Source organism: Campylobacter sp. IFREMER_LSEM_CL2090 (genome assembly GCF_025771865.1).
Lineage (GTDB): Bacteria > Campylobacterota > Campylobacteria > Campylobacterales > Campylobacteraceae > Campylobacter_D > Campylobacter_D lari_D.
The window spans coordinates 57,418-141,658 of record NZ_JAKMRA010000005.1 but is presented as its reverse complement, the minus strand read 5'-3'; the positions used below and the strand labels follow the sequence as shown (position 1 = coordinate 141,658).

Sequence of the window (84,241 nt, the reverse complement as noted above, 5' to 3'; positions counted from 1 at the left end):
CGATGTTTTCATTGATGGCTTTGGCAATAACTCCAAATTCATCATTAGTCTTAACATCTATCATAGCAGAATCTTTTGTTTTATGATTGATAAAGTCAAAGAAAGAATTGATACCTTTTTGGATTGCTTGCAAAGGGGATAGATAATAAGAGATGATGAAGTAGAGTATGATAACACTTAAGGCAACCATGATACTTACAACAATTGTTTGTATTGTTGCTGTTTTGAAAATAGGCTCATTTATAACATCAGCACTTTCGGTGCTACAAACAAGGTAAGAAGATATTTTAGCACATATACCTAGCCTTTCTTTTCCTTTTAATCCATATTCAAAGAAAGAATAATCACCATTTTGTTTGTGTGCATTTAATACCGGTCCATGATCTACCGATGGATCTAATAACTGTTTGTTTTTAGCAACAAATATCTTTCCATTTTCATCAAATAAAAAGCTATTACCAGGCATATTTTCAAAATTTTCTTGAAGCTCTTTTACTGGAATATCAACCCCAATAATTCCTACAAAATTACCATTTTTATATATAGATTTAGTATATGTTATTACATATTGATTTGTTGCTTTATCAATATAAGGAGAAGTGATGAAAATATCTTTATTTTCTTTGGCTCCAATATACCATGGTCTAGTTCTAGCATCATAGTTGATATTTTGTCCATAAATTTCGATATTTTTATTATTTTTATCACTAGTATCATTACTTACAAGATTTTCTCCATTATCTAAACTTATAAAAGCAGATAAAACTCCAGAAGCTTTTCTATATGATTTTAAAATAGAGCCAACATTATCTATCAAAGCTTGTTCGGAATTTAATTTTTCATATGGAAATTCCAAAATTGTTTTTTCCAAATTTAAAATTAAATCACTATTGTGCTTTCGAAATGTTTCTAAAGAAGTTCGAGCAACTTGTAAAATATCATTTTGCCTTTTTAGCTCATTATCATAAAGGTATGTTTTGGTAAAGTAAAAACTTAACACACCTAAAATAATCAAACTTAGTGCAGTGAAAAAATTTGCCATTAAAGACAATTTAACTTTCAAAGTGTTAAACATAATTTCCTCCGTATTTTATTTTTGTAATTTTAATTTTTAAAAATTAATTATCAATTAATATTTTTTTTAATTAATTTTTTTGCTTTTTCCCACAATCTCACTCCCAATTCTTTTGCATTGTTTTTATCTAAATTTTTATATTTATGGCTTGCGAGTTTTTCGAGTTCATTTAACTCTTTAGCTAAGATATTGAGTTTGCTTTGTGCTAGCTTGCTAAAATCATCAATTTTTGGATTTTGTTTAATTTCATTAATTTTGATAAGAATTTGTTCTCTGTTTTCTTGTATTAAGCGTTTAAATTTGGCAAATAAAGTGTCAAATTTATTTTCTAATAAATCTTTAAGTATATCTTTTACGGGATTATTAAATTCTAATGATATTTTTTTAAGCATTTGGATAAATTCTTGCTCTATGTCTATAAGTTCTTTTTCTTTATTTTTTAAATCATGTTCTAAAGCACTATATGCAAAGCTTGATTTAAATTTTTCAATCGCCAAAGAAATTCCTTCTTGTGTCCCATAAATACTTCCTATGCATAAATCATAAGCAAAAGCCTTTGATTCGTTAGCAAGTTCAAAAGCAGCATTTAAAACTACTTGGGATATTTTTAAAATTCTTTCTTTTTCAAAGCTTCCTTCACAAATTGCATTAAATACAAGGTTTTTAGCGATTTCACAAGATGTAAGTTCTATGTTTTCACCTTTTTCTAAAGTTGTGATAAAAGCACTCTCGGCAGTTTCTTTTAAAAGGCCTAGTATTTCTATATCATAAAGCATTGCATCATTGATACTTATATTAAATTCATTTAAATTTAAATCTTTTAAAGTCTTTTCTAAATCAAAAAAGTTATCGCAAATTTTATGTTTAATGGTGTTTTTTTGTTCTTCTATTTTTACTTTTAATTTGCCATATTCGTTAATATAAACAAAAAATGCTTTTTTATCTTCTTCAACTCTAGCTTTAATAATACCTTGGATTATTTTGGAAATATTTTCTTCATTTATAAGTCCAAGTTTTTCTAATACTTTAGAAAAGATAGCAAAAAGCTCTTCATTGCTAGTATTTTCAAAACTAATTTTTTTATAACTTAGATTAAAAACAAGCTCACTAATTAAGTTTGGAATTTCATTTTTTTCACAAGCTAAGAGAGAATTTTCAAAAATTATGGCTAAATTTTTCATATTTTTCCTTTTTTATAATACAAATTTCGCTTTACTTTTTAATTGATTAAAAATATTTAAACGATCATCTTTACTATCGACATAAACACTTAAAAGATAACTTTTATATGTTCCTTGTTTGCTAGTATTTGAGATTTTATATTTAAATTCTCTTTCATTGAGTATTTGGGTGAAAATTTCTAAAGCATCAACTTCAGCTTCAAAAACGACTTTATAATCCCAAAAAGTAGGGTAGTTTATAATAGGTTCTTTTTTAAGATCGTAGATATTTACCACTTTTTCCTCCTTCTTTGCTTTCTAAAACTATATTAGTAATTTGCATGCTTTTATCAATAGCTTTAACCATATCATAAATAGTTAAAAGCCCAATGCTAACAGCTGTTAAGCTTTCCATTTCAACTCCTGTTTTTCCTTCACATTTTACGGTTGCAAAGAGTTGAAAAGAACATTCTTCTTTGTTTTCTTCTATATGGGTTTGTACTTTTGAGATCATTAAAGGATGACACATTGGGATAAGATTTGAAGTTTGTTTAGCTCCTATTATGGCTGCTGTGATGGCAGTTTGCAAAACAGGCCCTTTTTTAGCTTTGTTTTCAATGATAGCTTCAAATGCTTCTTTACTCATGTATATTTTACCGCTTGCACAAGCTTCTCTTTGGGTAATATCTTTTTGACTTACATCTACCATTTTGGGGTGATTTTTTTCATCTAAATGCGTTAAATTCATATTTTTCCTTAAGTAAAGTTTGAAAAATTATACCAAAATGTATATTTTTATATTAAAATACTACTAAAAAATTTTAAAGGATTTGCAATGGCTTATGATGATGAAGAATTTGAAAATTATGATGATGAAATGTATGATGAAGCAGATGATGATACTTATGCAAATAATCAAAGATCATATAATTATGATGATGATGATTATGAATACGATGATGATTATAGTGATGATGATACTTATGAGATGGATTAATCGTGGGTAAAAATCTTACTAAAAAAGACATAAAAGTTTTGAGTCTTTCTTCTTTGGGAGGGACTTTAGAATTTTACGATTTTATCATTTTTGTATTTTTTGCAAGTTATATTTCTAAAAATTTTTTTCCTGAAGATTTAAGTCCATTTTGGAAAATGTTTAATACTTATGGAATTTTTGCCGCAGGATATTTAGCTAGACCACTTGGTGGTATAATCATGGCACATTTTGGTGATAAATTTGGTCGTAAAAAAATGTTTATGCTTAGTATTTTACTGATGGTTGTGCCAACTTTTATGCTTGCTTTTATACCTACTTATGAAAGCATAGGATATTTATGTATAGTATTTTTAATATTTGTAAGGATTTGTCAAGGTATAGCTATAAGTGGGGAATTACCTGGTGCTTGGGTTTTTGTTTTTGAGCATGCTCCAAATGGACAAAAACGCACTTATCTTGGATTTTTAACAGCTTCTGTAGTAGGTGGAATTTTGCTTGGAAGTTTTGTATTTTTAATGATGAATAAGTTTTTTACACAAGAAGAACTTTATGAATGGGCCTGGAGAATTCCATTTTTCTTAGGAGGAATTTTTGGGATTATTTCTGCTTATTTGCGTAAATTTTTACAAGAAACACCTGTTTTTGAACAAATGAAAAAAGATAAGGCTTTAGAAAAATTCCCTTTAAAAGAGGTATTTAGAAAAGCTAAGCTGGGCGTTGTACTTTCTATGTTGATAACTTGGGTTTTGACGGCTTGTATTGTTGTGATGATTTTAACTATACCTTCTTTTATGGCAAAAATGTTAAATATTGATGCAAGCGTTCAAACTTACATACAAATGTTTGGTATAGTTGTGCTTGTAATTGGTTGTATATTAAGTGGAATTTTGGCTGATAAAATAGGTATAGTAAAAGCTTGTATGATTTTTTCGCTAGGATTTTTCTTAACTTGTTTATTTTATTTTAACGCTCTTTATACTAAAACACCTGATTTTAATTTAGTGAGTGTGTATTATTTAAGCGCTTGCTTTTTTACCGGAGTGATGAATTTTTGTCCTTTGATGATGAGTGAGGTATTTGATGCTAAGATTAAATTTTCAGGGCTTAGTTTTTCTTATAATATAGCTTATGCAATAGCTGGTGGGTTTACTCCGCAACTTGCTTTATTTTTACACACTATTGCTTTGGGAAATTTAGAAAATATTGCTCGTTTTTCTTTAGGATTTTATATGTTTGCTATGGCTATAATTTCGCTTACTTGTGCTTTGATATTTAAATATCTTAGTAATACCCAACGCACATACTCTCAGTGATTTTAATGCGTTTTTCCAAAGGAGTAGGACTGAAAAAATGGCATTTTTCGATATAAATATTATAACTATAATCTAAATTTAAAAAATCGTAAAATGCTTTTAAATTTACAAATTTAACCCCACAAACTTCTTTTATATCTAAGATTTTATAAATTTGAGAATTGTTTTTTTCTACCAAATGTGATGGAGCTAAAGTAGTAAATGAGCAAAAGGCGCTTGCTAATACAAAGCCACTTAGATTTTCACATTTTTGTATAAGATGTTGGTGTTTTTGTAAAATACTTTTTTTATGTAAAAATACCACTCTTGTGCCTTGATAGCGTGCTGCCTGAACATTTTTCCAAAATTTATAAGCATTTTTGGAAATATTTGCTAATTGGTGTAATTGTATATTTAAAATATAATTATCCAAGAATTGATTGGGTGGTAAAATAGTATAAGTCATATTTTTTCTTTAAATTTGTTTTTTTATGATTATACTAAAAATTGACTTTTGTTTATATTTTTAATTTCTAAATTTAATACAATAAGCCAAAATTATTTTTTAAGGAAAAGTATGAAATTTGAAACTATTAATCATGAGGGTATAAAAAAACTTATGGATGTTTTTTATGCAAAAGTTAGAATAGACAAGGATTTAGGGCCTATTTTTAATGAAAAAATTGGTATAGATGATGAGAGTTGGAAAAAACACAAAGAAAAAATAGCAAGTTTTTGGGCAGGGGTGTTTTTAGGTGATCCAAGTTATAGCGGTTCTCCTTTGAGAGCTCATCATGAACTACCTTCATTTCCAAGAGAATTTTTTGATGTTTGGCTTAATCTGTTTGATGAGAGTTTGCAAGAAGTTTTTGAAGATGAACCAAGAAGTATTGTTATAGAAAGAGCTAAAATGATAGCTCAAAGATTTCAAATGATTATTTATGATCACAGATTTGCTTAAGAGTTTTTAAAAACTCTTAGCGATAGTTAAAGGTATGTAAATTTTCACCTTGAGAGTATTTATAACTATATTTTCCATCAAGATAAATTACCAAACGATAATATCCTTTATGTGATCCAAATACAACTTTTCTAACATGAGCAGTATTAACTTGTAAAGTTTTTGTATTGAAATTTTGCTTTTTAGCAAAATCTATAATGATTTTAGTTGGATCTCCTATAGATAAATGTCTTAGCATTCTATCTTCGGTTTTGATATTAATCTTATTGTTATAAAAGCTAATAGAAATAAAATTATAAATATTTCCACTAAAAATTGGTGTTTCAATATTTAAAGTGGTATTGTTTTCTTCTGTTTTAGTGTTTTTTACCCCTTGTTCTTGTGGCACAGTAACAGAAACATCAAGTATAGGTGTGGCATTTGGACTTTTGGCTTTTATAAATGAGTAAGTGTCATGCCAATTGATACTTTTGTATATATCTAGAGTAGTTTGCTCTTCAGAGCCATCAAGGTTAATGTAGGTAATGGTAATATTTTTTAAAATTCTTGCATCAGAATTAAAAGTAAAATCCTGTCTTTGAAAAGGACTAAGTTTTACAAATTCGGTGTTTTGTTGTTCTGAGTTATTGTCAAAAGGATTATCTTTTGCATTTAAAAATACACAGGATAATAAAAATAGTAAAAAAAATTTAATTCTCATGCGAATTTTCTCCTTTAAGTCTTAAAAGCTGTAAATATTCTTTTTGAGCTTGGGCATTTTTAGCTTTTAAGGTTATTATGTTTTTCTCTAAAATTTTTTGCTCCTCTTTAAGCGATAATAAAACATCTAAAGAGGATTTGCCAAAAAACATATTACCAAAATACATAGCAACAATAATAGCTACAAATGATAATGCAATAGTTTTTATTAGATGATGACGAGCCTCTTTCTTTTTAGAATGCTCATCATACTCTTTTAATAAATCACTCAGAGCTTATCTCCTAAATACTCATCATTATCAAGTTCGATTTCTAATAAGCGATTGTATTTAGCTGTTCTTTCACCTCTTGCTAGAGCTCCTGTTTTGATTTGTCCTGTATTAAGCGCTACTGCAAAATCAGCTATAAAAGCATCTTCGCTTTCCCCACTTCTATGACTCATAATACATCTGTAATTATTTCTATGAGCTAGTCTTACTGTTCTCATAGTTTGAGTGATTGTTCCGATTTGATTAGGCTTAATCAATACAGCATTTGCCATATTTTTCATGATACCTTCTCTTAAAATATCTTCATTAGTTACAAACAAATCATCACCCACAAGTTGAATTTTATTGCCAAGCTTTTGAGTGAGTTTAATCCAACCTTCATAATCATCTTCAGCTAAACCATCTTCAATACTAAAAATAGGATATTTAGCACATAATTCTTCATAGCGAGCAATCAAGTCTTCACTTGAGAAAACTTTACCCTCTAAATGGTATTTACCATCTTTATAAAGCTCACTACTTGCTACATCTAGCGCTAGTTTGATTTTATTTTCATAGCCTGCTTTTTTAATACAAGTCATTAAAAGATCAAGTGGTTCAGTGTTGTTTGCTAAATTTGGTGCAAAACCACCCTCATCGCCTAAAGCAGTAGAGTGACCTAGATTAGCTAGTTCTTTTTTTAATACTGCATAAATTTCACAAACTGATCTCAATCCTTCTTTAAAGCTTGAAAAACCAAAAGGCATAATCATAAATTCTTGAAAATCTACACTATTGTTTGCGTGCGCACCGCCGTTGATGATATTGCACATTGGCACAGGTAATACACTTGCATTTGCTCCACCTAAGTAGCGATATAAAGGTACGCCTAGTGCATTAGCAGCAGCGCGTGCTGTTGCCATAGAAATTCCTAAAGTTGCATTTGCTCCTAGATTAGAGTAGTTTTTTGTGCCATCAAGCTCTAAAAGAGTATTATCTAGTTGGGTTTGATTGAACGCATCAAGCCCTATAATATTTTCAGCTATGGTGCCATTGATATTTTCAATCGCTTTTAAAACACCTTTTCCGCCAAATCTCTCATCATTATCTCTTAATTCCAAAGCTTCTTTTTTTCCTGTGCTTGCACCACTTGGAACGATAGCACTACCCACGCTGCCATCGCTTAGCATGATTTCAGCTTTAATGGTAGGATTGCCTCTACTATCTAAAACTTCAAAAGCTCTTAAATCTTCAATAATCAACATTATTCTTCTCCTTCATCGTCTTCTTTTGCGCCCAAAATCATACTATCTATACCGATTGAGTTTTGTATAGCTTGAGTAATTTCATCTGCAATAGCTGGATTTTCTTTTAAAAAGGCTTTAGCATTTTCTCTACCTTGACCAAGTTTAGAAGCCTTGTAAGAAAACCATGCACCACTTTTATCAATAATATCAAGTTTTACACCATAATCTATTAGCTCGCCTTCACGACTTACACCCTCACCAAACATCACATCAAATTCAGCTTGTTTAAAAGGAGGGGCTACTTTGTTTTTAGCCACTTTTACTTTAACGCGGTTTCCAATAGGCTCATCATTTTGTTTTAAGGTGGCTGTTTTTCTTACATCTAAACGCACTGAAGCATAAAATTTTAAAGCATTTCCGCCAGTAGTTGTTTCAGGAGTGCCATAGCCCATCATGCCTATTTTCATACGAATTTGATTGATGAAAACTACAGTAGTGTTCATTTTATGAACTATACCGGTTAATTTTCTTAAAGCTTGGCTCATTAATCTTGCTTGAAGACCTACATGTTGATCTCCCATATCACCTTCGATTTCTGCTTTTGGAGTAAGTGCAGCAACGCTATCTACCACTATTAGATCAATGGCTCCACTTCTTGCTATAGTTTCAACGATTTCTAAGGCTTGTTCTCCAAAATCTGGTTGAGAGATGTAAAGATTTTCTGTATCAACACCTAAATTTTTTGCATATCTTACATCAAGAGCGTGTTCAGCATCAATAAACGCACAAACTCCACCTTTTTTTTGACATTCTGCTATGATGTGTAAGGTAAGTGTAGTTTTACCTGAACTTTCAGGTCCATAAATTTCTATAATTCTTCCTTTTGGAACCCCACCAATTCCTAAAGCTAAATCAAGTCCAACAGAACCTGTAGGAATAGAATCAATTTTTTCAACTTCTTTATCGCCAAGTCTTAAAATAGTACCTTTTCCAAAGGTTTTATCAAGACTTTTTAAGGCTGCATCAAGTGATTTTCTTTTATTATCATCCATGCTTGTTAATCCTTTTATAATATGTTTAAAATTGTATCAAAAAGAAATTTAATATAAGTTTTTATTTTGAATTTTGCTAAAATACTTTTTTAGATTTTTAAGGAAAAAAATGAATAAAAAAATTAGCGTAGCACACTCTCCTGATGCTGATGATATTTTTATGTATATGGCGATTAAATTTGGTTGGGTTGGAAATGCTTATGAGTATGAAAATACAGCCTTGGATATACAAACTTTAAATGAGCTTGCATTGGAAAATATATACGATGTTAGTGCGATATCTTTTGCACTTTATCCTTTAATAGCTAGTGAATATGCTTTATTAAAAACTGCTGTGAGTTTTGGTGAGGGTTATGGGCCAAAGCTTATTAAGAAAAAGAATAAAAAATTAAAGTCAAATTTTAAAGTTGCTTTAAGTGGAGCACATACCACTAATGCTTTAATCTTTCGCATAAAATATCCACAAGCTAGAATAATTTATAAGAATTTTTTAGAGATTGAAAAGGCTGTTTTAGAAGATGAAGTTGATGCGGGAGTGCTTATACATGAGAGTATTTTAGAATTTGATTCTAGTTTGTGTGTTGAGGCTGAACTTTGGGATATTTGGCAAGAATTAGCAAAAAATGATTTACCTTTACCTTTAGGTGGTATGGCCCTTAGAAGATCTTTACCGCTTAGTGATGCAATAGCGGTTGAAAAAGATTTGATTAAAGCAGTAGAAGTAGCCGATCATAATAGAAAAATCTTAGCCTCCATGCTTTTAGAGCGTAATTTAATACGCGTTGATGCACAAAAACTTGATGTGTATTTAAATTTATATGCAAATAAAAACTCTATTAATATGAATGATAAACAATACAATGCCATAGATAAGCTTTTTGAGCTTGGATATAATCATGGATTTTATGAGAAGTTAATAAAAAGTAAAGATTATCTTATCCCTAGTGAGTATGAAGAATTTAGAAATTCTTGATAGAATTTAAATTTTTAAGGAGAAAATATGGAAAGTACTTTAGTAGCCTTGGGTGTACAAACTTTTAAAATCACACTTATGCTTTCTTTACCTATGCTTTTAGCAGGGCTTATTGCAGGGCTTATTATAAGTATTTTTCAAGCTGTAACGCAAATTAACGAAGCCACGCTTTCTTTTGTGCCAAAAATTTTACTTGTTGTTGTGGTAATAGTATTTTTAATGCCTTGGATGATAAGTTCTATGATTGATTTTACAACTAATATTTTAAATCAAATTCCAAGCTTTATTAGATGATTATTGATTTTTCTAAGTATTCTTCTGTGCGTATAGGTGAGAGCTTTGAAGTGCAAATACTTGAAGAGCCTTGCGAATTTGATGGTTTTTTAATAGGTGGGGCAAATAATCTTTTAATCTCTCCAAAACCCAAAAAACTTGGAATTTTAGGGAAAAGTTTTGATTATATTAAAATTTTAGAGCAAAATGAAAAAGGTATGTTTTTAGAGATAGGCTCTAGCGTGAAATCTTTTAAAATATATCATTTTGCTAAAGAAAATAACTTAAAAGGCTTTGAGTTTTTAAGAAATATCCCAGGGACTTTGGGCGGTATTTTAAAAATGAATGCAGGATTAAAAGATGAGGATATTAGCAAAAATTTAATTAGTATTTGCACTTTTAATCAAGAAATTTTAAAACAAAATATTGCTTTTGCTTATAGGTTTAATCCTATTAAAGAAGTGATGTTTAGCGCGAAGTTTTTTTTAGAATATGGATTTGACCCAGTTAAAGATGAGCTTTTAAAAAATGCAAGAAAAAATCAACCCAAAGGTGCTACCTTTGGTTCTATTTTTAAAAATCCCAAAAACGATCATGCGGGAAGGTTGATAGAAGCAGTTAATCTTAAAGGTTTTAGTAAAAATGATGCGATGTTTAGCAATGAACATGCAAATTTTTTAATCAATAAAAAACATGCTAGTTTTGATGATGCTTTATTTTTGATAGAGCTTGCTAAAAAAAGAGTTTTTGAAGAATTTGGGATTGTTTTAGAAGAAGAAGTGGTAATTATATAGTATTTTTAATATCTTCATAAACAATTTTAGCTATTTCTTGGACTAATTCTTGATAAGATTTATTTTTATCATTTGTGCTAAATTGAGTATTGATAGTAAGGATTTTATGATCTTTTAGTTTTTTTGTTTTAGCATTAAAAAGTTTGTATTCTATGTCGGCTTTGACTTCAAAAATTGAAAAAAGCAAGAAATTTTGTTGGCTTGCTTGAATGCTTTTTAAATCTAGCAAAATAATAAAATCAGCCTTTTTGAAACGATTAAATTCTAAAAACTCACTTGCATTGATGAAATTTTTATTTATTTGTAAGATATTTTGGCTATCGATGTAAGTTTGGTTTTCTTTTTGACTAAGTAAGGCAAAATTATTTTGCTCATTTAAAATAGCACTTAATGCTTTTAGTGTGTCTTTTGCCATGCTTTTAGCATCGATTTTTAAATTTGAAAAATAAAAATTATATTCTTTTTCATAGCTTGGCACTAAAGCTAAGGTGCTAATGTGTGAGAGTTTATCATAATTTATATCTTGATCAAGATTGATGATATTAAAATTATCATTATTTTGTAATTTGATGATTTTTTTATTTGCAAAAGAATTGGCATAAATAGCACTTAAAAAACACAAAAACACCAAAAAAAATCTCACTAAAAACCTTTTAATTTAAATTCATTCTTAGCAAAAGCTATAAAACTTGGAAGTTTAAAATCAGGACTATTGTAGTTTAAGGCCTTTTTATCAAAATCGTATAAAATTCCACCATTTTGTTTGACTAAAAAATCTCCCGCAGCTATATCCCAAGCTTTTGGGCCACCAAAACGCGGGTAAATTCCAGCTTTTGCTTCAAGTAAATATACAAACTTTAAAGCAGATGAAACCTTAATGCCTTCAAGATGATTTTGAATAAAAAAATCTTCATTATTATCATGATTTTTAGAGTAAAGGGCTATATTTTTAACCTTTTCGTATTGCTCTAAATTAAGATTTAAAATTTCATTATTTTTATAAACTTTAGTATAGGTATGTGCATAATAAAACGCATTATTTTCCACATCGCCTATAAGCGAAAGCACAGGAGTGTTTTTATGGATTAATGCGATTAAAACACAATATTCTTTATCTTTTTTAGCATAAGATTTAGTGCCATCAAGAGGATCTATTAGCCAAAAATACTCTAAATTTTTTCTTTCTTCATAAGAAAGTATATTTTCTTCAGAGCATATAGCTATATCGCTTGAAGCTAAAATTTCACTAATGGCTTCATTAGATTTTATATCAGCTAAACCTACCGGGGAATCATCATCTTTAAGCCATAAGGTATTTTTGTCTTTATATTCAAGCAATACCTTAGAGGCTTCCTTGCCTGCTTTTAAGGCTAATTCTAAAAGTGTGTCTAAATTTTTCATAAGAAAATTATAGCAAGTGAAAATAAATACTTAGTAGAGTTATTTTCTACTAAGATTATTGATAAATTTTATTAAGCTAATAGCTAAAATTGCTTCAAGTAAAGCAGTAAGCACTAATCCTGAGTATATATCTTGAGTGATAATATTAGTTTGATAAGAAAGCGTAGCTACTGCGATAAGTAAGGTTAGTGGCATAGAATGGCTTAAGCCAAATAAAAAGGTATTTTTTAAACCAAGTATTTTTACAAAAGTCATAGCACAAAGTATTCTTAGTCCTATCATAAAGATAGTTAGTGAAAAAGCTATGATTAAAACTTGAGGATTTAAAAGCATTTGGAGTTTAAAGCTTGAACCTATATAAATGAAAAATATAGGGATTAAAAAGCCATAACCAAAACTAGAAAGTTTGTGCTCTAAGTCTTTTTTATGATCAAAAAAAGTAGCTATAAATGAACCCGCTATAAAAGCTCCAAGTGCAACTTCAAGTTTAAAATAAATCATAATCGCAACTATGGCTATGAAAATTGCCATGCAAAATCTTATATCTTTTTCATTTTGATCTTGCCAAGGCATGAGTATGGTTTTAAGTTGTGGATACCACCAAAAAAGTACTTCTAAAAATTTAAATCCAAAAATACAAAGTGCTAAAAATCCCACCAAGTATAATAAATTTTGAGTGAGTGAGAAAAGATCAGCACCTTTTCCCAAAAATGCTGCAGCTATGGTAAGTAAAACTATGCTCACAACTTCAGCTAAAGTGGCTACCACCATGGATACATTAAGCCATTCACAGTTTTTGCCAAAGTCTCTATAAAGCGTTGAGAGCAAACCCACGCTCATAACAGGTATGATAATGACAAAAATATAAGAAATATCTATACTTTCAACCGCTAAAACACTAAAAACATATAAAAGTATGATGTAAATAAAAGCTTTATTAAGTAAGCTTCTTTCGGTTTTTAAAAAGGTTTTAAGATTGATTTCCATCCCTGCTATAAACATAAGATAGTAAAATCCTGCATTAGCCAAAAGCTTAAAATTCTCACTTTCTCCTATAAAACCTAAAAATCCTATAAAAGAGCCAAGCATAATTTCAGTGGCTGAAAGTGGGAGTTTTAAAAATTTAGCAATATAAGGTGAAGTAAGCAAACATCCTGCTACGACTAATAAAATTTTTAAATCCGTAGCAGCTTGAGCATCAATGGCATGAGCTAGCAAAGCTAAATCCCATTTGTTTTAGTTTTTGTATATCTTTGCTAGGTTCTTCGCCTTTAGTTGTAAGATAATCACCTACTACTATAGCACTAGCTCCTGCGTCAAAAATTTCATATTGTCTTTCTTTTAGCACTACTTCTCTACCACCTGCTACCATGATATGTGCATTTGGTAAATCTTTTTTAGTGTCTTTGATGATATTTAACGCCTCATCAGCATTTAATAAGTTTTGCTTGAGCTTTAAATTTTCATTTGGTATGAAAAAATTAATAGGCGAGGAAAAAGGATCAAGCTCTTTTAAACTTGTTCTAAAACTTTTTCTATCGGCTTCACTTTCTCCAAGACCATAAATTCCGCCACAGCAAAGCATTAAACCTGCTTCTTTAGCATAAAGATTAGTTTGAAATCTTTGCTCCCAAGTATGCGTAGAGCATATGTTTGGAAAAAATTCTTTAGAAGTTTCTAGATTATGATTATAAGAAAAAATTCCTGCTTTTTTTAATTCTTTGAGTTGTTCTAAATTTGCTATGCCATTGCAAGCTATGAGTAAAAGTCCTTCTACTTCTTTTTGCACCGCATGAGCTACTTTGCACACATACTCAAGTTTTTCATCATCAAGTCCAGCACCTGCTGTAACTAAACAAAAACCTAAAGCCTCGTTTTTCTTAGCTATTTTAGCTTCTAAAACAATTTGATCTATATCTTTTCTTTTGTATTTGTTGATATTAGTTTTTACATGAGCGCTTTGAGTGCAGTATTTACAATCTTCCCCGCACCCTCCACTTGCTATATTAGATATAGCACAAAGCATGATTTGCATTAAATTTCCTTTTTGATTTTGCATTTTAAGCACTCTAAAAATGTGCCTTTTTTAAGCTCTTTGATAATCAAAGTTTCACCACATTTGCTACATTTTTCTTCACTTGGTTTGTATTTGCTTATATAGTTGCATTTTGGATAAGCACTACATCCATAAAATTTACCACGCTTAGAAAAACGCTCCACGATCTCACCTTCTTGACAGCTTGGGCATTTCACGCCTATGGTATTGAGTTTTTTCTCGCTTTTTTCTTCATTTTGTGTTTCTTGTTTTAAATTTCTTGAGTATTTACATTTTGGAAAATTTAAACAAGCTATAAATTCTCCATATCTTCCTTTTCTTATAGCAAGCTCTCCACCGCAATCAGGGCAGGTTTCATCTAGCTTTGTGAAAGTTTTTTGGCTTTTTATATTTTTTTTACCTTCATCAATTTTTCTCATAAAAGGAAAATAAAACTCTCTTAAAACTTCTTGCCAGTCCATTTTGCCTTCTGCAATGATATCAAGTTTATCTTCCATTTTAGAAGTAAAATCACTATCTACTATATCACTAAAGTTTTGTTCTAAAACTTCTGTTACAACAAAGGCTATTTCATTGGGTATGATTTGCTTTTTATCTATACGCACATATTCTCTTGCACTAAGTAAAGAGATGGTTGGAGCATAAGTTGAAGGGCGTCCTATGCCAAGATTTTCTAACTTTTTAACAAGCCCAGCTTCAGAGTATCTTGAAGGTGGCTCGGTAAAATGTGAGCTTAATTCTATATTTTGTATATTTAGTATATCTTCTAGTTTTAAATTAGGTAAAATTTTATCTTTATCCATATCTCCATATACTTTATAATGCCCATCAAATAAAATTTTTCTACCGCTTATTTTAAAACTTGCTTCATTTGATTTTGCATAAACATTTTGAGTTTGAGATATAGCAGGATTCATTTGTGAAGCTAAAAAGCGATTATATATTAAAGTATATAATCTTGCTTCATCTTTTTCTAAAAATTCACTTGCAAGTTTTGGCGTAAAGCTAAGATTAGTCGGTCTTATAGCTTCATGTGCTTCTTGAGCGCCTTTGCTTTTAGTGGTATAAATATTTGCTTTGCTTGGTAAGTATTCTTTGCCAAAATCATTTTTGATGAGTTTTCTTACTTCTTCTAAAGCTTCTTTTGCGATGTTTAAGCTGTCAGTTCTCATATAAGTAATCACACCCATAATACCTTGATGGGTTTTTACACCCTCGTAAAGTTTTTGAGCAATCATCATGGTTTTTTTAGGGTTAAAACCTAGGCGATTGCTCGCGCTTTGTTGCAAGGTTGAAGTCATAAAAGGTGCTTGTGGAGCTATTTTTCTATCTTTACTTTCTATATCTTTTATTTTAAAGTTAGCATTTTTGCAAGCTTCAAAGATGAGTTTGGCTCTATCTTCGTTAGTTAGACTTAGTTTTTCTATTTTTTGATTTTGAAATTCGACTAATTCGGCTTGCAAGTCTTTTTCAAAAATCATATCTATACTAAAGTATTTTAAAGGAATAAAAGCTTTTATTTCTCTTTCTCTATCGACGATGATTTTTAAAGCCGCGCTTTGCACACGCCCTGCACTTAAGCCTTTTTGGATTTTTTGATTTAGTAAAGGACTTAATTTATAGCCTACTATGCGATCAAGTAAGCGTCTAGTTTGTTGGGCATTGACGCTATTTACATTTAAAGATCTTGGGTTTTTTAAAGCATTTTCTATAGCGCTTTTAGTAATCTCATGAAAAACTATGCGTGGCAGGGAATTTTCATCTTTATTAATAGCCTTAGCTATATGATAAGCTATGGCTTCACCCTCACGATCCTCATCGGTTGCAAGGTAGATGGTTTTAGCTTTTTTAGCTTTTTCTTTGAGTTCTTTTACTAAACTTGAATGATCATTTGAAATTCTATATTCTGGTTTAAAATTTTCATCTTCTATTTTTATACCAAAGCTAGTTTTAGGTAAATCTCTAATGTGGCCTTTAGAAGCTATTACTTCATAGTCTTTACCTAGAAAATTACCTATGGTTTTAGCTTTAGCAGGTGATTCTACTATGATTAAATTTTTCATTATTTTCCTTATAAGGATTAAAATTAGTAAAAGTGTATAAAAAAAAGTTAAATTTTTTGCTTAGATGGATTTTTAAATAAAATGCAATTAATGATATAATTTTCTATAATTAAATTTCATAGGATATAAAATGTTTTTGCAAAAAAACTTACAAGCTTTAGAATTTACCAATAAACCCTTACAAGAAAAAATTCTATCTTTAAAAGAAGAATTTATCGACATCTTTCCAAGTCAAACACCCTTTGTGCCTTCAAAAGATGATTTAATAAAACCTAATATATTTTTTTGCGGTATAGGAGATGGACTTTTTTTAAAAAAGCTTATTAATAAACATATTTTTATTTTTGATAAAGCAGAATTTTTTGCTAATGTTTTAAGCAAGATGGATTTGAGTCAAGAGCTTTCAAGCGGAAAAATATATCTTTGTGATGTAGAAGAGAAAAGATTAGAAGAGTATCTTGTTTTGCTTTTTTCACAAAAAGATTGTTTTGAGTATTTAGGGCTTTTTAAACTTTTACCTTATAGTGAATTTTATAACAAAAGCCCTATGTTTGATTTTGTGTATCGCAAATGTTTGGATGTGATAAAAAGAGTGGTGGGAAATGTTGATACAAGTTTTACTATGGGTAATAAAATGTACAAACAATTTTTATCTAATATACCTTTAGTCTTAAAAAATACTCCTTTTCAAAGATTTATTTATGAAAATAAAGGAAAAAATAAAAGTGTTGTTGTGGTGTGTGCAGGACCTTCTTTAAATAAACAACTTAAGCTTTTAAAAACTTGTCAAGATGATTATGCGATATTTGCTTTAGATGCTACTTATAAAACTTTACTTAAGAATGAAATTTACCCTGATTTTGTTTTTTCTATGGATATTTACGAAGAAAGTGCAAGTTTTTATGAAAATTTACCACAGAATAAAAAAGAAACCATTTATATTATAAACGCTGCTGTAGATAAAGCTTTAATGCAAATTTTAGAAAATAAAAATCCAAAAATTTTTATTTTAGAAAATTTAGATTATCAACAAAAATTTAATTTAAATGATTTTGGTTATTTAGATATTGGTATTAATGTGGCTCATTTTGCTTATAATTTTGCCATAGCTTTGGGATTTACTAATGTAATCATGATAGGACAAGATTTGGCTTTTAGTGATGATGGGAAGTCACATGCTAACCCAGAAGTTTTTACATTTCATAATGTAGAAGAAGTTGAGCATAAAGCAGAAAAACTTCGAGTGTTAGCTTATAATAAACAAGGTTTTGTTCAAACTCATAAAGGCTGGGATGAATTTAGAAAAAGATTGGAAGTTTTATTTTTATCTCATCCTGATGTTAAATTTTATAATGCCACAGAAGGTGGAGCTTTTATAGATTATACCATAGAGATGCCTTTTGAAAAGGTTTTAGCGTTATATAAAGATAAAAAACAAGATTATGTATTTCCAAATATTTTAAGTATTAATGGACAAGAAAAATTATTAAAAAAATCCTTAGAAATTTTACAAAAAGATTATTTAGAGTTAAATGCTTTACATCAAAAAGCAAAAGATCTTTTAGTAATTTTACAAAAACAAAATGCAGCTTTTGATGAGCAAGTATCAGAATCTATTTTTGATTTTAATGATTTATTAGATAATGCGAAAATTTTACAAAGTTTTATGTATAAACCATTATTTTATTATAGAGCTTTTTTTAATGTGAGTTTATATCAAGAACCTCAAAATGTTTTATCAAGTTATGTAGATTTTTTAAAAATATTTTTAGAAATTGCAGCGTTAAGTTTAGCAAGTATAGAAAATTCTATAAATGAATATAAAAATATCTTAAAAGTATAAATTTTTTTATCATTTTTTCGATATAGTTTAAACAACTGCATGGAAGCGGTTGAATTTATTTAAAAGGATTTAAAATGGGATTTCGTATAAATACTAATGTGGCATCTTTAAATGCTCAAAACAACGCAAATTTAAACTCAAGAGCATTAGATAACTCTCTAAGCAGATTAAGTTCAGGTCTTAGAATTAACTCTGCAGCAGATGATGCTTCAGGTATGGCTATAGCAGATAGCTTAAGATCACAAGCTAATACTTTAGGTCAAGCTATAAGCAATGGTAATGATGCTTTAGGTATTTTGCAAACAGCTGATAAGGCTATGGATGAGCAGCTTAAAATCTTAGATACTATCAAAGTAAAAGCTACCCAAGCAGCACAAGATGGACAAACTACTAAAACAAGAAATATGCTTCAAGCTGATATTAATCGTTTGATGGAGCAACTTGATAATATTGCAAATCAAACTTCATTCAATGGAAAGCAGTTGTTAAGTGGTGGTTTTGTAAATCAAGAATTCCAAGTAGGTGCGCAGTCAAATCAGTCTATCAAAGCAAGTATTGGTTCAACTCAAAGTTCTAAAATAGGTGTAACTAGATTTGAAACAGGTTCTCAAGCTAAAAGTAGCGGTATAGCTCAACTTACTATTAAAAACTATAATGGTATAGATGATTTTAAATTCCAACCTGTGGTGATTTCTACTTCAGTAGGAACAGGTATGGGAGCTTTAGCTGAAGAGATTAATAGAGTTTCTGACATCACGGGTGTTAGAGCAAATTTCTTAGTTGAAACTACGGGTGTTGGTAATATTAAAGCAGGAAAAACTAGTCAAGATTTTTCTATTAATGGAGTAAGAATTGGTGAGGTTGAGTATAAAGATGGTGATGAAAATGGAGCCTTAATCTCAGCAATTAACTCAGTAAAAGATACTACAGGTATAGAGGCTTCTAAAGATGCTAATGGTAGACTTGTTTTAACCTCAAGAGATGGTAGAGGTATAGAAATAGGCGGTAGTATAGGTGCTGGTGCTGGAATTTTAAATAAAGATTATAAAAATTATGGTCGTTTGTCTTTAATCAAAAATGATGGTAAAGATATTCAAATTGAAGGAAAAAATCTCTCTGCTATAGGTATGGGTGCAGCTGACATGATTTCTCAAGCTTCTGTATCTTTAAGAGAATCAAAAGGAAATATTGACACCAATGTAGCTGATGCTATGGGTTTTAATGCTTACAAAGGTGGCGGTAAGATGATTGTAACTTATGCATCTGTTTCTGATTATATGAGTGCAGCAGGTAGTGGTATGAGTGCTGGCTCAGGATATTCTGTAGGTAGTGGTCATGAAATGTCTAAAGTTTATAATTCTACCGATGCCTTAGTTTTTGCAACAGCATTTTCAGTAGCATTTGGTGTTAGTGCGGAAGCTGTAGCAGGCAATTCTCAATTTGTTAATTTTAAAGCTTCTATGAATATAGCAGCTAAAGATCAAGAAGCTGGAGTTACTACTCTTAAAGGTGCTATGGCTGTGATGGATATAGCTGAAACTGCTATTACTAACCTTGATAAAATTAGAGCTGACATTGGTTCTGTGCAAAATCAAATCACAGCTACACTAAATAACATCAGTGTAACCCAAGTAAATATCAAATCAGCTGAATCAAATATCAGAGATGTAGACTTTGCAGCAGAAAGTGCAAACTTCGCTAAGCATAACATCCTAGCTCAAAGTGGATCTTATGCTATGAGTCAAGCTAATGCTGTACAACAAAATGTAATGAGATTATTACAATAGTTAAGAAATCCAAAACACCTTGAATTTTCAAGGTGTTTCTTTAAAACAACTCTTTAAAACAACTCTTTAAAACAACTCTTTAAAACAACTCTTTAAAACAACTCTTTAAAACAACTCTTTAAATTTGGAACATTTATTGCTTTAAAAGTTCTAAGCAATATTTTGAAAGGATTTAAAATGGGTTTTAGAATAAACACCAACATAGGTGCAATGAATGCACATGCAAATTCAACTATCACAGCAAGAGAACTTGATAAGTCTTTATCAAGACTTAGCTCAGGTCTTAGAATCAACTCTGCAGCAGATGATGCTTCAGGTATGGCTATAGCAGATAGCTTAAGATCACAGGCTGCAACTTTAGGTCAAGCGATAAATAATGGTAATGATGCTATAGGTATTTTGCAAACAGCTGATAAGGCTATGGATGAGCAGCTTAAAATCTTAGATACTATCAAAGTAAAAGCTACCCAAGCAGCACAAGATGGACAAAGCACTAAAACAAGAAATATGCTTCAAGCTGATATAAATCGTTTGATGGAAGAACTTGATAATATAGCTAACACTACAGCTTTCAATGGTAAACAACTTTTAAGCGGAAACTTTATAAATCAAGAATTCCAACTCGGTGCACAGTCAAATCAAACTGTAAAAGCTAGTATAGGGCCAACTCAAAGCTCTAAAATAGGTGTAACTAGATTTGAAACAGGTTCTCAAGCTAAAAGTAGCGGTATAGCTCAACTTACTATTAAAAACTATAATGGGGTAGATGATTTTAAATTCCAACCTGTAGTGATTTCTACTTCAGTAGGAACAGGACTTGGTGCTTTAGCTGAAGAGATTAATAGAGTTTCTGATATCACTGGTGTTAGAGCAAATTTCTTAGTTGAAACTACAGGTGTTGGCCCTATAAAAGCCGGTGCTACAAGCGATGATTTTAAGATTAATGGTGTAACTATAGGTAAGATAGAATATCAAGATAGTGATCAAAATGGTTCTTTGGTAGCTGCTATAAATTCGGTTAAAGATAGCACAGGTGTAGAAGCTTCAAGAGATGCTAATGGTAGACTTGTATTAACTTCAAGAGATGGTAGAGGTATAGAAATAAGCGGTAGTATAGGTGCTGGTGCTGGAATTTTAAATAAAGATTATAAAAATTATGGTCGTTTGTCTTTAATCAAAAATGATGGTAAAGATATCTTAATATCAGGAAGTGGACTTAGCTCTATAGGTATGGGTGCAGCTGATATGATTTCTCAAGCTTCTGTATCTTTAAGAGAGTCAAAAGGTAGAATTGATTCCAATGTAGCCGATGCTATGGGTTTTAATGCTTACAAAGGTGGCGGTAAGATGATTGTAACTTATGCATCTGTTTCTGATTATATGAGTGCAGCAGGTAGTGGTATGAGTGCTGGCTCAGGATATTCTGTAGGTAGTGGTCATGAAATGTCTAAAGTTTATAATTCTACCGATGCCTTAGTTTTTGCAACAGCATTTTCAGTAGCATTTGGTGTTAGTGCGGAAGCTGTAGCAGGCAATTCTCAATTTGTTAATTTTAAAGCTTCTATGAATATAGCAGCTAATGATCAAACTCCAGGTGTTACCACACTCAAAGGTGCTATGGCTGTGATGGATATAGTAGAAACTGCTACAGCAAATTTAGATGCCATTAGAGCTGATATTGGTGCGGTGCAAAATCAAATCACAGCTACACTAAATAACATCAGTGTAACCCAAGTAAATATCAAATCAGCTGAATCAAACATCAGAGATGTAGACTTTGCAGCAGAAAGTGCAAATTTCTCTAAATACAACATCCTAGCTCAAAGCGGATCTTATGCTATGAGTCAGGCTAATGCTGTGCAACAAAATGTTTTAAAACTCTTACAATAAATCCAAATAATATAAGGCAGTTTTGCCTTATATTAAATTTCTTTTTTCTAAAATATCTTGTAAAGGTATAATGGCTATTTTTAAAGCTTTTTCTTGGACTAAAGCTAACTCGCTGATTTCTTCTAGCCAAGATTTATGTGCTGTAATCCAAGCAACAAGTTTATTTTGTTTATCGCTATCATTGTGCATAGGATTAACATATATTTTTGAAAAAGAACTTTCTAAATGAAATAGTGATGGTCCTAAAATTTCTCTTAAAAAAATATATTTTTTGCTTTCTATTTTTTCTTTTAATTTGTCTATTTTTGAATTTAATTCTTTAATAGTATAATGAGTTTTACTTTTTGAATTTAATTCTTTATGAAGTTTTTTGCATTCTTTTAAAAAATTTTGGTTAACTTTTATGTTTTGTTTGATTTGCTTATAAGCTTTTAGCATAAGTTCTTGGCTGTCCTTGCGTTTTGGTGGATTTAGTTTTGGAAAAGGTTTTTTTATCTCATCCATTAAAAACTCTTCACAAATTTCTTTAAAAGGTTTTTCTATAGTTCCTTCTATCCTTGCCCCACCTTCTGTGGCATTGTAAATTTTTGTATTTTTTTGTTCAGAAATTAAGTTTTCGAAGATATTTTTAAATAAAATCCATATTTCAGAACTATGGACATAACCTTTTCCACCATATGCTTTTATTTTATACTTATCTTTGTTTTTTTCAAATTCTCCTTTATGATAGGCACTATGGATAAATCCTTCACTATGAGTTTGTCCATCATCACTATAAGCTAAATCTTGTCCTATTAAGATGATATTTTCATGTCCTAGTAAAAGCGCTAATTCATAATTTAAATGTGCCACGCTCATTCCACCGCTTACATAGCCAAAATCATGTAATCCTAAAGAATAAGCAAAAGGTAATGATCTTGAAACTAAAATATATTTTCTTTTGTTTTTTTCTAAAAATTTTATACTATCTTTATATACTAATGAAGCTAAAATAAAAGTAATGTCTTTATCAAAGTCTTTAAAATCATTGTCAAAGCATTTTGATACCACATCATCTCTTTCTAGCATACAAACATAATCAGGTTTTATACCTGCCTTTGCTAAGATAGGATAAGCACTATCAGCGCAAAATATAGTAGCCTTATTAGCATATTTTTTAAGTAAAGGAAGTTGTTTTTTTAAAGAAGGTCCAGTAGCTACCAATATAGCATTTTTACTTTTATTTGATCTTTTTTTCTTAAATTCACTAAAACTTGGATGTACAAGCATTTTAGGTAAGTTTAGAACAAATTGCTCTATGCCTTGCATAGCATCAATTGGATCATTTCCTCTTCTTAAAGCAATATTTTTAATAGCTTGTATATTTAAAGTACTAATTAGATTGATTTCTTTTTTTTGATCTTCATAAAATTTAGAATGAATGTGTAGATTGTAAGTTTTTAAAAATAAATTTAAAAGAGAGCATAATGTATCAGCTTTTGTATAGTTAAATTCCTTTGTATGGATTAAAATAAATCTACCTTCTAAAAGTTCTTTGGAAAAATCTATCATATTAAAAACTAAAAATATTAACTCAATGTCTTTTTCATATACAATAACTTTTTTATGTTCTTTATTTGCAAGCAAACTTTTGTAAAATATACCATTGCCTAATCCATAGAAAAAAAGTATAGGGTATCTTAAGTATTCTTTATTAAATAGCTCAATTTTTTCTTGCAGTTCTTTTAAAGGATTTATATATAAATTTTTTATATTTTTATAGCATATATTGCAATTTAAAGGATCTTTGTCAAAAACATAAATATAATCTTTAGCTTCTTTTATTCTACCTAATTTTCTTTTTAGTATTTGATATTCACTTCCTTTTAAGGCTTTTAAATTTTTTTTAAAAATCTCTGTTTTCATTTTTATCCTTTTTGATTAAAAAAATAATATCGTCATTTTTTATGTTTTTTATCAAAAATTTGATGTGTTATTGTTTTAAATTTTCTTTTATAGTTTTATTATAATTTTCAAGATATAAAATAATCTCATCAAAAAAATCGATTTGTTGTTCTAAGAAAGATTTTGTATTTTTTCCTTTTTCAACTTTGTATTTTAAAACCTCACATTCATTTTGAAAGCATCTAGCTTGTAAAATATCTGAAAAAAATTCACTTTTTGGGAGCTTAAGTCCTAGTTTTTCTAATCTTTCTAAGCTCTTATCTTTAATAGCTTTTTTGCATTCATTGATAAAAATTTCACTTTGTTTTATTTGTTTGTTGAGTTTTTCTTTGCATTGTTTTAGTTTTTTTTGTGGATTTTTTGCTTTTGTTAAAATAATATTTTTTTCAATTTTTTCTTTTAAAAACTCTTCACAAATTTCTTTAAAAGGTTTTTCTATAGTTCCTTCTATCCTTGCCCCACCTTCTGTGGCATTATAAGTTTTGATTTTTAATATATCTCTAGCTAGAGCTATATCTTTTTCAAAACTTTTTAAAAACAAATACCATGTGAGTTGTGTTTTTACTTCTTTATTGCCTCCATATGCACAGATTGTTTTATAAACAACTTCTTCATCTCCTTGATCACCATATAAATGTTCTTTTGGGTGAGACTTTCCATCATCACTATAAGCTAGATCTTGTCCTATTAAAATAATATTTTCAAATCTTAAAGCTCCAGCTAACTCATAAGCCATATTAGCAACACTCATGCCATTTCCCAAAAAACCATATTCATTTAAGCCAAGTTTGCTTTCAAAAAACAAAGGTCTTAAAACAAGCATATAATTTCTATTATTTTTTTCTAAATATTCTATGGTTTTAGGATGAGTTAAAGAAGCTATGATAAATAAAATATTTTTATCAAATTCTCCAAAATCATTATTAAAAAATTCGCTAGTCATATCTTCTCTTTCTAGTGAAAAGACATAATCAGGCTTAATTCCCTCTTTAGCTAAGATAATATAAGAGCTATCAGCACTAAAAATTACAACATTTTCTTGGTATTTTTTTAAAAGCGGAAGTTGTTTCATCAAAGAAGGACCTGTTGAAACTATAATGGCATTTTTTGCTTTTGCTTTTCTATCTTTTATTAGATTTTTAAAAGGTATATGAGTGATGATTTTTTCTAGATTTATAATATTATGTTTTATCCCTAGCAAAGCATCTTTTGGGTCATTTCCACGAGCAAGCATTAGTGTTTTTATGAGATTTAATAAAATTTGCATCACATTTTGAGCATTGGGTGTATAAAAATTAATATAAAAATCATTATAAAAATGAAAATTGAAAATTTTCAGCGTATGTTTGATTTGCGGATAATTAAATAAAACTTTAAGTTGAGCGGTGTTGATATTTGGTGTAAAAAACAAAATAAGTTTTTCTTTTCTAAGAAGCGTGGTAAAATCAATCATATGAAAAGCTAGATATAAAATTTCTAATTCTTCTTCAAAAATAACAATATGTTTTAAATGCTGATTTTTTAAAAGTTCTATAAAAAATTTTCCATCGCCAAAACCATAAAAAAATAATACTGGATATAATTGAAATTTATCATAATCAAAAGAATGATTTTCATCTAAAAAAACTTGATTTTGCAAATCAAAAATTTTATTTTCTATGATTTTAAATTTATGATTTTGAGTGATTTTTCTCAACTCATAAGCTAGTATTTGATCTACTTCAAAAAGAGCTTGGGTGTTTTTTAAAAATAATTCTTTATTCATTAATATCCATTTTTGTTTTAATTATAACAAAATTATTATTGAATGTACTTTATATTAATCAATAGCTTTGTAATTTTGTTGCTTTTATTTTATGAACATATTTTTTAAAGTTATTTTTGATTAGAAAATTTTCTAAATTTAATATATTTGTTTCTAAGGTCACTTTTAATGCAATAATATGCTCATTAATAATTTCAATAAAAGATAAGTATTCTTTAATCCAAAGAAGCATTTTGTTAAAATTATCTTCTTGTGTTTTTGGGTTAAGTACTTGAATTCTTGCTAAATTGAGCTCAAATTGAACACTAATAGCACTTGTTAGCTCTTTTAAAATATCTACTTTGATAAGTTTTATTTTATATTTTTCTATTTCTTGTATTAAACTAATAAAATTTTTTTCATCGTTCATTAAAAAATAAATACGATTGATCATATATAAATTTTCTTTATGTAAAAATTCACAAAGTTTAATGGCCTGTTGTGTTTTATAAAATGTTTTAAGCATAAGTTCGTTTTTTTTATTTTGTGTGATTTTGTCAAGTTGTATGAATGATTTTGGCGTGGTGTTTTCAAATAAAGTTTCACAAAGCTCTTTAAAAGGCTTTTCTATGGCTCCTTCTATCCTAGCACCACCTTCAGTGGCATTATAAGTTTGAATGTTTTGTTTTTTATTATCAGCAATAGCTTCTTCTAGATAATGCTTAAACACCATCCATATTTCGTGTGTTTTAACCATGCTGTTACCGCCATAGCCCAAAGTTTGAATATGGTCATAATGACTTTCGCAGTCTGCCTTATAATGGTAGTCTTGAGGATGTGAAAATCCATCATCAGAATAAGCTAAATCTTGTCCTATTAAAATGATATTTTTGTGTTGTAAGCAAGATGCTATGAAATAAGCCATATTTGCTACGCTTGGAGTATTTATTAAACTACCCAAGTCTTTTAAATGAAAAAGTTTACTAAAATCACCTATTTTTTGTATAAAGGTAAACTTTCTATTGTTTTCTTTTAGATATTTGGGAGTATTTTTATATACAATTTCAGTTAAGATAAATAAAATATTTTTATCAAAATCACCAAAATTGTTATTAAAAAATTCACTCGTTTTTTCTATTCTTTCCAAAGATAAAACATAATCAGGTTTTATATCATGTTTTGCGAGTATAGGATAAGCACTATCAGCACAAAAAATAGTTGCTTTATTTGTATATTTTTTAAGCAGAGGAAGTTGTTTGATTAAAGAAGGGCCTGTTGAAACTATAATAGCATTTTGATAAGTATTTTTTCGTTTTGATAATAATTCTTTAAAGGAATGATTTAAAAAAAGATCAGGTAGATTATAAATAAAATTTTCTATACCTTTTAAAGTATCTTTTGAAGAATTTCCAAATTTTAAAATAGAATTTTTTATATAAGTTTGCATAGTTTCGTTTGTTTTTAAAATGTCATTATGAAATTTTTCATAATAATCGCAATGGATATCTAAAAAATAAGTTCTTAAGAAATTAAAAAATGGTGAGCTATTACATAAAATTTGAAAATATGTAGAATTTATATTGTTTATATCTAAAATAATTAGCCGGAAGTCTTTTAATTCTTCACTAAAATCTAAAAAATGAAAGCTCAGATAAATAAATTCTATTTCTTTTTCAAAAATAACTATTTTTTGTCTATTTTTGTTTTGTAAAAGGGCTTTATATAAAATTCCATTACCAAAACCAAAAAAATATAGCACTGGATATAATAAATATTTGTCATTATATAAGTCCAATTTTTCATTTAATTCATCAAGTGTATCGTTATATAACACATATCCTTTTTTTTGGTGAATAAAATTAACATCTAAGGGATCGGATCCTTGTTTTGTATCAAAATTATTTTGCTTAAAATTTGCCAATTTGTCTTTTAAATTTTTATCACTTAAAGCTTCTAAATTTTTATTAAAAATATGTTTTTCCATGATTATTCCTTGAAATGTTTTTCTTCTAAAGCTTTAGCAAATTCTATATCACAACTTGCTTTTTTACCAAGCATGATAGGTAAAAATTTAGGATGCAAACCTAGGCTTGGTCTTACGCTTTTTATATTTTCTCGTGTGAAAATATCACCTTTTTTGATGTCTTTGCTTGCGTATAAACTTCTTGCAAAATGGCGGTTTTTTAAAGTTTTTTTATCCATGCTAAATTCTTTGTTTCCTAAAGCTTGCTCGCTTAAACGCACCATAGAACACATTTGCTTAAACTCCTCAAAATCAAGACTAAATTTAGCATCAGCACTATTTAAAGTTTTGTCTAATATAAAATGTTTTTCTATGACTCTTGCGCCAAGAGCTACGGCTAAAGTTGGCGCTAAAAATCCCTCGCTATGATCACTTAAACCAACAATAGTGTTAAATTTTTCTTGTAAAGTTTTTATGACATTTAAATTTAAATCACAAATTTGTGAAGGATAAGTCGAGGTGCATTTAAGCAAAATCAAATTCGGATTGTTTTCTTCTTTAAAAATTTTAACAATCATTTCAAGTTCTTCTTCATAGGCTATGCCTGTAGAAACTAAAGTAGGTTTGTTTTCTTTTGCTATATAACGCACAAAATCATAATCATTTGCTTCAAAGGAAGCGATTTTATAAGCTGGGGGATTAAATTGCCTTAAAAAATTTACATCTTCCTTAGAAAAAGGACTAGAAAAGCAAATTAAACCTTCATTTTTAGCACATTCAAAAAGTTTTTCATGCCACTCATAAGGAGTTTTAGCTTCTTCGTAGAGCTCATATAATTTGCGTCCATGCCATAAACCACCTTCAATAATAAAATCTTTTTTGTCAGAATTTAGTGTTAAGCTATCTGGGGTATAGGTTTGAATTTTTATAGCATTAGCTCCTGCTTGTTTGGCTGCTTGTATAGTTTTTAAAGCTATTTCAAGACTATTTGCATGATTGGCTGAAAGTTCAGCGATGATGAAAACTTTTTCATTTGTGTTAAAATTTTCTATAAACATTAAAAAACCTTTTTTAATTTAAATAAAAATTTACTATATTTTATATTTTAATTATTAATTATGATTAAAGGTTTATTTAGTAAAATAAATTTATTATAAAGTTATCTAAGGAAAAAACTATGACTAAAACACTAGAATATTCGATTTATCACTTTTGTGAACACATTTTAAAACTTAAAATTACACCAACAAGCGTGATTAGAGGCGAGCTTTATGGGGCTTCTATACCTTTGTATTTTAAAGATGAAGAATATAGTTTTTATCTGTTTTTTCAAAAAAAGGCTCTTAATGAGATTGCGCAATTTTTATTGCATGAAGAGTTAAAAGAAGATGATCTAGCAGATTTAGTAAAAGAAGTAGCTAATCAAATTATAGGTTATGCCAAAAAATTACTTAATGACACTAATGGCAAAGATGAATATCGCTTGGGTGTTCCTGAATATTTAGGACGTATTGATGGATTTTCAAAAATCAAACTCAAAGAAAAATTTACTTATGAAATGAAAAATGCTCGTTTTAGAATAGGTTATAAAAAATTATGATAGAAGATCATTTAGGATTGTTGCAATCTTATGAAGATATTTTAGATATTAGCGTTGATTTTGTTAGTGAGCTTGGTACTACTAATATGAGCGTAAGAGAGCTTTTAAAGCTAGAAGTTGGTTCTGTGATAGACCTTGAAAAGCCAGCGGGTGAAAGCGTGGAACTTTATTTAAATAGAAGAATTTTTGGAAAAGGTGAGGTAATGGTGTATGAGAAAAACCTTGCTATAAGGATTAATGAAATTTTAGATTCTAAATCAGTATTGCAGTATTTCAAAAAAGAATTGCAATGAAATTTATTTGGATTTTACTACTTGCTTTACCTCTTTTTGGGGCAAAAATTCTTGATTACAATATTTATCCAAGAGAAGATAGGGTGGATATTACTTTTTCATTTGATGTTCCTTATAAAGAAGGTATTAGTCAAAAGAAAAAAGATGGTATTATTATTTTTACTTTAAATGCTAAAAGTGCAAAAGAGGAAGATAGAGCGTTAAATTCTGATATTATAAAAAAAATTAAAATTTTTTCAGAAGATAAAAAAACTTTTATAGCTTTAAGTGTAGGCGATAAAATACAAATTACCGCTGATGCGATTGGTGAATATGGTTTAAGATTGCGTGCTCAAAAAGAAGGTGTAAATTTAAGTACTAAAAAAAGCTTAGAGGAAAAAAACGAGGAAATAAAAATGCAAGAATATGATTTTACAAATTATATTTTAGTTGTAAGCGTTTTGATACTTTTGCTTGTTGGACTTTGGTTTTTAAAAATATATCTAAGACAAAAACACCCTTTAGATAGGAATTTTAATTTAATCTTTCAAAGACCACTTGATAGACACAATCAACTTGTAGTTTTTGAATATGGTTTAAAGCGTTATACTATGATTATAGGAAATTCTAATGTGCTATTAGAAACAAATGAAGCTTTGATAAAAAATGAAGAACAAAACAAAGCACCTCAAAAGCCAAAAGAAAAAGATTTTGACTCTTATTTTGAAGAAAATAAACAAAGATTGCAAAATTTACTTTTAAAACAAAATAATTAATTTTGCTGATTAAAAGCTAAAATGATAAGTTTTGGCTTTGAAATTTTTTTGATTTCTTCTTTTGAAAAATAAATTTGTTTTTTAGTCGAGTATATATACAAAGTATGATTTTTTAGCGTGAAATCAAGATTCTCATCAGTGTCTTTTGCAAGTTTTTTTGATAAAGCTAAAATAAAATTAAGCCAAGCTAATATGTGATTATTTGGTAGTAAATCTTTTATATTTTCTATCGCAAATGAATTGATTTTTTTTCCATTGGCTTTTAAAATAGTAGAAATTAATAAAATTTCTTTATGTGAAAAACCAAAATGCAGGCTATTTAGAGCTATATAAGCACTATGTTCATTAGCAAAATAAAAATTAATTCTCTCGCCTATATGCGATAATTTTGCAGCATTTATAAGATCTTTTTTAAAAGCAAGATTAATTTTATGGATAGGTAAAAGGGCATCAAATAATTTATTTGCAAAATAAGCACTTTTATCATTATAATCTATACTAAAACGATCTTGTATAGATTTTAAGCTTGGATTGAAATTCGGAGGAAATTTGGCATTAAATTTTGAAAAATTCGTTGTTTCATTTTTTATTTTAGTATATTTTTGAAAAAGATTAGATAAAAATACACCTTCTCTAACACCCACTGCAGAGGTGATGATATTTTTAGCTTTTAAATTTTTTGCTAGTGCTAAAAATATCACACATCCTTCTTTTATAGTATCAAAACGATCTTTTTTTATGTTAAAATCATTTAAATTTTTAGCATTTTGAATTTTTTCTATGTGATTTTTTTCTTTTTCAAAACTATAACTAAAATTATGAATCATTTTTAACGGGTAAGAGTTTTTTTTCATTATAGAATTTGACAATGCCCTTAAACTTCCACCTATGGCAATGATATTTTCATTTTGAAAATGCTTTGGAACTTGTTTTAGTGCTTCTTGTATAAATTGGTCTAGTGCATTAAATTTTTTTGTATCGTAAAAAATTTCTTTTAATCTTACTGTGCCAAGATCAAGTGAAATACAATCTACAATCTTACCTTCTTTGATTAAACAAAGCTCAGTCGATCCTCCACCTATATCTATAGTGGTGGCATTTTGAATATCTGATAGTAAATTTAGCGCAGCAAGCCCACCTAAAAATGACTCCGTTTTTCCATTAATACATTTTATATTTAAACCTACATTTTTTGCTATTCTAGCTATGAAATCTTTAGCATTGGGCGCATCTCTTAATGCAGAAGTTCCAACAGCAATAATTTTTCTACATTTTTCTTTTAAAGCTTTTTCCTTAAAATAAGTTAAAGCTTTTTCGGCATTAAGCATGGCTTCTTCTTGAAGAATTTTATTATTATTGTAAGCATTTTCTCCAAGTCTTACTTTCTTTTTGTGCTCACTACAAATGAAAAAACCATATCTTGAGGTTTTTTCAAAAACTACCATACGAACGGAATTAGAGCCAAGGTCAATTACTGCTGTTTTTTTAGCCATTAAATATCTTTATTTTTATGTTTTAAACGAATGAAAAAACCATATCTTGAGGTTTTTTCAAAAACTACCATACGAACGGAATTAGAGCCAAGGTCAATTACTGCTGTTTTTTTAGCCATTAAATATCTTTATTTTTATGTTTTAAACGAAGCTCATCAATGCTTTCTACATTATCAGGATCAGGTATGATACAATCTACTGGACAAGCTACTATACAAGCCGGTTCTGAAAATTCATTCACACATTCAGTACAAAGATCAGGATCTATGACATAAATTGGATCATTATCATAGATTGCTTCATCGGGACATTCTTCCCTGCATGCATCACAAGATATGCATTCTCTAGTGATTAAAAGTGACATATTTTTTTCCTTTTTATAAGTAATAAAGCAAACTTATACTATATAAAAACTTATAGGTAATTTAAAATGAAAGAAAAAACAAAATCTACTTTTTAGAATGATTAAATCATTCTAAAATTTTAGTTAGTTTTTTTAGGAAAACAAAAACGATACCCTCTACGACGCACGGTTTCTATGGTAGAGATGTTAAGCGGTTTATCCATTTTTTGTCTTATTTGATTGATTGCAACCTCTATAACATTTGGAGTTACAAGTTCAGGTTCTTCCCAAATAGCATCTAAAAGTTGTTCTTTTGACACAATCTGATCTGAATGTCTAGCTAAATGAGTTAAAACTTCAAAAGGTTTTCCTTTTAATTCTATATCTTTTCCTTGATAAGTGATTTTTTCTTCATCAGGATCAATCACTAAATCATCGATTTTGATCACATTTGTTCCGCCAAATCTAAGTCTAGCTTCAATTCTCGCCATTAAAATTTCAAAATCTAAAGGTTTTTTTATATAATCATCTGCTCCAGCTTTCAAAGCTTTGATTTCATTTTCTTTATCTGCTTTTGCGCATATTGTAACTATAGCGGTTCTTGGAGATTTTTGCTTAATGGCATTAATTAAATCACTTGCATCATTATTGCCAATAGTCCAATTTGATAATACTAAATCATAGTGTCTAATACCTATAAAATACTCAGCGTCTTTAAAATTTTCTGAAGTATCACTTTGATAGCCAAACTCATTTAAGGTATTTGATAGAGTTTTATTAAGTGATGCTTCATCTTCTACAACTAAAATACGCATTTTATTCCTTTGAAGATAGTTTTAGTGCAAAAGTATAACACAAATTAAGCAAATGTTCAAAATTCTTTAAAAAAATTTTAATATTTTTTACTCAGACTAGCTCCAACGCATGCATTTTTGATAATATCAGGTTTGTAACAAGTGATATTTATAAATTTAAGCTTTTTATTATGTTTTTTAATATCCTTGCATATGTATTTTAAAGATTTTTCTATAGTTTTAAATTTTTTCTTTTTATAAATTTTTTCTATTCTAATACAAAGTTTTGCATAATCTAAAAATTTTTTACTTTTAGCTTCTAGTTCTATAATAACTTTTTGTTCTTGAATTCTTTCAAAATCCAAAAGCCCTATAATACATTTAAATTCTAAACTGACTTTTATATGACTTTGCATTCTTGTTTTCCAATAAGCCTTAAAATATTTGGTATATGTTTATAAATTACTATAAATGCAATAACAAAAATTGGTGCATGGGTGTTGATCACAGGCATGTTATAATGAAAAATAAATGAAGTAGCTATTAAAACAATTAAAGCTCCTAATGAAGCTAAGCTTGAAATTTTAAATACCTTTCCTATGATAAACCAAGCTAAAACCGCAGATATTATTTCAAAAGGTAAAAATACTGCTAAAACCCCAGCCCCTGTAGCCACTCCTTTGCCACCTTCAAATTTTAAATAAGGAGAAAAGCAGTGCCCAAATACTGCTAAAACAGCCATAGTCCATAAGATATTTTCATCATAGCCCATAAATTTTGCCACTAATATAGGTATGATTCCTTTTAATGCATCTAAAATAGCGGTTGCAATAGCAAGTATTTTAGCTAGTTTAGGATCGCTTTCTTTTACTACCCTTAAAACATTTGTAGCGCCTATACTTTTACTGCCCATATTTTTAATGTTTGTTTTAGCAAAGATTTGAGCTAGTAAAAGCCCAAATGGTATAGCGCCTATGAGATAAGCTAAAAGATAGATTATTAAATTTTCCATTTACTTTTCCTTAAGATTTTTGTAAAACTCTGTAATAATAGCAAAAAACCCTGAAATAAATATTTAAGAGATATTTTCTCCTATAATAATTTTTATTGTTAAATATAAATTTTTTATATTATTTAAAGAAAATTATAGATATATTTTCAATAAGTTTATTTTAAATAGGCTTTATTTTATCTTATTTAGGAGTAGATAATGAAAAAAATTTCATTATTAGTTGCATCATCATTATTAGTTGCATCAACTGCTTTTGCTAACGATAAAGCTTTGCTTGATGAAGCAAAAGCTGCAGGTTTGGCACCTTTACCAAAAGATCAGACAGGTGTTGAAAAACTATTAAAAGAAATGGGTATTAAAGCTAGTAAATTCTCTAAAGAGAAAGCTAACCTTGGTAAAAAGCTGTATTTTGAGCCAAGACTTTCTAAAAGTGGTTTGATTTCTTGTAATACCTGTCATAATTTAGGTATGGGTGGTACTGATGGTATAGCGGCTGCTGTAGGACATAAATGGACAGCTAATCCTCATCATTTAAATTCGCCAACAGTTTATAACTCAGTTTTAAATTCAACTCAATTTTGGGATGGTAGAGCAGGAACTTTAGCAGATCAAGCAAAAGGACCAATTGAAGCAGAACCTGAAATGGCAACTCCTGCTAAATTAGCAGTAGAAAAAATAGCTTCTATGCCAGAATATGTAAAAGAATTTAAAAAAGTTTATGGTAGCAGTGGAGTAACTTTTGATAATATTGCAGATGCTATTGCTACATTTGAAAGAACACTTTTAACTCCATCTAAATTTGATAAATTCTTAGAAGGTGATACAAAAGCATTAAATAAAAAAGAAAAAGAAGGTTTGAAAACTTTCATCGATAAAGGCTGTACAGCTTGTCATACAGGGGTAAATTTAGGTGGTAGTATGCAGGCTTTCCAAGTAGCAGCTAAATATAAATTTGCAAATGTAGGTGATTTTAAAGGTGATGCAAATGGCTTAGTTAAAACTCCAACCTTAAGAAATATTGCTGAAACTGCTCCGTATTTTCACAATGGTGCTATTTGGTCTTTACAAGAAGCAATCAAAGAAATGGGCAGTGTGCAACTTGGCATAGAAATTTCTGATAAAGAAGCAGCTTCTATAGAAACTTTCTTACATGCCCTAACAGGTAAAAAACCAAGCATTACTTACCCTCAACTTCCAAAAGCAACTGAAAAAACTCCAAAACCAGAGCTTTAATTTAAATCTTAAGACGCTTTTTTGCGTCTTAAGCTTACTTTATATAAAATCAAGATATAATTACTGCTTTTAGCCATTAAAGCTTTCTAAATTTATGTTTATGCATAATGCTTTATGGTGCTACCAAAATATTTTAAGAAAGGATAGCTGTATGTATGCTATTATAAAACACAGTGGAAAACAATACAGAGTAAGCCAAGGTGATGAGCTTAAACTAGATCGTTTTGAAGCTGAAGCAAAATCAAGCATAGAAGTAAGTGAAGTTCTTGCTATATGCGATAAAGAATTAAAGGTAGGTGCGCCGTTTGTTGCGGGTGCAAAAGTTGTTTTAGAAGTGATTGCTCATGGAAAAGACAAAAAAGTTGTGATTTATAAAAAAAGACGCAGAAAAGACTCAAAATTAAAACGCGGTTTTAGAAGACAATTTACTCGCGTTAGAGTAGTAGATATTAAAGCTTAAGGAGTAAAGAATGGCACACAAGAAAGGTCAAGGTTCAACTCAGAATAATCGTGATTCTATAGGTCGTCGTCTAGGTGTTAAAAAATTTGGTGGAGAATTTGTTCGCGCTGGCAACATCATCATCCGCCAAAGAGGAACAGCAACTCATGCGGGTAATAATGTAGGCATAGGAAAAGATCATACAATTTTTGCTTTAATTGATGGTTTCGTAAAATTCGAAAGAAAAGATAAAAATAGAAAAAAAGTTTCTGTTTATCCTGCATAATTTTAAGGCTACTTTGTAGCCTTTTTCTTCTTTTTAATCTTAATATATTAAAAAAAATATAATATCATTTTAAAAATTTATACTTTGGTGATTGTATGTTTATAGATAATGTGAAATTAGTTTTAAGTTCAGGTAATGGTGGCAAAGGTGCTGTGAGTTTTCGCCGTGAAAAACATGTTCCACTCGGTGGGCCTGATGGTGGCGATGGTGGAAATGGCGGCGATGTATATTTTATATGTGATAATAATACCCATACGCTAGCGCACTTTAAAGGTAAAAAAGAACTTAAAGCACAAAATGGCCAGCCAGGCTTAGGTCGTAATAAAAACGGCAAAAGAGGGGAGAGTTTAGAATTAATCGTTCCTCAAGGCACTCAAGTAATTGACGCACAAAGTGGGGAAGTTTTGCTTGATATGTTAGTAGAGGGCCAAAAAGAATTATTTTTAAAAGGCGGTAAAGGTGGTCTTGGTAATACTCATTTTAAAAACTCTACTAATCAACGCCCAGATTATGCCCAACCGGGTGTGGCAGGAAAAACCTTAAGTGTGCGCTTAGAATTAAAACTCATAGCAGATGTTGGACTTGTGGGCTTTCCAAATGTAGGAAAATCCACTCTTATAAGCGTAGTATCTAATGCAAGACCTGAAATAGCTAATTATGAATTTACTACTTTAACTCCAAAACTTGGTATGGTTGAAGTAGATGATTATAATTCTTTTGTGATGGCAGATATCCCAGGTATTATAGAAGGTGCAAGCGATGGTAGGGGTTTGGGACTTGAGTTTTTAAGACACATAGAAAGAACTTCTTTTTTGCTTTTTGTGCTTGATCCATTAAGAGATATGAGCTTAAAAGAGCAATTTTGTATTTTAAGAAAAGAATTGGAAAAATTTTCAAGCAAGCTTTATGCAAGAAATTTTGGCTTAATGCTTTCAAAAAGTGATAGCGTAAATTTAGGCGAAGAATTTGCACAAAAAATAGAAGATGATTATAATGAGCTAAAAGCTTATTTGCAAAGTCAAAATAATCCGCAAAGTTTTTTCATCAAGGTTTCAAGCCTTGAAAAAACTGGACTTAAAGAGCTTAAATTTATGCTTTTAGAAGAAGTTAAAAAAATTAGAAGTCAAAATAATCTTTGATGAGTGAAAATTTAACTATAGATTTTATTCAAGAATATATCAAGTCTAATTTTAAAGGCTTGGTATATAAATTTACTTATAAAGAACATAGCTTTTTTTATAATCCCGATAAGGTTTTAAAAAACGGAGTTTATTTTTGCACTATTAAAGAAAATGATGGCATAAATGATAAAGCTTCGAATTTAAATAGAGAAGGTGTATTTCGTCTAAGTTGCTCTCTTTGTGATCAAGATTACCAAAATCTTTTTGGTAAAAAACCTAAAAAAGCTTTAAAGGGTGAGGTTGTTAGTTTAAATTATGATTTTTCTATGCTTGATTTTATCATGCCTCATCCAATTTATGCTTATATGGGATATATTTGCATCAACAACCCTTCTAGAAAAAATTTTGAAATTTTTAAAGATTATCTTGAGCTTTCATATCAAAAAGCTATAAAAACTTATAAAAAAAGGATAGTGGTATTATGAAAAATATCATTTTTATGGGAACTCCATCTTATGCAACTTGTATTTTAAAAGAGCTTGTTGATAAAGGGTTTAATATCCAAGCTTTATTTACTCAACCTGACAAACCTGTGGGTAGAAAGCAAATTCTAACTCCAAGTGATACTAAAAAATTTGTTTTAGAAAATAATTTAAATATAGAAATTTTCACTCCAAAAAGTTTAAAAGATGAAAACATAACTAATAGAATAAAAAGCCTAAAACCTGATTTTATAGTTGTTGCTGCTTATGGGAAGATTTTACCAAAAGAAATTTTAGATATTGCCCCTTGTATCAATTTACATGCTTCCTTACTTCCTAAATATCGTGGTGCTTCACCTATACAAAGCGCTATTTTAAATGGGGATAAAATAAGCGGGGTTTGCACTATGCTTATGGAAGAAGGGCTTGATAGTGGTGCAATTTTAGAAAGTATAGAATGTGATATAGAAGGTAAAAATTCAGCTGAAGTGTTTATTATGCTTTCAAATTTAGCTGCTAAACTTACTGTTTCTACGCTTTTGAATTTTGAAAAAATTATCCCAAAAAAACAAGATGAAAATTTAGTTACACATTGTAAAAAAATCAAAAAAGAAGATGGCTTGATTGCTTTAAATAATGCAAATGAAATTTATCAAAAATTTTTAGCTTTTACACCTTGGCCTGGAATTTTTTTAGAAAATGGTTTGAAATTTTTAGATATAGAATTAGTCGATAGTGAAAAAACTCAAAAATCAGGCGTGATTTTACAAATAGAAAAGGAAGGCTTTTTGCTTTCATGTAAAAAAGGTGTTTTAAGGATTAAAAATTTACAAGAAAGTGGAAAAAAGGCTTTAGACGCTAAGACTTATTTAAATGGAAAAAGGTTAAAACTTGGAGATAGTTTATTTTGATGAGCTTGAATCAACTCAAATTTATTTAAGTGATAAAATTCGTAGTGGAGAAATTACTAACAATACAGCCATTTGTACTTTTATCCAAAGTGCTGGTATAGGTAGTAGGGACAATACTTGGCAAAGTAAGCAAGGAAATTTACATGTATCTTTTTGCATAAAAACTCAAGAATTAGCACAAGATCTTCCTTTGGCTTCTGCTAGTATATATTTTGCATTTTTAATGAAAGAAGTATTGCAAAGAAAAAATTCTAAAGTATGGATTAAATGGCCTAATGATTTTTATATAGAAGATAAAAAAATAGGCGGATTGATGAGTTCTAAAATCAATGATTTTTTGGTTGTAGGAATAGGGATTAATCTTAAATATGCTCCATTTAATGCTGAAATTTTAGATATAGAAGTAGATATAGCAAAACTTTTAAATGAGTATTTTTCTTATGTAGATGAGAAAATTTTATGGAAGAATATTTTTAGCAAGTATATGCTAGAATTTGAAAAATCAAGAAATTTTTTTATACATAATGAAGGTAAGATTTTATCTTTAAAAGATGCTTTATTGTATAAAGATGGTTCTATATTGTTAGATAGTAAAAGGATATATAGTTTAAGATGAGTGAGATAATAACTATTGCAAATCAAAAAGGTGGGGTAGGTAAAACTACTACCGCTATTAATCTAGCGGCTTCTTTAGCAGTGGCTGAAAAAAAGGTTCTTTTGATAGATATTGATCCACAAGCTAATGCTACAACAGGACTTGGTTTTAATAGAAGTAATTATGAGTATAATATTTACCATGTTTTTATAGGCAGGAAAAAACTTTCTGAAATCATTTTAAAAACTGAACTTCCACAATTATACTTAGCTCCATCAAATATTTCTTTGGTTGGAATTGAACAAGAAGTAGTAAAAGAAAGCGGAGAATATAGAACGATTTTAAGAGAAAAAATCAAAGAAATTGCTAAAGATTATGATTTTATTATCATTGACTCACCTCCTGCACTTGGAAGCATTACGGTAAATGCTTTTGCAGCAAGCGATAGTGTTATTATCCCTATACAATGTGAATTTTATGCGCTTGAGGGTGTTGCGATGGTTTTAAACACCATAAAATTTGTGAAAAAAACTATCAACCCAAAGTTAAAAATAAAAGGTTTTTTACCAACTATGTATAGCTCACAAAATAATCTTTCAAAAGATACCGTGGAGGATTTAAAGCAAAATTTCAAGCAAAAGCTATTTAGGACAGGTGATAATGAAGATGATTTTATCATCATACCAAGAAATGTAAAACTTGCTGAAAGTCCAAGTTATGGAAAACCTATTATACTTTATGATATAAAATCCCCAGGTTCAGTAGCATATCAAAATTTAGCACATTCTATATTAGGATAAAAAATGGCAAAAAAAAGTGCATTAGGAAGAGGTTTAAGTAGTATTTTGGCTGATATTGATGAGGTTTATGAAAAAGAATTAGGATCAAAAGAAGGCAAAATAGAAGAAATTGATATAGATTTAATTAGTCCAAATCCTTATCAGCCAAGGAAAAATTTTGATATACAAGCTTTAGAAGAGCTTGCGGGGTCTATTAAAGAATATGGTTTAATTCAGCCTATTGTAGTTTTTAAAAAAGATGAATTTGATTATATTATAATAGCTGGCGAGAGAAGATTTAGAGCATGTAAGCTTTTAGAAAAAGAACAGATTAAAGCCGTAGTTTTAAATGTGGATGATATAAAATTACGCGAGCTTGCTTTGATTGAAAATATCCAAAGGGAAAATTTAAATCCTATAGAATTGGCACATTCTTATAAAGAATTATTGGAAATTCATGACATAACTCAAGAAAAATTAGCAGATCTTATTCACAAGTCAAGACCACAAATTGCTAATACCTTAAGACTTTTAAATTTAAATAAGCAAACGCAAAATTTCATTATAGAAGGTAAAATTTCACAAGGTCATGCAAAAGTTTTAGTAGGACTTGAAAAAGAAGAAGAAAAAATGATAGTTGATACTATCATAGGTCAAAAACTTAATGTAAGAGATACAGAAAAACTGATTAAAAATTTTAAAAATTCAAATAATTTAGAAAAAAATACAAATTTAAATAAGCAAAATCAATCTATATTAAATTTAAAAGAAAAAATAGAATCTTTTGGATTTAAGACAGTGGTGAAAGATTTAAAAATTATTGTTAATTTTTCTGACGAAAATGAGATTTTAAAATTTTTAAAAATACTAGATTAAATATGCTTTTAGGTATATTTTGGTATAATTGCGCGTTTTATTTAGATTTATTTAGGAGTATTAATGTTTAATGATGTACATTTTTCCATCATGATAGCTACTGGTGTCATTTTTTTGCTCATGATAGCAATTTTAAATTCTATACTCTATAAACCTTTGATTAAATTTATGGATTCTAGAGATTTGACCATTAAAAATGACGAAGAAAAAATGAAAAAAAATTCTGATGATGTTTCAAATGTAGAAAATGAGTTGGAAAAAATTCATATACAAACAAGAGATGAGATTAATCAAATCAAAGCAAAAGCAGTAGAAGAAGCTAAAATAAAACAAGAAAAAGAATTATCAATAAAGAAAAAAGAATTAGAAGAACAAATGCATGTTTTTCTAAAAAGTCTAAGAGAAAAAGAAAAAGAATTAAAAGAAGAGATGCGTTTAAAAATGCCAGAATTTAAGCAAAGCTTTAAAGATAGCTTGAGTAAAATTTAAGGAAGATAAATGTTGAAAAAAATTACATTATTATCGGTGCTTCCTTTTTATGCTTTTGCAGCAGGTAATGGAAGTGGCGAGTATGATATTATCCCAAGAGCAGTTAATTTTGTTTTGTTTGCTGCTATTTTATATTATTTTATAGCAACACCTTTAAAAAATTTTTACCACGGAAGAATTGCAAAAATTGCCTCTAGGATGAATGAAATACAAGAAAAACTTATTGCAAGCAAAAATCATAAATTAGAAATGATGAAAAAACTAGATTTAGCTAAACAAGAAGCAATTAATGCAGTTGCTCTTGCAAAAAAAGAAGCAGAAATCATTACAGATAAAATAGAAGCTGAAACAAAAATGGAGATTAAGGCTTTAGAAAAAACTTATGAAGAGCATAAAGAATATGAAATAAGAAGAATGGAAAAAGAAGTTGTGCAAGCGGTTTTAGAAGAAATTTTTGAAGATCAAAGTTTACAGCTTCAGCAAAAAGAAATTTTAAATATCATGATGAAAAAGGTGTCTTGATGGAAAGTGTAATTGCAAAAACCTATGCAAAAGCTATATTAGAAAGAAAAGATTTTGAAAATTTTTATTCAAATTTATTACAACTTAGTTCAGCTTTTGCTTCTGATAAATTTGTAAGTATTTTAAATGCTTATGAGCTTAAACAAGAAAAAAAATTAGATTTTATACTTTCTTTATTAGATAATCCAAGCGATGCTTTTAAAAATTTTATGAGCTTAGTTGTTGGCAACAATAGAGAGATGTTAATTCCAAGCATTACTAAAGAATTGAGTGAACAAAAAGCATTAAAAGAAAATGAATTTTTAGGGCAAGTTTATTCAAAAGAAAAATTAAGTGAAGAAGAAATTAAAAATTTAGAAGAAAAACTTAGTCTTAAATTCAACGCAAAGATTAGATTAGATAGTAAAATAAGTGATAATGACAGTGTAAAAATTAGCTTAGATGGACTTGGTTATGAAATTTCATTTTCAATGCAAAGCTTAAAAGCTAAAATGAATGAATATATATTAAAAGCAATTTAAGGAGACTTGATGAAATTTAAAGCAGATGAAATTAGTTCTATTATAAAAGAAAGAATTGAAAAATTTGATTTTAATCTTGAAATAGAAGAAACCGGTAAGATTATTTCAGTTGCTGATGGTGTTGCTAAGGTTTATGGTCTTAAAAATGCTATGGCTGGCGAGATGGTTGAATTTGAAAATGGCGAAAAGGGAATGGTGCTTAACCTTGAAGAATCAAGTGTTGGTATTGTTATTTTAGGAAAGGGACTTGGCTTAAAAGAAGGAAGTTCTGTAAAAAGATTAAAAAAACTTCTAAAGGTTCCAGTTGGTGATGCATTGATAGGCCGTGTTGTAAATGCTTTAGGTGAGCCAATCGATGCTAAAGGAGCGATTGAAACAAGTGAATATCGCTTTGTGGAAGAAAAAGCAAAAGGTATTATGGCTAGAAAAAGTGTTCATGAACCATTACATACGGGTATTAAAGCTATTGATGCTTTAGTTCCAATTGGTAGAGGACAAAGAGAGTTAATTATTGGTGATAGACAAACGGGTAAAACTACTGTTGCAATAGATACAATTATTAGTCAAAAAGGTAAAGATGTTATTTGTATTTATGTGGCAATTGGTCAAAAACAAAGCACAGTGGCTCAAGTAGTTAAAAAGCTTGAAGAATACGGTGCAATGGATTATAGTATAGTAGTAAATGCAGGTGCTTCAGATCCTGCTGCATTGCAATATCTTGCTCCATATACAGGTGTAACTATGGGTGAGTATTTTAGAGATAACTCAAGACATGCGTTGATTGTTTATGATGATTTGAGTAAGCATGCTGTTGCCTATCGTGAAATGTCTTTGATTTTGCGTCGTCCTCCGGGTCGCGAAGCTTATCCAGGGGATGTATTTTATTTACATTCAAGATTGCTTGAAAGAGCAAGTAAATTAAGTGATGAGCTTGGCGCAGGAAGCTTAACAGCATTACCTATTATTGAAACTCAAGCAGGGGATGTTTCAGCTTACATTCCAACCAATGTTATTTCAATTACCGATGGTCAAATTTTCTTAGAGACAGATTTGTTTAACTCAGGTATTCGTCCTGCGATTAATGTTGGTTTATCTGTGTCTCGTGTTGGTGGTGCTGCACAAATTAAAGCAACAAAACAAGTTTCAGGTACCTTAAGACTTGACTTAGCTCAATATAGAGAATTGCAAGCTTTTGCACAATTTGCAAGTGATTTAGATGAAGCAAGTAGAAAGCAACTTGAACGCGGACAAAGAATGGTTGAAGTTTTAAAGCAGCCTCCATATTCTCCGCTTTCAGCAGAGAATCAAGTTGTGATGATTTATGCAGGAACTAAAGGATATTTAGATGATATTGCAGTTTCAAAAATAGGAGAATTTGAAGCAGCCTTATATCCATTTATTGAAGCTAAATATCCAGAAATTTTTGAGCAAATTAGAACTAAAAAAGCTTTAGATAAAGATTTGGAAGAAAAATTAGCTAAAGCGTTGAGTGAGTTTAAAGCAAACCATATATAAGGTTTTTAAATGTCTAATTTAAAAGAAATAAAAAGAAAAATAAAAAGTGTCCATAATACACAAAAAACAACTAATGCAATGAAGCTTGTTTCTACTGCCAAATTAAGAAAGGCAGAAGAGGCAGCTAAAAAGTCAAAGATTTTTGCTCAAAAAATTGATGAAGTTTTATCTGAAATTGCTTTCAAGATTAATCAATACGAAGGTCTTGATGATAAACTTCCATTTTTTAGAAAAAAAGACAATATTGAAAAAATGGATATTATTTTCATTACTGCTGATAAAGGCTTATGTGGCGGTTTTAACATTAAAACTATTAAAACAGTAAATGAAATGCTCGAAGATTGTAAAGCAAAAAAAATCAAGGTAAGATTAAGAGCTATTGGTAAAACAGGTATTGAGTATTTTAATTTTCAAAATATTGAAATTTTAGAAAAATATTTAGACACAAGCTCTAGCCCTGATTATGAAAAAGCTTGTGCTATTATTGAAAATGCAGTTGATGATTTTATAAATGAAGTTACAGATAAGGTTGTAATTGTACATAATGGCTATAAAAATATGATTTCACAAGAAATTCGTATTAATGAATTATTACCAGTGCAAGCTATTGCGAGCAAAGAAGAACAAGAGTCTCAATCTTTAATGGATTTAGAACCTGAAGATGAAGAAATTTTAAATGATTTATTAAAAACTTATTTTGAATATAATATGTATTTTTCTTTAGTTGATTCTTTGGCGGCTGAGCATAGTGCAAGAATGCAAGCTATGGATAATGCAACCAATAATGCAAAAGCTAGAGTTAAACAACTCAATTTAGCTTATAATAAAGCAAGACAAGAATCTATTACCACCGAATTGATAGAAATTATCAGTGGTGTTGAGTCAATGAAATAAATTTAGGAGTGATGATGCAAGGTTTTATTTCTCAAGTTTTAGGACCAGTGGTTGATGTTGAATTTAAAGAATATCTTCCACAAATTAACGAAGCTATAATTGTAAATTATGAATTAGAAGGAAAAGAATGCAAGCTAGTGCTTGAAGTAGCTGCGCATTTGGGTGATAATAAAGTAAGAACTATCGCTATGGATATGACTGATGGTCTTGTTAGGGGTTTAACGGCTGTTGCGACTGGAAACCCAATTAGCGTTCCAGTGGGCGAAAAAGTACTTGGAAGAATTTTCAATGTAACAGGTGATTTGATTGATGAGGGTGAAGAGATCAATTTTGATAAGCATTGGTCAATTCATAGAGATCCACCTCCATTTGAAGAGCAAAGTACAAAAAGTGAAATTTTTGAAACAGGTATTAAGGTAGTTGATTTGTTAGCTCCTTATGCAAAAGGTGGTAAAGTAGGACTTTTTGGTGGTGCAGGTGTTGGTAAAACCGTTATTATTATGGAGTTAATCCACAATGTTGCATTTAAACATAGCGGTTATTCTGTTTTTGCAGGTGTTGGTGAAAGAACTCGTGAGGGTAATGATCTTTACAATGAAATGAAAGAAAGTAATGTTTTAGATAAAGTTGCATTATGTTATGGTCAAATGAATGAACCACCAGGAGCAAGAAATCGTATTGCTTTAACAGGTCTTACTATGGCTGAGTATTTTAGAGATGAAATGGGACTTGATGTGTTGATGTTTATTGATAATATCTTTAGATTTTCACAATCAGGTTCTGAAATGTCGGCACTTTTAGGAAGAATTCCTTCAGCTGTTGGGTATCAACCAACTTTAGCTAGCGAAATGGGTAAATTCCAAGAGAGAATTACTTCAACTAAAAAAGGTTCTATTACTTCAGTTCAAGCAGTTTATGTGCCAGCAGATGATTTAACAGACCCTGCTCCTGCAACTGTTTTTGCGCATTTGGATGCAACTACGGTTTTAAATAGATCGATTGCTGAAAAAGGTATTTATCCAGCTGTTGATCCGCTTGATTCTACTTCAAGAATGCTTGATCCACAAATTATTGGTGAAGAGCATTACAAAGTAGCTCGTGGAGTACAATCAGTACTTCAAAAATACAAAGATTTGCAAGATATTATTGCTATTTTAGGTATGGATGAATTGAGTGAAGAAGATAAATTGATCGTTGAAAGAGCAAGAAAAATTGAAAAATTCCTATCTCAACCATTCTTCGTTGCTGAAGTATTTACAGGAAGTCCTGGTAAATATATTAGTTTAGAAGATACAATAGCAGGTTTTAAAGGTATTTTAGAAGGAAAATATGACCATTTACCTGAAAATGCTTTCTATATGGTAGGTGGAATTGATGAAGTTATTGAAAAAGCAGAAAAACTTAAGGCTTAATAATGGATAATTTAATACATATAGAGGTGGTAACGCCTCTTGGTATGATTTACAATGATAATGTAAAATCTATTGTTCTTCCTGGAAGTGAAGGTGAATTTGGTGTTTTAAAAGGACATGCATCTTTAATTTCTTCTTTAAGGGCAGGGATTATAGATATAGAAAAATCAGATTCTACCCATGAGTTAGTTGCTATTGATTCAGGTCATGCAAAAGTTTCTGAAACGAAAGTAAGCGTTTTAGCAAAAGGTGCTGTGTGGGTTGGAGGAAATAGTGATAGTGAAATAGCAAAAAGATTAGCAGATGCAAAAGATTTAATCAAATCTATGAGTAGTGATAGTGTTGCTTTAGCTTCTACTTTTGCTAAGATGGATAATAATGTAAGGCAAAAATAGTGGATTTTCAATCAATTTTTCATTTTTTTGAAAATACAAGCTTAATTACTTATATTGTATTGGCTTGGCTTTCGGTGTATTTTATACTTAGTTTTAGTATTTTATTTTCAAGATTAATGCTTATTAATAAATGGATGCAAGATGAAAGTCAGGCTTTAGAAGCTTTGATGAGAGGAGAGAGGGATTTAAGCCAAAGTGCATCAATTTTAAAAAAATGTATTGAGATTGATGAAACTAAGATGAATATTTATAAAAATTCTGTTGAGAAAAAAGCCACAATTGGATTAACTTGGCTTAGTATTATTGCTTCAACCTCTCCTTTTATAGGTCTTTTTGGTACAGTTATTTCTATACTTGAAACTTTTGGTGGTTTAGAAATGCAAAATTCTTTGAGTATTATTGCGCCAAAAATTAGTGAAGCTTTGGTAGCTACAGGTTGTGGAATTTTAGTTGCAATTCCTGCATATAGTTTTCATTTGATTATCAAACGCAAAGCTTATGAACTAATTAATATTTTAGATAGTGAGATAAAAGTATTAGTAAGTTCAGCAAAGGTTTAATTGATGTTTTTAGAAGAAAAACCCGAACTAAATATTACACCTTTAGTGGATATTATGCTTGTATTGCTTGCTATTTTAATGGTAACAGCACCAAGTATTACATATGAAGAAAAAGTTCAACTTCCTCAAGGTTCACAAAAAACTTCAAGTGCTCCAAATATCAAAAGTTTAATTATAACAATTAATGCAAAAAAAGAAATTTTTATAGGAAAAGATAAATTTAATTTTTTAAGTTTTGCGGATAATATGAATGCATTAAAAGTGCAATATAATACTCAAGAAACAGTTTTCATTAGAGCGGATAAGAATTTAAAATATGATGATGTAATGAGTGTTTTAAGAACAATGAAGCATTTGGGTTTTCAAAAAGTTGCTTTGCAAACTGAGTAAAAAATGGAAGAAAATTCTACATATAATTTTAAAGCTTTTACTTATGCGATTTTAGTTTATTTTTTTGTTGTTTTTTTAGTATTTTTTAAGTTAGTCGAATATAAGCCAAAAGCTATTGAATATACCAATGATCCCAATAGTTTTATTAATATAGAACTTGGAGATAGTATAAATCAAAATCAAGTAAATATGATACAAGAGCTACAAAAGGAAAATTTGCAAAGTTTATTTGAAGAGAATCTTTTGCAAAAATACACTACAAATAAAAATGTTAATACTCAAAATGTAGAACAACAAGCTAGTGTTTTCAATGAGTTATTTGGCAAAATAGAAGACTATCAAGAAGAAAAAACTACAAAAGTACAATCTTCAATGCCATCGAAAAAACCTACTTTTACTCAAAGAGAAAAAATCAATGATTTTTCTAAGCAATTAAATGAAAATCTACAAATTAATCAAGAACTAGGACAATCTGTTATAGAACAAAAAATAGGAGTTTATGATCAATTTTTAGGTGCTGTTAGAAAACATCTTGAAGATAGATGGAGAATATACAATCCTAGTGGTAATTTAAGTATAGAAGTAGAATTTGTAATTGATAATAACGGATATTTTTATTTGTTAAGTACCACTAGCGCACATAGTGATAATTTTGATAAAAAGGCAAAAGAATTTTTACAAAATTTAGAAGGAAAATACATAACTTTACCTCCAAATGGTAAAATAAGAAAAATTAAAATGAAACTTAGTGATATAATTGAGTTTAAAACGGAGAAGTGATGAGAAAAATATTAGCGTTTTTATTTTTTTGTTCAGTATTATTTGGGCAAGATGCGACAATATCTGTTGTAAATAAAGGTATGCAATTACCTAAAATTTATATTAAAGATCAATCAAGATTGAATGATTTAGATCTTAAAAAAAGCTTTTATAATATGCTTGTTAATGATATAAAAGTGAGTTCAAATTTTGAATTAACTCAAGATGAAAAACAAGGTGATTATATTTTTTCTTATGTTTTAAATAAAAATGGTAAGCTTTTGGATATTGATGTTGAAATTTTAGCTGCAAATGAAACAAAAACGAGATTTTATGAGCAAATTCTTTCCATTGAAGAATATCCATTTTTAGCACATAGAAGTGTCGCTCAAATGAATAGAAAATTAGGTTTTGCACCGGTTGATTGGATGGATCATAAAATTTTAATAGCTAGGACTCAAGGTAATAAGCAAAGTGATATTTTGTTGGCAGATTATACTTTAACTTATCAAAAGATATTAATATCAAAAGGTTTAAATTTATTTCCCAAATGGGCAAATAAAGAACAAGATGCATTTTATTTCACTGCTTATGAAGATGAAATTCCAACACTTTATAAATATAATATGAAAAATAAAAATATCACAAAAATCATTGCCAGTAAGGGTATGATGGTTGCTTCTGATGTTAGCGATGATGGTAAAAAAATTTTACTTACTATGGCGCCAAAAGATCAGCCAGATGTGTATTTGTATGATACAGATACAAAAGATTTAAAACAGATTACAAATTATATGGGTATTGATGTAAATGGCAACTTTGTAGATGATGATAAAAAAATCGTATTTGTATCAGATCGTTTAGGTTATCCAAATATTTTTATGCAAAATTTAGATTCTAATTTAACAGAACAAGTAGTTTTTCATGGTAAAAATAATTCTTCAGTTTCTACCTATAAACATTATATGGTTTATTCTAGCAGGGAGGTAAATCAAAGTGGGGTTTTTAATCTTTATTTAATGTCAACCCAGAGTGATTATATAAGACAACTCACTGCAAATGGTAAAAATCTTTTTCCAAGATTTTCAAGTGATGGAGAAAGTGTAGTATTTATTAAATATTTAGGTTCACAAAGTGCCTTAGGAATCATTAGAATTAATGCAAATAAGGCTTTTCATTATGGTTTAAAGGTGGGTAAAATTCAATCAATTGATTGGTAAAATATCAAAATTGTATTTTTTTTGTTATAATTAAACATGATTTTTAAATAAAAAAGGGGAAAAGCAATGAAAAAAATCATTTTTGCTTCAATTACTGCGTTTGCTGTTATTGTAAGTGGTTGTGCTACAAAAAATACTAGTGTAAGCAGTTCAAGTAGTGTAGATGGATCAAAAGGTAGTGGTGGTTCTGATAGATTTGAAAATCTTGAATCTTTAAATTCTATTGCAAATGTGTATTTTGATTTTGATAAATTTAATGTTAGAAAAGATATGCAAAAAGTTGTTGCAGATAATGCTGAAATTTTCAATAAAGAAGCTGCGAATGCTGCAATTGTAGTTGAAGGAAACTGCGATGAATGGGGAACTGATGAATATAATCAAGCTCTAGGTTTAAAAAGAGCTAAAGCTGTTAAAGAATCTTTAGTAGCTCAAGGTGTTAGCGCAAATAGAATAAGCGTAAAAAGTTATGGAGAAACTAATCCTGTATGTACTGAAAGAACAAAAGCTTGTGATGCGCAAAATCGTCGTGCAGAATTTAAATTATCAAAATAAGTTTTAAATAAATGAAAATCAAATTATTATCAGTAGCTCTTTTAGGAGCTACTTTTTTATACGCTGAAATTTCAGCATTTGATGCAGGAAAAGTAGATACAAAAACACCTTATGGCTTAACTCAAAATGAAAAATTACAATACGAAAATCAAGAACGCTTAAAAGCTTTAAATGAATATTATACTAATTTGACTAGTAAGATAAATACTGCTGTAGAAAATATAGAAGGTTTACAAAGTGTAACCGAGGGTTTAAATGCTCAATATTCTAAAGCAAATACAAAATTACTTTCACTAGAAGAAAACTATCAAAATTTTGATGCAAATATCACAAAAGAAATTCAAAATTTAAGAGCTTATGTAGAAGAAAATAGGCAAATTCAAGAAAAAAATCACCAAGAAATTCAAAAAGTATTGAGCGAAATAACAACTTTGATCAATAAAATTAATGATGATTATGTTTCTAAAGAAGATATGAACCAAACCATAACTTTTTTTCAATCGGAAATAGCTAGAGTGCAAAATCAAACAAATAATATTCAAGTTGTTCCTATTGCTAGTGAAAGCAATAAAACACAAGAAGTCATTAAAGAAACAAATACGACTTTGGAAAAAGAAATTGTTCAAGAGAAAGATGATAGTTGGAAAAAACTGCAATCTAGCGAAATTTTAAAAAAAGCTATTGATGAAACCAATAAAAATCAATTTGATGATGCAAAAGAAAAATTTGAGCATTTAATTAGTATCCATTATAAACCTGCTAGATCTACTTTTTGGCTTGGAGAGATAAGATATAAACAAAAAGATTATGCAGGTGCTTTGGGATTTTACAAAAAAAGTTCTGCTATAAGCACCAAGGGTGATTATGTGCCAAAATTACTTTATCATACGGCTATTAGCTTAGATAAAGTTGGGGATCCAAAAAGTGCTAATAAATTTTACAAAGCTTTAAAGACAGCTTATCCTGATAGTCCTGAAGCAAAAGTTTCGCCAGATAGAAAATAAAAAAGGAGATAAAATGGCTATAGAAAAAAATAGTGTAGTTTCAATGTTTTATGAGTTAAAAGATGCAAACACAAATGAAGTTTTAGAATCAAATATTTATGCTGAACCTATTTCTTTTATTTTAGGTAAGGGTCAAATTTTAGAAGGACTAGAAGAAGAAATTCAAAAACTTGATGCCCCATGTAATGCCGATATTGTGATAAAAAAAGAAAATGCTTTGGGTGAATATGATGCAAATGCATTGCAAACTTTACCAAAAGAACAATTTGCAGGGATTGATTTGCAAGTTGGTATGGAGCTTTTTGGCGAAGGCGAAGATGGTAATACAGTAAGAGTAATTGTTAGAGAAATTACTGAGAATGAAGTTACTATTGATTATAATCATGCTTACGCAGGAAAAGATTTGTTATTTTCAATTAATATTGTAGATGTTAGAGCTGCAAGTGAAGATGAAATTTTAACAGGAATTATTGCAGGTAGCAGAAGTTGTGGATGTGGTGGTGGAGGACATCATCATGATCATCATCACGGACATGGTGGTGGATGTTGTGGTGGCCACGGACATGGTGGTGGCGGTTGCTGCGGTGGACACTAATGAATAGTGCATTTATTTTCCCAGGCCAAGGCTCTCAAAGTGTTGGTATGGGGCTTAGTTTTTATGAGAATTCACTTAAAGCAAGAGAATTATTAGATTGTGCAAGTGATTATTGTAAAATTGATTTTAAAAATTTGCTTTTTAAGGAAAATGAAAATTTAAATAAAAGCGAATTTACACAAATGGCCATAGTGTTAAACTCACTAATGGCTTATGAAGCTTTAAAAGAGCAAGCTAGTATAGAAGCTAAGTATAGTTTAGGCCATTCACTAGGAGAATTTAGTGCTTTAGCGACTCAAGGTGCATTTGACTTTTTAGATGTTATAGCACTTGTTAACAAGCGTGGCCAATTTATGCAGGAGGATTGCTCTAAAATCGAAGCTGGTATGATGGTGGTTTTAGGACTTGAAGATAAAGTAGTAGAAGAACTTTGTCAAAAGGCATTAAGTGAGCAAAAAAGTATTTTTGCAGCTAATTATAATTGTGAAGGACAGATTGTAGTAGCGGGCTTAAAGCCTGATTTAGCTTCTTATGAGAGTGAGTTTAAGAATGCAGGAGCCAAAAGAGCTATGCTTTTGAATATGAGTGTTGCAAGCCATTGTCCATTATTAAAAAATGCGTCTTTAAAACTTACAAAAGAACTAGAGCTTGTGTTAAAAGATGATTTTAAAAGTGTAGTTTCAAATGTAAATGCAAAAATATATAGTGATAAAACTCAAGCTTTAACACTTTTAAGTGAGCAACTTATAAAGCCTGTTCTTTATAAACAAAGCATTAAAACAATAGACAATGAAGTGGATTTTTATATAGAATTTGGCGCGAGCGTGCTAAAGGGCTTAAATAAAAAAATCACTCAAAAAGAAACTTATGCTTTAAGTAAAATAGAAGATATTGATGAAATTCTAAAGGTGATTAAATGAAAATAGCTATTTTAGGAGCTATGCCCGAAGAGGTTACTCCTTTACTCGAAACATTAAAAGAATATCAAACAATTGAATATGCAAATAATACTTATTATATTGCAAAATACAAAAATCATGAATTAATCATCGCTTATTCTAAGATAGGGAAAGTAAATTCCACTCTTAGCGCGACTATTATGATAGAAAAATTTAAAGCTGAACTTATGCTTTTTACAGGAGTGGCTGGTGCTTTTAATCCTAGTTTGGAAATAGGGGATTTAATCTATGCTACAAAATTAGCTCAATATGATTTAGATATTACAGCTTTTGGACATCCGCTTGGTTATGTTCCTGGTAATGAAATTTTTATAAAAACAGACGATAAGCTTAATAATCTTGCCATAGAGGTTGCTAAAGAACTTGGTGTTAAATTACAATCAGGTATTATCGCTACGGGTGATGAATTTATTTGTGATGAGAATAAAAAAGCAAAAATTAGAGAAATTTTTAATGCAGATGCTTGTGAAATGGAAGGAGCTAGTGTGGCTTTGGTATGTGATGCTTTAAAAATTCCATGTTTGGTTTTAAGATCAATGAGTGATAAGGCAGGCGAAAAAGCTGAATTTGACTTTGATGAGTTTGTAGAAAAATCCGCTAAAATTTCAGCTAATTTTGTTTTAAAAATTTGTGAGAAATTATGATAAATCTTAGCAAAAGACTAATCAGAGAAGTTGCAAAAGCAAATGCTAAGTTTTCCTTAATAGGAGATAATGATAAAGTTTTATTAGGACTTAGTGGTGGGAAAGACTCTCTAGCTCTAGCTCATCTTTTAAAGCGTATGCAAGCACATGCACCTTTTAAATTTGAACTTAAAGCAGTAACTTTAAGTTATGGCATGGGTGAAGATTACACCAAACTTCATAATCACTGCAAAGAACATGGTATTGACCATGAGGTTATTGATTCTAATATTTATGAAATTTCAGGTGATACCATTAGAAAAAATTCAAGCTTTTGTAGCTATTTTTCAAGAATGAGACGTGGTGCTTTATATACTTACGCCTTAGAAAATGGTTTTAATAAATTAGCCATAGCTCATCATTTAGATGATGCAGTAGAGAGTTTTTTTATGAATTTCATTTATAATGGTGCTCTTAGAAGTTTAGCGCCAAAATATAAAAGTAAAAGAGGTATAGAAGTCATCCGTCCTTTGATTTTTGTAAGAGAAAGACAATTAAGGGAAAATGCTATTAATAATGAATTAGAAGTAATTGGTAATGAATTTTGTCCTGGTATGAAATTAAGTGAAAAAAATGTAAAATTTCCTCATGCTAGAGAAGAAGCTAAACAGCTTTTAGCAAATTTAGAAAAAGAAAATCCAAAATTATTTACGAGCTTAAAAACTGCATTTGAAAATATCCACACGGATAGTTTTTTCATGGTTAAGGATAATGACTAAACTTTTAATTATAGTTGATTATCAAAATGATTTTATCGATGGTAGCTTAGGTTTTGAAAAAGCTACCAAGATAAAAGATAATATTCTTACTCTTTTAAAAAATCATCAAGGTGATGTTGTTTTTACTTTTGATACGCATGATGAGAGCTATTTAAAAACCCAAGAAGGAAAAAAACTGCCTATTTATCATTGTATTAAAGATACTTTTGGTTGGCAAATGCCAAGTGATTTTAATGTGTATTTAAAAAATGCAAAAAAAATCTTTTATAAGAATGCTTTTGGTAGTTTAGAATTGGCTAATTTTTTAAAACAAAATCATTATGAAAGTATAGAATTTTGTGGTTTGGTTTCGCATATTTGTGTATTTAGTAATATTATTTTAGCTCAAAGCGCCACGCCTAATTCTAAAATTATTTTACATAAAAACGCTACTGCAAGTTTTAATGAATCTTTAGAAAATAGTGCTTATGAAATTTTACAAGCTTATGGCATAGAGCTTTTATAGATGCAAGGCTTTATTTTGCACACTCAGAGTGTAAAAGATGAGGATTTGATTGTTTATCTTTTAAGTGCCAAAAAAGTTATTAAAAGTTATAGATTTTACGGAATGAGACATTCTAATATTCTAAATGGATATAAGATTGATTTTGAACTTGAAGAAAGTTCTAGATTTTTACCGCGCTTAAAAGATGTTTTACACATTGGATTTTCTTGGATTTTAGATAGAGAAAAAATGTTTTTTTGGCAAGAATTTATCAGGCTTTTTTATTGGCATTTAAAAGATGTTGAGGAGATTGATAGTTTTTATTTTGAGCTTTTAGAAGATTGTGCTAAGCGTTTTGAAAAACAAGATTGCAAGCGTGTGATTGTGGATGCTTATTTAAAGATTCTAAGCTTTGAAGGACGCTTGCATAAGGATTTTATTTGCTTTTTATGTGATGAGTGTATAAAAGAAGATGTTGTATTGATAAGGGCTTTTTTGCCTGCGCATAAAAAATGTGCTTTTGGCTATGAGTTTAAAGCTAAAGATCTTGTGAGGTTTTATGAAAATTTTAATTCATCGCATTTTAGCGATGAATATATTGATAATTTATATAAAATCATTAAAGAGGGTTTTTAAGAGTAATATCATACATCATAATAGCCTCTTGTCTTAATTTTGCGATGATATTTGCACTATCAATATGTGTATTTTTTATAATAGCTTCCTTGCTATTTTTAATATCTTCAAGCAAATTTCCAAGTTGTTTTTGGGAGCTTTGTAAGCAAGTGCTTATACATTTTGGTTGTGTTTGTTGTAAAACTTGCTCGAAATTTAAACTTTGATTGTTAAGCTTTGAAGCATGTGCTGCTAGATTATTTGCACTTGTTCTAATGCCACCTAATGCTTTGTAAATCCCTTTTGAATTGATATGAGCTGCCATGAACCTTCCTTGTTTTATGGTATCTCTTCATTCATATTGCTTAGAAATTTACAAGCAAAAATCATTCCTTATTGAAAAATTCTTGCATATATTTTCGCATAATTTCTGCATCATTAATGCGATTAACACAATCTCTAAAATTTGAAGCATCTTCATAGCCTTTAGAATATTCATGTAAGTGCTTTCTAAATATGCTTATACCTTGTTCTTTATAATGTTTTAGCATTTCTTCAAAATGCGTAAAGATGATTTTGTTTTTTAAAGTTTTATCGATTTTTTTACCAGTTTTTACCTCATGAAATATCCAAGGTTTTCCTATGCTTGCACGCCCTATCATCAATGCATCACAATTTGTTATTTTAAAAACTTCTTTAGCATTTTCTGTGCTAATATCGCCATTTGCAACTAAAGGAATTTTGATATTTTCTTTAGCTAAAGCTATAGCTTCATAATCAGAATTTCCGCTATACATTTGTTTTCTAGTGCGACCATGCATACTGATAAAATCTACCCCAGCATTTTCACATGCTTTAGCAATGATAATAGGATCTTTTTTTTCAAACCCTAATCTTACTTTGACACTAGTTAGCTTTTTATTGCTTGTTTTTTTGATAAGTTCTAAAATTCTTTGCAATTTATCAAGATCTTGCAAAAGAGCACTACCTGCACATTGTTTTATAACTTTACTTACAGGACAGCCGCAATTAAAATCAATCCCATCTATAAAATCAAAACGATTTAATATTTCTACCGCCCTTTGAATCACACTTTCATCCGAGCCTGCAATTTGAACTATATAAGGATTTTCAAGTTCAGCTTTTTCTAACATTTTAAGAGTTTTTGAGCTTTCATACACTAAAGCATTAGAACTTATCATCTCACTAATTGTTATATCAGCCCCAAATTGTTTAACTAAATTTCTCAAAGGTAAGTCTGAAAAACCTGCCATAGGAGCTAAAAACAAAGGTTTTTTACTAAAATCTATCATTGTATAAATTTTTCAAGTTCTATTTTTTTATTATGTTCTCTTAAAAAGAGCAAGAGTCTAAAATCCTTATGTTCGTTTTGATCATTTCCTAATTCATTAAGCAATTCATCATACATACCAAATTCTGCTAAAGTATAAAGATAAGCTCTTAAAGCTTGAGAATGACTATCTTTTAACTTTTTAAATAAAGCAATTAATATTTGAGGCTCTATTTTTTTACAAAGTATTTTTGTGCATTGTAAATATGACTTATCATCTAAGGTATTCATGCTAAGCAAAACTTCGATTTCAGCATGATTTAATTCCAAATTTTCTTTTTCAAATCTATCCAAAAGTAATAAAATATCATCTTGATTTTTTTGTATTTTTAGTGTTTTAATTTGGCTATAAGGTGCATTATCTAATACCATTTTATAAGCAAAATTTTCTAATTCATTTGTCAGAATTTCTTTATTTTTAATAAAAGAAAAAGCATAGTCATTATCTTTTTGGAAGTGATTTTTTTCATTTAAAATGAAAATTTCATTATGTGGATCGAGTTTGTATTTTTTTAATTCCACAAATTCCTTTTTGTCTAACTGCTCTAAAATATTTATAATATCATCTATTTTTGTATTTTGATTTTTTTCTTTAAAATAAAGAGCTTGAGTGTTTTTGGCTATATCTTGAAATTCTTGAGTTTTAAATTTAATTTTACTTATTTTTTTCAAAAATACATCAATTAAAAAATTTTCATAATTTTTGCTATCTTTAATAAGATTTTTGTATTGTAAATGTTTTAAAAAACCATAAAAGCTCATATGTAATAAAGCTAAAATCATCAAAATAAATGCAGGTAAAATTACCCATAAGCTGATAGGTAAATTTAGCTCAAAAGTAGAAATTGTGAAAGTGTAATTTCCCAAATTTAGATTATAAACTAAGGCTGCTACGATTAAAAGATAAACTAAACTTGCAAAGAAAAATAATTTTACTTTCATAATTCTTTCCTTTTTTCTAAGTTTTCACGACAATTTATACAATATTTTGCGTGAGGTTTTACTTTGAGTCTTTCAGGATGTATATCTTCATCACAATACTCACAAATTCCATAAGTATTGTTATCTATTTTGCTTAATGAATGTTTAATTTCTTCTAATTCTGTTTTTAAATTTTCGTTGATTTTTAAGTCAATATGTGAGCTGTTATCAATTTGTTGTAAATCAACTTCATCTCTTGGTTCACTATCTTGCAGATCATGGATATTGTCTATATTACCTTGAAGTTCTTGTAAAATTTCTTTTTGTCTTTGAAGTAATATATTTTTAAATTCTTCAAGATTTAACTCTTGCATAAATGCTCCTATTTGTGGTATGGATGATTTGTATTAATGCAAAATGCACGATAAATTTGTTCTAAGAGCATAGTTTTAGCAAATTTATGCACTAAAGTCATTTTGCTAAGAGCTATGCTTGTATGCATTTGTGCGATGAATTCTTTTTCAAGGCCATAAGCGCCGCCTATAAAAAAAGAAATTTCATTTTTATCTTGTAATAATTTAGCAAATTCTACACTTGTAAGCTCTCTACCCTTTTCATCTAAAGCTATGCAAAAACCTTTTTTATAAGGATTTAGCGCGTTTGTATAAGATTTTTTTGCTTCTATGGTATTGGTATTTTGTGCTAAATTAATTTTATTGTTAAAAATACAAATATCATTAAAATTGCAAAATTTTTTGATGAGCTTGGTGTAGTGCTCATCTATTTTACTAAATTCATTATTATTGTTTTTTTGAATGCTTAAAAGATTAATATGCATTTTTAATTTTTAGAAAAAAATCTTAAAAAATCTGCTATAAATTTTTTATGTTCACTTCTTTCTACAATAGCATCAATTAATCCATGTTCAAGTAAAAATTCGGCCTTTTGAAAGCCTTCTGGTAAATCAGCACCTATAGTTTGTTTGATAACTCTAGCTCCTGCAAAGCCTACTAGGGCACCAGGTTCAGCCATAATGATATCTCCAAGCCAAGCAAACGATGCGCTCACTCCACCCATAGTTGGATCAGTTAAGACAGAAATATAGGGAAGCTTTTCTTCTGCTAATAGCTTTAATGCTGCACTTGTTTTGCTCATTTGCATTAAAGAATAAGTGCTTTCTTGCATTCTAGCTCCACCACTTGCGCTCACTATAACAACAGGAGTTTTTTTCTCAATTGCCCTTTCAATAGCTCTAAGAATTTTTTCACCTTCTACTGAGCCCAAACTTCCACCCATGAAAGAAAAATCAAAAACAACTAATTGAGTTTTAATGCCATCTATATTGCACTCGCCGCTTATTATAGCGCTTTTTCTCCCTGTTTTTTCTTCATTTTCTGCTAATCTTTTTTTATATGATTTACTATCAACAAATTTAAGCGGATCAATCGCATGTAAATCTTTATCCATTTCTACAAAAGTATCTTCATCACTAAGTAGCTCGATGCGTTTTAAAGGATTTAATCTCATATGAAAATTACATTTAGGACAAACATTATAACAAGTTTCTATTTCTTTATAATACATTAACGCATGACAAGAATTACATTTTACCCAGTGATTTGGAGCTTCGCTTGGAGCGGCTTGTTTGCGTCTTATACTAGAAAAAATATCTAAAAAATTCATTATCTCTACCTAAAATAAAATTTCAAAATTATAGCAAGATTTTAGTATTTTTAAAATCTTGCACCCAACATAAACTCGAATTTGCTTAAGTCGTCTTTTGAATTAGTGTTAAATGGTTTAGCAAAAACTAAATTTAAAGCACCTAGTGGGGTTAGCCACTCAAAGCCAACACCTGTGCTCCATCTTTGAATTTGACTTAAAGAACTTTCTCCTATGGCACCATAGTCAAAAAACACACTTCCTCTTAGTTTGATTCTATCAAAGATTGGAAAGCTAAGCTCTACAGAATTTGCAAAAGCCACTGTACCACCTGTTTCATCACCCCATTCGTTTTTAGGACTCACGCTTCTTCTATCAAAACCTCTAATAGTTCCTATGCCTCCAAGGTATAATTTCTCATTGATAGGTAAATAACCTTGATCCCATACCTTATAAAAACTTGCTTTATAGCGATAAATCAAATCCCAACCTATAAATTCTTCTAAGCCTTGATAATAATTAAATTTAGTAGTAGAGCTTATAAATTCTTGATCTCCACCTAAGCCTGCATATTCAAGTGAGGTTGAAGCGATAAAACCTGATCTTGGTAGATAATAATCATCTGTATTGTTAAATACTATTGAAGGAGTGATAGAACTTTTGTAAGTTTTACCGAGTTTATATCCTTGAGCGATTAAGCGATCACTCAAATGATAAATATCACTTTGCTCAAGATTGTAAGTTAAATCTATGCTTGTATATCTTCCCAAAGTTTTACCAACACTTATATCAAAACCATAGTTTCTCTCATCATAACTATCCCATTCTAAGCGATCTGAATATAATGATCCTCCAAGAGAATAATCACTATCATTTACTCTAGGATTTCTTAAAGATATTCTACCTGAAAGTGTATCATCACCTTTGTCTATACTTACACTTCCTTTCATGCCAGAGCCTAAGATATTTGCATCAGATAATGAAGCACTAAGTAAAATTCCATCACTAGTTCCATAACCAATACCACCTGAAATAGCTCCAGTTGAAGCTTCTTTGACTTCTACTATCAAATCAATATGTGTATCATCTACTCTTTGTTCTTTAATATCTACATTTTCAAAATATGCAGTTCTTCTTAGAGCATTTCTTGAGTCTATTAAATCAGTTCTATTATAAAGATTGCCTTCGGTTAGATAAAGCTCTCTACGAATAACCCTATCAACTGTTTTAGTATTACCTGAAATTTCAACATTTCTAACATATACTTTTTCATTAGGTATGACTTTAAAAATAATCATAGCTTCATGGTTTTCTTTATCTTTTTGTATATCAGGTATAACCTGTACAAAAGCATAACCCAAATCAGCCGTCTTTGTTTCTATAGTTTTTATATCTTCTCTTAGTTTTTCTATATTAACTATTTTTCCAACACTTAATTTTAAATCATTTACTAAAGCTTCATTTTCTTCATCACTAAAAATAGGATTAAAAATTTTAATCCCTTTAACTTTATAAACCTCGCCCTCGTTGATAAAATAAGTTAAATCAGCTTGATAAGTATCTGTATAAGTATTTAAAAAAGCAGGAGATACGCTCACATCAAGATAACCTTCTTTTAAATATACATCTGAAATTCTTGAGCTATCATTTGCAAGATCAAAGATTTTAAGCTTACCATCGTTAAAGCCCCACATCCAGCCTAGGGCTTCTCTTTGTTTATTTGCTACCGCAGGTTCAATATCTGAATAACTTAAATTTTTTGCACCACTTAAATGTACTTTTTCTATGATGATATTTTCCCCACGATTTACAACAAAAGTAAGTTTTAATGAGCTTGAATTACTTAATTTTTCATCTTTGATTTCTACAACAGTATCATAAAAACCTTTGGCTTGATAAAAAAGTTTGATTTTTTCAGCTGCGTCTTTAGCTGAATTTTCATCATATAAAATTCCAGGTTTTAAACCAACAAGACTTTCTATTTGTTTTCTATCATTACTTGCTATACCTTGAATGTCTATTTTTCCAATGGAAGGTTTTTCTATTACTTTAAAAATTAGCACCCCATTTTTTTCTTCTACTGCTATATCTTTAAAATAATTTCTATCAAAAAGGTTTTTAATTGCTGTATCTATACTAGCAGGATCGATTTTTTGTCCTATTTTTAATTTAGAAATCGCAATAGCACTTTCTTTAGAAAGTTGCGATAAGCCTTCAAATTTTATATCTTTAATCGTAGCTGCACATAAAGAACTTGAGAGTGCAAAGAAAACAAACCATTTTTTCATCATTTTACCTAAATTTTTATATACAAAATCGTTATAATACCAAAATATTTTTAACTAATGCTTTTTAAGGAAAATTTATGAAAGTAGGTATAGTCGGACTTGGCTTAATAGGTGGATCTTTGGGCCTTAGCTTAAGAGAGAATAAATTAATAGATTTAGTTTGCGGATATGATATAAACAAAGAATTTGAACAAATCGCGCTAGAGCGAAAATTAATAGATAAAATTGTTTCATTTGAAGAGTTAAAAAAATGTAATGTGATTTTTTTAGCTATCCCTGTAAGAGCTATTGTAAAAATTTTAAAAGAATTTCAAGATATTTCTAAAGATTGCACTATCATTGAGCTTGGAAGTACAAAAGAAGAAATTATTAAAAATTTACCATCTGATTTACAAAGTCAATTTATCGCAGCTCACCCTATGGCAGGAACTGAAAATAGTGGTCCAAATGCAGCTATAAAAGACTTGTATAAAAATGCAGTTTGTGTTTTATGTGATGTGCAAAATGCTGATCATATCCATCAAAAAAGAGCTATAGAAATTTTTTCAGATTTAGGAATGAAGCTTGTATTTATGGATAGTATCGCGCATGATCATCATGCTTCTATCATTTCACACTTACCGCATGTGATTAGTTTTTCTTTGGCAAATTTTGTGATGAAAGAAGAAAATAAAAAAAATATAGCCCACCTAGGAGGTCCTTCTTTTAAAGATATGTGTAGAATTGCAAAATCAAACCCTCAAATGTGGAGTGGTATTTTTGAACAAAACAAACAAAATTTATTAAATTCTATTGATTTATTTCAAAAAGAATTACAAGAGTGTAAAAAAATGATAGAAAAATGTGATATAAATGAACTTGAAGCTTGGATTAAAAGTGCAAATAAGTTAAGAGAAATTTTGTAAAATTTTTTATAATTTACCCTTAATTTGCTAAAGCATAATATATTTTTACAAAAATTATACAATGAAAGTGCAGAATATGGTTTTTACGCGTAAAAGATCAAATAAAAAATGGATTTTTCTAGTTTTTTTAATACTTTTAGCCTTTGGGGTTTTTGTGTTAAATACAAAGCTGTTTGAAAAAAATCCTCCATTAATCCAAACAAAATCAGATATTATTTATAGCAATTTAACAGATCCTATATCTATAGAAATAAGCGATGAAAGCGTTTTAAAAGATGTTAAAGTCACGCTATTTAAAGCAAATGAATTAAATGGTGAAATGCTTGTTAATGAACATGTTAAAGGTAATAAAAAAAGTGTCCATTTTGATTTAAAACTACCAAAACCAGCTTATAAAGAAAATGTTGATTCTTATAAGCTTGTAATAGAAGCAAGTGATAGTAGTTTTTGGAATTTCTTTTTAGGAAATCAAGCGCTTAAAGAAGTGAAAGTTATCATTGATACCAAAAAACCATTTGTAGAAATTTTAGACAATTCTTATCAAATCGAACAAGGTGGAGTAGGTAGTGTGGTATTTAAAGCAAGTGATGAGAATTTACAAGAAGTTTATATCACAACTGATAAAGATAAAATTTTTAAAGCAACTCCTTATGTGAAAGAAGGATATTATGCTGCTTTGATTCCTTGGGAGGCAACTGATGAGCATTTTAGAGCTTATGTAGTGGCAGTAGATAAAGCAGGTAATGTAAACAAACAAAGAATTAGATATTATTTTACCAATAAAAAATACCGTGTATCAAATATAAAAGTAAGTGATAGATTTTTAGATGGAAAGATTGAATTTTTAGCACAAAAATATGCTCCAAAAGACAGAGAGTTAAGCAGGCTTGAAAAATTTAAATTTGTTAATGAGGACTTAAGAGCTTCTAATGAAGTTATCATTCATGATATTACGAGTAAAGTTCCTGATACTATGATTAATAATTTTAAAGTCAATCTTTTCAAGCCTTTAAAAAATGGCCAAAAAGTAGCTGATTATGCTGATCATAGGTTTTATTCTTATAATAATCAAGCATTTAGTAGCTCTTATCACATGGGGCTTGATTTAGCAAGTGTAAAAGAAGCGCCTATCATTAGCAATAATGATGGTGAAGTGGTATTTGTACAAGAAAATGGAATTTATGGACTAAATATTATTATTTATCATGGTTTTGGGATTTATACTCTTTATGGACATTGCACTAATGTGGATGTAAATGTGGGCGATAGAGTTAGAGCAGGTGATGTTATAGGCACTACAGGCACTACAGGCTTAGCGCTTGGAGATCATGTGCATTTTGGTGTTTTGGTGCAAGGTGTTGAAGTGCGTCCTGAGCAATGGCAAGATGCAAAATGGATAAAAGAAAATATCTATAATGTATTAGAATCAAGCAAAAAAAGAATTTTGAGTGAATAAAAATGAATCAAACAACAATAGCAAAAGAAGTTAAAGGTGTTGGTATAGGTTTGCACAAGGGTGAGCCTATTAGTATAAAATTAGAGCCATTAGAAGCTGGTAGTGGTATAGTGTTTTATAGAAGTGATTTGGGAATTTCTTATGAAGCAAAGCCTGAAAATGTCATCGATACACAAATGGCTACTGTAATAGGCGATCATAGGGGTTATGTTTCTACTATAGAACATTTAATGAGTGCGATTAATGCTTATGGTATTGATAATGTGCGTATAGTTTTAGACGCAAACGAAGCTCCTGTAATGGATGGTAGCAGTATAGGTTTTTGTATGATGCTTGAAGAAGCAGGTATAAAAGAGCTTGATGCGGCAAAAAAAATTTTAGTGATTAAAAAAAGTGTAGAAGTAAAAGAAGGCAATAAATTTGTGCGTTTAAGTCCTACGGATATGCCTATTATAAACTATACAATCGAATTTGATAATCCTATTATAGGCAAACAAAATTATTGTTTTGAATTTAGCAAACAAAACTACATAGAGCAAATAGCAAGAGCAAGAACTTTCGGATTTTTAAAAGATGTTCAAGCTTTAAGAGCTATGAATTTAGGTCTTGGCGGAAGCCTAGAAAATGCTGTTGTGATTGATGATAATCGTATTTTAAATCCTGAAGGTTTGCGCTTTAAGGATGAATTTGTGCGTCATAAAATTTTAGACGCTATTGGGGATTTAACCTTGCTTGGATGTAGAGTTTTTGGAGATTATACTTCTTATGCAGGTTCACACAAGCTTAATCATCTTTTAACTAAAGAACTTTTAAAAGATCCTAGTACCTATGAAGTGGTAAGCTTAGAAAAAAGCACACATAAGGTTTACGAAAAGGTTTTTGCATAAAAAAGGTTACTTTGCTTTTAAATGCCATAGCAAAACCTTTAATGCTTGGTATTTATGAAAATGATTTATTGCTAAATACCATTGAAAGTGATTTAAAAGTTAGCGAGGTTTTACCAAAAATATTGCAAGAATTACTTTCACAATATGAGTTTGAAAAGCTTATTTATGTACATGGGCCAGGTTCTTACATGGGTATAAAAATTTCTTATGTTTCTTTTGAGACATTAGCCATAGTCAAAAACATTCCTTTAAAAGCAATCAGTGCTTTTGAGTTAAATAACAACACTCCTATACCTGCAAACAAACATTTATGTTTTGTAAAAAAAGACAATGGTGAAATTATTTTAGAGAAGACACAAGCAGGAAGTTTTTTTATGCCTCAAAGTTTAAAAGGTTTAAATTTAAGCAAAAAAAATACACCTTTTTATGTTTTAGATGCAATTAATTAAGGTAAAAAAATGAAAATTTTAGTTCCTGCGACAAGTGCAAATTTAGGTCCTGGTTTTGATTGTTTGGGCTTGAGTTTAAAACATTTTAATCAAACTATAGTTGAAAAATCTAAATTTTTTAGTATTAACATACATGGAGAAGGTGAAAATAATATCTATCTTAAAAAAAATAATACTTTTGTTAATATTTTTTATGAAATTTATCAAAGACTTAGCGGTAAAAAAGATAATTTTCGTTTTGTTTTTCAAAATAATATCCCTTTAGCAAGAGGTATGGGAAGTTCTTCTGCTGTAATAATTGGAGCTATTGCTTGTGCTTATGAATTAAGTGGATTTAAAGCGGATAAAAATACCATTTTAAATGAAGCCTTAAAATATGAAAACCATCCAGATAACATAGCTCCAGCAGCTCTTGGAGGTTTTGTGTGTGCATTAAATCACAATCAAAAAGTCTTAGCTATAAAAAAAGAAGTAGATAAAGACTTACAAGCTGTTATAACTATACCAAATGTAGCGATGAATACTCAAAAATCAAGAACAGTTTTAGCTAAAAAAATTAATCTAGAAGATGCTGTTTTTAATCTTTGTCATGCTTCATTTTTAACAGCTTGTTTTTTAGAAAAAAAATATGACATATTAAAATATGCAAGTTTAGACAAACTTCATCAAAATCAAAGAATGAAACTTTTACCTGAGCTTTTTGAAGTACAAAAATTAGCTTTAGATAATAATGCTCTCATGAGCACGCTTTCAGGCTCAGGTTCGAGTTTTTTCACTCTAGCTTATAAAGATGATGCTAAACAAATCAAAGAAAAAATCAAAAATAAATTTGTTAAATTTAGAGTTGAGCTTTTAGAATTTGATGATGAGGGCTTTAAAATTTGCTAAAAATTCCAAAAAAAAGATATAATTTTGAAAAACCATATACCCATTAGAATGTGCATTGTTTGCAAAGGTCGTTATGAAAAGCAAAGTTTGCATCAATTTCAAATAAAAAATTCTCAAATTATCACTAAAGTGGAATTTGGTAGGAGTTTATATATTTGCAATCCATGTTTTGAAAAAGATGAAAAAACATTGCAAAAAGCTTTTATGAGAGCTTGCAAAGGCAATTTTTATGGCAGTATAAATCAGCAGGATTTAAAGGAGATATTTTTTAATGACAGATGTAAAGATTAGCGAAATCGCTCAAGAGTTAGGATATACTAGTAAAGAAATTATAGAAAAAGCCAATGAAATAGGCTTAGAGGATATAAAATCCCCTAACAAAAAAGTATCTTCTGAAATCGCAGAAGCGATTTATCAATATGTACAATCAGGTGAAATACTAGATGTGGTAAAAAAAGTGGCAAAGCCTAAAAAAGAAAGTGCGACTAAAAAAACTACTACTAAAAAAGAAGAAAGTAAAAAAGAAGAGAAAAAAACTACTAAAAAAGAAACAAAAACTCCTGTTAAAACAACAAATGAAAAGAAAGAAGAAAGTAAAAAAGAAGAAAAGCAACCTGAAAATCCTATTAAAAATGAAGCATTAGAAGAAAAAAAAGAAGAAATTAAATTCGATGAAAAACTAGGCTCTAATTTAAATTTAGCTAAAAGAAGAGGTTTAGTTATCGTTAAAAAGAAAAAAGAAGAAAGTAAAGAAAACCAAATAAACAATGAAGAAAAATCTAATATACAAAATACTCAAGGCTTGAGCCTTAGTATGATTTTTTCAAATTCAGATGAGAATTTAAAAAGAAAGAAAAAAGAAAAGAAAAATCATCCTGCGACAAGTAAAAAAGAAAACACTACTAAAATGGATCTTTTAGGAGATAAAGACTTTGCTGATATTTCTTTAGAAGATGACGATATGGTAGTTTTACCTGATTTTAGTGTAAAAGAAAACAAACCAGCACAACCAGCAAATAAAAAACAACCAAATATCTTAAAGCAATCTTTAAATAACTCTATCAACCCATTTGGCGAGGGTGGTATACAAAGAAGAAGTCGTAAAAAACCACCTAAAAAGGTAGAGAAAAAAGAAAGTGAAGCTATAACAAGTGTAAGCATACCTAAAGAAATTCGTGTGTATGAATTTGCTGAAAAACTTGGTAAAAACACCGGAGAAGTTATCTCTAAACTTTTCATGCTTGGTATGATGACGACTAAAAATGACTTTTTAGATGAGGATGCTATAGAAATTCTTGCTGCTGAATTTGGAGTGGAGATTAATATCATTGATGAGGCTGATGAGTTTGATTATGTAAAAGATTATGATGAAAATCAAACAGAAGAAAATTTAAGCCAAAGAGCTCCGGTTATCACTATTATGGGGCATGTTGATCATGGTAAGACTTCTTTACTTGATTATATAAGAAAATCACGCATTGCAAGTGGCGAAGCAGGTGGGATTACTCAGCATGTTGGCGCTTATATGGTGGAAAAAAATGGTAGAAAAATCACTTTTATCGATACTCCAGGCCATGAGGCATTTACTGCTATGCGTGCAAGGGGAGCTAGTATAACGGATATTGTTATTATCGTAGTAGCTGCAGATGATGGGGTAAAACCACAAACTAAAGAGGCGATCAATCATGCAAAAGCAGCTAATGTACCTATTATCATTGCTATTAATAAAATGGATAAAGAAAACGCAAATCCTGACATGGTAAAAACCCAACTAGCAGAAATGGACATCATGCCAGTAGAATGGGGCGGAAGCCATGAATTTGTGCCAGTTTCAGCTAAAAAAGGTGATGGTATAGAGGATTTACTTGAAATTGTATTATTACAAGCTGATATTTTAGAACTTAAAGCAAATCCAAAAGCCCATGCTAAAGCAAGTATTATAGAATCTTCAGTGCAAAAAGGTAGGGGTCCTGTGGCTACTATCATCGTGCAAAATGGTACTTTAAGAGTAGGAAATACAGTCGTAGCAGGGGAAGCTTATGGTAAAGTGCGTGCTATGAGTGATGATCAAGGCAAAGCTTTAAAAGAAATAGGTCCAGGTGAGTGCGGGGTGATCATAGGTCTTAGTGAAGTAGCCGATGCAGGAGAAACTTTAATAGCTGTAGATAGCGATAAGCAAGCAAGAGAATATGCTAATAAACGCCATGAATACAATCGTCAAAAAGAACTAAGCAAATCCACTAAAGTAAGTATAGATGAGCTTGGTGCAAAAATCAAAGAAGGTAATTTAAAAGCCCTTCCTGTGATCTTAAAAGCAGATGTGCAAGGTTCACTTGAAGCGATTAAGGCTAGTTTAGAAAAACTTAAAAACGATGAGATTAAGGTTAATATCATCCATAGTGGAGTAGGTGGTATTACTCAAAGTGATATAGAGCTTGCAAGTGCTAGTGAAAACTCTATCGTTTTAGGCTTTAATATACGCCCAACTGGTGAGATTAAAGAGCGTGCCAAAGATAAAGGCGTAGAGATAAAAACTTATAATGTTATTTACAATTTGCTTGATGATGTAAAAGCCTTACTAGGCGGTATGATGAGTCCTATTATCTCCGAAGAGCAACTTGGTCAAGCTGAAATTCGCCAAGTGATCAATGTGCCAAAATTAGGCCAAATCGCAGGTTGTATGGTGACAGAAGGCACGATCAATCGTGGCGCGAAAATCAGGCTCATTAGAGATGGGGTTGTGGTATTTGAAGGTAATGTAAGCTCGCTCAAACGCTTTAAAGATGATGTAAGAGAAGTTGCAAAAGGCTATGAATGCGGTGTAGGCATAGAAGGTTGTAATGATATGAGAGTGGGGGATTATATAGAAAGTTACAAAGAAGTTGAGGAACAAGTAAGCCTATGAATCCAGCTGAAATCAAAAAGCTACGCACAGAAAGCATTTTAAAAGAACTTATACCAGAAGCTTTAGCAAATTTAGACAACGAAGCTTTAAAAAATTTGTGCGTAGTGGATGTAGAGTGTAAAAAAGGCAGATATGATGCTTTTGTGTATTTAGATAAAATGTTTTTTAATACCCAAGAGCAAGAAATCATACTCAATCAACTCAAAAAAGCTGCCCGTGCTTTGCAAAATTACTGCATGAGTGAGCAAGGGTGGTATAGATGTCCGAATTTTCACTTTAAATTTGATGATAGATTAGAGTATCAAAATCATATGGATGCTTTATTTGAAAAAATCAAAAAGGAACAAAATGAATCTTGAAGCACTTTGTAAAGAAGCAGGGCTTAGCTTTTATGATGATGAGCTAGTAAGTGAAAATGGTAGAAAGATTTATAGAATTTATGTGCAAAAAGAAGGTGGAGTAAATCTTGATGATTGTGCTAAGCTTAGTGAGATTTTATCACCTATTTTTGATGTAGAGTCACCTGTGAGTGGGGAGTATTTTTTAGAAGTATCAAGCTGTGGACTTGAGAGAAAACTTAGCAAAATCGAGCATTTTGCAAAAAGCATTAACGAGCTTGTAAAAATCACAATTAGTGAAAAAGAAAAAATCGAAGCAAAAATCATTGCCGTAGATGATGAAAATATCATTTTAGAAAATTTAGAAACTCAAGAAAAAACTACTATAAATTTTAGCGACATAAGAAAAGCTAAAACCTTCATACAATGGTAAAAATTTAGAAATATAAATATTCACTAAATTAATATATAATAAATTATTAAGTTATTATAAAAAAGGTTATTGTATGCAAAATATTTTTAATATAAATAATGAATACAAAGATAAATTCAAAAAATATTTGATTGAATTTTTTAACAATGCTTATAATGGTGAGAAAATACCTTTAGATGAGAGTATTTTAAAAGATTTTAATTCTATATTGGAAAATTTTAATTTTAAAGCATCATCTAGGATAGAGCCTAAGGGACGAGATGCAACAAAACCTTGGATTATTTTTTTAAGAATGGATACACCTAATTATAATTATTACTATGGAGTGTATGTATGTTGTAATATAGATAAAGAAAAAGGAAAAATTACTATTACCATTGGCAAGGGTTATGATAAGCAAATAGATTATATTGCAAAAAATAAAGTTGATGATTATAATATAAAATTCAATGGTACAGGTTTTAATTATCTAAATTTAAATAATGATATTGATGTGATTGTTGATAAAATTATAGAAAATATGCAATGGTTTAAAAGGCTATCATTAAATGAAATTCAAGATAGAAATGATTTATCTATAAGCAATAGTAAGGAAATGAGAAACGACGAAAATAAAATATTAAGTAAAAAAGAAAATCAAAATCTATCTTTAAATCAAATTCTTTATGGACCTCCAGGGACAGGAAAAACTTATCATACTATAGATAAAGCTTTGGAGATATTGGGTGAAAATTTAGCAAATAAAGAAAGAGATGAGAAAAAAGAAAAATTTGATGAGTATGTAAAAAACGGACAAATAGTTTTTACCACCTTTCATCAAAGCTACGGATATGAAGAATTTGTAGAAGGTATAAAACCTATAATAAATAACGATGAAAATTCTCAAGAATTAAAATATGAGATAAAAGATGGGGTCTTTAAGGAACTTTGTAAAAAAGCTTTGGATAATAGAGATAGTATCAAAAATTTTAACTTTTACATAGATAAATTAAAAGAAAAAACAAAAGAAGATGATAATAATCCAGAAAAATATTTTGAATTGCCAAATACTAAATATTCTATTCAATATAGAGGAGGAGAAACATTTAGAATTAAATTTGATGATATGAGTAAAAACTATAGAGATTATCCAGTAAATATAGATAATATAGAAAAACTATATAAAACCTCCAGTACAGATGAAATATATAATTCAGCATATGTTAAAGCTATATTGAATTATCTAAAATTACAGGGTTTAGAAGATTACAAAGAAAAAGATGAAAAAACAAATTTACCTTACATAATCATCATAGATGAGATTAATCGTGGTAATGTAAGTAAGATTTTTGGTGAGCTTATCACTTTAATAGAACCTAGCAAAAGAATAGATGAAAGTGAGGGATTAAAAGTTACTTTGCCTTATAGCGGTGAAAAATTTGGAGTGCCTAAGAATGTTTATATCATAGGCACTATGAATACAGCTGATAGAAGTATAACTTCACTTGATACAGCTTTGCGAAGACGCTTTGAATTTATCGAGATGATACCTAAACCTAATGTTTTGTCAGATAATTGCGAAGGTATTAATTTGCAAGAATTATTAAAAGCTATTAATACTCGCATAGAATACTTGCTAGATAGAGAAAAGACTATAGGACATGCATTTTTTATAGGCATTGAGAATTTAGAGAAATTAAAAAATGTTTTTCAAAATAAAATCATCCCATTATTGCAAGAGTATTTTTATAATGATTATGCTTTGATTGACGCAGTTTTAAATAAAAATGGTATGTTGGAAAATGTTATTGTTGAAAATAAAGATTATTTAAAAAATATGACAGAATTTATAGAAAGTGATAAGGTTATTTATAAGTTTAGTGATAGTCAAAAATGGGATGAAGCTACTTTTAAAAAAATATATGAATAATGAAAACAATTAACACTTTTTCTATCATCGAATATCAAGCTTTTTCTAAAGAAGATTTAAAAGAAATTTTCAAAGAAAAGACTGAAATATTTTATAAAGAGCTAGAAGACTTTGCAAAAAATAATGAAAGTCTTCTAGGCTTTAAAAACAAAAATACCTTAAAAGCTAAAAATTATGTCGGCATTATACAGACTAAAAGCGGTGTTTTGGAGATCTTTCCAAAATGCACAAATTTGGATAGCTATAAAAAAGAAGATAAATCCTCAAATTATGATAAAGAAAAATTAAAAAAATACTACGAATTAGAAAATATCTCTAAAAATGATGATTTTAGTGAAGAAGATCTTAAAAATGATCCTAGAAATCTTTTAATCAACATGTTAAAAACTTTAAAGAATTCTCCCTTTAAAAAATCTCAAATTTCATCTTTGCAAATTGCTAAAATGCCTTTGTTTGAAGCATTTATAACGATGTTTTTAGATGAATTTGATAGTGTGCATAAAAAAGGTTTGATGAGATCTTATGTAAGTAGCGAAGAAAACAGAGCTTTTTTAAAAGGAAAATTACTATTTAATGAGCATATAAAATCAAATTTAATACACAAAGAAAGATTTTTCACAAGTAGCGATGAATTTGTTTTAGACATAGCACCAAATCGCTTGATAAAATCAACATTAAATTTTTTAAAATCCAAAACAAGCTCGAATAAATTTAAAATCATCAAAGCTATGCAAATGCTTGATGAGGTAGAATTTTCTAAAAATTATGAAAAAGATTTTAGCTTTAAAATTTCAAGACATTTTGATTATTATGAAAATATACTTTCTTGGTGTAAGGTATTTTTGCAAAATCAAAGCTTTGCTCCATATAAAGGTAAAAACGAAGCCTTTGCTTTGCTTTTTCCTATGGAAAAACTTTTTGAAAACTATGTAGCTTATATGTTTAAACTTGCTAATCCTAGCAAAAATATAAAAACCCAAAGCAGTGGAAAGTATTTAATCTCAAAAAATGATGAAAAATGTTTTATGTTAAAGCCTGATTTATATATAGAAAATAAAATGATATTAGATACCAAATGGAAAATTCCAGATGATAGTGAAGATGAGAAAAAGCATGGCATATCGCAAAGTGATTTATACCAAATGTTTGCTTATGCAAATAAATACGAGATAAAGGAAATTTATCTTATTTATCCTCTATGCGAGAGAACTTTTGACTTAAGAGAGAAATTAAAAACTAAAGATATTAAGTTTTTAGCACAAGGTTTTTTAAAAGCTTGCGATGAACATGTAAAGCTTAAGGTATTTTTTGCACCTTTACCTTTTTAGGAAGTAATATGAATCACGAATTTTATATGAATTTAGCCATAGGTGAAGCTTGGAAATATCAGCTTTTAACCTACCCAAATCCAGCCGTAGGTTGTGTGATCTTAGATAAAAATGGTAAAATTTTAAGCATAGAAGCACACAAAGAAGCAGGTAAGGCTCATGCAGAGCTTGAAGCAGTGAGTAAAGCCTTAAAAGCACTTAATCCAAATTTAGATTTACCACAAAATGCAAATGATTTGCATGAGTTTATTTGTCAAAATCATCAAAGCTTGCTAAAAGGCGCTAGTGCTTATGTGAGTTTAGAACCTTGCAATCATCATGGCAAAACTCCACCTTGCGCAAAGCTTTTTAGCACGCTTGGTTTTAGTGAAGTTTTTATTGCTACTAAAGATGAGCATAAGCTCGCAAGCGGTGGAGCAGAGTTTTTAAAAAATCAAGGCATAAAAGTTCACATGGGAATTTGCAAGCAAAGAGCCAAAGAGCTTTTAAAGCCTTTTTTAAAATGGCAAAAATCAAGTTTTAAAATTTTTAAACTAGCTCTTTCTTTAAATGGCTCTGCTTATGGTAAAATCGTAAGTTCTAAAGCAAGTAGAACCTATGCTCACACATTACGCTCAAAGCTTGATTTGCTTGTAGTAGGTGGAGAAACTATAAGACATGATAGGCCTATTTTAGATGCAAGGCTAGCTCAAGCTAAAGCGCCAAATTTATGCATACTAAGCCGTCAAAATTTAGAAAGTTTTGATCCAAACATTCCTTTATTTAGCGTAGCTGAAAGAGAAATTTTTACAAACATTCCTAGTGAAGCAAAGCTCATCATGTATGAGGGCGGGGAGAATTTTTTAAAAGCTTTTAAAGATGAGTTAGATATGCTTTTGATTTTTTCAAGCTCGAATTTAAATACCTTTGAAAATGTTAAGTTAGATTTAAAGCTAAAGCCTTTATATAAAGGCTTTTTAGAAAATGATACTTATGGATTTTATGAGATTATTAAATCTTAGTAGATTTTTTGTGAGCTTATTTGTGTGAAAAATTGCACTAAAGTGTTAGCAAAAAAGCTAGCGCTTTGCTCTTCTAATCGTTTTAAAAACTTATCTATAGCATCTTCTTTTTGCCAGATAGGGTTTTGCACTTTGGCTAGTTTTTCTAACTCTTTTTTGGCTTGCTCGTAATTGCCTATTTTATCAATGAGTTTTAATTTTAAAGCCTCATTTGCTAAAAACACTTTCGCATCAGCCCATGAGCTTGTTTGATTTAAGTCTAGCTTGCGATTTTTAGCGACAAATTGCGTGAAAAGCTCATAGCTTTGATTGGCTAAATTTTGCAAAAAGTCTTTTTCTTCTGTGCTCCATTTACGCATGAAAGTTCCTGTTTCTTTATAGCTTCCTGCTTTGATGGTTTGCTCATTTATACCAAGTTTTTGTGCAAGCTCACTTACTTCAAAACCTTGCATAATTACCCCAATAGATCCTACAAAGCTAGCAGGATTAGCGATGATCATATCAGCTCCCACCGCGCTTAGGTAGCTTCCGCTTGCTATAGTTCCACCTGCATAGACTACCACAGGTTTTTTAGCTTTAAGATCTTGTATAGCTAAAGCTATTTCCATGCTTGGTGCAAAAGCTCCACCAGGGCTATCTATAAAAAGCAAAACTCCTTTTATAGCTTTATCATCTTTGACTTTGTAAATTTGTTCTAAAAGATTGCTTGCATCGCTAATTTCACCTTTAAGATTAATTTGAGCTAGGTTTGCATTAGAAAGTTTGGCATTATCCCCGCTTGGAGTAAGGATCAAAAACACGATAAACAAAAACACAAAGGTTTTAAAATAAGTGTTGATATAAGAAATGGTTTTTCCAATTCCTTTAAAAAATGATTTTATAATCTGCATTCTTTTCCTTCTATAAAAAGTTTTAACACTTCTTTGCTTTGTAAGATAAATTGCAAAGGAAGTTGTTTTAAATTTGCACTATTTGGTAAAGCAAAAAGACTAAAATCAGCTATTTTGCCTTTTTGAATTTGACCTAGGTTTAAATTTAAGGCTTTTGCGGCTTTATTTGTTGCCATTAAAAGTAACATTTTAGCAAAATTTTCTAACTCTAAATCATCATGCATAAGTAAATTTACTCTCATTTCATCAAGCATGCTTAAAGAAGTATTTGAACTTAAGCCATCGGTTCCTAGATGGATATTAATACCATTTTTTAAAGCAGATTTTAATTTAAAAGTATTTTTACTCAAAAGCCTATTTGAAAAAGCACAATGCGTGATTGAGTGCAGATTTTTATCTAGCAAATTCCATTCTTTAAAATACACACAATGTGTAAATAAAGTCCTTTGATCTTTAAAAAGTTCTAAAAAGCTTTGCGGAGTGTAAAATGGCATAGGATTTTTGCTAAATTTAGCCAAGCTCTTTTTAAAACCACCTTTTTTAAACCTTAGCCAGTTGTTTTCATGATTGCTTTCAAGAAAATGTGTGCTTAGCAAATGATCGTTTTCTCTAGCAAGTTTTATAGCAAATTTAGCAAGCTCTGGGTGGGTTGAGTAGGGTGCATGCACTGAAATAGCAGGGATAAATTTAGAAGTTTTAAAGCTCATGCTTTTTTCATAACGAGTTAAAAATTCCTCTTTTTTTGCTTGGATAAAATTTTCACTTGAACCTAAAATTTCATTGAAAAATATCACTCTAGCTTGTGAATTTACACAAGGGTTTAAATCGCCCCCAAAGCTTGAAATTTCTCCTATAGTAGCAGTGCCACTTTTTAGCATTTTATGAATATTTTGTGAGATTAATTTTTCTTTGGCTTTTTCGTTTAATTGCTCGCGGTTATTAAAAACGCTATCAAGCCATTTTAAAAAGTCTCCAAAGACTAAATTTCCATTATTTGCACTAAATTCTAAATGTGTGTGCGGGTTGATAAAGGCGGGTAAAAGTAAGGTATTTTTTGGAGTTGGTATAAGTTTGGCTTTTGGATAGGATTTTTGTAAATTTTCTAAAGTATCAATTTCTAAAATATTATCATCAAAAAGAATAGCTTTTTTTTCTAAAATACTAAATTTATCATCACAGGTTAGGATGATTTTGGGTGCTATTATAAACATTTTCCATCCTTTAAAAAGGTAAATTGTAGCTAAAATTTAGCTTTAAAGTGTTATAATATAGTAAATTTTACTAAATAAAGGTTAGATTATGAAAGTTATGGTGATACAAGGACCAAACATTAATATGCTTGGTGTAAGAGAAACTCACATTTATGGTAATATGAAAATGGAAGATATCCACGAGCAAATGAAACAAGCCGCAAAACAAGCTAATGTGGAGATTGAGTTTTTTCAAAGTAATTTTGAAGGTGAGTTAGTTGATAAAATTCAAGAATGCTTAGGCAGTGTAGATGGAGTGATTATTAATCCAGCTGCTTATGCACACACTTCTATAGCAATCCGCGATGCAATTGCAGCGATTAATATGCCTGTGATTGAAGTGCATATTAGCAATACTTACAGAAGAGAAGAATTCAGACAAAAAAGCATGATAGCGCCAGTTTGTGCAGGTAGCGTGGTAGGTTTTGGTCCTTTTGGTTATCATATGGCTCTAATGGGACTTTTCCAAATTTTTGATCAAATCAATGCATATAAAGCAGCTCAAGCAAAAGCACAACAAGCAAATCAATGAATTTTATCTTAAAAAACGAAAATGCACTTTTTTATGAGTGCGGCTATTCTTGCGATAATGCTTTATTTTTAAAACTTGAAGATAAAGCTTTTTTCATTACTGATGCAAGATATAGCTTTGAAGCTAGCGAAATGATAAAAAATGCTAAGGTAGTTTTAGCACAAGATCTTTTTGCTAGTGCTAGAGAGCTTTTAGAAGAAGCAGAAATTGATAGGGTGTGTTTTGACCCAAAAGACTTTAGCTATTTTGAATTTAAAGAACTTAGTAAAAGTGTTAATATCGTTTTTGAAGAAAAATTAGACTTAAGTAAAAATAAACGCATTATAAAAAATGCCAAGGAATTACAACTTTTGCAAAAGGCTGTAAATTTTGGTAAAGAATGCTTTGAAGAATTTGCTAAATTTATCAGCCAAGAAGGCCATGGAAAAAGCGAAAAAGAATTACATTTTAAAGCATGTGAAATTTTTCAAAAAAAAGGTGCTTTAGGACTTTCTTTTTCACCTATTGTAGCTATTAATGAAAACGCAGCTAAAGCACATGCTTTACCTAGTGATAAATGTTTAGAATATGGAGATTTGTTATTAGTTGATGCGGGTGTGGTTTATCAAAGGTATTGTTCTGATCGTACAAGAACGGCTTGTTTTGATGAGAATGGTATAGTTTTTGATAAAAATAAGCCAAATTTTAAAGATAAAGAAATTATGCAAATTTATGAAGTGGTTAAGCAAGCTCAGCTTCAAGCTATAGAAAAAGCACGCGTTGGTATGAGATCAAGTGAGCTTGATTTTATCGCAAGAGAAGTGATTAAAAACGCAGGTTTTGAAAAAGAATTTATTCATAGCTTAGGGCATGGAGTGGGACTTGATATACATGAGTTGCCAAATATTAGTCCAAGAAGTGATTATGAGCTAAAAGAAGGTATGGTATTTACCATTGAACCTGGAATTTATATCAAAGATAAACTTGGCATTAGGATAGAAGATATGGTCTATCTTGATAAAGAAAAGGCAGTGGTGTTATAACTTGCTGATTAAAGGGGCTAGAAGGTTAGAAAAAATTCGTTTTTTTCCTTTTTATTCAAAGACTGATAAAAAAGGAAAATACATAGCCATTATAGGACTTGGAAGCAATATAGAAGATGAAAAAAAACGCTTTCGGAGTTTATTTAGGCTTTTAATGCAAGATAAACGCTTGCAAGTATTGCAAACATCGCCATTTTTGATTAATAAAGCTTTTGGCTTTGAAGAGCAAAAAGACTTTACTAATGCAGTGATGGTTGTAAGCACAAGTTTGCATGCAAGAGCACTTTTAAAAGTTTTGTTTTTTTATGAGTTTAAATTCAAAAGAAAAAGAACTTTTAAAAATGCTCCTAGAACGCTTGATTTAGATTTGTTGTATTTTTCAAAAAAAGCGCGTAAAGATGAGTATTGCATAGTGCCTCATGTGGGGGTAAATGATAGAATTAGCGTAACTTTGCCTTTGGGCTTGTTAAGATAAGGAAAAATATGGGACAATTGATTCATACTTTTACGGTTGAAAGCACAGATGAGATTATACCTAAGGTCAAGCAAGATTATGGCGATAAGGCTTTGATAGTAACTAATAAGCAAATTCGTCCAAAAACTATCAATCAAAAGCCTTTGTATGAGGTTATAGTGGCGATTGAAGAAGCTGATTATGAAGAGCATTTAAAACAAAATAATTTGCCTATGCCACCAAAGAAAAAACCAAATACAGCAAGTTTTCCTGAGGCTAAAATTCAAGCTTCAAAACTTGAAGATGAAAAAAAAGAAGAAGATGTAGTGCTTGATTTTTCTTCAAAAGCTAAGCAAAAACCTATTAATCCTTATTTAAATACAAGCAAAAAAGATGATAATTTTTTAAATTTAAAAAACAAGCTTTCTCAGGTTAGCTCAGAAATTAGCAAGGTTTCAAACTATCAAGATTTTTCTATGCCAAATCCAAATTATGATAAAAAAATTGAAGCCTTTGAAAAACAAATGAACAAGCTTAATGATAAAATGAATTTGCTTGTGGATATGATGTGGGATGATAAGGCAGATTTACGCAAAGAATTAGCTATACCGCCTGAGTTTGCAAGTATTTATAAGCAAGCTAAAGCAAGTGGTATGCAAGAAGCGCATTTAGAAGCGATTATGAAAGCGACTATTGAAAATATGCCAAGCACTATGAAAGCAAATCAAGAAGCAGTGCAAAGGTATTTTTACTCACTTTTGCGTAATATGCTTCCATGTCGTTTAGAAAGTGAAATTAAAAAGCAAAAAATTATGATGTTAGTAGGCCCAACAGGAGTGGGTAAAACTACTACTTTAGCTAAACTTGCTTTTCGCTATGCTTATGGAGATAGACGCTATAAAACCGGTATTATAACTCTTGATACTTATAGAATAGGTGCAGTAGAGCAACTTTTTCAATATGCTAAGATGATGAAGCTTCCTATCATTGATAGTATAGAGCCAAATGACTTAGATGATGCGATTAGAAGTTTAAATACTTGTGAGGTTATTTTAGTAGATACAACCGGAAATTCACAGTATGATAAGGCAAAACTTGAAAAAACAAAAGAATTTTTATCGCATTCTAATGCACAAATTGATGTGAATTTAGTACTTTCAGCAAATACAAAATATGAAGATTTATTAGAAACTTATAATAATTTTTCATTTTTAAATATAGACACTTTAATCATTACAAAATTTGATGAAACAAAAGTATTTGGAAATGTGTTTTCTTTGCTTTATGAAACTAGCACTCCGATGAGCTTTTTTTCCATAGGTCAAGAAGTACCTGATGATATAGAAGTAGCAAATAGTGACTTTTTGGTGCGTTGTGTGTTAGAAGGTTTTAGAAGGGATGAAAATGAGTAATCAAGCAGAAAAATTAAAAGATCTAGTAAAAAATGAAAACTCAAATGTAAAACATACCCATTTTATCGCAGTTACTAGCGGTAAAGGTGGGGTTGGAAAAAGTACTTTTAGTGCAAATTTGGGCAACATCCTAGCTAAAAATGGATATAAAGTAGGGCTTTTTGATGCAGATATAGGGCTTGCAAATTTAGATGTGATTTTAAATGTGCGTGTAGAAAAAAACCTTTTACATGTTTTAAAAGGTGAATGCTCACTAGAAGATATTCTAATAGAAGTCAAGCCAAATTTATGGCTTATCCCAGGTGAGAGTGGCGATGAAATTTTAAAATACAATGATAAAAATATTTATGAGAGATTTTTAAATCAAACAAGTATTTTAGATGATTTAGACTTTTTAATCATTGATACAGGAGCAGGTATTGGTGGCAATATAGGGAATTTCTTAGAAATGTCTGATGAGGTTATTGTCATAACTGTACCTGATCCTGCCGCAATTACCGATGCTTATGCTACTATAAAAACTACTTCAAAGACTAAAGAGAATTTATTAATGGTATTTAATGTAGTTAGAAATGAAAATGAGGCTTTAAGAATTTTTGATAATATTAAAAAAGTAGCAGATATTAACATTAAGCATAATTTAAATTTAGAATTTTTAGGATTTTTAGGTCAAAGTAAAGATATTAGTTCTAGTATTAAAAAAAGAACTTTATTTAGCGATGATGATACTAATGCAAGTGATGAACTCAAAGCCATAGCTTCTAAGCTTTTGTATAGGTTGGAACAAAAAGTGCTTAATAATGTGGGAGATAAAAGCATTATGAGTTTTTTCAAAAAGCTTTTGGATCGTTTTTAGATTGAAGGAAAAAGATGAGACCAGAAAATTTTGTTGCTTTTTTTACTGTTTGTGGTTTTTTTATAGGATTAATGTTCACCATAGTTAATATAGAAGATGCAGTAGAGATAGTTGTATATACTTGTTTGATTACTTTTGTATTTTATGTGTTAATCCATATAGTAATTATGATTTTTGTAGATGCAAATAAAATTAGTGGTAGAAGCTTTAATAAAGAAAAATATGAAAATGAAAATAATAGCTTTATAGCAGAATTAGCTGCAAGAGAAAAGAAAATGGATTACTTGCTTGAAAAACTTCAAGAAGAGCGTGAAGACCTTAAAAAACTTGATAGCTCTTCAAAAAGAAAAGTAAAACATGCAGCCGCATAATGCTTATGCTTCTACGCTAAAAAAAGAACAAGATGACTTAGTCATCTCTTATATGCCCGCATTAAGAGCTATGGCTTTTAGACTTAAAGAGCGTTTGCCTGCAAGTATTGATGTAAATGATTTAATTAGTATTGGCGTAGAAGAGATGATTAAACTCTCGCGTCGCTATGATAAAGAACAAAATGACAATTTTTGGGGTTTTGCAAGAAAAAGAGTAAATGGAGCTATGCTTGATTATCTAAGAAGCCTTGATGTAATGAGTAGAAGCAATAGAAAAATCATCAAAGATATTGACGCTATTATAGATGAGTTTTACCAAGAAAATGAAAAAGAACCTGATGATGAGTATTTAGCACAAAGATTAAATTTAGAAGTAGAAAAGGTAAAAGAAGCAAGAGCAGCTCATGCTATATCGCTTGTTATGCCTTTAGATGAACAGCTAAATTGTTTTAATGATAGTAATATCATAGAACAAATAGAAAAAGAAGAATTAATAGAAAAAATCAACGCGGTTTTGGAAGAATTTAAAGAAAGAGAAAGGCTTGTGATACAGCTTTATTATTATGAAGAATTAAATTTAAAAGAAATTGCAGAGATTTTAGAGATTAGCGAGTCAAGAATTTCACAAATTCATAAGCGTTTGCTTAAGAAGATTAGAGAAAGGCTAGTTTAATGGCTGAAATACTTTCCCAAGAAGAAATTGATGCTCTTTTAGAAGTCGTTGATGATGATAGCGATGATAGTGCTGCTTCTTCAAAATTAGAAGAAATAGAAGATAAAAGAGATATTGTAGTATATGATTTTAAGCGTCCAAATAGGGTTTCAAAAGAACAACTTCGTTCTATTAAAGGAATTCATGATAAATTAGCTAGAAATCTTGCTTCGCAAATTTCATCTATGATGAGAAGTATAGTTGAGATTAAACTACACTCAGTTGATCAAATGACTTATGGTGAATTTTTGATGTCTTTACCTTCACCGACAAGTTTTAATGTTTTTTCTATTAAACCTTTAGATGGAAATTGTGTTTTAGAGATTAATCCAAGTATTGCTTTCCCTATGATAGATAGGCTTTTGGGTGGTCAAGGTGAAAGTTTTGACACCTTAAGAGAGCTTACAGAAATAGAACTTAACTTGCTTGATTCTATTTTGCGTATTATTATGCAAAGACTTAAAGAAAGTTGGATGAATGTTACGGAAATTTATCCAAGTGTTGAAGCAAAAGAATCAAGTCCAAATGTTGTGCAAATTGTTTCTCAAAATGAGATTGTTATCATGGTGGTAATGGAGATTATCATAGGAAATTCAAGTGGTATGGTAAATATATGCTATCCAGTTGTGCATTTGGAAAGTATTTTGAGCCGTTTAGCAAATCGTGATATTATGATGGGTGAAACTTCGGCTAAAAAGTCAAGAAACAAAGAACTTAAAACTTTGATCGGTCGTGCTGAAGTGATTTATGAAGCTATGCTTGGTAAAACTTTTATCAATGTAAATGAATTTTTAGATTTAAAACAAGGAGATATTTTAAAACTTGATAGAAGTGCAGATGATAAAGCTATAGTAGCCATAGATAAAAAAGAAGTATTTTTAGCTCAAGTAGGACTTCATAGATTTAGAAAGTCGATTAAAATCTTAGAACTTATTAAAACTGATAAAGATGAGATTAAAGAAATGCTTGAAAAATATGAAGATGAAAGAAGAGCAAAGGCAAATTCTTATGATGAAAATGAAGAGTTAGAAGAGGAAGAAGATGATCAATGATTTTTTAGGCATATTTGTCAACGAGTGCATAAGCACAATAGAAGGCTTAACAGGGAAAAGTGCTGAATTTAGCGAGTATTATGAGTATGATGTAAATTCTCAAGATTCTATGACTCCGCCATTAGTTAGTGCTACTTTTAGTGTCAATAATGAGATGAAAATCAAAATCTTAGCAAGTGCGGTTTTAATGAGTGCAATTGGTGAGTGGATGATGGGAGAAGAAGAAATCTCTAAAAATAGTGAGCTAAATGAAGATGAAATGGACGCGGCTAAAGAAGCTATACAAAATATCATTTCAGCATTTTCTACAACCTTAGGTGCACAAAAAGAAATTCCAAAAATGGAATTTAGTTTAGAAAATTGTGAATTTGTTGCAGATAGTCTAGAACTTGGCGGCTTTCATAAAATATATTTATATAATGTAAAAATAGCTGATTTAGAAGAGAAAATTTCCTTAGTATTTGATGAGAAAATTTATAAAGTTTTAACTAAAACTGATTTAGAAGAAATTGTTACAACTCATGAAGAGCATACTCAAGACCATAAAACCTTAGCAAGCGTTGAAGAGTTAAGAAATATCGGCTTGATTATGGATGTGCGTTTGCCTATAAGAGTGCGTATTGGTAGTAAAAAAATGCTTTTAAAGGATGTTTTAACTATGGACATAGGTTCAGTTATCGAGCTTGATCAATTAGCTAATGATCCTTTAGAAATTTTAATAGGTGATAAAAAGATTGCCTATGGGGAAGTAGTTATCGTAGATGGAAATTTTGGAGTACAAATTACTGAGATTGGCTCTAAAAAAGAAAGATTAGAGCAATTAAGATGAAAAATTAGTTCTCTAATCAAAAAACAATAAAAATCAATATAAGCTAAAAGGCTTAAAATCAAAATGTAAAGATTTTGGAGTGTTTAGCTTGAAAGGTTTTAACTCTTTTTTAGGAGCAACAATTAAAGCATAACCGCCTTTATTGTATCTATCCCAAATGCTAAAAATTGACTTTTAGAGCTTATGTATTCTCCATGGCTTGGATCAAGCACTTGTAAATAATTCCCCTTGTGATTAATAATTACCACAAAATGTGGGAAGCGTGGGTTATCTTCAATTTTTACAAGCATTGGAATATTTACAAGCTTGTCTAAGCTTTCTCTATTGATTTGGTATGAATTGCTTTCATAACCTAGCTTTTTAACCGCATCGTTTAAATCTGCAAAGCTTACCATATCCGTATAAAGCTTTTGTCCGCTCATGGTTTGTAAAAGTTTAAGCTCATCAAACTTTTTATCATCAAGCATATTGATTAAAGTTGCCAAAGATGAAGCCCCGCAAGATTGCTCGTAAGTTTGTCTTATTACTCTTTCGTTTTTAATTTCTTGATAAGACTTGACTACCCATTCTGCTTTTGCATTCAAAGAAAGAATGGATAAAAATAATAAAATTTTTAAAATTTTCTCCATAAGCTTATCCCAAATATACTATCAGGCGAAGCAGAACTTCCCCTATAAGTAGAACCTAAACTTAAAGTTGGAATAGAACGCACTTCAGAATTTTGATAGCCATTGATTTTTTGCTCGGTTTGAAATCTTTGCTCTGCTCCTAAATCTAAAGTAATCTTAGGACTTAGAATGATAGATAAATCCCCACCCACATAAATACTATTTCCATACTCTATTTAAGGGTTTTAAATTTTCTTGATTGATTATAACCAAAACCGGTATAAATGCTATATACAACAGGGTCGCTATATCCCCTTAAACTAGCTTGTAAGCTTTGTGATTTTAGATAAAAGTTTTTGGTTTGATTGATTGCTTTTTCTCTTTGAACGACTGCAGTTTGAAAGGTAATTTGTGGAATTAAGTCTGCAATGCTATCTCCTGTATAAATAAAACCTAGCCAAAGATTATCAAATCCTATACGATTTTTATTTTCAAAATCCCCCGCAAGAAAATTCCTATATTCTTGTCTTGCATAACTCCCTCCTCCTGACACAAGTATATCGAACTTGGGTGTTAGGGTATAAATAAAAGTTTGAGTTAAAAATACTTGTTTTGTATCATTCCAAATTGTAGGATCTCCACCTACAATGATGTTAGGATAAAGTGCATAAGAATTTGCATTTCCTGTACTAAGCAAAGAAAAGCTTGTGATACTTCTTAAGCCTATTTGCTTTTTAAATAAACTGTCTATACTTAGTTCATCACTAGCA

General features: G+C 29.7%; 93 protein-coding genes and 2 pseudogenes (1 of these 95 cut by a window edge). 61 read left to right on the top strand and 34 right to left on the bottom strand.

Annotation, left to right across the window (positions count from 1 at the left end):
• From L8V85_RS04475 to moaC, 4 genes are all read right to left on the bottom strand, one after another.
• The coding region (locus L8V85_RS04475) for a cache domain-containing protein (protein WP_263737541.1) at positions 1–1,075 on the bottom strand (1,075 nt) is incomplete at its 3' end.
• Between the two features lie 50 nt (positions 1,076–1,125).
• Positions 1,126–2,256, bottom strand: coding sequence for a hypothetical protein (locus L8V85_RS04470; protein ID WP_133319953.1), 1,131 nt, complete (start codon positions 2,254–2,256; stop codon positions 1,126–1,128).
• A gap of 12 nt (positions 2,257–2,268) precedes the next feature.
• Positions 2,269–2,532, bottom strand: coding sequence for a DUF493 domain-containing protein (locus L8V85_RS04465; protein ID WP_263737540.1), 264 nt, complete (start codon positions 2,530–2,532; stop codon positions 2,269–2,271).
• Positions 2,510–2,983 (bottom strand): cyclic pyranopterin monophosphate synthase MoaC, encoded by a 474-nt coding sequence (moaC, locus tag L8V85_RS04460; protein ID WP_263737539.1) that lies wholly within the window; start codon positions 2,981–2,983, stop codon positions 2,510–2,512. Before moaC ends, L8V85_RS04465 begins: the two co-directional genes overlap by 23 nt.
• 87 nt (positions 2,984–3,070) lie before the next feature.
• Here moaC and L8V85_RS04455 point away from each other — a divergent pair, with 87 nt between their 5' ends.
• Complete coding sequence (locus L8V85_RS04455) at positions 3,071–3,232, top strand: highly acidic protein (protein ID WP_133319950.1); 162 nt, start codon at positions 3,071–3,073, stop codon at positions 3,230–3,232.
• A 2-nt stretch (positions 3,233–3,234) separates the two neighbouring features.
• Positions 3,235–4,545, top strand: coding sequence for an MFS transporter (locus L8V85_RS04450; RefSeq protein ID WP_263737538.1), 1,311 nt, complete (start codon positions 3,235–3,237; stop codon positions 4,543–4,545).
• Here L8V85_RS04450 and L8V85_RS04445 read toward each other — a convergent pair.
• Positions 4,514–4,990 (bottom strand): cysteine permease, encoded by a 477-nt coding sequence (locus tag L8V85_RS04445; protein WP_263659937.1) that lies wholly within the window; start codon positions 4,988–4,990, stop codon positions 4,514–4,516. The genes L8V85_RS04450 and L8V85_RS04445 overlap by 32 nt on opposite strands.
• Before the next feature lie 111 nt (positions 4,991–5,101).
• Here L8V85_RS04445 and L8V85_RS04440 point away from each other — a divergent pair, with 111 nt between their 5' ends.
• Complete coding sequence (locus L8V85_RS04440) at positions 5,102–5,485, top strand: group III truncated hemoglobin (RefSeq protein ID WP_263737537.1); 384 nt, start codon at positions 5,102–5,104, stop codon at positions 5,483–5,485.
• Between the two features lie 16 nt (positions 5,486–5,501).
• On the opposite strand, the gene L8V85_RS04435 is transcribed toward L8V85_RS04440, so the two are convergent.
• The 4 genes from L8V85_RS04435 to recA all read right to left on the bottom strand — a co-directional run bounded on the left by L8V85_RS04435 (position 5,502) and on the right by recA (position 8,731).
• Positions 5,502–6,185 carry an AMIN domain-containing protein gene (locus tag L8V85_RS04435; RefSeq protein WP_133319946.1) on the bottom strand — a complete coding sequence of 228 codons (684 nt, stop codon included), beginning with the start codon at positions 6,183–6,185 and terminating at the stop codon, positions 5,502–5,504.
• Complete coding sequence (locus L8V85_RS04430) at positions 6,175–6,351, bottom strand: hypothetical protein (protein WP_259443318.1); 177 nt, start codon at positions 6,349–6,351, stop codon at positions 6,175–6,177. Before L8V85_RS04430 ends, L8V85_RS04435 begins: the two co-directional genes overlap by 11 nt.
• 101 nt (positions 6,352–6,452) lie before the next feature.
• Positions 6,453–7,697: a phosphopyruvate hydratase gene (gene eno, locus L8V85_RS04425; RefSeq protein WP_133319944.1), complete on the bottom strand. Its 1,245-nt coding sequence runs from the start codon at positions 7,695–7,697 to the stop codon at positions 6,453–6,455.
• Positions 7,697–8,731: a recombinase RecA gene (gene recA, locus L8V85_RS04420; RefSeq protein WP_263694496.1), complete on the bottom strand. Its 1,035-nt coding sequence runs from the start codon at positions 8,729–8,731 to the stop codon at positions 7,697–7,699. The genes eno and recA overlap by 1 nt, the downstream gene beginning before the upstream one ends.
• 109 nt (positions 8,732–8,840) lie before the next feature.
• Between recA and L8V85_RS04415 the strand changes: the two genes are divergently transcribed.
• The 3 genes from L8V85_RS04415 to L8V85_RS04405 are packed head-to-tail and all read left to right on the top strand — an operon-like array spanning position 8,841 to position 10,771.
• Positions 8,841–9,704: a menaquinone biosynthesis family protein gene (locus L8V85_RS04415; protein WP_263737536.1), complete on the top strand. Its 864-nt coding sequence runs from the start codon at positions 8,841–8,843 to the stop codon at positions 9,702–9,704.
• Positions 9,705–9,731: 27 nt separating this feature from the next.
• Positions 9,732–9,998 (top strand): flagellar biosynthesis protein FliQ, encoded by a 267-nt coding sequence (gene fliQ / locus L8V85_RS04410; protein WP_012660903.1) that lies wholly within the window; start codon positions 9,732–9,734, stop codon positions 9,996–9,998.
• Positions 9,995–10,771: a UDP-N-acetylmuramate dehydrogenase gene (locus L8V85_RS04405; protein WP_263737535.1), complete on the top strand. Its 777-nt coding sequence runs from the start codon at positions 9,995–9,997 to the stop codon at positions 10,769–10,771. Before fliQ ends, L8V85_RS04405 begins: the two co-directional genes overlap by 4 nt.
• On the opposite strand, the gene L8V85_RS04400 is transcribed toward L8V85_RS04405, so the two are convergent.
• Genes L8V85_RS04400 through topA form a run of 5 tightly spaced genes read right to left on the bottom strand, consistent with a single transcriptional unit; the run spans position 10,764 to position 16,291 of the window.
• On the bottom strand, positions 10,764–11,414 hold the full coding sequence (locus L8V85_RS04400) for a hypothetical protein (protein ID WP_263737534.1): 651 nt from the start codon (positions 11,412–11,414) through the stop codon (positions 10,764–10,766). The two genes, L8V85_RS04405 and L8V85_RS04400, sit on opposite strands and share 8 nt — an antisense overlap.
• Positions 11,414–12,172: a 3'(2'),5'-bisphosphate nucleotidase CysQ gene (locus L8V85_RS04395; RefSeq protein ID WP_263737533.1), complete on the bottom strand. Its 759-nt coding sequence runs from the start codon at positions 12,170–12,172 to the stop codon at positions 11,414–11,416. Before L8V85_RS04395 ends, L8V85_RS04400 begins: the two co-directional genes overlap by 1 nt.
• Before the next feature lie 39 nt (positions 12,173–12,211).
• Complete coding sequence (locus L8V85_RS04390; protein ID WP_133319939.1) at positions 12,212–13,390, bottom strand: cation:proton antiporter; 1,179 nt, start codon at positions 13,388–13,390, stop codon at positions 12,212–12,214.
• Positions 13,371–14,207, bottom strand: a complete 837-nt coding sequence (locus L8V85_RS04385; protein WP_039627786.1) for a biotin synthase — start codon at positions 14,205–14,207, stop codon at positions 13,371–13,373. Before L8V85_RS04385 ends, L8V85_RS04390 begins: the two co-directional genes overlap by 20 nt.
• Positions 14,207–16,291 (bottom strand): type I DNA topoisomerase, encoded by a 2,085-nt coding sequence (topA, locus tag L8V85_RS04380; RefSeq protein WP_412175246.1) that lies wholly within the window; start codon positions 16,289–16,291, stop codon positions 14,207–14,209. Before topA ends, L8V85_RS04385 begins: the two co-directional genes overlap by 1 nt.
• Positions 16,292–16,421: 130 nt before the next feature.
• On the opposite strand from topA, the gene L8V85_RS04375 reads away from it, so the two are divergent.
• From L8V85_RS04375 to L8V85_RS04365, 3 genes are all read left to right on the top strand, one after another.
• Positions 16,422–18,134 carry a motility associated factor glycosyltransferase family protein gene (locus tag L8V85_RS04375; RefSeq protein WP_263737532.1) on the top strand — a complete coding sequence of 571 codons (1,713 nt, stop codon included), beginning with the start codon at positions 16,422–16,424 and terminating at the stop codon, positions 18,132–18,134.
• 74 nt (positions 18,135–18,208) lie between these two features.
• Positions 18,209–19,921, top strand: coding sequence for a flagellin A (locus L8V85_RS04370; RefSeq protein WP_263737531.1), 1,713 nt, complete (start codon positions 18,209–18,211; stop codon positions 19,919–19,921).
• 177 nt (positions 19,922–20,098) lie between these two features.
• Positions 20,099–21,811 carry a flagellin A gene (locus tag L8V85_RS04365; protein WP_263737530.1) on the top strand — a complete coding sequence of 571 codons (1,713 nt, stop codon included), beginning with the start codon at positions 20,099–20,101 and terminating at the stop codon, positions 21,809–21,811.
• A gap of 27 nt (positions 21,812–21,838) precedes the next feature.
• On the opposite strand, the gene L8V85_RS04360 is transcribed toward L8V85_RS04365, so the two are convergent.
• The 4 genes from L8V85_RS04360 to pseI form a co-directional block, all read right to left on the bottom strand.
• A complete protein-coding gene (locus tag L8V85_RS04360; protein WP_263737529.1) occupies positions 21,839–23,716 on the bottom strand; it encodes a motility associated factor glycosyltransferase family protein in 1,878 nt (625 codons plus the stop codon).
• 67 nt (positions 23,717–23,783) lie between these two features.
• Positions 23,784–25,520, bottom strand: a complete 1,737-nt coding sequence (locus L8V85_RS04355; RefSeq protein WP_263737528.1) for a motility associated factor glycosyltransferase family protein — start codon at positions 25,518–25,520, stop codon at positions 23,784–23,786.
• Positions 25,521–25,578: 58 nt separating this feature from the next.
• On the bottom strand, positions 25,579–27,483 hold the full coding sequence (locus tag L8V85_RS04350; RefSeq protein ID WP_263737527.1) for a motility associated factor glycosyltransferase family protein: 1,905 nt from the start codon (positions 27,481–27,483) through the stop codon (positions 25,579–25,581).
• Positions 27,484–27,485: 2 nt separating this feature from the next.
• Positions 27,486–28,520 (bottom strand): pseudaminic acid synthase, encoded by a 1,035-nt coding sequence (pseI, locus tag L8V85_RS04345; RefSeq protein WP_263737526.1) that lies wholly within the window; start codon positions 28,518–28,520, stop codon positions 27,486–27,488.
• A gap of 119 nt (positions 28,521–28,639) precedes the next feature.
• Between pseI and L8V85_RS04340 the strand changes: the two genes are divergently transcribed.
• From L8V85_RS04340 to L8V85_RS04330, 3 genes are read left to right on the top strand one after another with little or no spacing between them, the layout of a single operon-like run.
• Positions 28,640–29,062, top strand: coding sequence for a chemotaxis protein CheX (locus tag L8V85_RS04340; RefSeq protein WP_133319685.1), 423 nt, complete (start codon positions 28,640–28,642; stop codon positions 29,060–29,062).
• Positions 29,059–29,355: a flagellar motor switch protein FliN gene (fliN, locus tag L8V85_RS04335; RefSeq protein WP_133319684.1), complete on the top strand. Its 297-nt coding sequence runs from the start codon at positions 29,059–29,061 to the stop codon at positions 29,353–29,355. Before L8V85_RS04340 ends, fliN begins: the two co-directional genes overlap by 4 nt.
• Positions 29,352–30,110, top strand: a complete 759-nt coding sequence (locus tag L8V85_RS04330; RefSeq protein WP_263662849.1) for a hypothetical protein — start codon at positions 29,352–29,354, stop codon at positions 30,108–30,110. The genes fliN and L8V85_RS04330 overlap by 4 nt, the downstream gene beginning before the upstream one ends.
• Here L8V85_RS04330 and L8V85_RS04325 read toward each other — a convergent pair.
• The 5 genes from L8V85_RS04325 to plsY all read right to left on the bottom strand — a co-directional run bounded on the left by L8V85_RS04325 (position 30,107) and on the right by plsY (position 33,752).
• Positions 30,107–31,603: a Ppx/GppA phosphatase family protein gene (locus tag L8V85_RS04325; protein ID WP_263737525.1), complete on the bottom strand. Its 1,497-nt coding sequence runs from the start codon at positions 31,601–31,603 to the stop codon at positions 30,107–30,109. The genes L8V85_RS04330 and L8V85_RS04325 overlap by 4 nt on opposite strands.
• A gap of 118 nt (positions 31,604–31,721) precedes the next feature.
• Entirely contained in the window at positions 31,722–31,967 is a 246-nt protein-coding gene (locus tag L8V85_RS04320; RefSeq protein WP_012660922.1) for a YfhL family 4Fe-4S dicluster ferredoxin, read from the bottom strand.
• Positions 31,968–32,086: 119 nt separating this feature from the next.
• Entirely contained in the window at positions 32,087–32,761 is a 675-nt protein-coding gene (gene hsrA, locus L8V85_RS04315) for a homeostatic response regulator transcription factor HsrA (RefSeq protein WP_133319681.1), read from the bottom strand.
• Between the two features lie 77 nt (positions 32,762–32,838).
• Positions 32,839–33,156, bottom strand: coding sequence for a dihydroneopterin aldolase (locus tag L8V85_RS04310; RefSeq protein WP_133319680.1), 318 nt, complete (start codon positions 33,154–33,156; stop codon positions 32,839–32,841).
• The gene (gene plsY / locus L8V85_RS04305; RefSeq protein ID WP_263669751.1) at positions 33,141–33,752 is read right to left on the bottom strand and encodes a glycerol-3-phosphate 1-O-acyltransferase PlsY; all 612 of its coding nucleotides are present in this window, start codon (positions 33,750–33,752) and stop codon (positions 33,141–33,143) included. Before plsY ends, L8V85_RS04310 begins: the two co-directional genes overlap by 16 nt.
• Before the next feature lie 198 nt (positions 33,753–33,950).
• Here plsY and L8V85_RS04300 point away from each other — a divergent pair, with 198 nt between their 5' ends.
• The 28 genes from L8V85_RS04300 (at position 33,951) to recO (ending at position 54,783) form a co-directional block, all read left to right on the top strand.
• Positions 33,951–34,985 carry a cytochrome-c peroxidase gene (locus L8V85_RS04300; RefSeq protein ID WP_133319678.1) on the top strand — a complete coding sequence of 345 codons (1,035 nt, stop codon included), beginning with the start codon at positions 33,951–33,953 and terminating at the stop codon, positions 34,983–34,985.
• 151 nt (positions 34,986–35,136) lie between these two features.
• Positions 35,137–35,445 carry a 50S ribosomal protein L21 gene (rplU, locus tag L8V85_RS04295; protein WP_263659711.1) on the top strand — a complete coding sequence of 103 codons (309 nt, stop codon included), beginning with the start codon at positions 35,137–35,139 and terminating at the stop codon, positions 35,443–35,445.
• A 10-nt stretch (positions 35,446–35,455) separates the two neighbouring features.
• A complete protein-coding gene (gene rpmA, locus L8V85_RS04290; protein ID WP_039649045.1) occupies positions 35,456–35,710 on the top strand; it encodes a 50S ribosomal protein L27 in 255 nt (84 codons plus the stop codon).
• Positions 35,711–35,805: 95 nt separating this feature from the next.
• Positions 35,806–36,849, top strand: coding sequence for a GTPase ObgE (gene obgE, locus L8V85_RS04285; RefSeq protein WP_133319676.1), 1,044 nt, complete (start codon positions 35,806–35,808; stop codon positions 36,847–36,849).
• The gene (locus L8V85_RS04280) at positions 36,849–37,316 is read left to right on the top strand and encodes a DUF6194 family protein (protein WP_133319675.1); all 468 of its coding nucleotides are present in this window, start codon (positions 36,849–36,851) and stop codon (positions 37,314–37,316) included. Before obgE ends, L8V85_RS04280 begins: the two co-directional genes overlap by 1 nt.
• A complete protein-coding gene (fmt, locus tag L8V85_RS04275; protein ID WP_263737524.1) occupies positions 37,313–38,224 on the top strand; it encodes a methionyl-tRNA formyltransferase in 912 nt (303 codons plus the stop codon). Before L8V85_RS04280 ends, fmt begins: the two co-directional genes overlap by 4 nt.
• Positions 38,205–38,840, top strand: a complete 636-nt coding sequence (locus L8V85_RS04270) for a biotin--[acetyl-CoA-carboxylase] ligase (RefSeq protein WP_263737523.1) — start codon at positions 38,205–38,207, stop codon at positions 38,838–38,840. Before fmt ends, L8V85_RS04270 begins: the two co-directional genes overlap by 20 nt.
• Complete coding sequence (locus L8V85_RS04265; RefSeq protein WP_012660935.1) at positions 38,837–39,619, top strand: ParA family protein; 783 nt, start codon at positions 38,837–38,839, stop codon at positions 39,617–39,619. The genes L8V85_RS04270 and L8V85_RS04265 overlap by 4 nt, the downstream gene beginning before the upstream one ends.
• 3 nt (positions 39,620–39,622) lie before the next feature.
• Positions 39,623–40,474 (top strand): ParB/RepB/Spo0J family partition protein, encoded by an 852-nt coding sequence (locus L8V85_RS04260; protein ID WP_263737522.1) that lies wholly within the window; start codon positions 39,623–39,625, stop codon positions 40,472–40,474.
• Between the two features lie 63 nt (positions 40,475–40,537).
• The gene (locus tag L8V85_RS04255; protein ID WP_133319671.1) at positions 40,538–40,963 is read left to right on the top strand and encodes a FoF1 ATP synthase subunit B'; all 426 of its coding nucleotides are present in this window, start codon (positions 40,538–40,540) and stop codon (positions 40,961–40,963) included.
• A gap of 9 nt (positions 40,964–40,972) precedes the next feature.
• Positions 40,973–41,485 (top strand): F0F1 ATP synthase subunit B, encoded by a 513-nt coding sequence (locus L8V85_RS04250; RefSeq protein ID WP_133319670.1) that lies wholly within the window; start codon positions 40,973–40,975, stop codon positions 41,483–41,485.
• Positions 41,485–42,006: a F0F1 ATP synthase subunit delta gene (locus tag L8V85_RS04245; RefSeq protein ID WP_133319669.1), complete on the top strand. Its 522-nt coding sequence runs from the start codon at positions 41,485–41,487 to the stop codon at positions 42,004–42,006. Before L8V85_RS04250 ends, L8V85_RS04245 begins: the two co-directional genes overlap by 1 nt.
• 9 nt (positions 42,007–42,015) lie before the next feature.
• A complete protein-coding gene (gene atpA / locus L8V85_RS04240; protein ID WP_133319668.1) occupies positions 42,016–43,521 on the top strand; it encodes a F0F1 ATP synthase subunit alpha in 1,506 nt (501 codons plus the stop codon).
• 9 nt (positions 43,522–43,530) lie between these two features.
• Complete coding sequence (gene atpG, locus L8V85_RS04235; protein ID WP_133319667.1) at positions 43,531–44,415, top strand: ATP synthase F1 subunit gamma; 885 nt, start codon at positions 43,531–43,533, stop codon at positions 44,413–44,415.
• 14 nt (positions 44,416–44,429) lie between these two features.
• Positions 44,430–45,827 (top strand): F0F1 ATP synthase subunit beta, encoded by a 1,398-nt coding sequence (gene atpD, locus L8V85_RS04230; protein WP_133319666.1) that lies wholly within the window; start codon positions 44,430–44,432, stop codon positions 45,825–45,827.
• Positions 45,828–45,829: 2 nt separating this feature from the next.
• Positions 45,830–46,222 carry an ATP synthase F1 subunit epsilon gene (gene atpC, locus L8V85_RS04225; protein WP_133319665.1) on the top strand — a complete coding sequence of 131 codons (393 nt, stop codon included), beginning with the start codon at positions 45,830–45,832 and terminating at the stop codon, positions 46,220–46,222.
• Complete coding sequence (locus L8V85_RS04220) at positions 46,222–46,782, top strand: MotA/TolQ/ExbB proton channel family protein (RefSeq protein WP_220566504.1); 561 nt, start codon at positions 46,222–46,224, stop codon at positions 46,780–46,782. The genes atpC and L8V85_RS04220 overlap by 1 nt, the downstream gene beginning before the upstream one ends.
• Complete coding sequence (locus tag L8V85_RS04215) at positions 46,783–47,172, top strand: ExbD/TolR family protein (RefSeq protein ID WP_133319663.1); 390 nt, start codon at positions 46,783–46,785, stop codon at positions 47,170–47,172.
• 3 nt (positions 47,173–47,175) lie between these two features.
• Positions 47,176–47,952 (top strand): TonB C-terminal domain-containing protein, encoded by a 777-nt coding sequence (locus tag L8V85_RS04210; protein WP_133319662.1) that lies wholly within the window; start codon positions 47,176–47,178, stop codon positions 47,950–47,952.
• Positions 47,952–49,151, top strand: a complete 1,200-nt coding sequence (gene tolB, locus L8V85_RS04205) for a Tol-Pal system protein TolB (protein WP_263737521.1) — start codon at positions 47,952–47,954, stop codon at positions 49,149–49,151. Before L8V85_RS04210 ends, tolB begins: the two co-directional genes overlap by 1 nt.
• Before the next feature lie 66 nt (positions 49,152–49,217).
• Positions 49,218–49,703: a peptidoglycan-associated lipoprotein Pal gene (gene pal / locus L8V85_RS04200; RefSeq protein ID WP_263737520.1), complete on the top strand. Its 486-nt coding sequence runs from the start codon at positions 49,218–49,220 to the stop codon at positions 49,701–49,703.
• Between the two features lie 11 nt (positions 49,704–49,714).
• Entirely contained in the window at positions 49,715–50,707 is a 993-nt protein-coding gene (locus tag L8V85_RS04195; protein WP_133319659.1) for a tetratricopeptide repeat protein, read from the top strand.
• A gap of 13 nt (positions 50,708–50,720) precedes the next feature.
• Entirely contained in the window at positions 50,721–51,302 is a 582-nt protein-coding gene (locus tag L8V85_RS04190; RefSeq protein ID WP_263659718.1) for an FKBP-type peptidyl-prolyl cis-trans isomerase, read from the top strand.
• Positions 51,302–52,222 (top strand): ACP S-malonyltransferase, encoded by a 921-nt coding sequence (gene fabD, locus L8V85_RS04185; protein ID WP_263660727.1) that lies wholly within the window; start codon positions 51,302–51,304, stop codon positions 52,220–52,222. The genes L8V85_RS04190 and fabD overlap by 1 nt, the downstream gene beginning before the upstream one ends.
• Positions 52,219–52,905 carry a 5'-methylthioadenosine/adenosylhomocysteine nucleosidase gene (locus tag L8V85_RS04180; RefSeq protein ID WP_133319656.1) on the top strand — a complete coding sequence of 229 codons (687 nt, stop codon included), beginning with the start codon at positions 52,219–52,221 and terminating at the stop codon, positions 52,903–52,905. Before fabD ends, L8V85_RS04180 begins: the two co-directional genes overlap by 4 nt.
• A complete protein-coding gene (locus L8V85_RS04175; protein WP_220566499.1) occupies positions 52,902–53,663 on the top strand; it encodes an ATP-binding protein in 762 nt (253 codons plus the stop codon). Before L8V85_RS04180 ends, L8V85_RS04175 begins: the two co-directional genes overlap by 4 nt.
• Positions 53,656–54,168, top strand: a complete 513-nt coding sequence (locus L8V85_RS04170; protein WP_263662859.1) for a cysteine hydrolase family protein — start codon at positions 53,656–53,658, stop codon at positions 54,166–54,168. Before L8V85_RS04175 ends, L8V85_RS04170 begins: the two co-directional genes overlap by 8 nt.
• The gene (gene recO / locus L8V85_RS04165; RefSeq protein ID WP_263737519.1) at positions 54,169–54,783 is read left to right on the top strand and encodes a recombination protein RecO; all 615 of its coding nucleotides are present in this window, start codon (positions 54,169–54,171) and stop codon (positions 54,781–54,783) included.
• Here the strand turns inward: recO and L8V85_RS04160 are convergent.
• The 7 genes from L8V85_RS04160 to bamA all read right to left on the bottom strand — a co-directional run bounded on the left by L8V85_RS04160 (position 54,767) and on the right by bamA (position 60,984).
• Positions 54,767–55,087, bottom strand: a complete 321-nt coding sequence (locus L8V85_RS04160; protein WP_039617382.1) for a hypothetical protein — start codon at positions 55,085–55,087, stop codon at positions 54,767–54,769. The two genes, recO and L8V85_RS04160, sit on opposite strands and share 17 nt — an antisense overlap.
• Before the next feature lie 61 nt (positions 55,088–55,148).
• A complete protein-coding gene (locus L8V85_RS04155) occupies positions 55,149–56,075 on the bottom strand; it encodes a tRNA dihydrouridine synthase (RefSeq protein WP_263737518.1) in 927 nt (308 codons plus the stop codon).
• Positions 56,072–57,055 (bottom strand): hypothetical protein, encoded by a 984-nt coding sequence (locus L8V85_RS04150; RefSeq protein ID WP_263661932.1) that lies wholly within the window; start codon positions 57,053–57,055, stop codon positions 56,072–56,074. Before L8V85_RS04150 ends, L8V85_RS04155 begins: the two co-directional genes overlap by 4 nt.
• On the bottom strand, positions 57,052–57,408 hold the full coding sequence (gene dksA / locus L8V85_RS04145; RefSeq protein WP_133319649.1) for an RNA polymerase-binding protein DksA: 357 nt from the start codon (positions 57,406–57,408) through the stop codon (positions 57,052–57,054). Before dksA ends, L8V85_RS04150 begins: the two co-directional genes overlap by 4 nt.
• Positions 57,409–57,416: 8 nt before the next feature.
• Positions 57,417–57,872, bottom strand: a complete 456-nt coding sequence (locus L8V85_RS04140; protein WP_220566494.1) for a 23S rRNA (pseudouridine(1915)-N(3))-methyltransferase RlmH — start codon at positions 57,870–57,872, stop codon at positions 57,417–57,419.
• Between the two features lie 2 nt (positions 57,873–57,874).
• Positions 57,875–58,717, bottom strand: coding sequence for an acetyl-CoA carboxylase, carboxyltransferase subunit beta (gene accD / locus L8V85_RS04135; protein ID WP_263660733.1), 843 nt, complete (start codon positions 58,715–58,717; stop codon positions 57,875–57,877).
• A 50-nt stretch (positions 58,718–58,767) separates the two neighbouring features.
• Positions 58,768–60,984 (bottom strand): outer membrane protein assembly factor BamA, encoded by a 2,217-nt coding sequence (gene bamA, locus L8V85_RS04130; RefSeq protein ID WP_263737517.1) that lies wholly within the window; start codon positions 60,982–60,984, stop codon positions 58,768–58,770.
• Between the two features lie 77 nt (positions 60,985–61,061).
• On the opposite strand from bamA, the gene L8V85_RS04125 reads away from it, so the two are divergent.
• From L8V85_RS04125 to ribD, 12 genes are all read left to right on the top strand, one after another.
• Positions 61,062–61,889, top strand: coding sequence for a prephenate dehydrogenase (locus L8V85_RS04125; RefSeq protein WP_263669747.1), 828 nt, complete (start codon positions 61,062–61,064; stop codon positions 61,887–61,889).
• 76 nt (positions 61,890–61,965) lie between these two features.
• A complete protein-coding gene (locus L8V85_RS04120) occupies positions 61,966–63,345 on the top strand; it encodes a M23 family metallopeptidase (RefSeq protein WP_220566490.1) in 1,380 nt (459 codons plus the stop codon).
• Positions 63,346–63,347: 2 nt separating this feature from the next.
• On the top strand, positions 63,348–64,232 hold the full coding sequence (gene lpxC / locus L8V85_RS04115) for a UDP-3-O-acyl-N-acetylglucosamine deacetylase (protein WP_263660735.1): 885 nt from the start codon (positions 63,348–63,350) through the stop codon (positions 64,230–64,232).
• Positions 64,233–64,273: 41 nt separating this feature from the next.
• Positions 64,274–64,681, top strand: a complete 408-nt coding sequence (locus L8V85_RS04110) for a tRNA threonylcarbamoyladenosine biosynthesis protein TsaB (protein ID WP_263737543.1) — start codon at positions 64,274–64,276, stop codon at positions 64,679–64,681.
• Between the two features lie 9 nt (positions 64,682–64,690).
• Positions 64,691–65,569: a homoserine kinase gene (gene thrB, locus L8V85_RS04105; RefSeq protein ID WP_263737516.1), complete on the top strand. Its 879-nt coding sequence runs from the start codon at positions 64,691–64,693 to the stop codon at positions 65,567–65,569.
• A 24-nt stretch (positions 65,570–65,593) separates the two neighbouring features.
• On the top strand, positions 65,594–65,860 hold the full coding sequence (locus L8V85_RS04100; protein WP_133319640.1) for a DUF448 domain-containing protein: 267 nt from the start codon (positions 65,594–65,596) through the stop codon (positions 65,858–65,860).
• Positions 65,841–68,474 (top strand): translation initiation factor IF-2, encoded by a 2,634-nt coding sequence (infB, locus tag L8V85_RS04095; protein ID WP_263709553.1) that lies wholly within the window; start codon positions 65,841–65,843, stop codon positions 68,472–68,474. The genes L8V85_RS04100 and infB overlap by 20 nt, the downstream gene beginning before the upstream one ends.
• Entirely contained in the window at positions 68,471–68,833 is a 363-nt protein-coding gene (gene rbfA, locus L8V85_RS04090) for a 30S ribosome-binding factor RbfA (protein WP_039617407.1), read from the top strand. Before infB ends, rbfA begins: the two co-directional genes overlap by 4 nt.
• A complete protein-coding gene (gene rimP / locus L8V85_RS04085) occupies positions 68,823–69,245 on the top strand; it encodes a ribosome maturation factor RimP (RefSeq protein ID WP_263737515.1) in 423 nt (140 codons plus the stop codon). The genes rbfA and rimP overlap by 11 nt, the downstream gene beginning before the upstream one ends.
• An 82-nt stretch (positions 69,246–69,327) precedes the next feature.
• Entirely contained in the window at positions 69,328–71,154 is a 1,827-nt protein-coding gene (locus L8V85_RS04080; RefSeq protein WP_412175247.1) for an McrB family protein, read from the top strand.
• Positions 71,154–72,482: an McrC family protein gene (locus tag L8V85_RS04075; RefSeq protein WP_263737513.1), complete on the top strand. Its 1,329-nt coding sequence runs from the start codon at positions 71,154–71,156 to the stop codon at positions 72,480–72,482. The genes L8V85_RS04080 and L8V85_RS04075 overlap by 1 nt, the downstream gene beginning before the upstream one ends.
• 8 nt (positions 72,483–72,490) lie before the next feature.
• Entirely contained in the window at positions 72,491–73,483 is a 993-nt protein-coding gene (ribD, locus tag L8V85_RS04070; RefSeq protein WP_263725898.1) for a bifunctional diaminohydroxyphosphoribosylaminopyrimidine deaminase/5-amino-6-(5-phosphoribosylamino)uracil reductase RibD, read from the top strand.
• On the opposite strand, the gene sppA is transcribed toward ribD, so the two are convergent.
• Both sppA and L8V85_RS04060 read right to left on the bottom strand, forming a co-directional pair.
• Entirely contained in the window at positions 73,480–74,373 is an 894-nt protein-coding gene (sppA, locus tag L8V85_RS04065; protein WP_263737512.1) for a signal peptide peptidase SppA, read from the bottom strand. The genes ribD and sppA overlap by 4 nt on opposite strands.
• Positions 74,361–75,584 (bottom strand): metal-dependent hydrolase, encoded by a 1,224-nt coding sequence (locus L8V85_RS04060; protein ID WP_263661919.1) that lies wholly within the window; start codon positions 75,582–75,584, stop codon positions 74,361–74,363. The genes sppA and L8V85_RS04060 overlap by 13 nt, the downstream gene beginning before the upstream one ends.
• A gap of 88 nt (positions 75,585–75,672) precedes the next feature.
• Between L8V85_RS04060 and aroQ the strand changes: the two genes are divergently transcribed.
• The 9 genes from aroQ to fliY are packed head-to-tail and all read left to right on the top strand — an operon-like array spanning position 75,673 to position 82,863.
• Entirely contained in the window at positions 75,673–76,155 is a 483-nt protein-coding gene (gene aroQ, locus L8V85_RS04055; RefSeq protein ID WP_133319632.1) for a type II 3-dehydroquinate dehydratase, read from the top strand.
• Positions 76,152–77,177, top strand: coding sequence for a M24 family metallopeptidase (locus tag L8V85_RS04050; protein WP_263737511.1), 1,026 nt, complete (start codon positions 76,152–76,154; stop codon positions 77,175–77,177). Before aroQ ends, L8V85_RS04050 begins: the two co-directional genes overlap by 4 nt.
• 1 nt (position 77,178) lies before the next feature.
• On the top strand, positions 77,179–77,652 hold the full coding sequence (gene folK / locus L8V85_RS04045) for a 2-amino-4-hydroxy-6-hydroxymethyldihydropteridine diphosphokinase (protein ID WP_133319630.1): 474 nt from the start codon (positions 77,179–77,181) through the stop codon (positions 77,650–77,652).
• A gap of 8 nt (positions 77,653–77,660) precedes the next feature.
• Positions 77,661–79,043: a flagellar biosynthesis protein FlhF gene (gene flhF / locus L8V85_RS04040; protein WP_133319629.1), complete on the top strand. Its 1,383-nt coding sequence runs from the start codon at positions 77,661–77,663 to the stop codon at positions 79,041–79,043.
• Positions 79,036–79,899 carry a flagella biosynthesis ATPase FlhG gene (gene flhG / locus L8V85_RS04035; RefSeq protein WP_133319628.1) on the top strand — a complete coding sequence of 288 codons (864 nt, stop codon included), beginning with the start codon at positions 79,036–79,038 and terminating at the stop codon, positions 79,897–79,899. The genes flhF and flhG overlap by 8 nt, the downstream gene beginning before the upstream one ends.
• A 14-nt stretch (positions 79,900–79,913) precedes the next feature.
• Positions 79,914–80,270, top strand: a complete 357-nt coding sequence (locus L8V85_RS04030) for a hypothetical protein (RefSeq protein ID WP_133319627.1) — start codon at positions 79,914–79,916, stop codon at positions 80,268–80,270.
• A complete protein-coding gene (locus L8V85_RS04025) occupies positions 80,257–80,943 on the top strand; it encodes an RNA polymerase sigma factor FliA (protein WP_133319626.1) in 687 nt (228 codons plus the stop codon). The genes L8V85_RS04030 and L8V85_RS04025 overlap by 14 nt, the downstream gene beginning before the upstream one ends.
• Positions 80,943–82,034 carry a flagellar motor switch protein FliM gene (gene fliM, locus L8V85_RS04020; RefSeq protein WP_133319625.1) on the top strand — a complete coding sequence of 364 codons (1,092 nt, stop codon included), beginning with the start codon at positions 80,943–80,945 and terminating at the stop codon, positions 82,032–82,034. The genes L8V85_RS04025 and fliM overlap by 1 nt, the downstream gene beginning before the upstream one ends.
• Positions 82,024–82,863: a flagellar motor switch protein FliY gene (gene fliY / locus L8V85_RS04015; protein ID WP_133319624.1), complete on the top strand. Its 840-nt coding sequence runs from the start codon at positions 82,024–82,026 to the stop codon at positions 82,861–82,863. Before fliM ends, fliY begins: the two co-directional genes overlap by 11 nt.
• A 33-nt stretch (positions 82,864–82,896) precedes the next feature.
• On the opposite strand, the pseudogene L8V85_RS04010 reads toward fliY, so the two are convergent.
• Positions 82,897–83,492 (bottom strand): annotated as a pseudogene (locus L8V85_RS04010) (C39 family peptidase).
• Positions 83,477–84,241 (bottom strand): annotated as a pseudogene (locus L8V85_RS04005) (hypothetical protein) (it continues 47 nt past the right edge of the window). The pseudogenes L8V85_RS04010 and L8V85_RS04005 overlap by 16 nt, the downstream one beginning before the upstream one ends.

What these genes read in the sequence shown, in the direction of transcription:
- L8V85_RS04470 (WP_133319953.1), bottom strand. Translation starts at nt 2,256, where the DNA reads ATGAAAAATTTAGCCATAATTTTTGAAAATTCTCTCTTAGCTTGTGAA.
- moaC (WP_263737539.1), bottom strand. Translation starts at nt 2,983, where the DNA reads ATGAATTTAACGCATTTAGATGAAAAAAATCACCCCAAAATGGTAGAT.
- L8V85_RS04455 (WP_133319950.1), top strand. Translation starts at nt 3,071, where the DNA reads ATGGCTTATGATGATGAAGAATTTGAAAATTATGATGATGAAATGTAT.
- L8V85_RS04445 (WP_263659937.1), bottom strand. Translation starts at nt 4,990, where the DNA reads ATGACTTATACTATTTTACCACCCAATCAATTCTTGGATAATTATATT.
- L8V85_RS04440 (WP_263737537.1), top strand. Translation starts at nt 5,102, where the DNA reads ATGAAATTTGAAACTATTAATCATGAGGGTATAAAAAAACTTATGGAT.
- L8V85_RS04435 (WP_133319946.1), bottom strand. Translation starts at nt 6,185, where the DNA reads ATGAGAATTAAATTTTTTTTACTATTTTTATTATCCTGTGTATTTTTA.
- L8V85_RS04430 (WP_259443318.1), bottom strand. Translation starts at nt 6,351, where the DNA reads ATGTATTTTGGTAATATGTTTTTTGGCAAATCCTCTTTAGATGTTTTA.
- eno (WP_133319944.1), bottom strand. Translation starts at nt 7,697, where the DNA reads ATGTTGATTATTGAAGATTTAAGAGCTTTTGAAGTTTTAGATAGTAGA.
- recA (WP_263694496.1), bottom strand. Translation starts at nt 8,731, where the DNA reads ATGGATGATAATAAAAGAAAATCACTTGATGCAGCCTTAAAAAGTCTT.
- L8V85_RS04415 (WP_263737536.1), top strand. Translation starts at nt 8,841, where the DNA reads ATGAATAAAAAAATTAGCGTAGCACACTCTCCTGATGCTGATGATATT.
- fliQ (WP_012660903.1), top strand. Translation starts at nt 9,732, where the DNA reads ATGGAAAGTACTTTAGTAGCCTTGGGTGTACAAACTTTTAAAATCACA.
- L8V85_RS04405 (WP_263737535.1), top strand. Translation starts at nt 9,995, where the DNA reads ATGATTATTGATTTTTCTAAGTATTCTTCTGTGCGTATAGGTGAGAGC.
- L8V85_RS04395 (WP_263737533.1), bottom strand. Translation starts at nt 12,172, where the DNA reads ATGAAAAATTTAGACACACTTTTAGAATTAGCCTTAAAAGCAGGCAAG.
- L8V85_RS04385 (WP_039627786.1), bottom strand. Translation starts at nt 14,207, where the DNA reads ATGCAAATCATGCTTTGTGCTATATCTAATATAGCAAGTGGAGGGTGC.
- topA (WP_412175246.1), bottom strand. Translation starts at nt 16,291, where the DNA reads ATGAAAAATTTAATCATAGTAGAATCACCTGCTAAAGCTAAAACCATA.
- L8V85_RS04375 (WP_263737532.1), top strand. Translation starts at nt 16,422, where the DNA reads ATGTTTTTGCAAAAAAACTTACAAGCTTTAGAATTTACCAATAAACCC.
- L8V85_RS04370 (WP_263737531.1), top strand. Translation starts at nt 18,209, where the DNA reads ATGGGATTTCGTATAAATACTAATGTGGCATCTTTAAATGCTCAAAAC.
- L8V85_RS04365 (WP_263737530.1), top strand. Translation starts at nt 20,099, where the DNA reads ATGGGTTTTAGAATAAACACCAACATAGGTGCAATGAATGCACATGCA.
- L8V85_RS04360 (WP_263737529.1), bottom strand. Translation starts at nt 23,716, where the DNA reads ATGAAAACAGAGATTTTTAAAAAAAATTTAAAAGCCTTAAAAGGAAGT.
- L8V85_RS04355 (WP_263737528.1), bottom strand. Translation starts at nt 25,520, where the DNA reads ATGAATAAAGAATTATTTTTAAAAAACACCCAAGCTCTTTTTGAAGTA.
- L8V85_RS04350 (WP_263737527.1), bottom strand. Translation starts at nt 27,483, where the DNA reads ATGGAAAAACATATTTTTAATAAAAATTTAGAAGCTTTAAGTGATAAA.
- pseI (WP_263737526.1), bottom strand. Translation starts at nt 28,520, where the DNA reads ATGTTTATAGAAAATTTTAACACAAATGAAAAAGTTTTCATCATCGCT.
- L8V85_RS04340 (WP_133319685.1), top strand. Translation starts at nt 28,640, where the DNA reads ATGACTAAAACACTAGAATATTCGATTTATCACTTTTGTGAACACATT.
- fliN (WP_133319684.1), top strand. Translation starts at nt 29,059, where the DNA reads ATGATAGAAGATCATTTAGGATTGTTGCAATCTTATGAAGATATTTTA.
- L8V85_RS04330 (WP_263662849.1), top strand. Translation starts at nt 29,352, where the DNA reads ATGAAATTTATTTGGATTTTACTACTTGCTTTACCTCTTTTTGGGGCA.
- L8V85_RS04325 (WP_263737525.1), bottom strand. Translation starts at nt 31,603, where the DNA reads ATGGCTAAAAAAACAGCAGTAATTGACCTTGGCTCTAATTCCGTTCGT.
- L8V85_RS04320 (WP_012660922.1), bottom strand. Translation starts at nt 31,967, where the DNA reads ATGTCACTTTTAATCACTAGAGAATGCATATCTTGTGATGCATGCAGG.
- hsrA (WP_133319681.1), bottom strand. Translation starts at nt 32,761, where the DNA reads ATGCGTATTTTAGTTGTAGAAGATGAAGCATCACTTAATAAAACTCTA.
- L8V85_RS04310 (WP_133319680.1), bottom strand. Translation starts at nt 33,156, where the DNA reads ATGCAAAGTCATATAAAAGTCAGTTTAGAATTTAAATGTATTATAGGG.
- plsY (WP_263669751.1), bottom strand. Translation starts at nt 33,752, where the DNA reads ATGGAAAATTTAATAATCTATCTTTTAGCTTATCTCATAGGCGCTATA.
- L8V85_RS04300 (WP_133319678.1), top strand. Translation starts at nt 33,951, where the DNA reads ATGAAAAAAATTTCATTATTAGTTGCATCATCATTATTAGTTGCATCA.
- rplU (WP_263659711.1), top strand. Translation starts at nt 35,137, where the DNA reads ATGTATGCTATTATAAAACACAGTGGAAAACAATACAGAGTAAGCCAA.
- rpmA (WP_039649045.1), top strand. Translation starts at nt 35,456, where the DNA reads ATGGCACACAAGAAAGGTCAAGGTTCAACTCAGAATAATCGTGATTCT.
- obgE (WP_133319676.1), top strand. Translation starts at nt 35,806, where the DNA reads ATGTTTATAGATAATGTGAAATTAGTTTTAAGTTCAGGTAATGGTGGC.
- L8V85_RS04280 (WP_133319675.1), top strand. Translation starts at nt 36,849, where the DNA reads ATGAGTGAAAATTTAACTATAGATTTTATTCAAGAATATATCAAGTCT.
- fmt (WP_263737524.1), top strand. Translation starts at nt 37,313, where the DNA reads ATGAAAAATATCATTTTTATGGGAACTCCATCTTATGCAACTTGTATT.
- L8V85_RS04265 (WP_012660935.1), top strand. Translation starts at nt 38,837, where the DNA reads ATGAGTGAGATAATAACTATTGCAAATCAAAAAGGTGGGGTAGGTAAA.
- L8V85_RS04260 (WP_263737522.1), top strand. Translation starts at nt 39,623, where the DNA reads ATGGCAAAAAAAAGTGCATTAGGAAGAGGTTTAAGTAGTATTTTGGCT.
- L8V85_RS04255 (WP_133319671.1), top strand. Translation starts at nt 40,538, where the DNA reads ATGTTTAATGATGTACATTTTTCCATCATGATAGCTACTGGTGTCATT.
- L8V85_RS04250 (WP_133319670.1), top strand. Translation starts at nt 40,973, where the DNA reads ATGTTGAAAAAAATTACATTATTATCGGTGCTTCCTTTTTATGCTTTT.
- L8V85_RS04245 (WP_133319669.1), top strand. Translation starts at nt 41,485, where the DNA reads ATGGAAAGTGTAATTGCAAAAACCTATGCAAAAGCTATATTAGAAAGA.
- atpA (WP_133319668.1), top strand. Translation starts at nt 42,016, where the DNA reads ATGAAATTTAAAGCAGATGAAATTAGTTCTATTATAAAAGAAAGAATT.
- atpG (WP_133319667.1), top strand. Translation starts at nt 43,531, where the DNA reads ATGTCTAATTTAAAAGAAATAAAAAGAAAAATAAAAAGTGTCCATAAT.
- atpD (WP_133319666.1), top strand. Translation starts at nt 44,430, where the DNA reads ATGCAAGGTTTTATTTCTCAAGTTTTAGGACCAGTGGTTGATGTTGAA.
- atpC (WP_133319665.1), top strand. Translation starts at nt 45,830, where the DNA reads ATGGATAATTTAATACATATAGAGGTGGTAACGCCTCTTGGTATGATT.
- L8V85_RS04210 (WP_133319662.1), top strand. Translation starts at nt 47,176, where the DNA reads ATGGAAGAAAATTCTACATATAATTTTAAAGCTTTTACTTATGCGATT.
- tolB (WP_263737521.1), top strand. Translation starts at nt 47,952, where the DNA reads ATGAGAAAAATATTAGCGTTTTTATTTTTTTGTTCAGTATTATTTGGG.
- pal (WP_263737520.1), top strand. Translation starts at nt 49,218, where the DNA reads ATGAAAAAAATCATTTTTGCTTCAATTACTGCGTTTGCTGTTATTGTA.
- L8V85_RS04195 (WP_133319659.1), top strand. Translation starts at nt 49,715, where the DNA reads ATGAAAATCAAATTATTATCAGTAGCTCTTTTAGGAGCTACTTTTTTA.
- L8V85_RS04190 (WP_263659718.1), top strand. Translation starts at nt 50,721, where the DNA reads ATGGCTATAGAAAAAAATAGTGTAGTTTCAATGTTTTATGAGTTAAAA.
- fabD (WP_263660727.1), top strand. Translation starts at nt 51,302, where the DNA reads ATGAATAGTGCATTTATTTTCCCAGGCCAAGGCTCTCAAAGTGTTGGT.
- L8V85_RS04180 (WP_133319656.1), top strand. Translation starts at nt 52,219, where the DNA reads ATGAAAATAGCTATTTTAGGAGCTATGCCCGAAGAGGTTACTCCTTTA.
- L8V85_RS04175 (WP_220566499.1), top strand. Translation starts at nt 52,902, where the DNA reads ATGATAAATCTTAGCAAAAGACTAATCAGAGAAGTTGCAAAAGCAAAT.
- L8V85_RS04170 (WP_263662859.1), top strand. Translation starts at nt 53,656, where the DNA reads ATGACTAAACTTTTAATTATAGTTGATTATCAAAATGATTTTATCGAT.
- recO (WP_263737519.1), top strand. Translation starts at nt 54,169, where the DNA reads ATGCAAGGCTTTATTTTGCACACTCAGAGTGTAAAAGATGAGGATTTG.
- L8V85_RS04160 (WP_039617382.1), bottom strand. Translation starts at nt 55,087, where the DNA reads ATGGCAGCTCATATCAATTCAAAAGGGATTTACAAAGCATTAGGTGGC.
- L8V85_RS04155 (WP_263737518.1), bottom strand. Translation starts at nt 56,075, where the DNA reads ATGATAGATTTTAGTAAAAAACCTTTGTTTTTAGCTCCTATGGCAGGT.
- L8V85_RS04150 (WP_263661932.1), bottom strand. Translation starts at nt 57,055, where the DNA reads ATGAAAGTAAAATTATTTTTCTTTGCAAGTTTAGTTTATCTTTTAATC.
- dksA (WP_133319649.1), bottom strand. Translation starts at nt 57,408, where the DNA reads ATGCAAGAGTTAAATCTTGAAGAATTTAAAAATATATTACTTCAAAGA.
- L8V85_RS04140 (WP_220566494.1), bottom strand. Translation starts at nt 57,872, where the DNA reads ATGCATATTAATCTTTTAAGCATTCAAAAAAACAATAATAATGAATTT.
- accD (WP_263660733.1), bottom strand. Translation starts at nt 58,717, where the DNA reads ATGAATTTTTTAGATATTTTTTCTAGTATAAGACGCAAACAAGCCGCT.
- bamA (WP_263737517.1), bottom strand. Translation starts at nt 60,984, where the DNA reads ATGAAAAAATGGTTTGTTTTCTTTGCACTCTCAAGTTCTTTATGTGCA.
- L8V85_RS04125 (WP_263669747.1), top strand. Translation starts at nt 61,062, where the DNA reads ATGAAAGTAGGTATAGTCGGACTTGGCTTAATAGGTGGATCTTTGGGC.
- L8V85_RS04120 (WP_220566490.1), top strand. Translation starts at nt 61,966, where the DNA reads ATGGTTTTTACGCGTAAAAGATCAAATAAAAAATGGATTTTTCTAGTT.
- lpxC (WP_263660735.1), top strand. Translation starts at nt 63,348, where the DNA reads ATGAATCAAACAACAATAGCAAAAGAAGTTAAAGGTGTTGGTATAGGT.
- L8V85_RS04110 (WP_263737543.1), top strand. Translation starts at nt 64,274, where the DNA reads ATGCTTGGTATTTATGAAAATGATTTATTGCTAAATACCATTGAAAGT.
- thrB (WP_263737516.1), top strand. Translation starts at nt 64,691, where the DNA reads ATGAAAATTTTAGTTCCTGCGACAAGTGCAAATTTAGGTCCTGGTTTT.
- infB (WP_263709553.1), top strand. Translation starts at nt 65,841, where the DNA reads ATGACAGATGTAAAGATTAGCGAAATCGCTCAAGAGTTAGGATATACT.
- rbfA (WP_039617407.1), top strand. Translation starts at nt 68,471, where the DNA reads ATGAATCCAGCTGAAATCAAAAAGCTACGCACAGAAAGCATTTTAAAA.
- rimP (WP_263737515.1), top strand. Translation starts at nt 68,823, where the DNA reads ATGAATCTTGAAGCACTTTGTAAAGAAGCAGGGCTTAGCTTTTATGAT.
- L8V85_RS04075 (WP_263737513.1), top strand. Translation starts at nt 71,154, where the DNA reads ATGAAAACAATTAACACTTTTTCTATCATCGAATATCAAGCTTTTTCT.
- ribD (WP_263725898.1), top strand. Translation starts at nt 72,491, where the DNA reads ATGAATCACGAATTTTATATGAATTTAGCCATAGGTGAAGCTTGGAAA.
- sppA (WP_263737512.1), bottom strand. Translation starts at nt 74,373, where the DNA reads ATGCAGATTATAAAATCATTTTTTAAAGGAATTGGAAAAACCATTTCT.
- L8V85_RS04060 (WP_263661919.1), bottom strand. Translation starts at nt 75,584, where the DNA reads ATGTTTATAATAGCACCCAAAATCATCCTAACCTGTGATGATAAATTT.
- aroQ (WP_133319632.1), top strand. Translation starts at nt 75,673, where the DNA reads ATGAAAGTTATGGTGATACAAGGACCAAACATTAATATGCTTGGTGTA.
- L8V85_RS04050 (WP_263737511.1), top strand. Translation starts at nt 76,152, where the DNA reads ATGAATTTTATCTTAAAAAACGAAAATGCACTTTTTTATGAGTGCGGC.
- flhF (WP_133319629.1), top strand. Translation starts at nt 77,661, where the DNA reads ATGGGACAATTGATTCATACTTTTACGGTTGAAAGCACAGATGAGATT.
- flhG (WP_133319628.1), top strand. Translation starts at nt 79,036, where the DNA reads ATGAGTAATCAAGCAGAAAAATTAAAAGATCTAGTAAAAAATGAAAAC.
- L8V85_RS04030 (WP_133319627.1), top strand. Translation starts at nt 79,914, where the DNA reads ATGAGACCAGAAAATTTTGTTGCTTTTTTTACTGTTTGTGGTTTTTTT.
- L8V85_RS04025 (WP_133319626.1), top strand. Translation starts at nt 80,257, where the DNA reads ATGCAGCCGCATAATGCTTATGCTTCTACGCTAAAAAAAGAACAAGAT.
- fliM (WP_133319625.1), top strand. Translation starts at nt 80,943, where the DNA reads ATGGCTGAAATACTTTCCCAAGAAGAAATTGATGCTCTTTTAGAAGTC.
- fliY (WP_133319624.1), top strand. Translation starts at nt 82,024, where the DNA reads ATGATCAATGATTTTTTAGGCATATTTGTCAACGAGTGCATAAGCACA.